Origin of the sequence: Streptomyces sp. NPDC046939, from assembly GCF_040644575.1 — a bacterium.
Classification (GTDB): domain Bacteria; phylum Actinomycetota; class Actinomycetes; order Streptomycetales; family Streptomycetaceae; genus Streptomyces.
In genome coordinates this window covers 1-115,343 of record NZ_JBEYWV010000015.1, presented here as the reverse complement: position 1 = coordinate 115,343, position 115,343 = coordinate 1, and the positions used below count along the sequence as shown (strand labels likewise).

General features: G+C 71.5%; 98 protein-coding genes, 1 tRNA gene, 1 rRNA gene and 1 riboswitch (1 of these 101 running past the window's edge). Of the genes, 69 read left to right on the top strand and 31 right to left on the bottom strand.

Translation table 11 applies throughout. The annotated features are described in order from the left end of the window. The 5 genes from ABZ877_RS18435 to ABZ877_RS18415 form a co-directional block, all read left to right on the top strand. Positions 1–19: the end of a hypothetical protein gene (locus ABZ877_RS18435; RefSeq protein ID WP_361071858.1), read on the top strand. Its footprint begins 560 nt before the window's first position; 19 of the gene's 579 nt are visible here — the last part of the coding sequence; its start codon lies off the left edge, out of view; its stop codon occupies positions 17–19. A gap of 41 nt (positions 20–60) precedes the next feature. After that, a complete protein-coding gene (locus ABZ877_RS18430) occupies positions 61–1,575 on the top strand; it encodes a serine/threonine-protein kinase (protein WP_361072107.1) in 1,515 nt (504 codons plus the stop codon). 89 nt (positions 1,576–1,664) lie between these two features. Beyond that, positions 1,665–2,519: a glycoside hydrolase domain-containing protein gene (locus ABZ877_RS18425; RefSeq protein WP_361071855.1), complete on the top strand. Its 855-nt coding sequence runs from the start codon at positions 1,665–1,667 to the stop codon at positions 2,517–2,519. A 134-nt stretch (positions 2,520–2,653) separates the two neighbouring features. After that, a complete protein-coding gene (locus tag ABZ877_RS18420; RefSeq protein ID WP_361071853.1) occupies positions 2,654–3,337 on the top strand; it encodes a SurA N-terminal domain-containing protein in 684 nt (227 codons plus the stop codon). 46 nt (positions 3,338–3,383) lie between these two features. Next, entirely contained in the window at positions 3,384–4,370 is a 987-nt protein-coding gene (locus ABZ877_RS18415) for a nucleoside triphosphate pyrophosphohydrolase (protein WP_361072104.1), read from the top strand. 42 nt (positions 4,371–4,412) lie between these two features. Here ABZ877_RS18415 and ABZ877_RS18410 read toward each other — a convergent pair whose 3' ends face one another. Continuing rightward, positions 4,413–5,651 carry a cytochrome P450 gene (locus ABZ877_RS18410; protein WP_361071850.1) on the bottom strand — a complete coding sequence of 413 codons (1,239 nt, stop codon included), beginning with the start codon at positions 5,649–5,651 and terminating at the stop codon, positions 4,413–4,415. 103 nt (positions 5,652–5,754) lie between these two features. Here ABZ877_RS18410 and ABZ877_RS18405 point away from each other — a divergent pair, with 103 nt between their 5' ends. The 9 genes from ABZ877_RS18405 (at position 5,755) to ABZ877_RS18365 (ending at position 16,997) form a co-directional block, all read left to right on the top strand. Further along, a complete protein-coding gene (locus ABZ877_RS18405; RefSeq protein ID WP_361071847.1) occupies positions 5,755–7,713 on the top strand; it encodes a recombinase family protein in 1,959 nt (652 codons plus the stop codon). A 142-nt stretch (positions 7,714–7,855) separates the two neighbouring features. Then, the gene (locus tag ABZ877_RS18400; RefSeq protein WP_361071844.1) at positions 7,856–8,932 is read left to right on the top strand and encodes a transglycosylase family protein; all 1,077 of its coding nucleotides are present in this window, start codon (positions 7,856–7,858) and stop codon (positions 8,930–8,932) included. 130 nt (positions 8,933–9,062) lie between these two features. After that, positions 9,063–9,256, top strand: a riboswitch (cyclic di-AMP (ydaO/yuaA leader). A 4-nt stretch (positions 9,257–9,260) separates the two neighbouring features. Beyond that, a complete protein-coding gene (locus ABZ877_RS18395; RefSeq protein ID WP_361071841.1) occupies positions 9,261–9,995 on the top strand; it encodes a transglycosylase family protein in 735 nt (244 codons plus the stop codon). Between the two features lie 248 nt (positions 9,996–10,243). Next, positions 10,244–11,524: a phosphopyruvate hydratase gene (eno, locus tag ABZ877_RS18390; RefSeq protein ID WP_361071838.1), complete on the top strand. Its 1,281-nt coding sequence runs from the start codon at positions 10,244–10,246 to the stop codon at positions 11,522–11,524. Between the two features lie 111 nt (positions 11,525–11,635). Next, on the top strand, positions 11,636–12,130 hold the full coding sequence (locus ABZ877_RS18385) for a septum formation initiator family protein (RefSeq protein ID WP_361071835.1): 495 nt from the start codon (positions 11,636–11,638) through the stop codon (positions 12,128–12,130). A 39-nt stretch (positions 12,131–12,169) separates the two neighbouring features. Further along, positions 12,170–12,694 (top strand): DUF501 domain-containing protein, encoded by a 525-nt coding sequence (locus tag ABZ877_RS18380; RefSeq protein WP_361071832.1) that lies wholly within the window; start codon positions 12,170–12,172, stop codon positions 12,692–12,694. Next, positions 12,691–13,635 (top strand): Ppx/GppA phosphatase family protein, encoded by a 945-nt coding sequence (locus ABZ877_RS18375; RefSeq protein WP_361071829.1) that lies wholly within the window; start codon positions 12,691–12,693, stop codon positions 13,633–13,635. Before ABZ877_RS18380 ends, ABZ877_RS18375 begins: the two co-directional genes overlap by 4 nt. A 427-nt stretch (positions 13,636–14,062) precedes the next feature. Further along, on the top strand, positions 14,063–15,472 hold the full coding sequence (locus ABZ877_RS18370) for an NAD(P)/FAD-dependent oxidoreductase (RefSeq protein ID WP_361071827.1): 1,410 nt from the start codon (positions 14,063–14,065) through the stop codon (positions 15,470–15,472). Between the two features lie 217 nt (positions 15,473–15,689). Further along, positions 15,690–16,997, top strand: a complete 1,308-nt coding sequence (locus tag ABZ877_RS18365; protein ID WP_361071824.1) for a cyclopropane-fatty-acyl-phospholipid synthase family protein — start codon at positions 15,690–15,692, stop codon at positions 16,995–16,997. 79 nt (positions 16,998–17,076) lie between these two features. On the opposite strand, the gene ABZ877_RS18360 is transcribed toward ABZ877_RS18365, so the two are convergent. Both ABZ877_RS18360 and ABZ877_RS18355 read right to left on the bottom strand, forming a co-directional pair. Beyond that, entirely contained in the window at positions 17,077–19,608 is a 2,532-nt protein-coding gene (locus ABZ877_RS18360) for an FtsX-like permease family protein (protein ID WP_361071821.1), read from the bottom strand. 122 nt (positions 19,609–19,730) lie between these two features. Continuing rightward, entirely contained in the window at positions 19,731–20,501 is a 771-nt protein-coding gene (locus ABZ877_RS18355; RefSeq protein WP_361071818.1) for an ABC transporter ATP-binding protein, read from the bottom strand. 376 nt (positions 20,502–20,877) lie between these two features. Here ABZ877_RS18355 and ABZ877_RS18350 point away from each other — a divergent pair. The 3 genes from ABZ877_RS18350 (at position 20,878) to ABZ877_RS18340 (ending at position 23,269) form a co-directional block, all read left to right on the top strand. Beyond that, positions 20,878–20,960, top strand: a tRNA-Leu gene (locus ABZ877_RS18350). An 83-nt stretch (positions 20,961–21,043) separates the two neighbouring features. Further along, positions 21,044–22,219 carry a 4-hydroxybenzoate 3-monooxygenase gene (locus ABZ877_RS18345; protein ID WP_361071816.1) on the top strand — a complete coding sequence of 392 codons (1,176 nt, stop codon included), beginning with the start codon at positions 21,044–21,046 and terminating at the stop codon, positions 22,217–22,219. Positions 22,220–22,375: 156 nt separating this feature from the next. After that, positions 22,376–23,269 (top strand): Bax inhibitor-1/YccA family protein, encoded by an 894-nt coding sequence (locus ABZ877_RS18340; protein WP_361071813.1) that lies wholly within the window; start codon positions 22,376–22,378, stop codon positions 23,267–23,269. A gap of 80 nt (positions 23,270–23,349) precedes the next feature. Here ABZ877_RS18340 and ABZ877_RS18335 read toward each other — a convergent pair whose 3' ends face one another. Beyond that, the gene (locus ABZ877_RS18335) at positions 23,350–23,580 is read right to left on the bottom strand and encodes a DUF4287 domain-containing protein (RefSeq protein ID WP_361071810.1); all 231 of its coding nucleotides are present in this window, start codon (positions 23,578–23,580) and stop codon (positions 23,350–23,352) included. 87 nt (positions 23,581–23,667) lie between these two features. Here ABZ877_RS18335 and ABZ877_RS18330 point away from each other — a divergent pair, with 87 nt between their 5' ends. Further along, positions 23,668–23,979, top strand: a complete 312-nt coding sequence (locus tag ABZ877_RS18330; protein ID WP_361071806.1) for a hypothetical protein — start codon at positions 23,668–23,670, stop codon at positions 23,977–23,979. Between the two features lie 16 nt (positions 23,980–23,995). On the opposite strand, the gene ABZ877_RS18325 is transcribed toward ABZ877_RS18330, so the two are convergent. The 3 genes from ABZ877_RS18325 to ABZ877_RS18315 form a co-directional block, all read right to left on the bottom strand. Then, positions 23,996–24,841: a hypothetical protein gene (locus tag ABZ877_RS18325; protein ID WP_361071804.1), complete on the bottom strand. Its 846-nt coding sequence runs from the start codon at positions 24,839–24,841 to the stop codon at positions 23,996–23,998. A 218-nt stretch (positions 24,842–25,059) separates the two neighbouring features. Beyond that, positions 25,060–26,280, bottom strand: coding sequence for an acetyl-CoA C-acetyltransferase (locus ABZ877_RS18320; protein ID WP_361071801.1), 1,221 nt, complete (start codon positions 26,278–26,280; stop codon positions 25,060–25,062). Positions 26,281–26,515: 235 nt separating this feature from the next. Continuing rightward, a complete protein-coding gene (locus tag ABZ877_RS18315) occupies positions 26,516–27,574 on the bottom strand; it encodes an SGNH/GDSL hydrolase family protein (protein WP_361071798.1) in 1,059 nt (352 codons plus the stop codon). Positions 27,575–27,714: 140 nt separating this feature from the next. Here ABZ877_RS18315 and ABZ877_RS18310 point away from each other — a divergent pair, with 140 nt between their 5' ends. Continuing rightward, a complete protein-coding gene (locus tag ABZ877_RS18310) occupies positions 27,715–29,106 on the top strand; it encodes a cystathionine beta-synthase (protein ID WP_361071795.1) in 1,392 nt (463 codons plus the stop codon). Positions 29,107–29,423: 317 nt separating this feature from the next. Here ABZ877_RS18310 and ABZ877_RS18305 read toward each other — a convergent pair whose 3' ends face one another. Beyond that, positions 29,424–30,284, bottom strand: coding sequence for a MurR/RpiR family transcriptional regulator (locus tag ABZ877_RS18305; protein ID WP_361071792.1), 861 nt, complete (start codon positions 30,282–30,284; stop codon positions 29,424–29,426). Between the two features lie 56 nt (positions 30,285–30,340). Beyond that, positions 30,341–31,840, bottom strand: coding sequence for an aromatic amino acid ammonia-lyase (locus ABZ877_RS18300; protein WP_361072101.1), 1,500 nt, complete (start codon positions 31,838–31,840; stop codon positions 30,341–30,343). 221 nt (positions 31,841–32,061) lie between these two features. Here ABZ877_RS18300 and ABZ877_RS18295 point away from each other — a divergent pair, with 221 nt between their 5' ends. The 6 genes from ABZ877_RS18295 to ABZ877_RS18270 are packed head-to-tail and all read left to right on the top strand — an operon-like array spanning position 32,062 to position 37,385. Then, positions 32,062–33,177 (top strand): ABC transporter ATP-binding protein, encoded by a 1,116-nt coding sequence (locus ABZ877_RS18295; protein WP_361071789.1) that lies wholly within the window; start codon positions 32,062–32,064, stop codon positions 33,175–33,177. Beyond that, positions 33,174–33,818, top strand: a complete 645-nt coding sequence (locus ABZ877_RS18290; protein ID WP_361071786.1) for an ABC transporter permease — start codon at positions 33,174–33,176, stop codon at positions 33,816–33,818. Before ABZ877_RS18295 ends, ABZ877_RS18290 begins: the two co-directional genes overlap by 4 nt. A gap of 5 nt (positions 33,819–33,823) precedes the next feature. After that, positions 33,824–34,501 carry an ABC transporter permease gene (locus ABZ877_RS18285; protein ID WP_361071781.1) on the top strand — a complete coding sequence of 226 codons (678 nt, stop codon included), beginning with the start codon at positions 33,824–33,826 and terminating at the stop codon, positions 34,499–34,501. An 11-nt stretch (positions 34,502–34,512) separates the two neighbouring features. After that, positions 34,513–35,448: an ABC transporter substrate-binding protein gene (locus tag ABZ877_RS18280; RefSeq protein ID WP_361071779.1), complete on the top strand. Its 936-nt coding sequence runs from the start codon at positions 34,513–34,515 to the stop codon at positions 35,446–35,448. An 11-nt stretch (positions 35,449–35,459) separates the two neighbouring features. Beyond that, positions 35,460–36,881 (top strand): cytosine permease, encoded by a 1,422-nt coding sequence (locus ABZ877_RS18275; RefSeq protein WP_361071776.1) that lies wholly within the window; start codon positions 35,460–35,462, stop codon positions 36,879–36,881. Between the two features lie 57 nt (positions 36,882–36,938). Beyond that, positions 36,939–37,385: a hypothetical protein gene (locus ABZ877_RS18270; protein ID WP_361071773.1), complete on the top strand. Its 447-nt coding sequence runs from the start codon at positions 36,939–36,941 to the stop codon at positions 37,383–37,385. A 206-nt stretch (positions 37,386–37,591) separates the two neighbouring features. Here the strand turns inward: ABZ877_RS18270 and ABZ877_RS18265 are convergent, their stop codons facing one another. Then, positions 37,592–38,365, bottom strand: a complete 774-nt coding sequence (locus ABZ877_RS18265; RefSeq protein ID WP_361071770.1) for an SDR family oxidoreductase — start codon at positions 38,363–38,365, stop codon at positions 37,592–37,594. 102 nt (positions 38,366–38,467) lie between these two features. Here ABZ877_RS18265 and ABZ877_RS18260 point away from each other — a divergent pair, with 102 nt between their 5' ends. Together ABZ877_RS18260 and ABZ877_RS18255 are read left to right on the top strand one after the other, a co-directional pair. Continuing rightward, positions 38,468–39,310 (top strand): helix-turn-helix transcriptional regulator, encoded by an 843-nt coding sequence (locus ABZ877_RS18260; RefSeq protein WP_361071768.1) that lies wholly within the window; start codon positions 38,468–38,470, stop codon positions 39,308–39,310. A gap of 91 nt (positions 39,311–39,401) precedes the next feature. Continuing rightward, the gene (locus tag ABZ877_RS18255; RefSeq protein ID WP_361071765.1) at positions 39,402–39,974 is read left to right on the top strand and encodes a hypothetical protein; all 573 of its coding nucleotides are present in this window, start codon (positions 39,402–39,404) and stop codon (positions 39,972–39,974) included. A gap of 13 nt (positions 39,975–39,987) precedes the next feature. On the opposite strand, the gene ABZ877_RS18250 is transcribed toward ABZ877_RS18255, so the two are convergent. The 5 genes from ABZ877_RS18250 to ABZ877_RS18230 form a co-directional block, all read right to left on the bottom strand. After that, positions 39,988–40,362 (bottom strand): hypothetical protein, encoded by a 375-nt coding sequence (locus ABZ877_RS18250; RefSeq protein ID WP_361071762.1) that lies wholly within the window; start codon positions 40,360–40,362, stop codon positions 39,988–39,990. A 26-nt stretch (positions 40,363–40,388) separates the two neighbouring features. After that, positions 40,389–40,919 carry a roadblock/LC7 domain-containing protein gene (locus tag ABZ877_RS18245; protein WP_361071759.1) on the bottom strand — a complete coding sequence of 177 codons (531 nt, stop codon included), beginning with the start codon at positions 40,917–40,919 and terminating at the stop codon, positions 40,389–40,391. Between the two features lie 65 nt (positions 40,920–40,984). Further along, positions 40,985–41,764 (bottom strand): transcriptional regulator, encoded by a 780-nt coding sequence (locus ABZ877_RS18240; protein WP_361071756.1) that lies wholly within the window; start codon positions 41,762–41,764, stop codon positions 40,985–40,987. Then, a complete protein-coding gene (locus tag ABZ877_RS18235; RefSeq protein WP_361071753.1) occupies positions 41,761–42,174 on the bottom strand; it encodes a hypothetical protein in 414 nt (137 codons plus the stop codon). The genes ABZ877_RS18240 and ABZ877_RS18235 overlap by 4 nt, the downstream gene beginning before the upstream one ends. Positions 42,175–42,354: 180 nt before the next feature. Further along, the gene (locus ABZ877_RS18230; protein ID WP_361071750.1) at positions 42,355–43,722 is read right to left on the bottom strand and encodes a diaminopimelate decarboxylase; all 1,368 of its coding nucleotides are present in this window, start codon (positions 43,720–43,722) and stop codon (positions 42,355–42,357) included. Positions 43,723–43,835: 113 nt separating this feature from the next. Here ABZ877_RS18230 and hutU point away from each other — a divergent pair, with 113 nt between their 5' ends. The 4 genes from hutU (at position 43,836) to hutI (ending at position 49,359) form a co-directional block, all read left to right on the top strand. Next, positions 43,836–45,503 (top strand): urocanate hydratase, encoded by a 1,668-nt coding sequence (gene hutU, locus ABZ877_RS18225; protein ID WP_361071747.1) that lies wholly within the window; start codon positions 43,836–43,838, stop codon positions 45,501–45,503. A 47-nt stretch (positions 45,504–45,550) separates the two neighbouring features. Then, positions 45,551–46,762: an allantoate amidohydrolase gene (locus ABZ877_RS18220; RefSeq protein WP_361072098.1), complete on the top strand. Its 1,212-nt coding sequence runs from the start codon at positions 45,551–45,553 to the stop codon at positions 46,760–46,762. Beyond that, on the top strand, positions 46,753–48,105 hold the full coding sequence (locus tag ABZ877_RS18215; RefSeq protein WP_361072095.1) for a formimidoylglutamate deiminase: 1,353 nt from the start codon (positions 46,753–46,755) through the stop codon (positions 48,103–48,105). The genes ABZ877_RS18220 and ABZ877_RS18215 overlap by 10 nt, the downstream gene beginning before the upstream one ends. Positions 48,106–48,180: 75 nt before the next feature. Further along, complete coding sequence (gene hutI, locus ABZ877_RS18210) at positions 48,181–49,359, top strand: imidazolonepropionase (protein ID WP_361071744.1); 1,179 nt, start codon at positions 48,181–48,183, stop codon at positions 49,357–49,359. Positions 49,360–49,439: 80 nt separating this feature from the next. On the opposite strand, the gene ABZ877_RS18205 is transcribed toward hutI, so the two are convergent. Continuing rightward, positions 49,440–50,339: an RNA polymerase sigma factor SigF gene (locus ABZ877_RS18205; protein WP_361072092.1), complete on the bottom strand. Its 900-nt coding sequence runs from the start codon at positions 50,337–50,339 to the stop codon at positions 49,440–49,442. Between the two features lie 251 nt (positions 50,340–50,590). On the opposite strand from ABZ877_RS18205, the gene ABZ877_RS18200 reads away from it, so the two are divergent. From ABZ877_RS18200 to ABZ877_RS18175, 6 genes are all read left to right on the top strand, one after another. Next, positions 50,591–50,962 carry an STAS domain-containing protein gene (locus ABZ877_RS18200; RefSeq protein WP_361071741.1) on the top strand — a complete coding sequence of 124 codons (372 nt, stop codon included), beginning with the start codon at positions 50,591–50,593 and terminating at the stop codon, positions 50,960–50,962. Between the two features lie 208 nt (positions 50,963–51,170). Continuing rightward, a complete protein-coding gene (locus tag ABZ877_RS18195) occupies positions 51,171–51,650 on the top strand; it encodes an ATP-binding protein (protein ID WP_361071738.1) in 480 nt (159 codons plus the stop codon). 156 nt (positions 51,651–51,806) lie between these two features. Next, positions 51,807–52,484 carry an LPXTG cell wall anchor domain-containing protein gene (locus tag ABZ877_RS18190; protein ID WP_361071735.1) on the top strand — a complete coding sequence of 226 codons (678 nt, stop codon included), beginning with the start codon at positions 51,807–51,809 and terminating at the stop codon, positions 52,482–52,484. 281 nt (positions 52,485–52,765) lie between these two features. Continuing rightward, on the top strand, positions 52,766–53,563 hold the full coding sequence (locus tag ABZ877_RS18185; RefSeq protein WP_361071732.1) for a hypothetical protein: 798 nt from the start codon (positions 52,766–52,768) through the stop codon (positions 53,561–53,563). Beyond that, a complete protein-coding gene (locus ABZ877_RS18180) occupies positions 53,560–54,687 on the top strand; it encodes a hypothetical protein (RefSeq protein ID WP_361071729.1) in 1,128 nt (375 codons plus the stop codon). The genes ABZ877_RS18185 and ABZ877_RS18180 overlap by 4 nt, the downstream gene beginning before the upstream one ends. Next, positions 54,684–56,084: a hypothetical protein gene (locus tag ABZ877_RS18175; protein WP_361071726.1), complete on the top strand. Its 1,401-nt coding sequence runs from the start codon at positions 54,684–54,686 to the stop codon at positions 56,082–56,084. The genes ABZ877_RS18180 and ABZ877_RS18175 overlap by 4 nt, the downstream gene beginning before the upstream one ends. Before the next feature lie 97 nt (positions 56,085–56,181). Here ABZ877_RS18175 and ABZ877_RS18170 read toward each other — a convergent pair whose 3' ends face one another. Beyond that, positions 56,182–57,678 (bottom strand): oligopeptide:H+ symporter, encoded by a 1,497-nt coding sequence (locus ABZ877_RS18170; protein ID WP_361071724.1) that lies wholly within the window; start codon positions 57,676–57,678, stop codon positions 56,182–56,184. Positions 57,679–58,192: 514 nt separating this feature from the next. On the opposite strand from ABZ877_RS18170, the gene ABZ877_RS18165 reads away from it, so the two are divergent. Then, a complete protein-coding gene (locus tag ABZ877_RS18165; RefSeq protein ID WP_356494430.1) occupies positions 58,193–58,870 on the top strand; it encodes a response regulator transcription factor in 678 nt (225 codons plus the stop codon). Between the two features lie 117 nt (positions 58,871–58,987). Further along, entirely contained in the window at positions 58,988–60,268 is a 1,281-nt protein-coding gene (locus ABZ877_RS18160; RefSeq protein WP_361071720.1) for an ATP-binding protein, read from the top strand. A gap of 16 nt (positions 60,269–60,284) precedes the next feature. On the opposite strand, the gene ABZ877_RS18155 is transcribed toward ABZ877_RS18160, so the two are convergent. Then, entirely contained in the window at positions 60,285–60,845 is a 561-nt protein-coding gene (locus ABZ877_RS18155) for a GtrA family protein (RefSeq protein ID WP_361071717.1), read from the bottom strand. Positions 60,846–60,953: 108 nt separating this feature from the next. On the opposite strand from ABZ877_RS18155, the gene ABZ877_RS18150 reads away from it, so the two are divergent. The 4 genes from ABZ877_RS18150 (at position 60,954) to ABZ877_RS18135 (ending at position 65,440) form a co-directional block, all read left to right on the top strand. Then, entirely contained in the window at positions 60,954–62,156 is a 1,203-nt protein-coding gene (locus ABZ877_RS18150; RefSeq protein WP_361071714.1) for a 5-(carboxyamino)imidazole ribonucleotide synthase, read from the top strand. A gap of 38 nt (positions 62,157–62,194) precedes the next feature. Further along, entirely contained in the window at positions 62,195–62,695 is a 501-nt protein-coding gene (gene purE / locus ABZ877_RS18145) for a 5-(carboxyamino)imidazole ribonucleotide mutase (protein WP_361072089.1), read from the top strand. Positions 62,696–62,728: 33 nt separating this feature from the next. Beyond that, entirely contained in the window at positions 62,729–63,919 is a 1,191-nt protein-coding gene (locus ABZ877_RS18140; protein WP_361071711.1) for a dipeptidase, read from the top strand. 435 nt (positions 63,920–64,354) lie between these two features. Next, positions 64,355–65,440 (top strand): membrane dipeptidase, encoded by a 1,086-nt coding sequence (locus ABZ877_RS18135; protein ID WP_361071708.1) that lies wholly within the window; start codon positions 64,355–64,357, stop codon positions 65,438–65,440. Here ABZ877_RS18135 and ABZ877_RS18130 read toward each other — a convergent pair. Beyond that, positions 65,437–65,805, bottom strand: coding sequence for a VOC family protein (locus tag ABZ877_RS18130; RefSeq protein ID WP_361071705.1), 369 nt, complete (start codon positions 65,803–65,805; stop codon positions 65,437–65,439). The two genes, ABZ877_RS18135 and ABZ877_RS18130, sit on opposite strands and share 4 nt — an antisense overlap. Before the next feature lie 101 nt (positions 65,806–65,906). Between ABZ877_RS18130 and ABZ877_RS18125 the strand changes: the two genes are divergently transcribed. Then, positions 65,907–66,410: a CGNR zinc finger domain-containing protein gene (locus tag ABZ877_RS18125; RefSeq protein ID WP_361071702.1), complete on the top strand. Its 504-nt coding sequence runs from the start codon at positions 65,907–65,909 to the stop codon at positions 66,408–66,410. Between the two features lie 112 nt (positions 66,411–66,522). On the opposite strand, the gene ABZ877_RS18120 is transcribed toward ABZ877_RS18125, so the two are convergent. Next, complete coding sequence (locus ABZ877_RS18120; RefSeq protein ID WP_361071699.1) at positions 66,523–67,848, bottom strand: UDP-glucose/GDP-mannose dehydrogenase family protein; 1,326 nt, start codon at positions 67,846–67,848, stop codon at positions 66,523–66,525. Positions 67,849–68,025: 177 nt separating this feature from the next. Here ABZ877_RS18120 and ABZ877_RS18115 point away from each other — a divergent pair, with 177 nt between their 5' ends. The 6 genes from ABZ877_RS18115 to ABZ877_RS18090 all read left to right on the top strand — a co-directional run bounded on the left by ABZ877_RS18115 (position 68,026) and on the right by ABZ877_RS18090 (position 76,778). Further along, positions 68,026–69,192: an acyl-CoA dehydrogenase gene (locus ABZ877_RS18115; RefSeq protein ID WP_361071696.1), complete on the top strand. Its 1,167-nt coding sequence runs from the start codon at positions 68,026–68,028 to the stop codon at positions 69,190–69,192. A 161-nt stretch (positions 69,193–69,353) separates the two neighbouring features. Beyond that, a complete protein-coding gene (locus tag ABZ877_RS18110) occupies positions 69,354–69,794 on the top strand; it encodes a hypothetical protein (protein ID WP_361071693.1) in 441 nt (146 codons plus the stop codon). After that, entirely contained in the window at positions 69,784–70,431 is a 648-nt protein-coding gene (locus tag ABZ877_RS18105; RefSeq protein ID WP_361071690.1) for a hypothetical protein, read from the top strand. The genes ABZ877_RS18110 and ABZ877_RS18105 overlap by 11 nt, the downstream gene beginning before the upstream one ends. Positions 70,432–70,433: 2 nt before the next feature. Continuing rightward, complete coding sequence (locus ABZ877_RS18100; RefSeq protein WP_361071688.1) at positions 70,434–75,227, top strand: putative T7SS-secreted protein; 4,794 nt, start codon at positions 70,434–70,436, stop codon at positions 75,225–75,227. Between the two features lie 7 nt (positions 75,228–75,234). Next, positions 75,235–75,996, top strand: coding sequence for a hypothetical protein (locus tag ABZ877_RS18095; RefSeq protein ID WP_361071685.1), 762 nt, complete (start codon positions 75,235–75,237; stop codon positions 75,994–75,996). Then, the gene (locus tag ABZ877_RS18090; protein WP_361071682.1) at positions 75,996–76,778 is read left to right on the top strand and encodes a hypothetical protein; all 783 of its coding nucleotides are present in this window, start codon (positions 75,996–75,998) and stop codon (positions 76,776–76,778) included. The genes ABZ877_RS18095 and ABZ877_RS18090 overlap by 1 nt, the downstream gene beginning before the upstream one ends. Before the next feature lie 12 nt (positions 76,779–76,790). Here ABZ877_RS18090 and ABZ877_RS18085 read toward each other — a convergent pair whose 3' ends face one another. After that, complete coding sequence (locus ABZ877_RS18085) at positions 76,791–78,053, bottom strand: LCP family protein (protein ID WP_361071679.1); 1,263 nt, start codon at positions 78,051–78,053, stop codon at positions 76,791–76,793. 106 nt (positions 78,054–78,159) lie between these two features. On the opposite strand from ABZ877_RS18085, the gene ABZ877_RS18080 reads away from it, so the two are divergent. Next, a complete protein-coding gene (locus ABZ877_RS18080) occupies positions 78,160–78,702 on the top strand; it encodes an acyl-CoA thioesterase (protein WP_361071676.1) in 543 nt (180 codons plus the stop codon). 54 nt (positions 78,703–78,756) lie between these two features. Here the strand turns inward: ABZ877_RS18080 and ABZ877_RS18075 are convergent, their stop codons facing one another. Further along, complete coding sequence (locus ABZ877_RS18075) at positions 78,757–80,223, bottom strand: LCP family protein (RefSeq protein ID WP_361071673.1); 1,467 nt, start codon at positions 80,221–80,223, stop codon at positions 78,757–78,759. A 126-nt stretch (positions 80,224–80,349) separates the two neighbouring features. Here ABZ877_RS18075 and ABZ877_RS18070 point away from each other — a divergent pair, with 126 nt between their 5' ends. Beyond that, positions 80,350–81,387, top strand: a complete 1,038-nt coding sequence (locus tag ABZ877_RS18070; RefSeq protein ID WP_361071670.1) for a glycosyltransferase family 2 protein — start codon at positions 80,350–80,352, stop codon at positions 81,385–81,387. A 15-nt stretch (positions 81,388–81,402) separates the two neighbouring features. Here ABZ877_RS18070 and ABZ877_RS18065 read toward each other — a convergent pair whose 3' ends face one another. The 4 genes from ABZ877_RS18065 to ABZ877_RS18050 all read right to left on the bottom strand — a co-directional run bounded on the left by ABZ877_RS18065 (position 81,403) and on the right by ABZ877_RS18050 (position 87,113). After that, a complete protein-coding gene (locus ABZ877_RS18065) occupies positions 81,403–82,914 on the bottom strand; it encodes an LCP family protein (RefSeq protein ID WP_361072086.1) in 1,512 nt (503 codons plus the stop codon). Positions 82,915–83,149: 235 nt separating this feature from the next. Then, a complete protein-coding gene (locus ABZ877_RS18060) occupies positions 83,150–84,850 on the bottom strand; it encodes an LCP family protein (protein ID WP_361071667.1) in 1,701 nt (566 codons plus the stop codon). 259 nt (positions 84,851–85,109) lie between these two features. Further along, positions 85,110–86,261: an LCP family protein gene (locus tag ABZ877_RS18055; RefSeq protein ID WP_361071664.1), complete on the bottom strand. Its 1,152-nt coding sequence runs from the start codon at positions 86,259–86,261 to the stop codon at positions 85,110–85,112. 96 nt (positions 86,262–86,357) lie between these two features. Continuing rightward, positions 86,358–87,113 carry a TIGR03089 family protein gene (locus ABZ877_RS18050; protein WP_361071661.1) on the bottom strand — a complete coding sequence of 252 codons (756 nt, stop codon included), beginning with the start codon at positions 87,111–87,113 and terminating at the stop codon, positions 86,358–86,360. 836 nt (positions 87,114–87,949) lie between these two features. Between ABZ877_RS18050 and ABZ877_RS18045 the strand changes: the two genes are divergently transcribed. The 3 genes from ABZ877_RS18045 to ABZ877_RS18035 all read left to right on the top strand — a co-directional run bounded on the left by ABZ877_RS18045 (position 87,950) and on the right by ABZ877_RS18035 (position 91,757). Next, entirely contained in the window at positions 87,950–89,257 is a 1,308-nt protein-coding gene (locus ABZ877_RS18045; protein WP_361071658.1) for a peptidoglycan recognition protein, read from the top strand. An 89-nt stretch (positions 89,258–89,346) separates the two neighbouring features. After that, positions 89,347–90,429: an NDP-sugar synthase gene (locus ABZ877_RS18040; RefSeq protein ID WP_361071655.1), complete on the top strand. Its 1,083-nt coding sequence runs from the start codon at positions 89,347–89,349 to the stop codon at positions 90,427–90,429. A gap of 281 nt (positions 90,430–90,710) precedes the next feature. Further along, positions 90,711–91,757 carry a DNA-3-methyladenine glycosylase 2 family protein gene (locus tag ABZ877_RS18035; protein ID WP_361071653.1) on the top strand — a complete coding sequence of 349 codons (1,047 nt, stop codon included), beginning with the start codon at positions 90,711–90,713 and terminating at the stop codon, positions 91,755–91,757. Positions 91,758–91,911: 154 nt separating this feature from the next. On the opposite strand, the gene ABZ877_RS18030 is transcribed toward ABZ877_RS18035, so the two are convergent. Genes ABZ877_RS18030 through ABZ877_RS18020 form a run of 3 tightly spaced genes read right to left on the bottom strand, consistent with a single transcriptional unit; the run spans position 91,912 to position 94,746 of the window. After that, positions 91,912–93,237, bottom strand: a complete 1,326-nt coding sequence (locus ABZ877_RS18030) for a coenzyme F420-0:L-glutamate ligase (protein ID WP_361071650.1) — start codon at positions 93,235–93,237, stop codon at positions 91,912–91,914. Continuing rightward, the gene (cofD, locus tag ABZ877_RS18025; RefSeq protein ID WP_361071647.1) at positions 93,234–94,205 is read right to left on the bottom strand and encodes a 2-phospho-L-lactate transferase; all 972 of its coding nucleotides are present in this window, start codon (positions 94,203–94,205) and stop codon (positions 93,234–93,236) included. Before cofD ends, ABZ877_RS18030 begins: the two co-directional genes overlap by 4 nt. Positions 94,206–94,248: 43 nt before the next feature. Beyond that, positions 94,249–94,746 carry a cysteine dioxygenase family protein gene (locus ABZ877_RS18020; RefSeq protein WP_361071645.1) on the bottom strand — a complete coding sequence of 166 codons (498 nt, stop codon included), beginning with the start codon at positions 94,744–94,746 and terminating at the stop codon, positions 94,249–94,251. Positions 94,747–95,451: 705 nt separating this feature from the next. Here ABZ877_RS18020 and ABZ877_RS18015 point away from each other — a divergent pair. From ABZ877_RS18015 to ABZ877_RS18005, 3 genes are all read left to right on the top strand, one after another. Next, entirely contained in the window at positions 95,452–95,715 is a 264-nt protein-coding gene (locus tag ABZ877_RS18015) for a WhiB family transcriptional regulator (RefSeq protein ID WP_266605256.1), read from the top strand. Between the two features lie 214 nt (positions 95,716–95,929). Continuing rightward, positions 95,930–99,721 carry a glycosyltransferase gene (locus ABZ877_RS18010; RefSeq protein ID WP_361071641.1) on the top strand — a complete coding sequence of 1,264 codons (3,792 nt, stop codon included), beginning with the start codon at positions 95,930–95,932 and terminating at the stop codon, positions 99,719–99,721. Continuing rightward, the gene (locus tag ABZ877_RS18005; RefSeq protein WP_361071638.1) at positions 99,718–101,205 is read left to right on the top strand and encodes a DUF5719 family protein; all 1,488 of its coding nucleotides are present in this window, start codon (positions 99,718–99,720) and stop codon (positions 101,203–101,205) included. Before ABZ877_RS18010 ends, ABZ877_RS18005 begins: the two co-directional genes overlap by 4 nt. 51 nt (positions 101,206–101,256) lie before the next feature. On the opposite strand, the gene ABZ877_RS18000 is transcribed toward ABZ877_RS18005, so the two are convergent. Next, positions 101,257–101,643, bottom strand: a complete 387-nt coding sequence (locus ABZ877_RS18000; RefSeq protein ID WP_361072082.1) for a metallopeptidase family protein — start codon at positions 101,641–101,643, stop codon at positions 101,257–101,259. A 454-nt stretch (positions 101,644–102,097) separates the two neighbouring features. Between ABZ877_RS18000 and ABZ877_RS17995 the strand changes: the two genes are divergently transcribed. From ABZ877_RS17995 to ABZ877_RS17955, 9 genes are all read left to right on the top strand, one after another. Next, complete coding sequence (locus ABZ877_RS17995; protein WP_361071635.1) at positions 102,098–102,475, top strand: DUF3499 domain-containing protein; 378 nt, start codon at positions 102,098–102,100, stop codon at positions 102,473–102,475. A 127-nt stretch (positions 102,476–102,602) separates the two neighbouring features. Then, positions 102,603–104,219 carry an L-lactate permease gene (locus ABZ877_RS17990; RefSeq protein ID WP_361071632.1) on the top strand — a complete coding sequence of 539 codons (1,617 nt, stop codon included), beginning with the start codon at positions 102,603–102,605 and terminating at the stop codon, positions 104,217–104,219. Positions 104,220–104,338: 119 nt separating this feature from the next. Then, positions 104,339–105,703 carry a phosphomannomutase/phosphoglucomutase gene (locus ABZ877_RS17985; RefSeq protein WP_361071629.1) on the top strand — a complete coding sequence of 455 codons (1,365 nt, stop codon included), beginning with the start codon at positions 104,339–104,341 and terminating at the stop codon, positions 105,701–105,703. 583 nt (positions 105,704–106,286) lie between these two features. Further along, on the top strand, positions 106,287–106,457 hold the full coding sequence (locus ABZ877_RS17980) for a Trm112 family protein (RefSeq protein WP_361071626.1): 171 nt from the start codon (positions 106,287–106,289) through the stop codon (positions 106,455–106,457). A 28-nt stretch (positions 106,458–106,485) separates the two neighbouring features. Then, the gene (locus ABZ877_RS17975; RefSeq protein ID WP_361071623.1) at positions 106,486–107,613 is read left to right on the top strand and encodes an SIS domain-containing protein; all 1,128 of its coding nucleotides are present in this window, start codon (positions 106,486–106,488) and stop codon (positions 107,611–107,613) included. Between the two features lie 127 nt (positions 107,614–107,740). Then, positions 107,741–108,892 carry a mannose-6-phosphate isomerase, class I gene (gene manA, locus ABZ877_RS17970; RefSeq protein ID WP_361071620.1) on the top strand — a complete coding sequence of 384 codons (1,152 nt, stop codon included), beginning with the start codon at positions 107,741–107,743 and terminating at the stop codon, positions 108,890–108,892. 120 nt (positions 108,893–109,012) lie between these two features. Beyond that, complete coding sequence (locus ABZ877_RS17965) at positions 109,013–109,990, top strand: cation diffusion facilitator family transporter (RefSeq protein ID WP_361071617.1); 978 nt, start codon at positions 109,013–109,015, stop codon at positions 109,988–109,990. Positions 109,991–110,354: 364 nt separating this feature from the next. Beyond that, positions 110,355–111,818: an adenosylhomocysteinase gene (gene ahcY / locus ABZ877_RS17960; protein ID WP_361071614.1), complete on the top strand. Its 1,464-nt coding sequence runs from the start codon at positions 110,355–110,357 to the stop codon at positions 111,816–111,818. A 161-nt stretch (positions 111,819–111,979) separates the two neighbouring features. Then, positions 111,980–112,594: a hypothetical protein gene (locus tag ABZ877_RS17955; RefSeq protein WP_361071612.1), complete on the top strand. Its 615-nt coding sequence runs from the start codon at positions 111,980–111,982 to the stop codon at positions 112,592–112,594. A 27-nt stretch (positions 112,595–112,621) separates the two neighbouring features. Here ABZ877_RS17955 and ABZ877_RS17950 read toward each other — a convergent pair whose 3' ends face one another. Continuing rightward, the gene (locus ABZ877_RS17950) at positions 112,622–113,575 is read right to left on the bottom strand and encodes an RDD family protein (protein WP_361072079.1); all 954 of its coding nucleotides are present in this window, start codon (positions 113,573–113,575) and stop codon (positions 112,622–112,624) included. A gap of 105 nt (positions 113,576–113,680) precedes the next feature. Here ABZ877_RS17950 and ABZ877_RS17945 point away from each other — a divergent pair, with 105 nt between their 5' ends. Both ABZ877_RS17945 and ABZ877_RS17940 read left to right on the top strand, forming a co-directional pair. Beyond that, positions 113,681–114,688, top strand: coding sequence for a stage II sporulation protein M (locus ABZ877_RS17945; protein WP_361071609.1), 1,008 nt, complete (start codon positions 113,681–113,683; stop codon positions 114,686–114,688). A 563-nt stretch (positions 114,689–115,251) separates the two neighbouring features. Then, a 16S ribosomal RNA gene (locus tag ABZ877_RS17940) occupies positions 115,252–115,343 on the top strand; the annotation flags it as partial.

Genomic DNA, 115,343 nt, shown 5'->3' with positions numbered 1-115,343 from the left:
GGAGGACGGCGGCCGGTGACCTTCCCGCCCTCCGCCGCCGCGGCGAGCGGCGGCCACCTCATCGCCGGACGCTACGAACTCTCCACCCTCATCGGCCAGGGCGGCATGGGCCAGGTCTGGACGGCGTACGACAAGCGCCTCGACCGCCGCGTCGCCGTCAAGCTCCTGCGCCCCGACCGGGTCGCGGGCGCCGAGGCCGACGAGCTGCGCCGCCGCTTCCTGCGCGAGTGCCGGGTCACCGCCCAGGTCGACCACCCCGGCCTGGTCACCGTGCACGACGCGGGCACCGAGGGCGAGGACTCCTCCTCGTTCCTGTACCTCGTCATGCAGTACATCGACGGCTCCGACCTCGGCGACCACCTCGCCGAGCACGACCCCTACCCATGGCCCTGGGCCGTCTCCGTCGCCGCCCAGCTGTGCGCCGTGCTCTCCGCCGTCCACGCGGTGCCGATCGTCCACCGCGACCTCAAGCCGCGCAACGTCATGGTGAAGAAGGACGGCACCATCACCGTCCTCGACCTCGGTGTCGCCTCCGTCATGGACACCGACACCACCCGCCTCACCCACACCGGCTCGCCCATCGGCACCCCCGCCTACATGGCGCCCGAGCAGGCGATGGGCGGCGCCGTCGGCCCGTACACCGACCTCTACGCCCTCGGCGTGCTCCTCCACGAACTCCTCAGCGGCGACGTCCCCTTCGCGGGCACCACCGCCCTCGGCATCCTCCACCGCCACCTCTACGAGGCCCCGGTCCCGGTCCGCCGCATCCGCCCCGAGGTCCCCGAAGCGCTGGAGAACCTCGTCCTGCGCCTCCTCGCCAAGGACCCCCAGCACCGGCCCGCCTCCGCCCAGCAGACGTACGAGGAACTGCTCCCGCTGCTGCCCCCGCGCGGAGTGCCGACCGGACACCCGCTCGACCCGACCCGCCCGTTCCTGCGCCCGCACGCGCCCTGGCCCGACCGGGCCCGAACCCCCGCGCCCCAGCCCGCCGGCTCCGACGTGCAGGGCGAGCGGCCCGACGTCGCCCGCGCCGTCGACGAGGTCAAACGCCTCCTCGGCGAGGGCCGCATCACCCAGGCCGTCGACATCCTCGGCGCGATCCTGCCCGCCGCCGCGGCCCAGCACGGCGAGCACTCACCCGTCGTCCGCACCCTGCGCAAGCAGTACGCCGCCACACTCATGGACGACGGCCAGTACCGCCGCGCCCTGCCCGAGCTGCGCCGCCTCGCCGACGAGCGCGCCGCCGAGGCGGGCCACGCCGACCCGCAGTCCCTCCAGTTCCGCTACGAGGCCGCCCAGTGCCTCGAAGCGCTCGGCGAACCGGCCGCCGCGCTCGCCGAGTACCGCTCCCTGCTGCCGTACTACGAGAACCAGTACGCCACCACCGACCTGCGCCTCGCCCTCGACGTACGCCGCCGCATCGGCCAGCTCCTCCTCGCCGTCGGCGACCGGGGCGCCGCGCACGAGACGCTCGTACGCCTCCTGCACGACGCGGAGCGGCTGCACGGGCCGGGGCACCCGTTCCCGGCGGAGGTGCGGCGCACCCTGCAATGGCTGGGGCAGGTCAGGGGCTGATCGGCGCACCGGTTATCTTTCGTGGTCGCCGGTCGTCGCGATCCGGCTCCGACAGCACGTCGGACAGCACACAGGGGTGGGGATCTCTCATGTTCAAGGCCAAGGGCTCCAGAGCGGGCAGCCACCGGCTCTCCAAGCGCAACCGCTACGTGGCCTGGGGCGCCGCCGGAGCGGTCGTCGTCGCGGGCGGCGCGTTCGCCGCGACCAGTGCCTCCGCCGCCACGCCGTGGCCCGCGCAGAAGACGTACACCGGCCGCGCCTTCGACACCTGCACCGCGCCGTCCGCCGCCGCCATGAAGGCCTGGCGCGCCGACCGCTTCTACGGCGCGGCCGCCGTCTACATCGGCGGCAAGAACCGCGGCTGCCGCCAGCCCAACCTCACCAAGTCCTGGGTCAAGACGGTCAACGCGCAGGGCTGGAAGCTGATCCCGCTCTACGTCGGCGCCCAGCCGCCCTGCCAGACCGGCACCAGGAACGAGAAGATGACCGCCTCCAACGCGGCCTCCCTCGGCACCACCGACGGCAAGGACGCCGTCGCCCAGGCCGCCGCGCTCGGCATGAAGGCGGGCAGCGCGCTCTACCTCGACATGGAGCCGTACGACATCACGAACGCGGCCTGCAACAAGGCCGTGCTCACCTACGTCCGCTCCTTCGACAAGGTGCTGCGCGGCAAGACCTACCGCGCCGGCTACTACGGGTTCAGCAGCTCCAGCGCCGCCGCGATCGCCACCGCCAAGGACCGCACCGACCTGCCGGGCAACCTCTGGTACGCGAAGTGGGACAAGGTCAACACCACCACTTCCGACTGGCCCTGGGCCACGTCGCTCTACACGAACCACAGCCGCGGCCACCAGTACATGGTCAACAGCAAGGAGAAGCGCGGCGGCTACACCATCACCGTGGACCGCAACGCGTGGGACGCGCCGGTCGCCCTCGTCGGCTGAGCCCCATCCAGGTCCCGAGTACCTCAACTCGCGGCGAATCGTTGTCGAATAGGTGGCCGAGCCAGCGGCCACCTCCTACCATCGATCACGGACTTTGTGCACCGACGCACAAACTCGCCGCAGGGAGGCTCACCTTGCACCGCCGCACCAGCAGCCGTCGTCGTACCGCGCTCGTCCTGTCCGCCGCCGCCGTCGCCGCGGCGCCCCTCCTGACCGCCTGCGGGAGCGAGGCGCATCCCGGCGCCGCCGCCGTCGTCGGCGGTCAGCGCATCACCGTCGCCCAGCTCGAGAACCGGGTGAACGAGGTACGGGACGCCCAGCGGGCCGCCACGAAGGACAGCGCCGAGTACGAGCAGGCCATCGCCAAATCCGGCGGCCTCACCCGCAACACACTGCACACCATGGTCCTCGACCGGGTGCTGCACCGCGCCGCCACCGACGCGGGCGTCACCGTCACCCGCAAGGAGATGCAGGACATGCGGGCGGGCCTGGAACAGCGGGCGGGCGGCGCCAAGCAGTTGGAGACGGGCTGGCTCGCGCAGTACAACGTGCCGCCGAAACGGTTGACCGAGAGCCTGCGCACCGAGATCGAGGCGCAGAAGCTCGCCACCGCGCTCGGCGCCGACATGCAGACCCAGGAGGGCCAGACCACGTTCTGGAAGGCGATCGGCAAGGCGTCGAAGGAGCTGGACGTCGACCTGAACCCGCGCTACGGCGCCTGGGCGGTCTCCCCGCGCAGCCGCCTCGTCGAGGCGAAGACGCCCTGGCTGAAGCAGGTCACGCGCCAGGAGCCCCCGGCGACGCAGCAGAGCGCGTAGGGACCCCGGCTCCCTGCGTTACGTTCGAGGGGTGAACGATCGAGAGATGCACGCCTCCTCCGGCGCCGACGCGACGGGCCGCCTCGTCCTGCTCACCACGAGCCACCGGGTCGCCCCCGGCCTGCTGTCCTGGCCGGCCTGGGAGGTGCTGCGCGGCGCCGACGCGGTGCTCTGCGCCGACGCCGCGCACCCGCAGCTCCCGTACCTGAAGGAGGCGGGCGTCGAGGTCACGCTCGTGACCGGGCCGCTGACCGCCCGCGACCTCGTGGACCGCTGCACCGACGGCGACCGCACGCTCGTCGTCCTCACGACGGCCGAGGGCGACCGCCGCCTCACCGACGGCCTCGCCGCCCTCGCGGGCTCCGGCCGCGAGCGGATGCCGTCCCTCGAACTCCTCCCCGGCTCCTACGACCTCCCCGGCGCCCGCCTCCTCGACCTCGTCCAGGTCATGGACCGCATCCGCCGCGAATGCCCCTGGTCCACCCGGCGCACCCACGAGGATCTGGCGAAATACGCGATCGAGGAGGCGTACGAGCTGGTCGAGGCGATCGAGACGGACGACCGCGCGGAACTGCGCGAGGAACTCGGCGACGTCCTCCTCCAGGTCGTCTTCCACGCCCGCATCGCCGAGGAGGACCCCGACGAGCCCTTCTCCGTGGACGACGTCGCAGGCGGCATCGTCGCCAAGCTCATCCACCGCCACCCGCACGTATTCGGCGACGAGACCGCGTCCACGCCGGAGGAAGTGCGGGAGATCTGGCTCCGCAAGAAGGGCGAGGCCAAGCGCCGCGCCTCCGTCACGGACGGCGTCCCGCTCGGCCAGCCCGGCCTCGCCCTGGCCGCGAAACTCGGCTCCCGCGTCCGCACGGCGGGCCTGGACGTACCCCTCCCGACCGACGCGGGCCTCGGCTACGAACTCCTCTCCCTCGCCCTCCGGGCAGAGGCGGAGGGCATCGACCCCGAGACAGCGCTACGGGCGGCGGCCCGCGCGTACCGGACGGCGGTACGCGCGGCGGAGGGCCTCGCGGAGTAAGGGCGCGGCCCGTGAGAACGCATCCCCAGCATGGGGAGTTGCTCAGCGGGCCGTGAATTCCACAGGGAGACTCCGTAGCCCTCGCATGATCAGCCCGCCCCGCCACCGCAGGTCCGCAGAGTCGGCCGCGAGGCGGAGGTCGGGCAACCGCCGCAGCAGTGTCTCCAGGGCGGTGCGGCCCTCGAGCCGGGCGAGAGGAGCACCGAGGCAGTAGTGGATGCCGTGGCCGTAGCCCAGGTGCTGGTTGTCCTGGCGGGCGAGATCGAGAGTGTCCGGCTCGGCGAACCTGGCCGGATCGCGGTCCGCCGCTGCCAGGACCACGAGCACGGGATCGCCCGCCGCGATGCGCTGCCCACCGATGATGAGGGGCGCGGTCGCGAAGCGCCAGGTGGCGAGCTCGACGGGACCGTCGAAGCGGAGCAGTTCCTCGATGCCGGTGTCGAGCAGTTCCCGCTCCCCGCGCTCGATGGACGCCTGAAGCAGTGCCCGCTGCGCCGGGTTGTGCAAGAGCGTGTGGACGCCGTTGCCGATGAGGTTGATCGTCGTTTCGAAACCGGCGAACAGGAGGACGAAACACATGGCAGCGGCTTCGTTCTCCGTCAGGTGCTCTCCATGGTCCGAGGCGCGGATGAGCCCCGAGATCAGGTCGTCACCCAGGTCGTCCCGCTTGCGGTGGATCAGTTCGGCCAAGTAGCCACGCATCTTCTTGACGGAACGGGCGACTCCGCCGCGAGGGCCTCCACCGTGCCGGATCATCATGCCCGCCCAGTCCCGGAAGTCGTCCTGGTCCTCGGAGGGGACTCCCAGCAAGTCGCAGATGGCGTAGATCGGCAGTGGGAAGGCGAAGTCGTGGATCAGGTCGGCCTCGCCAGTACCGGCGAACCGGTCGATGAGGTCATCGGTCAACTGCTGCACGCGTGGAGCGAACTGAGCGATGCGACGCGGGGTGAACGCCTTCGAGACCAGGCGACGCAAGCGGGTGTGATCAGGCGGATCGATGTTGAGCAGATGCGTCATCAGGTTGGCGTTGCGCTCACCGGGGATGCCGGTTCGGTTCTTGCCCTGGGCGCCCTCGGCGTGATGATCCGGATTCTTCGACAGTCGGCTGTCCGCGAGCGCCTGACGTGCGTCGGTGTACCGGGTCACGAGCCATGCCTCGACCCCGCTGGGAAGCTTCGTCCAGTGGACAGGCGAGTGCTCCCGGAGCCAGGCGTAGGCCGGATACGGGTCTGTCGCGAACTCCCAGGTGAAGAGTTCGGGTGCGGTGTTCGGGGCGTTCACCAGACGACCGTAACCGGCGCCGGTGCGGAGGGAGGCACGGAGCCGGCTAGAGCTCCGGGGCTGTGCCAGCCGTGAAGGGGCTGACGTGAACAACGCTACAAGCATGCAGATCCGCCCTGCCAGTAGTGGGCCCGGGAAGCCGGTCCGAGCGGCTCTCATGGTCCGCGTGTCCACCCGGAAGCAGGTCACCGGTTTTGGGCTGCAGGCGCAGGAGGCCGCAGGACGGGCGTACGTCGAGAGCCGTCCCGGATGGGTACTCGTACCGGATCCGGTCTTCCGGGACGAAGGGGTGTCGGGCGCTCTCATCGAGCGACCAGGGATGCTGCGCCTGGAACAAGAGGCGCGACATGGGCGGGTCGACGTGATCGTGGTGCACAGCTTCGATCGCATCGGCCGCACGAGCGCGGCCTTCTGGGCGCGGGTCTGGGCCATGGAGGACCTGGGCGTCACCTTCGTCTCGGTCACGCAAAGCGTCGACAACGCCACGGACTTCGGACGGGAGCAACTGCACTTCCATGCTGTGAGGGCGGAAGACGAGCGACGGCTCATCTGCGAGCGGATGCAAGGCGGTCGGCAGCGCAAGGCGCTCGACGGTGGATGGGTCGGCGGGCCGGCGCCTTGGGGGTACGTCATCGACGGGCAGGCCCGCCGAGGGTCGCGGCTCACTGTCGACGCGAAGGAAGCACGCGTGGCGCGTACAGCGGTGCACTTCATCGTCGACAGAGGCATGAACACAGCCCAGGCAGCGCGAGAGCTCAATGCCGAAGGGCTGTTCCCTCGCAGCGGCCGCCCGTGGAGCGCCTCCAATTTGCACAGGCGGCTCACCTCCTCCTCCCTGCTCAAGGGCGAAGTTGTCTTCCGAAGCCCGGCCGGTGCCGGAAGAAAGGGGGCGAAGTGTGGTCCGGACGGCGAGCCGTTGCACGGAGCCAGCGTCACCATCGCGATTCCACGCATCATCACGGAGGAGCGGGCCGAAGCTCTCGTCCAGGTCATGACGGCTCGTGGCCATACGGCCCACGCCGAGGCCAGTGAATACCCGCTCACCGGCCGGATCGAAGGAGCCTGTGGAAGCCATTACGTCGGCGCCTTCCTGAAGTCGAACGGCAGCCGCTACTACCGCTGCGCCGGAAACAACAACGGCAAAGGTGCGAACACGGGTTGCGACGACCCCTACTTGGCTGCCGCCGGAATGGAAGCATCCGTCCTCAGTGAAGTGAGGCCGGTCCTCGCCGACCCGGGACTGGCGTCGGCGCTGCGGCAGTCCAGCCCTCGGGCTCTTCCCGGCAGCGAAGAACGGCAGCGCGAGCGCGTAGCGAACTTCGCACAGGTTCTCACGGAGAAGGAGGCCGCCGCCGCCCGCGCGGATGCGGCTCTGTCCGGTCTCGCCGATCTGGACCAGGGCGTCAAGGAGGCCGCTCTGCGGCAGCTCTCCGATGAGGTCCTCATCGCATCCCTGATGCTGGCCGAAGCACGTGCAGTGCTTGTCGAGTACGAGTCCGTCTCGCACCGCACACGAACCGATGTGGAGTTGATCGCGCGTGCGGCGGCCGGGCAGGTGACGGAGCCTGCGGAGGTGCGCCGCGTGTTCGACCTGCTGGACGTCCGGGTCAACCCTCTCGAACGGGTACGGCAGCGGGCCGGTGTCGGGTGCAAGGTGACGGCATGGCACATCGGGATCGGCGTGCTCGTACCCGCCGAGGTCACCGAGTCGCAATGGGGCATGGTCGAGGAGGCGATGGCGGCCTTCTTCCCGCGTCGCCAGTTCGTACGCGGCGTGGTCGACCTTCGGACACAACTGAACGGCATCCTCCACCGTCTGCGAACGGGATGCCTATGGGATGAGGTCCCTGCGGAATTCGGCCCTCCGCTGGCCCTCAAGGACCGGCAGAACACCTGGTTCAAACGGGGGTTCTGGGCGCCACTAATGCAAGCGCTGAACGCGCGGGGAGGCGGAACGGCGGCGCGACGCGAACGCCTGGTTCCGGCGCTTGAGGTCGTGTGCGGGATCAGCCGCCGCGATGTGAACGGGGCGCTCCAACCTGACAGTTGCTCAACTTCGTGACTTTCACGTGATCTACGCTGCATCGACTTGTGACAAGCGTTCGAGTCCCGCTACGTTCACCAGTCATCGCGACACGGGCACAACCGGCACCACTCCTGCCACTCCTGTCGCGTGCTGCATCAGTCTCGCGAAAGGCAACCGCATGCTCTCCGGGAACGGTCGTCACCGTCGCCCTCGTCAGGCCCCTGCTCTGGTCGTCGCCGCCGGTGTCACCGGCAGCGCCATCGCGATCCCGCTGCTCGCCGCGTCGGGCGCGAACGCCGCCTCCACCACCACGTGGGACAAGCTCGCCGAGTGCGAGTCGGGCGGGCAGTGGAGTCTCGACGCGGGCAACGGCTACTACGGCGGGCTGCAGTTGTCGCAGGAGACATGGGAGCAGTACGGGGGGCTCGACTACGCCCCGAGCGCGGACGAGGCCAGCCGTTCGCAGCAGATAGCCGTCGCCGAGAAGGCGCTTCAGGCCAAGGGGCCCAGCGTGTGGCCGAGCTGCTCGATCGTGGCCGGTCTGACGCAGAGCGGCGACGCGGCCGATGTCGACCCTGGGGCGAGCACCTCGCCGCGGCCGTCCACCGACTCGGCGGAGTCGCCGGGTGTGTCCGACTCCACGGGTACCCCGGAATCCCCGGATGTCACGTCATCTCCGGAGACTTCGGTCACGTCGGATGCCTCGGCGTCTTCGAAGGCTTCAGGTTCCGCGAGAGAGAAGAGTCACCAAGGCTCCGGCGCGAGCGGCAGATCCGGGGCTTCCGACGGCTCCGGATCCTCCGAGGACGCCGCCACGCCGGACGCGCCCGCCGCGTCTGACGCCCCGTCGGCCGATGCCACTACCGATACCCCCGGTAACCAGGCGAGCGACGAGCCGAGCGCCACCGCCGAAGAGGACAACTCGGGCAAGTCCGGTCAGTCGGACGCCACTTCCGCCCTCGGTGAGGACGCATCGTCCGCCGGCCGCCACCGTGGCGAGCGTGCCGCCGACGACGCCTCCGCGTCCCGGGGGAGTGAAGGTCGTCACGCTTCGCGCGAGGAGGCCCGCTCCGGGAGCGCGTACACGGTCCGTTCCGGCGACAACCTGTCGGACATCGCGGATGCGCAGAACGTGGACGGCGGGTGGAATGCCCTTTATGACCTCAACAAGGAGACGGTCGGTTCCGACCCGGACCTCATCCTTCCTGGTCAGAGTCTGAATCTCGGCTCGGAATCGGGTGAGGATCAGCCGTAATTCAGTGGTGGTTGAGACGCGTATGTCCGCTTTTGCGAGAGTGAGACATGAGTCTCAAAGACCCTGATCGGCTTTGAAATCGGGCGGATCGACTGCTTAACGTCGTCACCGCTCGCCACAGCGGGCCCCGACGGACGTCACGCCGAATCCTGCCAACGTCCGTACGGGAACAGTCGACGCGTAAGCGCCGTGGGCAGGAGCGGGGGACCCAAGGTAAGTGCCGGTCCGCCGGCTTGGGGTTAAGCCCGCGCACTAGGTTGCGCGGCCGGACACTCACTGGTCCGCACCCGACAGCTCACCTCGTAGGCGTCGGTGAGGGGATCACTCCATGCTGTTTTCCAGCAAGGGCAAGCACCGCCGTCCGTCCAAGGCCGTCCGTGTCGCCACCCTCGCGGGTGTCACCGGTGCCGCCGTCGCCGTTCCGCTGATGGGTGCCACGGGCGCCTCCGCCGCCTCCACCTCCGAGTGGGACCAGGTCGCGGCCTGCGAGTCCGGTGGCAACTGGTCGATCAACACGGGCAACGGCTACTACGGCGGTCTGCAGTTCTCCGCCTCGACGTGGGCCGCGTACGGCGGCACCGCGTACGCGTCCACCGCCGACAAGGCGTCCAAGGCGCAGCAGATATCGGTCGCCGAGAAGGTCCTCGCCTCGCAGGGCAAGGGTGCCTGGCCGAGCTGTGGCGTGGGCCTGTCCGGCGCCTCCACGGGCAACTCCGCCCCGGTCGAGTCGCAGTCCTCGCAGCAGTCGCAGCCGCAGCAGCAGCAGCGCTCCGAGTCCTCGACGACGACCCGCTCGCAGCAGCGCCAGCAGCCGCAGCAGCAGCAGGCTCAGCCGCAGCGTCAGGCGCAGCCGCAGCAGGAGGTCAAGAAGGACACCGTCACCACCCCGACCGGCAAGAAGGTCGAGAAGGGCGACGGCGAGTACAAGGTGAAGTCCGGCGACACGCTCAGCAAGATCGCCGAGGCGCACGGCACCACCTGGCAGAAGGTGTTCAAGCTCAACGAGGACATCATCGTGGACGCCAACCTGATCTACCCGGACCAGCAGCTCCACCTGAAGTAGGACCCCGAGAGGGTAGGGATCCGGCATCGGCGGACGCCGGGTCCAGGGCCGCTCGCCCGAGGCGACCCCCGTTCCGCTGCACGTGTGCGGAACGGGGGTCGCCGTCTTTGTTCCGTTAAGAAACATTTCGCTGTCGGCGTTGTCCACAACCCGGGCGGCCGACTGGCTGATGCCTCCAGGCCGGTTAGGCTCAGGGGTGCGGGCCACGCCGTCCGCACAGTTGTGTCACATCCGAGAAGGAGATGCTCGTGCCGTCCATCGACGTCGTCGTAGCCCGGGAAATCCTGGACTCCCGAGGCAACCCCACGGTCGAGGTCGAGGTCGGCCTCGACGACGGCAGCACCGGCCGTGCTGCTGTCCCGTCCGGCGCCTCCACCGGTGCCTTCGAGGCCATCGAACTCCGTGACGGTGACCCCAACCGTTACCAGGGCAAGGGCGTCGAGAAGGCCGTCCTCGCCGTCATCGAGCAGATCGGCCCGGAGCTGGTCGGCTACGACGCCACCGAGCAGCGCCTGATCGACCAGGCGATGTTCGACCTGGACGCCACCGACAACAAGGGCTCGCTCGGCGCCAACGCCATCCTGGGCGTCTCCCTCGCCGTCGCGCACGCCGCCTCCGAGGCCAGCGACCTGCCGCTCTTCCGCTACCTGGGCGGTCCGAACGCGCACCTGCTGCCCGTCCCGATGATGAACATCCTGAACGGCGGGTCGCACGCCGACTCCAACGTCGACATCCAGGAGTTCATGATCGCCCCGATCGGCGCGGAGTCCTTCTCCGAGGCGCTGCGCTGGGGCACCGAGGTCTACCACACCCTCAAGAAGGTCCTGAAGAACAAGGGCCTGTCGACCGGCCTCGGCGACGAGGGCGGCTTCGCCCCGAACCTGGAGTCGAACCGCGCCGCGCTCGACCTCATCATCGAGGCGATCAAGGAGGCCGGCTACGTCCCCGGCCAGCAGGTCGCGCTCGCGCTCGACGTCGCCGCCTCCGAGTTCTACAAGGACGGCGTGTACGAGTTCGAGGGCAAGCAGCGCTCGGCCGCCGAGATGACGGACTACTACGCCGAGCTGGTCGAGGCGTACCCGCTGGTCTCCATCGAGGACCCGCTGTTCGAGGACGACTGGGCCGGCTGGCACACGATCACCGAGCGCCTCGGTGACAAGGTGCAGCTCGTCGGCGACGACCTGTTCGTCACCAACCCGGAGCGCCTGGCCCGCGGCATCGAGGAGAACTCGGCCAACGCCCTGCTCGTCAAGGTCAACCAGATCGGCTCGCTGACCGAGACCCTGGACGCCGTCGAGCTGGCCCAGCGCAACGGCTTCAAGTGCATGATGTCCCACCGCTCCGGCGAGACCGAGGACGTCACCATCGCCGACCTGGCCGTCGCCACCAACTGCGGCCAGATCAAGACCGGCGCCCCGGCCCGCTCCGAGCGCGTCGCCAAGTACAACCAGCTCCTGCGCATCGAGGAGATCCTGGACGACGCGGCGGTCTACGCCGGCCGCAGCGCGTTCCCCCGCTTCAAGGGCTGACGGCCCCCGGCGCCGTAGTTCCGTACGTCCCCGCACTCGGTCCCGTACCGTGTGCGGGGACGTACGCACGTAGGCGGCCGGATCGGGCCGGAACGGGGAGGCGGACAGGCGATGCCGGGAAAGGTACGGAGCAGGGGCCAGGGCGGTTCGGCCCGCTTCTCCACGGCCACCCGCCTGCGCGTGCTCGGCGAGCAGACGGCCGAACGCGTCTACCGCTCGCAGAACAAGCGCCAGGCCCGCCGCTCCCGGCTCACCGGCCGCGCGGCGCTGCTCGCCCTCGTCGTCTGCACGCTCGTGGTCGCGCTCGCCTACCCGATGCGGCAGTACGTGTCCCAGCGCGGCGAGATCGCCGATCTGCAGCGCAGGCAGCAGGAGGCGAAGGACCGGGTCGAGCAGCTCCGCGACGAAAAGGCGCGCTGGCAGGACGACGCCTACGCCGAGCAGCGGATCCGGGAGCGCCTGCACATGGTGATGCCGGGGGAGACCGGGTACGTGGTGCCCGACCCGCGCGCCACCGAGGACGGCCGCGCCGAGGAGAGCGCGGGCGACCGCCCCTGGTACTCCAACGTCTGGGACGGCGTCGACAAGGCCGACCGCGCGAACTGATCATCGTTACCCCGCCCCACACCGAAGTGAAAGACAGGCATGGAAACGCCCCCGCCCCAGACCGAGCCCAGCGCGCCCACGGACGCCGACATCCACGCGTTCAAGGAGCAGCTCGGCCGCCCGCCGCGCGGCCTGCGGGCCATCGCGCACCGCTGCCCCTGCGGCAACCCGGACGTCGTAGAGACCGCCCCGCGCCTGGAGGACGGCACGCCGTTCCCGACGACGTACTACCTGACGTGCCCGCGCGCGGCCTCGGCCATCGGCACCCTCGAGGCCAACGGCGTCATGAAGGAGATGACGGAGCGGCTCGCGACCGACCCGGAGCTGGCGCGCCAGTACCGGGCGGCGCACGAGGACTACCTCGCCCGGCGTGACGCCATCGAGGTCCTGGAGAACTTCCCGAGCGCGGGCGGCATGCCGGACCGCGTGAAGTGCCTGCACGTCCTCGTGGCGCACTCGCTCGCGGCCGGGCCGGGTGTGAACCCGCTGGGCGACGAGGCGATCGAGATGCTGCCCGAGTGGTGGCGCAAGGGCCCGTGCGTGACGCCGGAGGTGGCCGAGTGACCCGCGTGGCGGCCGTCGACTGCGGTACGAACTCGATCCGTCTGCTCGTCGCGGACGCGAACCCGGAGACGGGCGAGCTGGTCGACCTGGACCGGCGGATGACGATCGTCCGGCTCGGCCAGGGCGTCGACAAGACGGGCCGGCTCGCTCCGGAGGCCCTGGAGCGGACCTTCGCGGCGTGCCGCGAGTACGCCGAAGTGATCAAGGAGCACGGGGCGGAGCGCGTCCGCTTCGTGGCGACGTCCGCGTCCCGCGACGCCGAGAACCGGGACGACTTCGTCCGGGGCGTCCTGGACATCCTGGGCGTCGAGCCCGAGGTGATCACCGGTAACCAGGAGGCGGCGTTCTCCTTCACGGGTGCGACGAAGGAGCTGACGGGCCGCGCCGACCTGGACACGCCGTACCTGGTGGTGGACATCGGCGGTGGCTCGACCGAGTTCGTGGTCGGCGACGAGACCGTGCGCGCCGCCCGCTCCGTCGACGTCGGCTGCGTGCGGATGACGGAGCGGCACCTGGTCGCCGGGGACGGCACGGTGAGCGACCCGCCGACCGCCGCGCGGATCGGGGCGATCCGCGAGGACGTCGTGAAGGGGCTCGACCTGGTCGAGCGGACGGTGCCGCTGGGCGACGCCCGTACGCTCGTGGGCCTCGCCGGTTCGGTGACGACGGTGGCGGCGCTCGCGCTCGGCCTGAAGGAGTACGACTCGGCCGCGATCCACCACGCGCGGATCTCCTACGAGAAGGTCGCCGAGATCACCGACTGGCTGCTGGGCTCCACGCACGACCAGCGCGCCCTGCACCCGGTGATCCACCCGGGCCGCGTCGACGTCATCGCGTCCGGCGCGCTCGTCCTGCGGCTGGTCATGGAGCGGATCGGGGCCCGCGAGGTGGTCGTGAGCGAGCACGACATCCTGGACGGGATCGCCTGGTCCCTCGCCTGACCGCGGGGCGCCGGAAACGATCTCGCTTGAGCGTGTCGCACCCCGTCTGAGCACGGCTCGGAGGGGGTGCGACACGCTCTTCGCGCGCCCCGGCGAGAAAGTTCGTGAAGTTCTTCACAAGGAATTCGGCCCCATCGGGCGCGGTTCGTGGCCCAGGGGCCCGTCCGGCGGCGTCCAGGTGGGGTCGAAGGGCCTGTCCGGGGTGTGTCGCCGGTGTTTCCGGAGGATGAATTCCGGGAGTGGTTAGGGGGTTCACCGGCTCACTGTCGCTGCTCAAGAGGGGTGAGCAACGAGTGGAGGCGGGCCGTGGTTCCCTCCGCCGACCATGACATGGGTCACGTGGGCGGCGAAGTGTAGCAGAGGCACCGTCCGTTCTTGTGAAGGGGCGCACGAGCACCCCCCTCCGACCGGGTGGATACTCGATGGCATGAGCACCACGGAGCGTCCCAGGATCCTCATTGTCGGGGGTGGGTACGTAGGCCTGTACGCGGCGCGACGCATCCTGAAGAAGATGCGTTACGCGGAAGCGACCGTCACGGTCGTCGACCCGCGCTCGTACATGACGTACCAGCCCTTCCTCCCCGAGACCGCCGCCGGCAGCATCTCGCCGCGCAACGTCGTCGTCCCGCTGCGACGCGCTGTGCCGGGAGCCGAGATTCTCACCGGCCGCGTCACCACCATCGACCAGGACCGCAAGGTCGCCACGGTCGCCCCGCTCGTCGGCGAGGCGTACGAGGTGCCCTTCGACTACCTGGTGATCGCGCTCGGCGCGGTCTCCCGCACCTTCCCGACCCCCGGCCTCGCCGAGGTGGGTATCGGCATGAAGGGCGTCGAGGAGGCCATCGGCCTGCGCAACCACGTGCTCGAGCAGCTCGACAAGGCCGAGTCCACGACGGACGAGGAGATCCGCCGCAAGGCGCTCACCTTCGTCTTCGTCGGCGGTGGCTTCGCGGGCGCCGAGACGATCGGTGAGGTCGAGGACATGGCGCGCGACGCCGCCAAGTTCTACAAGAACGTGAAGCGCGAGGACATGCGCTTCATCCTGGTCGACGCCGCCGACAAGGTGCTGCCCGAGGTCGGCCCGGAGCTGGGCGTCTACGGCCGCAAGCACCTGGAGTCCCGCGGCATCGAGGTCTACCTCTCCACCACGATGCCCTCCTGCGTCGACGGTCACGTCGTGCTCAGCAACGGCCTGGAGGCGGACGCCGACACGGTCGTGTGGACCGCCGGTGTGAAGCCGAACCCGGCGCTCGCCCGCTTCGGTCTCCCGCTCGGCCCGCGCGGCCACGTGGACACCAGCGAGACGCTCCAGGTGCAGGGCACCGACTACATCTGGGCCGCGGGCGACAACGCCCAGGTCCCGGACCTCGTCGGCCGTGCGAACGGCAACCCGAACGCCTGGTGCCCGCCGAACGCGCAGCACGCGATGCGCCAGGCCAAGGTCCTCGGCGACAACGTGGTCTCCGGCATGCGCGGCTTCCCGCAGCGCCCCTACAAGCACGCCAACAAGGGTGCGGTGGCCGGTCTCGGCCTGCACAAGGGCGTCGCGATGATCGTCATGGGCAAGATGAAGATCAAGCTCAAGGGCCGTCTCGCCTGGTACATGCACCGTGGCTACCACGGGCTCGCCATGCCGACGTACAACCGCAAGATCCGGGTGATCGCCGAGTGGACGATCAACATGTTCCAGAAGCGCGACATCACCGCGCTCGGCGCCCTGGAGACTCCGCGCGAGGAGTTCTACGAGGCCGCCAAGCCGGCGCCGGCCGCCAAGCCCGCCGCCGAGAAGGTGCCCGGGAGCGGGGACAAGGTCGAGGAGAAGGCCAAGGCCTCCTGACCCCGGCGTAGTCCGAGAGTTCAGCGCAACGCCCGAAGGGGCCGCTCGCCATCCGTGGTGCGAGCGGCCCCTTCGGCGTTCACCCGACCATATGCTTGGTAGGTACAGGTATTTTGCCGATCCGTGACGCGGCAACGGGACTGCGGAACGCGCCGCTCGGTGTTTACGTGGTGTCGGGACCGTTCCCGGAGTTCTCCTCGTCACGGAGGTGTCCGCCATGCCAGACGCCGCACAGCGGCTGAAGAACATCGCCGAGCAACTGCTCGGGAGCGAGCTCCCGGTGCGCCTGCGCGCCTGGGACGGCTCGGAGGCCGGCCCGCCCGGGGCCCCCGTCCTCGTCGTCCGCAGCCGGCGCGCCCTGCGCAGGCTGCTGTGGAAGCCGGGCGAGCTGGGTCTCGCGCGCGCGTGGGTCGCCGGTGAACTCGACGTCGAGGGCGACCTCTACGCGGCCCTCGACCACCTGGCCGAACTCATCTGGGAGCGCGACCCGGACGCCGACGGCGAGCGCAGAAGCGCCGTCCAGGCGCTCAGGGACCCGAAGGTCCGCGCCGCCCTGAAGGACCTCGCCAAGCTGGCCGGTCCCCTCCCCGCGCCCGCCCCGCCCGCCGAGGAGACGCGCCGCAAGGGCCGCCTCCACCTGCACACCAAGGGCAGCGACAAACGGGCCATCAGCCACCACTACGACGTCGGCAACGACTTCTACGAGCTGGTCCTCGGCCCCTCCATGGTCTACTCGTGCGCCTACTGGGAGTCGCCCGGCGCCACGCTCGAGTCCGCCCAGGGCGACAAGCTCTCCCTCGTCGCCCGCAAGCTCGACCTCAAGCCCGGCATGCGCCTGCTCGACGTGGGCTGCGGCTGGGGCTCCATGGCCATCCACGCCGCCCGCGAGCACGGCGTGAGCGTCGTCGGCATCACGCTCTCCCAGGAACAGGCCGCGTACGCCAGGAAGCGCGTCGCCGACGAGGGCCTCACCGACCGCGTCGAGATCCGCGTCCAGGACTACCGCGACGTCCGCGACGGCCCCTACGACGCCATCTCCTCCATCGGCATGGCCGAGCACGTCGGCTCCGCCCGCTACCTGGAGTACGCGAGCGACCTGTACGCCCTCCTCAAGCCCGGCGGACGGCTCCTCAACCACCAGATCGCCCGCCGCCCCCAGCAGGACGAGACGGCCTACGAGGTGGACGAGTTCATCGACGCCTACGTCTTCCCCGACGGCGAACTGGCCCCCGTCGGCACGACCACCGCCCTCCTGGAGCGCGCCGGCTTCGAGGTCCGCGACCTGGAGGCGATCCGCGAGCACTACGCGCTCACCCTGCGCCAGTGGGTCCGCAACCTGGAGGCCCGCTGGAGCGAGGCCCTGAAGACGGTCAGCCCCGGCCGGGCCCGCGTCTGGCGCCTCTACATGGCCGCCTCCGCCCTGAGCTTCGAGCGCAACCGCATCGGCGTGAACCAGATCCTCGCCGTGAAGACCCCGCCGAGCGGCGCGTCGGGGATGCCGCTGCGGGCGCGTACCTGGAACTGATCTGGCGTGTGAACCGTACGCGGACGGGGGCGCCCGGTGCTGATCACCGGGCGCCCCCAACCACGTACCGCCTCCCGTGCTACTCGGCCTTGATCGCCGTCAGCATGTTCAGGCGGGCGGCGCGGCGGGCCGGCCACAGGGCGGCCAGGATGCCGACGACCGCGGCGAGCGCGAGGAAGACGCCCATCCGGCCCCAGGGCAGGACCAGTGCGTACGTCGACATGGTCTGGCCGATCAGCTCGCCCGCGGCCCAGCCGAAGAAGACGCCGAGGCCGATGCCGAGCACGCCGCCGAAGAGCGAGATGACCAGGGACTCCAGGCGGACCATGCGCTTGATGCCCTTGCGGTCGATGCCGATCGCGCGGAGCATCCCGATCTCCTGCTGGCGCTCGAAGACCGACATGGCCAGGGTGTTGATGACACCGAGGACGGCGACGATCACCGCCATGGCGAGCAGGCCGTAGAGCATGTTCAGCATCAGCGTGAACATCTGGGCCACCTCGTTGGAGATGTCCTGGCGGTCCTGGATCTTGATCGCCGGGTTCTCGCCGAGCGCCTTGGTCAGCTTGTCCTTCGTGGCGTCGGAGGCGCCGCCGGACGTCTTCACCAGGACCTGCATGTCCGAGACGCCGTCGGTCATGTGCGGGTCGAGGGTCGGGGAGTCGACCATGATGCCGCGGATCATCTCGTTGGCCTCGTAGACGCCCGCGACGGTCAGCCGCTGCTTCTTGCCGTCCGCGTAGGTGACGGTGAAGTCCGAACCGGCGCTCCAGCGGTGGTCCTTCGCGGTCTTGTCGTCCACGACGACCCGCGTGCCGCCGACCGAGAACGTGCCGTCCTTCACGGGCAGGTCGACGAGGTGCCCGAGCGTCTTGCCGTTGACGCCGGTCAGGGACTCCCCGGTGCCGTCGATCCGCGACGGCGAGTCCGACATGCCGCTCGTGGCGGTGGTCCCGGCGGTCTTGTCGAGCGTCTCGCGGACGTCCGGGGAGAGCATGCTGCCGTTCGCCATGGAGACGACGTAGTCGGCCTTGATGGAGTCCGCCGCCATCTTGTCGATCGCCGACTGGACGCTGCCCGCGATGACCGTGAGCCCCGTGATCAGGGTCAGGCCGATCATCAGCGCCGAGGCGGTGGCCGCCGTGCGGCGCGGGTTGCGGACCGAGTTCAGGCGGGCCAGCTTGCCGGAGATGCCGAAGGCGCGCAGCAGCGGGGCCGCGGCGGCGATCAGCGGGCGGGAGAGCAGCGGGGTCAGGATGAAGACGCCGATGACGAGCAGCGCGGCGCCGAGCGCCATCGGGGCCTGGCCGGCGTCGCCCGCCATGGTGGTCGCGACGAGCACGGCGGCGACACCGGCGGCCGAGACGAGCGAGCCGAGCGTGTTGCGCAGGATCAGGGACTTGGCGGTCGGGGCGGCGTGCACCGCGTTCATCGCGGCGACCGGCGGGATCTTCGCGGCGCGGCGGCCCGGCAACCAGGCGGCCAGCATGGTGATCAGGATGCCGACGACCAGCGCGGAGACGACCGTGCCCATCGAGATGACGAGCGGCCCGTCGGGGATGACCGCGCCCGTGCCGTTCATCAGGGAGCGCATGCCCGCGCCGATCCCGATGCCGACGGCCAGACCGGTGACGGCGGCGACGGCGCCCACCACGAACGCCTCGACCAGCACGGAGCGCGTCACCTGGCGGCGCGAGGCACCGACCGCGCGCATCAGGGCCAGCTCCTTGGTGCGCTGGGCGACCAGCATCGTGAAGGTGTTGGCGATGATGAAGATGCCGACGAAGAGCGCGACGCCGGCGAAGCCGAGCAGCAGCCGCTGCATGGAGCTCATCGAGTCGGAGATCGCCTTGGCCTGCTCGTCGGCCAGGTGCTGACCCGTCTCCGTGTCCACGTTCTTCGTGCCGAGCGCCTTGTCGAGCCCGGCCCGCAACTGGTCCTGCGTGGTGCCCGCGGCGGCCCGCACGTCGATCTCGTCGTACGCGCCCGGCTTGTGGAAGAGCCGCTGCGCGGTCGGCGTGTCGAACAGGGCGAGGGAGCCGCCCGCCGAGACGTTGCCGTCGTCGGTGGTGAAGATGCCCGTCAGGGTCGGCGTCAGGACCGGCCCGTCCACGGACATGCGGACCTGGTCACCGATCTTGTACCCGGCCCGCTTCGCCGTCTCGGCGTCGAGCGCGACCTGGCCCTTGCCGTGCGGGGCCGTGCCCTCCTTGAGCGGGTAGCGGCTGTCCTTGTCGCCCCAGTAGTTGCCGCCCTTGGTGGAGAAGCCGCTGCCGACGAGCTTGCCGTCCTGGTCGGCGACGGCGGCGTAGCCGCTCAGCACGCCGTAGGCGGAGGCGGCGCCGGGCACGCTCTGCGCCTTCTTCAGCGTGGCGTCGGTCAGCTTGATCTCCTTGCCGACCTTGTCGGCGGTGCCGTCCTTCCAGCCCGGGGTGACGGCCACGTCGACCTGGTCGAACCCCTTGGACGAGGACTTCTCCAGGGCGGAGGAGATGGTGTTGGTGAAGACGAGGGTGCCGGAGACGAAGGCGACGCCGAGCATGACGGCGAGCACCGTCATGAGGAGGCGGGCCTTGTGCGCGAAGACGTTGCGCAGGGCGGTACGGAACATGGGTTTCTGCCAGTCCAGGGGTCGGCGGGGCCCCTCGGCCTAGTCGCCGTAGGGGCCGTTGTTTCGTGGGCGGACGCGGGTGCGTCGTGGCTGGGCGCGCAGTTCCCCGCGCCCCCTCCGGGTCAGCTCGTGCGGCCCTTGGCGTCGAAACGCTTCATGCGGTCGAGGACGCGGTCCGCCGTCGGCTCGTACATGTCGTCGACGATGCGGCCGTCCGCCAGGAACACGACGCGGTCCGCGTACGCCGCCGCCACGGGGTCGTGGGTGACCATGACGACGGTCTGGCCCAGTTCGCGCACGGAGTTGCGCAGGAAGCCGAGGACCTCCGCGCCGGAGCGGGAGTCAAGGTTGCCGGTGGGCTCGTCGCCGAAGACGATCTCCGGCTTCGAGGCCAGGGCGCGGGCCACGGCCACGCGCTGCTGCTGGCCGCCGGAGAGCTGCGAGGGGCGGTGGCCGAGGCGGTCGGAGAGGCCGACCATGTGGATCACGTTCTCCAGCCACTGCTTGTCGGGCTTGCGGCCCGCGATGTCCATGGGGAGCGTGATGTTCTCCAGGGCGGTCAGCGTCGGCAGCAGGTTGAACGCCTGGAAGATGAAGCCGATCTTGTCCCTGCGCAACTTGGTGAGCTGCTTGTCCTTGAGGGAGCCCAGCTCGGTGTCGCCGATGCGGACCGAGCCGGAGGAGAAGGTGTCCAGGCCCGCGACGCAGTGCATCAGAGTCGACTTGCCCGAGCCCGAGGGGCCCATGATCGCGGTGAACTCGGCCTGCCGGAACTCGATGGAGACCCGGTCCAGGGCGACCACCTGGGTCTCGCCCTGTCCGTAGACCTTGGAGAGATCCGTGGCGCGGGCGGCCGCCGCGGTGGTCCGGCCTGCGAGGGGGGTGGTGGTCACGGGAGGGTGCTCCTGTCGGGACGACTGCTGGGGACCTCTCCATCGTCTCGGCCGCCGTGGCGCGTGAAGTCAGCCGTTGTTCCCGTTCCTGGGGGCGACTTCGGTCGGACCACGCGGAGCGGTGTCATACCTGGGGATGACACGGACCCCTGAGGGAGGCGCCCTTGCGCGGCTCACCGGCAGGCGGTGAAATTCCGTCAATCCCCGGCGACGGGCCGTCAACCGTGGAAGGGCCCCCGGCAAGTGCGTATGGCTACTGTCTTGGGCTGATGCACCCTCAGACGCCAATAAAATAAGACAACATCGGGCCATCGGCCCGCTGGCCGGGGGAGGCCGCCGGATAGGCTCGGACGGTCTACGCGGAGCCCCACAGCCTGCCCGGATGGTGGAATGCAGACACGGCGAGCTTAAACCTCGCTGCCCCTCGCGGGCGTACCGGTTCAAGTCCGGTTCCGGGCACCTCCGACTCCTCGTCCCCTCTTCCCCGTCTCCGCGCGTTTCACCCGGCCCCTTCCACCCCTTCCGCCGTGGAGAGGATCCGTATGCGCACCACCGTCGGGATCATCGGGGCCGGTCCGGCCGGGCTGCTCCTGGCCAGGCTGCTGCACGACGCCGGGATCGACTCCGTGGTCCTGGAGAGCCGCGACCGGGCCTACGTGGAGCGCCGCCAGCGCGCCGGGATCCTGGAGCAGGGCACCGTCGACGTCCTGCGCGCCGCGGGCGTCGGCGCGCGCATGGACCGCGAGGGCCTGCCGCACGACGGCATCGAGCTGCGCTTCGACCGGCGCCGCCACCGCGTCGACTTCCCCGCCCTGACCGGCGGCCGGTCCGTGATGGTGTACGCGCAGACCGAGGTCTGCAAGGACCTCATCGCCGCCCAGCTCACCGACGGCGGCCCGCTCCTCTTCGAGGCGGAGGCGCTCGCCGTCGAGGGCGCCGAGAGCGACACCCCGCGCGTCCGCTACCGCCACGAGGGCGGCGAGAAGGTCCTGGAGTGCGACTACGTCGTCGGGTGCGACGGGTTCTGGGGCGTGGCCCGCGCGGCGGTCCCGGACGCGCTCTCGACCACGTACGAACGCACGTACCCCTTCGGCTGGCTCGGCATCCTCGCCGACGTCGCCCCCTCCCACGACGAACTGGTCTACGCCCGCAGCGACCGCGGCTTCGCCCTGCTGTCCATGCGCTCGCCCACCGTCACGCGCGCGTACCTGCAAGTCCCCGAGGGCACGGACGCCGACGGCTGGACGGACGACGAGATCTGGGACGAGCTGGACCGGCGCCTGGAGGTCGACGACCCGTCCTGGCGCCTCGCGCGCGGGCCGATCACCGCGAAGTCCATCACGCCCATGCGCAGCTTCGTCCACGAGCCCATGCGCCACGGCCGGCTCCTCCTCGCGGGCGACGCCGCCCACATCGTCCCGCCGACCGGCGCCAAGGGCCTCAACCTCGCCGTCGGCGACGTCGTCACCCTCGCCCGCGGCCTCACCGCCCGCCTCCACAAGGGCGACCCCGCGCTCCTCGACGCCTACTCCGCCACCTGCCTGCGCCGCGTCTGGCAGGCGGAGCGGTTCTCGTACGCCATGACGACCATGCTGCGCCGCGCGCCCGACGCGACCGCCTTCGACGACCGGATCCAGCTCGCCCGGCTCGACCGCGTCACCACCTCCCGCGCCGCGGAGACCGATCTCGCGGAGGCGTACACCGGCTTCCCGTTCTGAACGGCGGCGACCGGCTTCTTCCGAGGAACAACGGGAGTACCCCGCACGTTGTGCGGTAACAGGATGGGAAAGATCCTCCCTGAGCACTAGGGCCAGATCTTTGCCAGCCCATTACTCTTGTGGCAAGGCCATACACGGTGGCCATGGAGGAGTGAGATGAGGAGCAGCAACCCGGTCTTCTCGCGACGGGGGTTCAGCCGCGACAACGGCTACGCGCACTTCAACGCGCAGCCGCAGGCCGGGGGCCCCGCGGTCGGTACGCAGGCCAACCCGTACGGCCAGGCGCCCGCCGGCAACCCGTACGCGCAGAACCCCTACGCGCAGCAGGACGTGCAGTACGGCGCTCCGCAGGCGCCGGCCACCACCGGCCGCATGACGATGGACGACGTCATCATGCGCACGGCCACCACCCTCGGCGTCCTCGTCGTCACCGCGGCGCTCGCCTGGGCGTTCCTGCCGGTCGACGACGCCCACATCACCAAGTCGTACGGCATCGCGATCGGCGCCGGCCTGGTGGCGATGGTCCTCGGCTTCATCCAGGCGTTCAAGCGCTCGGCGTCCCCGGCGCTGATCATCGGCTACGCCGCGCTGGAGGGCGTCTTCCTCGGCGTCGTCTCCAGCGTCGTCGACAACCGCATCGCGGAGGGCGCGGCCATGCAGGCCGTGCTCGGCACGATGTCCGTCTTCGCGGCCGTCCTCATCGCCTACAAGGCGGGCTGGATCCGCGTCAACCGGCGGTTCTACGGCTTCGTGATGGCCGCCGCGATGGGCTTCGTCCTGCTCATGGCGGTCAACCTGCTGTTCGCCGTCTTCGGCGGCGGTGACGGCCTCGGCTTCCGCAGCGGCGGCCTCGGCGTCCTGTTCGGCGTCATCGGCATCCTGCTCGGCGCGTGCTTCCTCGCACTCGACTTCAAGCAGGTCGAGGACGGCATCGCGTACGGCGCCCCGAAGGAAGAGGCGTGGCTCGCCGCCTTCGGTCTGACCATGACGCTGGTCTGGATCTACATGGAGTTCCTGCGGATCATCGCGATCCTCCAGGGCAACGACTGATCACGGCAGTGACCCGATGAGAGGCCCGCGCACTCCGGTGCGCGGGCCTCTCGCCGTCTGTGTGTGGGGGAGTCGGGCGGCTAACCGAAGCGTCGGGCGGCGCGCCTGAGGTCGTACTCGTGGATGATCGCCTTCGCGTGGCCGTAAGCGAGGTCGTGCTCCCCGCGGAGCCAGCTCACTTTCTCTTCGAAGCGAAGGAAGCAGGGGCCTTCTTCGACGGTGCGCAGCCAGTCGGAGATCTCACGACCGGTGCAGTGGGGGATGCGAGCCAGCAGATTGCGGTGGGTCTCCGCGTAGAAGACTTGGGACATCGGCGCCTCCGGAACGCTTCGATGTGGCCTGTCCTTCACGCCACCGTGCCTGAGCGCCGCACGCTTGTAAACAGCTACAGTCGCCGAGTGCTTGATACGACGTCATTGACGGCCGCGGTGGACCAGTTCGCTGACCGGCTGCGGGCCGCGCCGCAGAGCCGGCTGCAACGGGGGGCCGCCGCGGAGGCCTTGGCCCTGGCCAGAGAGTTGTCCGCGCGGGCGCAGCGGATCGAGGACCCGGGGGCGCCGGTGCGGGAGATGCCCGACGCCGGGATGTTCGCGGCGGCGGACCAAGTGACGGTCGCCGCGCGGGACCTGGCGGTCGTCCTGCGGGACGCGGACGAACTGGCGGACGCCGTCGACCTGGTCGAGACCGCCATGAAGCGGGCCGGGATCTGACCCGCTCCCGTGCGGGTCAGGCGGACGCTATGACGCGGTCCGCCAGGATGTAGACGTTGTCGCCGCCGCACTCGAAGGTCAGCGCGTAGGCGCCCGAGACGCCGGAGCCGCCGAGCAGGACCGGGCTGTCGCCGTCGCGCAGGGCCGCGGCGAGCTGCTCCGCCGTCTCGCGGTGGCCCGGGGTCATGCACAGCGTCGTCCCGTCGGCGAAGACGTAGACGTCGAGGGTGCCGAGCGGGCCGGGGCGGACGTCGGAGAGGGCGGTGCGGGTGTGCGCCAGCTCCTCCAGACACGCCACCGTGCGCTCGTGGTCGCTGACGACCGGCGACTGCACGGGTACGAAGTCGGGGTGGGAGGGGTGTCGGCGCCGGGCGGCGGCCAGCTCCGGGGACTCTCCAGCGAACTCGTCCTCGGGCTCAAGGGCCGACTCGACGACCGACTCCACGACGGGCTCGACGACCGGCTCCAGACCCGCGAAGTCCGCCTGGCGCGGCAGGAAGAACTCGCCGCCGAGGACCTCGTCCAGGGACGCGCCGCCGCCCGCGAGGAACGGGGGCAGGTCCGAGGTGTCCCGGGCCTCCTGCGCCGCCCAGAACGCCCGCGCCTCCGCCAGCTCGCGCTCCCGCTCCTCGGCGAGGGCGTCGGCGACGGCGACCCGTATGGCATCCATGTCGGCGCTCAGGCCGGAGGTGGCGCGAGGAGCGGGCACGCCCGCTTGCGCGCCGGTGGCACGGGCGCGTGACACCTCTTCGCGCAGGTCCGCGATCTGTCGTCGCAGACCCCGGACGTTGTGCAGGGTGGCGGCGCCGACGGCCGTGGCAGCGGCCGTGGCGAGCAGCAGTGCAAGAGGGATGGCGCTCACTGACGTACTCCCGGTTTCAAGTCGACCCCCGACTTCCTACATCAGCTTGAAGCCTGGACGAACCGCCTGTCAGTGCATTACGTCACGAAATGGACAGGTCTTTTGTCCCGGTGTTTAGCTCACAAAGGGGCCGGGTACCGTCCTGACCTGCGAAATCCCTCTCCCCCGAGATGCACGTCACATCCTGGGGGAGATTGGATCACGATTGCGTAGCCCGCTCAGCTCAGGCGCTCGATGACCATGGCCATGCCCTGGCCGCCGCCGACGCACATGGTCTCCAGGCCGAACTGCTTGTCGTGGAACTGGAGGCTGTTGATCAGCGTGCCGGTGATGCGGGCGCCGGTCATGCCGAAGGGGTGGCCGACGGCGATGGCGCCGCCGTTCACGTTCAGCTTGTCCTCGTCGATGCCCAGGTCACGGGCGGACGGGATGACCTGCGCCGCGAACGCCTCGTTGATCTCGAACAGGTCGATGTCGCCGACGCCGAGACCGGCCCGCTTCAGCGCCTGCTTGCTCGCCTCGACCGGGCCCAGGCCCATGATCTCGGGGGAGAGGCCGGAGACGCCGGTGGAGACGACGCGGGCGAGCGGGGTCAGGCCCAGCTCCCGCGCCTTCGTGTCGGACATGATCACGAGGGCGGCGGCGCCGTCGTTCAGCGGGCAGCAGTTGCCCGCCGTGACCAGGCCGTCGGGGCGGAAGACCGGCTTCAGGCCCGCGACACCCTCCATGGTCACGCCGGCGCGCGGGCCGTCGTCCTTGCTCACGACCGTGCCGTCCGGGGTGGTGACGGGGGTGATCTCCCGCTCCCAGAAGCCGTTCTTGATCGCTTCCTCGGCGCGGTTCTGCGAGCGCACGCCGAAGGCGTCCATCTCCTCGCGCGTGATGCCCTTCAGGCGGGCCAGGTTCTCGGCCGTCTGACCCATCGCGATGTACGCGTCCGGGACCAGGCCGTCCTCGCGCGGGTCGTGCCAGGTCGTGCCCGTCTGCTCGGCGACGCGCGCGGTACGGGCCTCGGCCTCGGCGAAGAACGGGTTGCGGGTGTCCGGCAGCGAGTCCGAGTTGCCCTTCGCGAACCGCGACACCATCTCGACGCCCGCCGAGATGAAGACGTCGCCCTCGCCTGCCTTGATCGCGTGCAGCGCCATCCGCGTCGTCTGCAGGGAGCTGGAGCAGTACCGGGTGATCGTGCAGCCCGGGAGGTGGTCCATGCCCATCTGCACGGCGACGATCCGGCCCAGGTTGTTGCCCTGCTCGCCGCCGGGCAGGCCGCAGCCCAGCATCAGGTCGTCGATGTCGCGCGGGTCCAGCTCCGGGATCTTCGCGAGCGCGGTCTGGATGATCGTCGCGGTCAGGTCGTCCGCGCGTACGTCCTTCAGGGAGCCCTTGAACGCGCGGCCGATGGGGGAGCGGGCGGCTGAGACGATTACGGCTTCGGGCATCACGGCTCCAGGGTGTCTGGCGGAGTTCTTGGCGAACGGCAGGACCGCTTCGGAAGTTACCCGCCCGTATGGCGGGGGTCACGAGTGTGGGGGTGTGACCCCTGCCGCATTTTTCTAAGCGCTTGCTCAGGGCTCCGCCGGGTGGGCCGGGTTCTTGTGCGGGGCTGGTCGGGTTGGCGCCCGGCGCCCCTGTTTCGGGGCTCCGCCCCGGACCCCGCTCCTCAATCTCCCCCAGCTAACGCTGGGAGGTACCCCCAGAGGGGCTCGATGCGACTGGGCTCGAATGAGTCGGTACCGGGTCCTGGGTGGGGACTCGGCGGCGCTTGCGGCGCTTCAGCATGGCCCAGGGGCCGCGCGGGCCCGTCGGCATCGCGGCCGTGACCTCCGTGCCGCCCTCCTCGACCGCCTTCGCCGCCGCACGGGCCACCGGGAGGAAGCCCTCCGCGCGGGAGACGTCGGGGCGCTCCTCGTCGGGCCAGACGCCGAGGGCCGCGCACAGGGTGGGCAGGACCGCCATGGCCGCCGTCTGATAGCCCTCCGCGGAGGGGTGGTAGTTGTCGGGGCCGAAGAGTTCGCGCGGATTGGCGGAGAACTCCGGGCCGAGCAGATCCCCGAGTGAGATCGTGCGGCCGCCCTGCTCCACGACCCCGATGGTCTGCGCCGCGGCGAGCTGGCGCGAGGCGCGCCGGGCCAGCCAGCGCAGCGGCTGCTGCACCGGTTCCACCGAGCCCAGATCGGGACAGGTGCCGACCACGACCTCCGCACCGGACGTCCGCAGCCGCCGTACCGCCGCCGACAGATGACGTACGGACTTGGTGGCGGGGATACGGTGCGTGACGTCATTGGCGCCGATCATGATGACGCAGACGTCCGGCCGCCACTCCGGGTCCGCGAGAATCAGCGCCACCTGCCGGTCCAGGTCGTCGGACATGGCGCCGGGCAGCGCCACGTTGCGCAGCTGCACCGCCCGCTCCGAGACCGCCGCGAGCCCGGAGGCAAGCAGCGCCCCCGGGGTCTGCCGCGCCCGGTGCACCCCCTGGCCGGCCGCCGTCGAGTCACCCAGCATGGCGAACCGCAGCGGCTCGGCGCCCGCGTCCCCGTACGTCGTGCCGTAGAGGCCGTCCGCGGACGGGAGGTGGATCGGCGTGGAGCCGTGGTTGCCCACCTGGCGCCGCGCGAACTGCACCTCCGCGAGCACCACCCCGACCGCCGCCGCGCCCAGCAATCCGATCCCGCCGCCGCCGTACGCCGCCCCCGCGGCGATCCGCCGTGCCACCCTTGCCCTGCTCGACATCTTCCGCGGCCACCTCTTTCGCTTTTACGGCTCCCTGTGTGCTTGCCCCGTAAGCACGGTCCGTCAATCGCAACCGGGGATGAAGGGCCGATGTCCGGCATACGCTGACGGCAACCGTCCGTAGGAGACCCGGAGACAACGTGCAGATCCACGATTCGATGATCAGCCTCGTCGGCAACACCCCGCTGGTGAGGCTCAACAAGGTGACCGAAGGGCTTCAGGCGACCGTCCTGGCCAAGGTCGAGTACTTCAACCCCGGCGGTTCCGTGAAGGACCGCATCGCGCTGCGCATGATCGAGGCGGCCGAGCAGAGCGGGGAGCTCAGGCCCGGCGGCACGATCGTGGAGCCCACCAGCGGCAACACGGGTGTCGGCCTGGCCATCGTGGCGCAGCAGAAGGGGTACAAGTGCATCTTCGTGTGCCCCGACAAGGTCTCCACCGACAAGATCAACGTGCTGCGGGCGTACGGCGCCGAGGTCGTCGTCTGCCCGACGGCCGTCGACCCGGAGCACCCGGACTCGTACTACAACGTCTCCGACCGCCTCGTCCGTGAGACGCCGGGCGCCTGGAAGCCGGACCAGTACAGCAACCCCCACAACCCGCTCTCCCACTACCACTCCACGGGCCCCGAGCTGTGGGAGCAGACGGAGGGCCGGATCACGCACTTCGTCGCGGGCGTCGGCACCGGCGGCACCATCTCGGGCACCGGCCGCTATCTGAAGGAGGCGAGCGAGGGCCGCGTCCAGGTCATCGGCGCCGACCCGGAGGGCTCGGTCTACTCGGGCGGCTCGGGGCGCCCCTACCTCGTCGAGGGCGTCGGCGAGGACTTCTGGCCGAGCGCCTACGACCGCGAGGTCGCCGACGAGATCGTCCCGGTCTCCGACAAGGACTCCTTCCAGATGACCCGCCGCCTCGCCAAGGAGGAGGGCCTCCTGGTCGGCGGCTCCTGCGGCATGGCGGTCGTGGCGGCCCTGCGGGTCGCGAAGCGGCTCGGGCCGGACGACGTGGTGGTCGTGCTGCTGCCGGACAGCGGGCGCGGGTACCTCAGCAAGATCTTCAACGACGAGTGGATGGCGGACTACGGGTTCCTGGAGGACTCGGGGCCCAGCGCCCGCGTCGGCGACGTACTCGCGGACAAGGAGGGCGGCTCGCTGCCGGAGCTCGTCCACATGCACCCCGAGGAGACGGTCGGGCAGGCCATCGAGGTGCTGCGCGAGTACGGCGTCTCGCAGATGCCGATCGTGAAGCCGGGCGCGGGACACCCGGACGTGATGGCCGCCGAGGTCATCGGCTCGGTCGTGGAGCGGGAGCTGCTCGACGCGCTCTTCGCCCAGCGCGCCTCCCTCACCGACCCGCTGGAGAAGCACATGTCGGCGCCGCTGCCGCACGTGGGCTCCGGTGAGCCGGTGGAGGACCTGATGGCGGTGCTCGGGTCGGCGGACGCGGCGATCGTGCTGGTCGAGGGCAAGCCGACCGGTGTGGTCAGCCGTCAGGACCTGCTGTCCTTCCTCGCCAAGGGCGTCGGCAAGTAGGGCGCTGCCAGGCCGCGTGTGCCGGGTTCGGGAAAACGGTACGCGCACGTCACGTGCGCGCAGCACCCGCTTAACACGGGTCCGGCACATTGGTGGATGTCGGAAGGGGCGGGAGCGGCTCCCCGCCTCGGACGGCAGTGAGCGGCGTCAAGGACGGTTTCGGAGCGGCTCCCGGATCTCCATGGACGCCCTGGGCGTGGCAACCCGGTTCTGACCCGGTCGCGCGCGCCCCTCGCGGGGACCGCCGTCGTCCCGCCCCCCGTCACAGGGGGTGCGGCGGTCCCCGCGCAAGCTCATGTGATGCGAGCCCATGCGGCTCATTCGACGAAGAGGCCGCGCTCCGCCGCCCGTACGTCGAACTCCTCCAGGCGCGCCTGGGCCTCGGGCAGGCCGTCGCACATCGCCTCCAGGAGGACCCGGCCGAGCAGCATCGGGGCGCAGGCCGTGTCGAAGGCGAGGCCGGTGCCGACCGCCGCCGGGAGCAGGAGGTCGGAGTGGGCGGCCACCGGGGCGAACGCCGAGTCGGCCACCGTGACCACCGTCAGGCCCGCCGATTTGGCGTAGGCGAGAGTGTCGACGACCTCGCGGGGGTGGCGGGGCAGCGCGAAGCAGAGCAGGGTCGTGGCGCCCGCGCGGACGGCCGCGTCGATGCGGTCGGCGAGCATGGTGCCGCCCTCGTCGAGGAGGCGGACGTCGGGGTGGACCTTGGCCGCGAAGTAGGAGAACCCGTACGCCTGGGAGGCCGCCGCGCGCAGGCCGAGGACGAGGAGCGGCCGGGAGGCGGCGAGGAGGGCGCCGGCCCGTTCGACGGGGGCCGGGTCGGCGAGGAGGTCGGCCAGGTGGCGGAGGTTGGCGATCTCGGCCTCGACGGCCTGCTGGTACTCGTTGGCGCGGGTGACCGTCGCGGGTTCGGCGGGGGACACCTCGCGCAGGTGCTTGCGCAGGGCCGGGTAGCCGTCGAAGCCGAGGGCGACGGCGAAACGGGTCACGGAGGGCTGGCTGACGCCTGCCAGGTCGGCCAGCTCCACGGAGGACAGGAACGGCACGTCGGCCGCGCGCCGCACCATGCAGTGCGCGATGCGGCGCTGGGTGGGGGTGAGGCGGTGGCCCTCGAAGAGGTGCTGGAGGCGGGCGGCGGGGCTGTGTCCCCCGGTGCCGTTCGTCGTGTGCTCGGTCATGTCCACCCGTCCGTCCCCCGCGCCGTCCATTCAGTCAAAATTGGCCGTGCATGATGTTATTCAGGCGGGGGTGTCCGGCGCCAGGGCGCGGCCTCCGTGAAACGGTCGAGGAGCTTCGCCGCACGCTCCACGTCCGCCGTCAGCGGGCGGTCCGTCAGGTCCGGTTCGAGGGTGGCGTCGGCGAGGGCGAAGGCGCGGCCCACCGGCAGGTTCTCGTCGGGGCGGTGGTCGCGCAGGCGCAGGGCGCGGACCGCCGCGACCAGTTCGCAGCCGACGACCTGGCGGTAGGCGGCGCAGGCGCGCAGGGTCTGGCGTGCGGCAAGGGAGGCGAAGCTGGCCTGTTCCTCGACGCCGCGCGAGAGGACGGCGTGGCCGAGCGAGGCGGGCGCGGAGAAGGCGCGCAGGTCGCCGAGTGCGGCTCCGGCGGCGTACTCCAGGATCATCACGCCGGACGCGCCGGGTTCGCCGTCGGCGAGGAACGGGCGCAGGCGCGTGTACGCCGGTTCGTTGAGGGTGGACAGGCGGGAGGTGGACAGGCGGGCCACCTGGGTCACCGCCAGCCTGAAGTGGTCGAGTGCGAGGGCGAGTTGGGCCATGTAGAAGCCGCCGTGGTGGTACGCCGTCATGTCCTCGGGTGAGATCAGCGGGTTCTCCGCCGCCGCGTTGATCTCGACCGTGAGGACCGCTTCGAGCGCGTCCGCCGCGTCCTGCGCCGGCCCGTGGATTTGCGGCACGCAACGGAAGCCGTACGGGTCCTGGATGCGGCCGAGCGGTGGCGTCGGGCGGTCGGGGGCGCCGAGGAGGGCGCGCATCCGGGCGGCGACCTCGTAGGAGCCCTTGTGGCGGCGGGCCTCGTGGACGGGGAGCGCGTACGCCTCGTAACTGCCGTCGACGGCCAGGAGGCTGAGCGCGGCGACGAGCTGGGTCGCGGCGAGCAGGGAGCGCAGTTCGTGCAGGGCGAGTGCGGACTGGCCGAGGGTGAGGGCGTTGCTGGAGATCAGGGCGAGCGCGTCGTTGTTGTCGAGGGGCTGGGCGGCGGGCGCCGTGCCCTTGCCGCGCCAGGGGTGTTCACCGGCGAGGGCGAGGCCCATCTGGGCGAGGGCGGCGATGTCGCCGGTGCCGACGGAGCCGTGTTCGTTGACCGCCGGGTGGGCGCCGTTCTCCAGGGCTTCGCACAGGGCGGTGACGACGCTGGGGCGCAGGCCCGCGCCGCCCGCGAGGAGCTGGTTGGCGCGGACCGCGAGCATCGCGCGGACCTCGCGCTCGGGCAGTTCGTCGCCGATGGCGCCCGCGTGGCTGCGCAGCAGGCGCAGGCCGTGGTCGGCGGCGGCCTCGGTGGGCACGTCCTCGCTGCGGTTGGCGCCGACGCCGGTGGAGCGGCCGTAGACGCGGCCCGTGGCGGCGATCTCGCGGGCCGCGTTCCAGGACTCCTCGACGCGCTTCATGGCCTCGGTGCCGGGTATGGGCCGGGCGTCCGCGTCGGCGAGGCGGACCACGTCGGTGACCGGGAGGCCATGGCCGTCGAGGACGACGACCGGGGGCGGTGTCATGTCCATAGGGGGCATCACGCGCTGTTCCTCCTCGAACGGGCCTGGAGAGGTTCGTTGTGGCCGCAATCGCCCTCGCGGCGGCCTTCGTGTCTCACATCCCGGGCGTCCGGGGGTGATTTACCAGCGATTTACGCGGGGGCATTGACAAGTTATTCACGCACCGAGAACTCTGCATGACCATATGCAGGCCGGGCAAGAGGCGACCACGAGGACGACAGAGGCGCTCCATGATTCAGTTCGAGGCGGTTCACAAGCGGTTCCCGAACGGCACGACAGCCGTGCACGACCTGTCGCTCGACATGCCAGAAGGGGGCGTCACCGTCTTCGTCGGCTCCTCCGGCTGCGGCAAGACGACCAGCCTCCGCATGATCAACCGGATGGTCGAGCCGACCTCCGGCACCATCCGCGTCGGCGGCCGCGACGTCCTCGACCAGGACGCCGCCGAACTGCGCCGCTCCATCGGCTACGTCATCCAGCAGGCCGGCCTCTTCCCGCACCGCACCGTCCTCGACAACGTCGCCACCGTGCCGCTGCTCCTCGGCTGGGGCCGCAAGAAGGCCCGCGCCGCCGCCGGTGAACTCCTGGAGCGGGTCGGCCTCGCCCCCGAGATGGGCAGGCGCTACCCGCACCAGCTCTCCGGCGGACAACAGCAGCGGGTGGGGGTGGCGCGGGCGCTCGCGGCGGATCCCCCGGTGCTGCTGATGGATGAGCCGTTCGGGGCCGTCGACCCGGTCGTGCGGACGCAGTTGCAGGACGAGCTGCTGCGGCTGCAGAAGGAGCTGAGCAAGACCATCGTCTTCGTCACGCACGACATCGACGAGGCGGTACGGCTCGGGGACCGGATCGCCGTGTTCCGCGAGGGCGGGCACCTCGTGCAGTGCGCGGCCCCCGCCGAGCTCCTGGCCCGGCCCGTGGACGGGTTCGTGGCGGACTTCCTCGGGGCCGAGCGCGGCCTGAAGCTGCTGTCGCTGAGCCGGGTGGCGGAGGTCGCGCAGGGGCCCTTGCCGGAGGGCGGCCCCTGGGAGCTGGTGCTCGACCCGGCCCGCAAGCCCCTGCACTGGCGTGCGCGGGACAGCGGGGCCGAGGTCCCCGTCCGCCCCCTGCGGGACGCGGACTCGCTGCTGTCGGCGCTGAACGAGTCGGTCGCGGCGCCCTCCGGGCTGGTGGCCCGTGTCGACGCGGACGGGGTTCTCACCGGGGTCTCGTCCCGGGACGACATCCACGCACGGGCGGGCGCCGCGCACGCCGACGCCCTCAGGGGCGCGGGGAACGGCGCGGCCGGCCACGACGGACCCGCGGCCGCCGGCGAGACAGCCGCGGGACAGACGGGAAGCGCCGCATGAGCATCGACTGGGACTGGATCGGCTCCCACGGGTCCGACCTCACCACCCTCACCCTCTCCCACCTGCAAGCCGCCCTCACCGCCGTCGCCCTCGGCCTCCTCATCTCCCTCCCCCTCGCCGTCCTCGCCCACCGGGTCAGGCCCCTGCGCGGCTTCCTGCTCGGGATCAGCAACGTCCTGTTCACCATCCCCTCCATCGCCGTCTTCGTCCTGCTCCTCCCGGTCTCCGGACTCACCCGCACCACCACCGTCATCGGCCTGACGATCTACACCCTGGTCGTCCTGCTCCGGAACACGGTGGAGGGTCTCGACTCCGTGCCGCAGAAGACGAAGGAGGCGGCGAAGGCCATGGGCACGCGACCGCTGCGCACCCTGCTCACCGTCGAACTGCCGCTCGCGCTGCCGGTGATCATGGCGGGCGTACGGATCGCGACGGTCATGTCGATCTCGCTCGTCTCCGTGGCCACGTACATCGGTGACGGCGGACTCGGCCAGCTGTTCACCGACGGGTTCCAGCGGAACTTCCCGACCCCGGTGATCGTCGGCGTCGTCCTCACGCTGCTGCTCGCGCTCGTCGCGGACGCGGCGCTCGTCCTCGTACAGCGGCTGCTCACCCCGTGGGCCCGGACCCGGAAGGCCTGACCGCCATGTACGAACTCTTCAAGAACCTCGGCTCCTGGCTGGTCAGCGGCGAGCAGTGGACCGGCCCCGACGGCATCGCGCACCGGCTCGCCGAGCACCTCCAGTACTCGCTGATCGCGACGCTCGTCGCCGCCGCGCTCGCGCTCCCCGTCGGTCTGCTCATCGGGCACACGGGCCGGGGCGCGTTCGTCGCCATCAACCTCTCCTCCTTCGGCCGCGCGCTGCCGACCGTAGGACTCGTCGTCCTGGTCTTCCTCGCCAGCGGTCTGTCCATGTGGCCCGTCTACATCGCCCTCGTCGCGCTCGCCGTGCCGTCCATCGTCACCAACACGTACGCGGGGATGACCGCCGTCGATCCGGAGGTGAAGGACGCGGCGCGCGGCCAGGGCATGCGCGCGCACCAGGTCCTCCTCCAGGTGGAGCTGCCGCTCGCACTCCCGCTGATCATGACGGGGCTGCGGCTCGCGCTGATCCAGGTGGTGGCGACGGCGACCATCGCCGCGTACGTCTCCTTCGGCGGGCTCGGCCGCTACGTCTTCGACGGGCTCGCCCAGCGGGACCTCGTGCAGGTGCTCGGCGGGGCCGTCCTCGTCGCGGTCGTCGCCGTCGTCCTCGACCTGGCCCTCTCCGGGCTCCAGCGTCTCCTCTTCCGTCACCGTCCCGCCGCCCCCAAGTCGGCCTAGGAGCACAGCAGATGAATCGACGTACTCTCCTCGGCGGCCTGTTCGCCGCGGCCTCCGTGCCCGCGCTCGCCGCCTGCTCCAGCGGCATCACCTCCCTCGAAGGGGACGGCTCGGGCGGCGGTGGCGGCGGCTCCAGCAAGAACGGCGTCACCATCGGCACCGCCAACTTCACCGAGAACCAGGTCCTCGGGTACCTGTACGCCGCCGTGCTCGAAGCGGCCGGGGTGAAGACGAAGGTCCGCCCCAACCTCGGCACCCGGGAGATCCTCATCCCCGCGCTCAAGGGCGGCGACATCGACCTCCTGCCCGAGTACCAGGGCGCCCTCCTCCACTACCTGGACACCAAGTCCGAGGCGACCGAGGAGGGCGAGATGCAGAACGCCCTCGCCATGGCGCTCCCGGCCGGGCTGCAGATCCTGCCGTACGGGATGGCGGAGGACTCGGACGCGTTCGTCGTCACCCGCGAGACCGCCGAGAAGTACGGGCTGAAGTCCCTCGCCGATCTGGCGAAGCAGAACGGGAAGCTCGTCATCGGCGCGGCCCCGGAGGTCAAGAAGCGGCAGGTGGGGGCCGTCGGGCTGAAGGACGTCTACGGCGTCGAGTTCAAGGAGTTCAAGTCCCTCGACTCCTCCGGGCCGCTGGTGAAGGGCGCCCTGAAGAAGGGCGACGTCGACGTGGCGAACCTGTTCACCACCGACACCGACATCGCCGCCAACCACTGGGTCGTCCTCACCGACCCCAAGAACCTCGTCCCCGGCCAGCACGTCGTCCCGCTGATCGCCGACCGCAAGGCCGACTCCACCGTCCGCAAGGCGCTGGCCCGGCTCGGCAACGTACTCACCACCGAGCAGCTCACCGAGTTGAACCGGCTCGTCGACAAGGACAAGAAGGACCCCGAGGACGTCGCGAACGACTACGCGCGCGCCCATGGACTGAGCGAGAAGTAAGAGGTCAACGCATGGCAGCGGTAGTGGAGAAGCACTCCATCGACGTCGTCCCCGACAGCGAGCGGCACGGGCGCGCCTTCCACCAGTTCACGCTGTGGGTCGGCGCGAACCTGCACATCACCGCCGTCGTCACCGGCGCGCTCGCCGTCATCTTCGGCGGCGACGTGGTGTGGTCGCTCGTCGGGCTCGTGCTCGGCAATGTGCTCGGCGGCGCCGTCATGGCGCTGCACTCGGCGCAGGGGCCGAAGCTCGGGCTGCCGCAGATGATCCAGTCGCGGGCGCAGTTCGGCGTCAAGGGCGCCATCGTGCCGCTGCTCCTCGTCATCCTGATGTACGTCGGCTTCTTCGCGAGCGGCAGCGTGCTCGCCGGGCAGGCGACGGCCGAGCTGACGCACACCGGCGACACGATGGGGATCATTCTCTTCGCGCTGGTCACGGCTTTTCTGGCGGCCGTCGGCTACCGGGTCATCCACGTCCTGGGCCGCGTCGCCAGCGTCGTCTGTGCCGTCGCCTTCGTCTACCTCGGCATACGGCTCCTGGACCGCGCGGACCTCGGCGACCTGCTGAGCGACGCGCACTTCTCGCTGCCGATGTTCCTGCTCGCCGTGTCGCTCTCCGCGTCATGGCAGCTCGCGTTCGGCCCGTACGTCGCCGACTACTCGCGCTACCTGCCGCGCGACACCAGCGCCAAGGCCACGTTCTGGTGGACGCTGTCCGGCTCGGCGCTCGGCTCGCAGTGGTCGATGACGTTCGGCGTGCTCGTCGCGGCGACCGCCGGGGAGGCGTTCCTCGACAACCAGGTGGGGTACGTCGTCTCGCTCGGCGGCGCAGGCGCCGCCGCCTCCGTCTTCTACTTCGTCATCGCGCTCGGCAAGCTCACCGTCAACGTGCTCAACACGTACGGCGGGTTCATGGCGATGGTGACCGGTGTCAGCGGCTTCCGCGGGCAGCGGGTGCTCTCCCAGCGCGGGCGGGCCGTCTACATCGCGCTGATCATGATCGCGGGCACGGCGGTCGCCCTCGCGGGCAAGGACAGCTTCCTGTCGTCGTTCAAGGACTTCCTGCTGTTCCTGCTGACGTTCTTCACGCCGTGGAGCGCCATCAACCTGGTCGACTACTACCTGATCTCGCGCGAGCGCTACGACATCCCGGCCCTCGCCGATCCGCACGGCCGCTACGGCGCCTGGCGCTGGAAGGCGCTCCTGGTCTACGGGATCGGGCTCGTCGCCCAGTTCCCCTTCCTGGCCACCTCCTTCTACACGGGACCGCTCGTCGATCCGCTCGGCGGTGCGGACATCTCCTGGATCGTCGGGCTCGCCGTCCCGGCCGCCCTGTACTGGCTGCTCGCCCGCCACGACACCGCGCACGTGCCGGAGGCGACGATCCTGGAGGCGCCGCACGCGGGACCGGTGGCCTCGGGCGTGGCCCCGTAGGAAGAGGGGGGATAACCCCAATGCCCCGCGGGCCCGTGCTCCGTACCGTTACCGGGTATGGAAGCCCGCGAACAGGCACGTGACGCCGAACTCAAGAAGGAACTCGACGCCACCCTGCACGCCCGCAGGGAGCTCGGCGAAGAGTACGAGACCGCGCTCGTCGACTCGTTCCTCGACAAGGTCGAGCAGCGCCTGGACTCCAGCGTGGACCGCCGGGTGCGCAGGCAGCTCGCCGAGCAGCAGATGGTCGTGGCCCGCGACGCGCGTGCGGGCCGCAACCCCGGGAGCGACGGCTGGGGCGAACGCTTCGGCTTCGCCGTCGTCACCCTCGTCCTCGCGATCCCGCTCTCCGCGATCGCCGTGGTCAACGCCCATCTGCCCGGGCTGCTGATCGCGTGGGGCGGCATCGTCGGCGTCAACGCCCTGCACATGGGGGTCTGGGCGCCACGACTGGGCGAAAAGTGCCGTGGCCGCAAGGACCCCGACTCCGACTGGGAGGAGTGAGCGGCCGGGCTCCGCTTGTCCGGGGTCCGGCTTCTCCAGGGTGCGGATCCCCCGGATCCGGCGCGCCGCTCTCCACGGGGCACGGGACGGCGACCGGGTCGAGCAGGTCGACTGCCACGCCTCCTTCAACCGCCGTACGGCGTCTGCCTGCCTGGCGGTTGAAGACACCGTGCAGCACGGACCACGACCCGCTCGTGGAACCGGTGTCATGCCTGCCGTGTCGGCAGGAGTACCGCCTGGCGCAGGTTCACGTGGCGGGGGCGGCTGACCGTGTAGGCGATGAGGTCCGCGACGTCCGTGGAGGAGAGGCCGAGCAGCGACTCGAACATGCCGTCCAGCTGGCCGGACAGCTCGGCGTTGTCGACGTGCGAGGCCAGCTCCGAGTCGGTCAGGCCGGGCTCGATGTTGGTGACGCGGACGTCGCGCGGGCCCAGCTCGGTGCGGAGCGACTGGGAGAGGTACGTCAGGGCCGCCTTCGTCGCCCCGTACACCGCGTAGTTCGGGAACGGGACGTGTGCGCCGATGGACGAGATGTTCACCAGGTCCGCCGTGCCGCCCGCCGCGGCCGTCGCGACGAGGTCGGCGGTGAAGGCGCGGATGACGCGCAGCGCCCCGGCCACGTTGGTGTCGAGCATCCGCTGCCACTCGTCGGCGCGGCCCTCGGTGACGGGGTTGGGCAGCATCACGCCCGCCGCGTTCACGACGAGGTCGACCCGCCCGTACACGGCGTGCACGCGCTCGGCGGCGGCGTCGACCGCGCCCTGGTCCGTGATGTCCGTGGGCACGGCGAGGGCCTGCCCGCCGTCCGCCCCGATCTTCGCGGCGAGGTCGGTGAGGCGGTCGGCGCGCCGGGCGAGGAGGGCGACGCGGGCGCCGTTCGCGGCGAGCAGCCGGGCGGTCGCCTCACCCATGCCGCTGGCGGCGCCGGTGACGAGGGCGGTACGGCCGGCGAGGTCGCTGTAGAGCGTCGTCGAAGTCATGGCAGCAGCTTGTAGCGGTCCGCGCACGCTACCCAGGGCGAAGCTTTTCCTGGGTATGCCAGTACCAGGACGGTCGCGCGCGGGCTCCCTAGGATCGTCGGCATGAACGAGCTCGGTGACATAGGCGGCTTCCTGCGCTCGCGGCGCGCCCGCATCCGGCCGGAGGAGGTCGGCCTGCCGGAGCACGGGCGGCGCCGGGTGCCGGGGCTGCGCCGCGAGGAGGTCGCGCAGCTCGCCGGGGTCAGCGTCGACTACTACATCCGCCTGGAGCAGGGCCGGTCCGCGTCCGTCTCGGACGCGGTGCTCGACGCCGTCGCCCGTGTCCTGCGCCTGGACGACACCGAGCGGACCCATCTGGGCGCCCTCGCCCGCCCCGCCGCCACTGCCCGCCGCGGGGCGTCCGGGCGTCCGGCGGTCCAGGAGGTGCGGCCCGGGGTGCGGCTGCTCCTGGACACGATCGACAAGGCCCCGGCGTTCGTGCTGGGCCGCCGCATGGACGTCCTCGCGTGGAACGAGCCCGGCGACGCCGTCCTCGGCTTCTCCGCGATGGACCCCCGGGACCGCAACATGCCGCGCCAGGTCTTCCTGAACCCGGACGCCCGCGACCTCTACCCGGAGTGGGCGGCCGTCGCCGCCGAGACCGTCGCGTTCCTGCGCCTCGACGCGGGCGCGCACCCGCACGACCCGCTCCTCGCCTCCCTGGTCGGTGAGGTCTCCCTGGCCAGCGCGGACTTCCGGCGCCTGTGGGCGGACCAGCAGGTGAAGGAGAAGGGGTACGGCGTGAAGCGCATGCTCCACCCGGTCGCCGGTGAACTGGTCTTCCCGTACGAGACGCTGGCGCTGCCCGGCGAGCCCGGACAGGTGCTCGTGGTCTACACGCCCGAGCCCGGCTCGGCGACCGAGGAGCGGCTGCGGGCCCTGACGCTGCCGACCCTGACCACGTAGCCCTGGCCGTAGACCTCCTCACGCAACCTTCAGAAACCGTCGCTAACCTCCCGCCCCGGACGGACGGACCGGCGTCGAAGGAGGGCATGAGGTGGCGACGCGCGGAGCGCAAGGGCTGGTCAGGACCGCTGTCGTGGTGCGGGCAGGGGCCGCCCCGCTGTGGTGGCTGGGTGTCGTCGCGGCGGGCGTCGGGCTCGTGCCGGACGGGCTCACCGGGCGGCGGATCGGGCTGCTCGCCGGGGCCGCGCTGTTCCTCGTGGTCGCGGCGGCGGTGGCGTACGCCCGCAGGCAAAGGTATGCACGGCTGGCGCGCGGCGCGGCCCGCGCCGGGAAGTTCGACGTCCTGCAGGACCGGCAGGTCACCGTACGGAACTGGCGGCGCGGCCACCGCTGGTGGCTGGTGCTCGCCTTCCTCGCGGCCGTCGCCGGCGCGTTCGCGGTGCCCGCGGCGGGCGGCATGGCGCTGGCCGGGGCCGGCGCCGGGCTGTGGCTGAAGGCGGCCTGGCTGGGCCGGCGCGAGCGGGAGAGCGACGCGCTGGTGTGGCTGCGCGTCGACTGGCTCGGGCCCCGCGCGGGCGCGCCCGCGGGAAAGCGGGTCAAGGCGTACCGGTCCACGGGGACGGCGGCGGGCGACGCCGCGCCCGGCGGGGCACGGCGCCGCTGACACCCGGCGTCGCTCACACGTCGAGGTCGGCCTCGATCTTCTTGAGCTGGTGGCGGGCCATCGCCAGGTTGGCGCGCGAGGAGTCCAGTACGAGGTACAGGAACAGCCCGTTGCCGCTGCGGCCCTTCAGGAGGCGGATCAGGTGGTACTGCGTGCCGAGCGTGATGAGGATGTCCTCGATCTCGTCCTTCAGACCGAGGTGTTCCATGGTGCGCAGCTTGGCGCGGACGACGTCGGTGTTGCCCGCGGCGGCGACCTCCAGGTCGAAGCTCTTGGAGCCGCCGATCGTGCCGAGGGCCATGCCGCTGTTGTAGTCGACGAGGGCGGCGGCGCTCGCGCCCTCGATGGAGGTGACGGCGTCCTTCAACGCGGTCTCGGTGTTGGCCATGGTGCTGGGTCCTTTCCTACGCTGCCTCAACGGGCGGTTCGGGGTTGCAGTCCGGGCTCGGGGAGTCCGGGCTCGGCGGTCTTCGGGGTGCGGACGGGAAGCTTGCTGTCGGCGGGCGCCGGGGGCAGGGCTGGTGCCGTACGCGCCCGGGACCGGCCCCGGGCCCGCACGGGCGGTTCGACGGGCAGGGCCGCGTCGACGAGTTCACCGATCCGCGTCCCGGAGCGGCGGCCCTCCAGGTGCAGCCGCCCCACGTTGATCCGGTCCTCCGCGAGCAGGGTCAGGACGGCGGCGCCCCCGGCCGCGTACGTGGCGACGTAGCCGTCCGTGCCCCGCACCAGGAGTTCGCGGAAGCCGCCCTGCCCGGTGGCGTCCGAGAGGCGCTGGGCGACGCCGAGCGCGGCGGCGGTCAGCGCGGCCACGCCCTCGGGCTCGATCCCGGGCGTGTCCTGGGCGAGCACGAGTCCGTCGACGCTGGCCGCGAGGGCGCCGGTGACCTGGGGGACCCGGATGCGCAGCCGTTGCAGTTCGCCGAGGACTTCGGCCTCGTCGGCCATCGGCGGTCTCCTTCCGGAAGTGACGGGGGGTTCGGGGCCGCTGCGCACGATGCGGCGCAGGCGCTTCACAGCGCCTCCAGGGCGGCGCGCAGCCTGCGCAGCAGCGCCACGTCGGGGTCCTCGACGTCGGCGTGCGCCATCCACGCGGGCACGGGGAACGCGGTGTCGCCCTGGGCGGCGGCGGTGGTGACGAGCCCGGCCGCGGCCAGGCGGCGCAGGTCGACCAGGGTGTGGAAGGCGGGCCTGCCCAGGGCGAGCGCGATCTGCGAGGCGGTGCGCACCCCGTCGACCAGGTCCAGGACACGGCGCCTGCGCGCGGGCACGGGCGGCTCCTGGCCCCCCGTCCTGGACAGGGGCGCGGTGTCGGTGTCCGGCTCGGGCCAGATCCGCTGGAGGAGTTCGCGGCGGCGCCGGGTCTCCCGCTCGACGGCGGCGACCGGCACCGGGCGCACCGCCCCGAACCAGTGCGCGACCCCGTACCGGAACCGGGTGGGGCCGCTGCTCGGCGCGAGCGTGAAGTAGGCGGCGTCGAAGATCGCGGCGAGGTGGCAGAGTTCGAGGGCGCCGTCCGAGAGGCGGCCCTGCTCGACGAGGTAGCGGCCGACGCGCTGCCGGGTGCCCGCCCGGTCGACCGCCTCCCACCAGGAGTCGGCCCGGATCGCGCCGTTCGCCGTGAGCAGGACGTCCATGCCGGGTGTCGCGGGCGACTCGGCGTGCACCACGTGCCCGTCGGCGAGGTACAGCGTGCCGTGCTCGCGTATGAGTGCTCCGGTGGCCCGCTCGTCGGCGAGCCGGCCGAGCATCGGGGATATCTTGCCGCCCGCGGCGGCCGTCGCCGCGTTCATCCCAGGACCAGCCGGTCGGCCAGGTCGGCGAGGCGCAGCCGGGACAGCGCGAGGTTGCCCTCGTCCCGGTCGAGCCACAGGTGCAGGAAGACGCTGCTGTCGAAGCTGGTCCGGACGAACCGCAGCAGGTGGTAGCCGTCGCGGTTGGTGACGATGACGTCCTCGACGGGCGGCGCCTTGTCGCTCGCCGACCCCGGTGACCAGTCGCTGCCGCCGGCCGGGGCGAACGCCCCGTGCTCGGCGGCGAGCCGCGCGAGTTCGGCGGCCTCCGCGGCGGTCGCCTCATGGTCGCCGCCCGGCGAGTCCCCGATGGTGCCGAGGGCGAGTCCGCTGGTCCAGTCGACGACGGAGGCGCCGCGCGCCCCCGGCAGCCGCATGACCTGAAGCAGGCACTCGTCGATTCCGGGCACGCCTGAAACTCCCCACCAAGTAGCCGTGTTCGTGCGAAGCTGTCGCTTGCGTGACGACGAAACTACGCACGGTGCGGCGGCCTGGTGAGCGTTCTGGCATTTTCCGGTGGAACATTCAGAAGAGGGCTAAAATCCGCCAACCAAATAATTTCTTCGAAGAGTTCACAGCAACCCCGATCGTCACAGGTCGACCAGAGCGCCCCTGTGGTCCCCGCCCGACTCCGCCACGATCTCCTCGACGGTCTGCGGCGCCCGTACGGTCGCGAACCGCACGCCGCCGTCGGGGCCGTCGTCCGCGCCGAACCCGTAGACCCCGGGCCGGACGAGCGAGTTGTACGAGTAGTGCTGCGCGAAGTAGTACGCGCCGGTGTCGAGCGCGGCGGCGTAGTCACCGGCTTCGAGCAGCGGCAGCGCGTGGTTCTCGGCGAGCAGGTCACCGGCGAAGCAGGCGGGACCGGCGACGTCCTGGGCGACGGCCGGGCCGGTCTTGCGGCGCCCCTGTGCGTCGTAGGCGGCGATCCGCAGCGGCCAGGACGCGGGTGCGTACACGGTCCGCGTCGCGACCTGAACGCCCGCGTGCGTGACGGCGATCGGCCGGCCGCCGCTCTTCTTCGCGTACTCGACCAGCGCGAGGATCGTGCCGTGCTTGGCCAGCAGTGAGCGGCCGAACTCGGTGACGAGTCCGTAGCGCCCGTCGAAGAGCCCGGGGACGGTGGCGGCGAGCAGCTTCGCGTAGGTGGCGTAGTCCGGGGTCTCCTCGTCGGAGGCGAAGTTGACGGGCAGCCCGCCGCCGATGTCGAGGGTGTCGATCTGCTGCCGCCCGGCGGCTTCGTTGATCTCCTCGGCGAGCTCGTACGCGGCCCGCACGCCCTGCGCCATCAGTTCGAGCGGCACGCCTTGTGACCCGGAGTGCGTGTGGAGCCGGGTCAGCCACGGCCGGTCGAGGTAGGCGCGCACGACCCAGGCGCGGGCGCCCTCGTCCCGCAGCGCGACACCGAACTTGGAGGTGGCGGTCGCGGTGGACAGGGCGCCGATGGAACCGGCGCCGATCTGCGGGTTCACGCGCAGGCCGAGGGGTGAGGCGGTGGGCGCGGAGGCGACCAGGGCGTCGATGCGGGCCAGCTCCTGCGGGTTGTCGGCGTTGACCGCGATGCCGAGCGCGAGCGCCTCGCGCAGTTCGGCGCCGGTCTTGGCGGGGGAGTCCAGGACGGTCCGCGTCGGCGGCACCCCGGCGGCGCGGGCGAGGGCCAGCTCGCCCGGGCTCGCCACCTCGGCCCCGATGCCCGCCTCGTGCAGCAGCCGCAGTACGGGCACGAGCGGGGTCGCCTTCACGGCGAAGGCGTGCAGGACCTCGGTGCCGGGGGCGGTGACCGCGTCGAAGGCGGCGCGCAGGGAGGCGGCGGAGGAGCGGACGCCGGTGACGTCGAGGAGCCCGGCGACGGGGGCGTCCGGGCCGACGAGTCCTTGCGTGACGGCGGCGTGGACGGCCTGGTCGCGGCGGGCGGAGAGGTCGTTGAGCGGGTCCGTGGATACGTCCTTCGATGCCATGTGGTCCAGACAACCACCCGGGGCGCGGGCCTGGGAACGTATTGACTAGCTCTATTCAGAAGACCAGGATGTGAATAACCGGATCATCAACGGAGTATCCCAGGAGGCCGCCGATGCCGTCGACGTCAGGACCACGCCCCGTACGCGCTCCGCGCGGCCCCGAGCTGAACACGCTCGGCTGGCAGCAGGAAGGCGCCCTGCGGATGCTCATGAACAACCTCGACGCCGAGGTCGCCGAGCACCCCGACAAGCTGGTCGTCTACGGGGGCACGGGCAAGGCGGCCCGGTCCTGGGAGGCGTTCGACGCGATCGTGCGCACGCTCAAGACGCTGAAGTCCGACGAGACGCTGCTCGTCCAGTCCGGCAAGCCGGTCGGCGTGCTCCGCACCAGCGAGTGGGCGCCGCGCGTGCTCCTCGCCAACTCCAACCTCGTCGGCGACTGGGCCAACTGGGAGGAGTTCCGCAAGCTGGAGGCCGAGGGCCTGACCATGTACGGCCAGATGACGGCCGGTTCGTGGATCTACATCGGCTCGCAGGGCATCGTGCAGGGCACGTACGAGACCTTCGGTGCGGTCGCGCGGAAGAAGTTCGGCGGCACGCTGGCCGGCACGATCACCCTCACCGCCGGAGTCGGCGGCATGGGCGGCGCCCAGCCCCTCGCGGTCACCATGAACGAGGGCGTCGCGATCTGCGTCGACGTCGACGAGACCCGCATCGACCGCCGCATCGGCACCCGCTACCTGGACGTCAAGGCCGACCACCTCGACCACGCCCTGGAGCTGGCGGTCCAGGCGCGCGACGAGCGCCGCGCCCTGTCCATCGGCGTCGTCGGCAACGCCGCCGAGGTCTTCCCCGAACTGCTGCGCCGCGAGGCCCCGATCGACATTGTCACGGACCAGACCTCCGCCCACGACCCGCTCGCCTACCTCCCCCTCGGCATCTCCGTCGAGGACTGGGACAAGGAGCGCGAGGCGGACCCGGCGGGCTTCACCGACAAGGCGCGCCACTCCATGCGCCTGCACGTCGAGGCGATGATCGGCTTCCTCGACCGCGGCGCCGAGGTCTTCGACTACGGCAACTCCATCCGCGACGAGGCCCGCAAGGCGGGCTGCGAGCGCGCCTTCGACTTCCCCGGCTTCGTCCCGGCGCACATCCGCCCGCTGTTCGAGGAGGGGCTCGGCCCGTTCCGCTGGGCGGCGCTCTCCGGCGACCCGGCGGACATCGCCAGGACGGACGCCGCGATCAAGGAACTCTTCCCCGACAACAAGCACCTGCACCGCTGGCTCGACATGGCCGGTGAACGCATCTCCTTCGAGGGCCTCCCGGCCCGCATCTGCTGGCTCGGCTACGGCGAACGCCACCTGGCGGGCCTGAAGTTCAACGAGATGGTCGCGTCCGGCGAACTCTCGGCCCCGGTCGCCATCGGCCGCGACCACCTCGACTCGGGGTCCGTCGCCTCCCCGTACCGCGAGACCGAGGCCATGAAGGACGGCTCCGACGCGATCGCCGACTGGCCGCTCCTCAACGCCCTGGTCAACACGGCGTCCGGCGCGTCCTGGGTCTCCCTCCACCACGGCGGCGGCGTCGGCATGGGCCGCTCCATCCACGCGGGCCAGGTGTGCGTCGCGGACGGCACGGAGCTGGCCGCCCAGAAGATCGAGCGCGTGCTGACCAACGACCCGGCGATGGGCGTCATCCGCCACGTGGACGCGGGGTACGAACACGCGGCCGAGGTCGCGGCGGAACGGGGCGTTCGCGTGCCGATGCGGGAGGGCGAGTGAGCAGCCCCGCACCTCAAGCCGTGTCCTCAGCTCCAGGCTTCCTGGAGATGTGGCGCAACCTGCACCCCATAGGCCGCCACCCGGAGACCAACGGCTACCGCCGCCACGCCTGGACGGAGGCCGACGCCGACTGCCGGGCCTGGTTCAAGGCCCAGGCCGAATCCCGCGGCCTGACCTACGAACTGGACCGCAACGGCAACCAGTGGGCCTGGCTGGGGGACCCGGAGACCGGCGGAGCCATCGTCACCGGCTCCCACCTGGACTCCGTCCCCGACGGCGGCGCCTTCGACGGCCCGCTGGGCGTGGTCTCCGCCTTCGCGGCCCTGGACGAACTGCGCGGCAGGGGCGCGGAGTTCACCAGGCCCCTGGCCATCACCAACTTCGGCGACGAGGAGGGCGCCCGCTTCGGCCTGGCCTGCGTGGGCTCGCGCCTCACGGGCGGCCACCTCACCCGGGAGCAGGCGTTCGCCCTGACGGACGCGGACGGCGTCACGCTCCCGCGGGCGATGGAGCGCGCGGGCTACGACCCGGAGGCGATCGGACCGGACCCGGACCGCCTGTCCCGCGTCGACGCGTTCATCGAGCTGCACGTGGAGCAGGGCCGCGCCCTCGACCTGTCCGGCGACGCGGTCGGCATCGCCAGCGCCATCTGGCCGCACGGCCGCTGGCGCTTCGACTTCCGCGGCGAGGCCAACCACGCGGGCACGACCCGCCTGGCCGACCGCAGGGACCCGATGCTCCCGTACGCGGAGACGGTCCTCGCGGCGCGCAGGGAAGCGCGGCTGGCGGGCGCGGTGGCGACCTTCGGCAAGATCGCGGTCGAGCCGAACGGCGTCAACGCCATCCCGTCCCTGGTCCGGGGCTGGCTCGACTCGCGCGCGGCCGACCAGGACGCCCTGGACCGCACGGTCACGGCGATCGAGAAGGCGGCCCGCGAGTACGCCGACGCGCACGGCGTCGACGTGGAGCTGACACGGGAGTCCTTCACCCCGGTCGTCGACTTCGACCACGCGCTCCGCGACGAACTGGCCCGCATCCTCGGCACGAAGACGCCGTCCGCCGACCTCAGGGTCCCCGTCCTGGGGACAGGCGCGGGACACGACGCGGGAATCCTCGCCTCGTCGGTCCCCACCGCCATGCTGTTCGTACGCAACCCGACGGGTGTCTCGCACTCCCCGGCCGAGTCCGCGTCCGAGGACGACTGCGTGGCGGGCGTCCGCGCACTCGCCGACGTACTGGAAGGACTGGCCTGCAAGTGACGACGTACTGGCTGGAGCAAGCCTGGCTCGACCCGAACGTCGAGCCGGGCGTGGCGGTGGAGGTGTCGGACGCGGCGGACGGCGTCGGCCGGATCACATCCGTCCGCAAGGAGGTCACGACACCCCCGCCCGGCGCGGTGATCCTGCGCGGACTGACCCTCCCCGGCCTCGCCAACGCCCACTCCCACGCCTTCCACCGGGCGCTGCGCTCGACGGTGCAGGTCGGCTCGGGCACGTTCTGGACCTGGCGCGAGACCATGTACGGGGTGGCGGAACGGCTGACCCCGGACACGTACCACGCGCTCGCGCGGGCGGTGTACGCGGAGATGGCGCTGGCCGGCATCACGGCGGTCGGCGAGTTCCACTACCTGCACCACGGCCCCGGCGGCACCCCGTACGCCGACCCCAACGCGATGGGCGAGGCGCTGATCGCGGCGGCGGACGAGGCGGGCATCCGCATCACGCTCCTCGACACGGCGTACGTCTCGTCCGGCTTCGGCAAGGCCCCGGACCACCACCAGCGGCGCTTCTCCGACGGCACGACGGAGGGCTGGGCCGAACGGGCGTCGCTGCTCAAGGACCGCCCGCACGCGCGGATCGGCGCGGCGGTGCACTCGGTGCGCGCGGTCCCCGCGGACCAGCTCGCGACGGTGGCGGAGTGGGCGAGGACGCGGCGGTCCCCGCTCCACGTCCACCTCTCCGAGCAGACCGCGGAGAACGACGCGTGCCTGGCGACCCACGGCCGCACCCCGGCCCAGCTCCTCGCCGACCACGGCGTCCTCGGCCGGACCACAACGGGCGTCCACAACACCCACCTCACCGACACCGACATCGCGCTCATCGGCGGCACGGGCACCGGCACCTGCATGTGCCCGACGACGGAACGCGACCTGGCCGACGGCATCGGCCCGGCGGTGGCCCTCCAGAAGGCGGGCTCCCCGCTCTCGCTCGGCTCGGACAGCCACGCCGTCATCGACCCGTTCGAGGAGGCGCGCGCGATGGAGCTGAACGAGCGCCTGCGCTCCCGCACCCGCGGCCACTGGACGGCGGCGGCCCTGCTCCGCGCGTCCACCGTCGACGGCCACGCGGCCCTCGGCTGGCCCGACGCGGGAACCCTGGAGGCCGGGGCGGTGGCGGACCTGGTGACGGTGGAGCTCACCTCGGTCCGCACGGCAGGCGCGGCCCCGCGCCTGGGCGCGGAGACGGCGGTGTTCGCGGCGAGCGCGGCGGACGTGACGGACGTGATCGCGGGCGGGCGCAGGGTCGTGGCGGACGGGCGGCACGCACGGATCGGTGACGTGGCGTCGGCCCTGACGGAAGCGATCGCGGCGCTGCACGCGTAGGGCTGTCCCTCTTCACCAGTACGACCCAACCCAGCCCACCCGGCCCCGTGACCTCAGGAAGAAGGAGCCAGCACCATGACGCCCCCGACCACAGCGATCACCAACATCGGCACCCTGGTCACCAACGACCCGGGCCTGGGCGAAGGCCCCCTCGGCCAGATCAAGAACGCCGCCCTGGTCATCGAGAACGGCGAGATCGCCTGGGCGGGCCCCGACAAGAACGTCCCGGCGACGGACGCACACCACGACGCCCAGGGCCGCGCCGTGATCCCGGGCTTCGTCGACAGCCACTCCCACCTCCTCTTCGCGGGCGACCGCACGGAGGAGTTCAACGCCCGTATGGAAGGCCGGGCGTACTCGGCCGGAGGCATCCGTACGACGGTGGCGGCGACCAGGGCGGCGACGGACGCGCAACTGGAAGCGAACCTGACCCGCTACCTGACGGAGGCCCTCCGCCAGGGCACGACCACGTTCGAGACGAAGTCGGGCTACGGCCTGACGACGGAGGACGAGTCGCGGGCCCTGCGCATCGCGGCGTCCCACACGGACGAGGTCACGTACCTGGGCGCGCACATCGTGCCCCCCGACCACGCGGACGACCCGGCGGCGTACGTGGAGCTGGTGACGGGCGAGATGCTCGACGCGTGCGCGCCCCACGCCCGCTGGATCGACGTGTTCTGTGAGAAGGGCGCGTTCGACGGCGACCAGGCGAGGGCGATCCTGACGGCGGGCATGGCGAAGGGCCTGACCCCCCGCATCCACGCGAACCAGCTCTCGTACGGCCCCGGGGTCCAGCTTGCGGTGGAGCTGGACGCGGCGAGCGCGGACCACTGCACGCACCTCACCGACGACGACGTGGACGCCCTGTCCCAGAGCGACACGGTGGCGACCCTGCTCCCCGGCGCCGAGTTCTCCACGCGCGCGCAGTGGCCGGACGCCCGCCGCCTCCTGGACGCGGGCGTGACGGTGGCCCTCTCCACGGACTGCAACCCGGGCTCGTCCTTCACCTCGTCCGTCCCGTTCTGCATCGCCCTGGCGGTACGGGACATGGGCATGACCCCGGACGAGGCGCTCTGGTCGGCGACGGCGGGCGGCGCGAAGGCGCTCCGCAGGACGGACGTGGGCCGTCTGTCCCCGGGCGCCCGGGCGAACCTGGCGTTCCTGGACGCGCCGAGCCACGTACACCTGGCGTACCGGCCGGGCGTGCCGCTGGTGAGCGAGGTGTGGCGGGCAGGGGCACGGGTGCGGGCCTGACCGCGCCCCGGACGAGCGACGGGCCCGCCTGCCGTCGGCGTCGACGCCGACAACGGGCGGGCCCGGCGAAGCCGTTGGCGCTACTCCTCGACCGTCAGCCCCTTGCGGAGCTTGACCAGGGTGCGGGAGAGCAGGCGGGAGACGTGCATCTGCGAGATGCCCAGCTCGTCGCCGATCTCGGACTGCGTCATGTTGGCGACGAAGCGCAGGGAGAGGATCTTGCGGTCGCGCGCCGGGAGCTCGGCGATGAGGGGCTTGAGGGACTCGATGTACTCGATGCCCTCCAGGCCGTTGTCCTCGTAGCCGATGCGGTCCGCGAGCGCGCCCTCGGAGTCGTCGTCCTCGGGCTGGGCGTCGAGGGAGCTGGCGGTGTAGGCGTTGGACGCCGCCATGCCCTCCACGACCTCTTCGTTCGACAGGCCCAGGCGCTCGGCGAGCTCGGCCACCGTGGGGGCTCGGTCGAGCTGCTGGGCGAGCTCGTCGCCCGCCTTGGCGAGGTCGAGACGGAGTTCCTGGAGGCGTCGGGGCACCCGTACGGACCAGGAGGTGTCGCGGAAGAAGCGCTTGATCTCACCGACGATGGTTGGCATCGCGAACGTGGGGAACTCGACCCCACGGCTCAGCTCGAAACGGTCGATGGCTTTGATCAGGCCGATGGTCCCGACCTGGATGATGTCCTCCATCGGCTCACTGCGGGAGCGGAACCGGGAGGCCGCGAACTTCACCAGGGCGAGGTTCAGCTCGACCAGGGTGGTGCGGACATAAGAGAATTCGTGGGTGCCCTCTTCGAGGGACTCAAGGCGCTCGAAGAGCGTCTTGGAGAGGGCGCGGGCGTCGACCGCTCCCACCTCGGCGAACGGCGGGATCTCCGGGAGCCCGTCGAGTCCTTCCGACACGTCGGACCCGAGGTCGGAGTGGCGTTCCGGTACGGGTGTCGACGTCGCCATGTCGGTATGCGATGCGTCGAGCCGGGGTGACATGATGTCCTCCATCGTTCTCGGCATATGGCTGCCGATGCCAATACGTGCACTGTCGGGAGTGCGGCGCCTCCAAAGCCGGCGGGTTCGTTTTCTGTCCTTACTAGGCCTACCCGCTTTCGTCGCCGGGCCGCAAGTGCGCTATGCCCCTAAATGTCCGTTTCTTAGGGGTTGTTGGGTACCAGGTGCCGAAGAGAAGGCGTAGTGTTCGAGGGCGTCAACCGGCACGTCGAAGGCAGCGAGAGAGAGACGTCATGGACCGCGGGACAGTCGGCAGTGCTCATCGGGGCCGGCTTCTGGTCGAGGTACGGGAAGAGGGCTCCAGCGCCGTCGTGACCCCGGTGGGTGAACTGGATCACCACACCGCGGACCTTCTGCGCGAACCCCTCGAAGAATGCCTGGTGAGCGGCTTCTCCCGGCTGGTGGTGGACTGCGCGCGCCTGGAGTTCTGCGACTCGACGGGGCTGAACGTGCTGCTCGGGGCCCGCCTCAAGGCCGAGGCCGCGGGCGGCGGGATCCATCTGGCCGGGATGCAGCCGGTGGTCGCCCGGGTCTTCGAGATCACCGGCGCCGACGCCGTCTTTACGGTGCACGAGACCCTGTCCGCGGCGCTCGCCGCCGAGTGAGCGGATGCGCTCGTGCCCCGGAGCGGTAGAAGTTACGCTCCAGTTGTCCGCGTGTGACCGAGGCGTTATCGGTGTCACAGGGTCCGCACCGGATCGACGGGTGTTCTCGTCGTCCGGCCGGGCAGGAGACACCCGACCACCCCTGCAACCACGAGCCCTGAGTCCTGAAGAAGAAGCTGAAATGGTGAATCGGTGAGGTGAAGTGCTGATGAGCACCACCCGGCCTTACTCGCCGGGCGACCACGGCCCCGAGTCCGGCGATGTTCCGGCTGCCGGGGGCCGGCAGGTCCGCACGCTGAGCCTCGCAGGGGCGAGCGGCATCGTGCCGCTGGCTCGTGACTTCTCCCGGGAGGCGCTGCACGCCTGGGGCTGGCTGCCCGCCCCGACCGCGGAGAGCCGTGCCGCCGCCGAGGATGTGCTGCTCGTCGTCTCCGAGCTGGTCACCAACGCCTGCCTGCACGCCGAGGGCCCGGACTCGCTGACGGTCTCCCTCGACAACAAGGTCCTGCGCATCGAGGTCACCGACCACGGCGCGGGCCAGCCCGAGCCGCGCACCCCGCACCGCGCGGGGCGCCCCGGCGGCCACGGCATGTTCATCGTCCAGCGCCTCTGCCTCGACTGGGGGGTCGTGCGCACGCCCGGGGTCGTCGGCAAAACCGTTTGGGCGGAGCTGGGTACGCCCGCCTGAACCCCGCTTCTCACCGAGAGCGCGCCGGATCGTTTCGATCCGGCGCGCTCTTCGTGTTCCCGTGCTGTGTGTCTTCCCTCGGCAAGGGGCCGGGCGTACCTTGAGCCACCCGTATCTGATGAACCGTCAGCAACCGGTGGGCGAAAGGACTACGAGGTGTCGTACCGGACGTACCAGAAACGAACCGCCGCGTTCGCGCTCAGCGCGGCCCTGGCCGGCTCGGCGGTGCTGATGGCCGCCCCCGGGGCCCGGGCCACCGTGCAGGACGTCAACTACCAGTGCAAGACGCCCATCGGGAACAAGTCGGCGGTCTCCCCGATCGACATGCGGAGCGTCAAGAGCGGCAGCGGCTACAAGATCACGATGACCTTCCGGAAGGGCGTCTCCTCCAGCCCGGTCGAGCTGGGCAAGGGCGCGATGAACCCCAGCGTGGTGATCGAGCTCGGCGGGGCGGACAGCGGCTCCCTGCCGGTCTCGGGCCCGCCCAACGCGGCGGCGATCCCCGCCAACACCCCGATCAGGATCAGCGACCTCTCGGGCACCTACACGCCGAAGAAGAGCGGCAAGGTGACCTTCACGGCGGGCGTCCTGACCATCAAGGCCCTGGGCACGACGACGACATGCACCCCCGCCAACGCCCCCAAGCCGTCCCTGGAACTGACGGTAAAGGCAGCGACCGCCCCCGGCGCAGCGGCCCCGGCCCCCTCCGACGCCACCCAGCTCCCTCAGACGGGCCCCGAGGACTCGGCCCTCGCCCTCGGCACCCTGGGCGCCACGATCCTCCTCACGGGAGCGGCAGGAACCCTATGGCTGACAAGAACCCGCCGAGAGTAAGACCCGGCCTGGGGACGCAGGGCGGGGCCGCACAGCAGTCGCAGGGGAGACCTATCTGGCCAGGGGCGCGGGGAACTGCGCGAGCAACCACGACGAACCCGCACCCGCCGACGACGACCCACCACCTACGGCGCGCAGGCGAGGCCGCAGGCCAGTCGCGGGGCAGACCAGCCCCGCCAGGGGCGCGGGGAACTGCGCGAGCAACCACAACGAACCCGCACCCGCCGACGACGAAGCACCACCTACGGCGCGCAGCCACCCGCACCGCCGTCACCCTACTGGTGGCCCTCCCCACACCCCTGGCCCACGCGGACGCGGACCCCCCGAACTGGACCCTCACCCCGTACCCGAGCACCCGCCCGTACATCTACGCAGAGGGCACCCCCGGCACCGCCCTGGAGGACAAGGTGGCCGTCACCAACCCAACCCCCCGCCCCCTCCAGGTCACCCTGCGCGGCACAGGCCCCCACATCGCCCTCGCAGAGAACCCCGTACGCGTACCGCCCCGCACCCGCGCCGACATCCCCTTCACGATCACCGTCCCGCAGAACGCACCCCCGGGCGACACCCCGGGCACGATCGCCGCGCACGCGAACGGCCGGACCTCCCGCGTCGACGTCCACCTGAACATCACCGGCCCCACCCTCACCGCGCTCACCGTCGAACACGTACAGGTCGTCGACGGCGACCGCATCACCTACGACGTGGTGAACCGCGGCAACACCCCCCTCACCCCCCGCCTCACCCTCACCGCCGACGGCCTCCTCGGCACCGTCCTCGACGCACCCCCGCGCACCCTGCCGCGGGAGCTGCCCCCCGGCAGCCGAACCCATGTCACCGAACCCTGGCGGAACGCCCCCGCGTTCGACGCCGTGGACGTGAAGGTGACGGCCACGGCGCCCGGCGGCGCCCGGGACTCGGCCACGACGACGGCCCGGTTCGTGCCCTGGGGCCGGCTCAGCGGCGCCCTGGCCCTGCTCGCGGCGGCGGGCTGCGCCGCCTACGGCCTCGTACGCCGCCGAGGTCGGTACGGGCCCGGGAAGAGCACCGGCACAGGTGAACCGAGGAGCGCGCCATGACCCGCCGCGGCACATCGGCCACCGCATCCACGCCCCGGCTGCTGGCCGCCCTGGTCCTCCTGACCGCGCTCCTGGCGGGCACGGCGGCCCCCGGGGCCATGGCCGCCGACCCGCCCACCGTCACCCTGTCCAGGACCGAGGCGGGCGCGGGCGGATCGATCACCGTGAGGGGCACCGGCTGGGGTCCGAGGACGCTGCTGATGATGCTGGTCTGCGGGCAGGCGAGCCCGGCGCGCGGGGTCATCGGCGGCACCAACTCCTGCGCGAACGGCGACGGACGCGCCGTCACCACCGACCGGCGCGGCACGTTCAGCAGGCGGCTCCCGGTGGTCGAGCCGCCCAGGCCCTGCCCGTGCGTCGTACACGTGGCGACGGTCAAGGGCGGCCCGAAGGCGCAGGTCGACGCCGTGCTGAAGGTCGCGGGGCATCCGGTGAGGGCGCTGCCCGCCGAGCCCGGCGCCGGGCAACTGTCGATGGTCACCGACACCCGTCTGGAGGGATCGAGCGGCCTCCTCACGTGGTTCGGCGCCCCGCCCGCCCGGAAGTTCGTCTTCACCGTGGGCAACGTCGGCCCGTCCCCGGTCAGGAACCCGGTCTTCCAGGTCGGCACGGCCCACGGCGTGTTCGCACCGCAGTACGAGGAGCAGCAGTGGCGCGGCACCGTCGCGCCGGGCCGCAAGGCGCGGATCAGTCTGCCCGTGGAGCTGCCGGGCGGGGCCCACGGCGACTATCTGGTGTCGCTGAAGTACGGCGGGAAGGTGCTGGCCGAGCAACCGTGGGGTGTCGGCCGGCCGTGGGGCGTCGTCCTGTTCTGGGTGCTGCTGTGTGTCGTCGTCCCGGCGGCCGTCTTCCGGATCGGCATGGCGGTCGTGGACCGGCTTCGCCCGCGCGACGTGCGGGCGGCGGGGCGACACCGGGACGTCCAGCACCTCACCGACCTGACGAAGAGGCCCGCCGACACCGCGAAGGAACCCCCGAGGCCACGCGCGCCGCGCGACGGCGCCGCCGCCTCCCCCACGACGACCCTGCCCTGGTTCGCGCCGGACACCGGTCCGGGCGGTTCCGCGGCCGGGCAGCTCTCCGCACCGCCCGACAACAGCAGGACGACGAAGGGAAACACGTGACCAGGCAACGGAGAGCCGGTGCGGCCGGCTGCGCCCTGATCCTGTCCGGTGCGGGGCTCTGGCTGGCCGCGGCTCCGGCGCACGCGGCCGAGTCCTCGTTCAGGACGGAGTGCGTGCCGCCGCCCATATCGGGGCTGCCGCCGGTCCAGGGCATGACGGTCGCCGATCTGACCGCCCCGGCGACCGCCCGGGTCGGCGACGAGATCGACGTCGTCTGGAAGACCACCCAGGCCGCCTCGAAGAACCCGGACGTCCTCGACCTCGGCGCCGACACGGTGCGGCCCACGGGCACGGTGAAGGTGGGCGGCGCGCAGAGCGGCGACCTCACAGTGCAGGGCGCGCGGAAGAACCCGGCGATCCCGAAGAACAGCCCGATGGTCCTGTCCGACATGACAGGCAAGCTGCGACTGACGGCGGCCGGGGAGGTGACGCTGACCCCGGACGCGTACACCATCAACGTCGACAAGCCGGTCTCGACCGACACGAAGTGCACCCCGAAGGAGACGGTCGATCCCGCCGTGACCATCAAGGTGACGGACGGGGCGGGGACGAGCACGACGGGCGGCTCCACCGGCTCCACGACGAGGACGGGCGGGACGACGAGCACGGGCGGCACGAGCAGCACGGGCGGTACGAGCAGCACGGGCGGCTCCACCACCACGGGCGGCGACAGCACAGGCGGCTCCACCAGCGGCGGCGGGGGCGGCCGGACCGACTTCACCGGCAAGGAGGTCTCCGTCCCCTACGCCTGCAAGACCCCCATCGGCGACAAGAACGCCACGTCCCCCGTGCGGATCGACGCGAGGAAGGACGGCGGGAGCTACGCCCTGACGGTCAGGTTCGGGGCGTCCGTGATGGACAGCCCCGCCGACATCCCGGCCGGCTCGGTCGAGCCGTCGATGGCGGTGCGGCTGGGCGGCGCGGACAAGGGCACGGTGAACGTGGAGGGCCCGGCCAACAAGGCACCCATCAAGTCCGGCGACCCGATGACGATCCCGGACCTGACGGGCACGTACAAGCCGGGCGCGGACGGCACATCGACCCTGTCGCCGGGCGTCCTCACCGTACGGGCGCTCGGCACGACGACCACCTGCACGCCGACGAGCACGGAGGTCTCCCTGGAGCTCGACACGAAGGCGGTGGAGGGCGGCGCGAGCGGCGGCTCGACGTCCTCCGGCGGCGCGAGCGGCTTGGTGGGGGGCACGGGCACAGCGGGCGGTACGGGCACGGCGGCCGGCACGGGGACCACCGGTGACGGCGGTGGCGGCCTCGCCGCGACCGGCGCCTCGAACGACGGCGCCCTGCGCGCGCTCGGCCTGGTCGCCGGAACGGTGATCCTGCTGGGCAGCGCGGTGTTCACGTTCCTGCCGAGGCGGCGGGCGGCCCGGACCCGCTGACGTAAGGGCGTACGGGCATACGGAGGTACGGACGTACGGAAGGGCCGCCGCACCGGAGCATCGGTGCGGCGGCCCTGTCACAGCCGGGTGGCGTCCGTCAGTTGACGGAGCCCATCAGCTCCTTGACCTTCTTGCGCGAGTTCCAGATGCCGAAGCCCGCGATGACCGCGATGATCGCCTCGATGGCGACCGCGCCGGTGTTGTTGAGGTCGACGCCGAGCTGCGGGGAGGTCAGCAGACCCGTCACCGAGTCGCCCGCGGTGACCGCGAGGAACCAGACGCCCATCATCTGGGCGCTGTACTTCTCCGGAGCCATCTTCGTGGTCAGCGACAGGCCGACGGGGGAGAGGCACAGCTCGCCGACGGTCTGGATGAAGTAGATCGCGACCAGCCACATCGGGCTGACCCGGCCGCCGTTGGTGGCGGTGTCGAGCAGCGGGATGAGGAAGACGGCGAAGGAGATGCCGATCAGCGTGAGGCTGGAGGCGAACTTGACGGCCGTGCTCGGCTCCTTGCCGCGCTTGTTCAGCCACAGCCAGGCGGAGGCGACCACGGGGGCCAGCGCCATGATGAAGATCGGGTTCAGCGACTGGTACCAGGAGGTCGGGAAGTCGAACCCGAGCAGGTGGTTCGTCGTCTTGTTCTCGCCGAAGATCGACAGCGTCGAACCGTTCTGGTCGTAGATCATCCAGAAGACGGCGGCGACCACGAAGAACCAGATGTAACCCGAGAGCTTCGACTGCTCGAGCGTGCTCAGCTCCTTGTCGCGCTTCATGCGCGCCAGGACCGTGATCGGGATGACCAGACCGGCGATGATCAGCGGCATCAGCGCCCAGTCGGCGAAGTTCCCGGTGACGCCCATCACGGTGTAGAGCGCGGCGGCGACGACCAGCCAGATCAGACCGTTGCGCAGGGCCGAGCGGCGCTGCTCCGGGGTGGCGGGCTGGGAGACCACGCTGCTCTGCTCGCTGAGGTGGCGCGAGCCGAACAGGAACTGGCCTAGGCCGAGCGCCATGCCGAGGGCGGCGAGGGCGAAGCCGAAGTGCCAGTTCACGTTCTCGCCGACGGTGCCGATGGTCAGCGGGGCGAGGAAGGCGCCGAGGTTGATGCCGATGTAGAAGAGCGTGAAGCCACCGTCACGGCGCGGGTCCTTCGGGCCCTCGTAGAGGTGGCCGACCATCACGGAGATGTTCGCCTTCAGCAGGCCGGAGCCGAGCGCGACGAGCGCGAGGCCGGCGAAGAAGGTGGCCGCGCTCGGCAGGGCGAGCGTGATGTGGCCGAGGATGACGACTCCGGCGCCGATGGCGACCGTCCTGCGCGGGCCCCAGAAGCGGTCCGCGACCCAGCCGCCGGGCATGGCGAGCAGGTAGACCATCGACATGTAGACGGAGTAGATCGCCGTCGCGGTGGTGGCACTCATGTTCATGCCGCCGGGTGCGATCAGGTACAGCGGGAGAAGCGCCTTCATGCCGTAGAAGCTGTAGCGCTCCCACATCTCGGTCATGAAGAGAGTGGCCAGTCCGCGGGGGTGGCCGAAGAAGGTCTTCCCGGTGCCAGAGGTACTGGCCGAGTCCTTCGTCAGGCTGGACGCCATGGTCGATCCTCGAGGGTGTGCGGGACGCGCGGGGCCTGAGCCGGTGCGCGCCCGGTGGGGGGTCGGCCGGCACCGGAGTCCTACCGTCCTCCCCACGCCCGGGGGGATTGCCGCTGCGAGGTCATCGCAGGCGACGAGGTACGGCGGACCCGGGATCCACACCCCGGCACGCTTCGCTGCGTGCGGGGCCCGGCCACAGGTCGTTCCTTTCGATGCTGACCGCGGTCAGCTCACACAGGAAAGGGACCTCTGGTGCGCAGTGCGCTCCTAAGGTCCCCCATTAGTGCATCAGGCGTTCGGTCACCATACGACACGACAGTGCCGCATATGGAAGGACTTGAGAGATGGATCACAGGTCCGGATGGAACCGCTCGCACTGATTCGAAGGTGTTTCCCAGGATCGCATCCCACAGCCGCAGGGGGTGAACCCGGAGTCGAAAGTTCCGTTTCACCCGGCGGGGCGCTCTCGCCGATCACCCCACGGCCGTCCACCGGCGCGGACTACCATCACTCCATGACCCGTGTACTGCTCGCCGAGGACGATGCGTCCATCTCGGAGCCACTGGCTCGCGCCCTGCGCCGGGAGGGTTACGAGGTCGAAGTGCGCGAGGACGGACCGACCGCGGTCGACGCCGGACTCCAGGGCAGCATCGATCTCGTCGTCCTCGACCTGGGACTGCCCGGGATGGACGGCCTGGAGGTCGCCCGGCGGCTGCGCGCCGAGGGGCACACGGTGCCGATCCTGATCCTCACCGCGCGCGCCGACGAGGTGGACACCGTCGTCGGTCTCGACGCGGGCGCCGACGACTACGTCACCAAGCCCTTCCGCCTCGCCGAACTGCTCGCCCGCGTCCGGGCCCTGCTCCGGCGCGGCGCCGCCGAGCCGAAGGAGACCCCGGCCACGCACGGCGTCCGGATCGACGTGGAGTCCCACCGCGCCTGGATGGGCGACGAGGAGCTCCAGCTCACGGCGAAGGAGTTCGACCTCCTGCGGGTGCTCGTGCGCGACGCGGGGCGGGTCGTCACCCGCGACCAGCTGATGCGCGAGGTCTGGGACACCACCTGGTGGTCCTCGACCAAGACGCTGGACATGCACATCTCCTGGCTCAGGAAGAAGCTGGGCGACGACGCGGCGAACCCCAGGTACATCGCGACGGTGCGGGGCGTGGGCTTCCGGTTCGAAAAAAGCTGAGGCGCTCCGCTTGGTGCGGGTGAATTCAAGCCCCTCCGGCGCTTGAGGAGCGGGGTCCGAGGCGGAGCCCCGTGACGGCGACCCGAGCGCCGGGCGCGTATCCGGGACACTGAGACAATGCGCCGCCGACTCATCAACTCGACCCTCGCTGTCGTCCTGGTCGTGATCGCCGTGTTCGGGGTCTCCCTCGTCATCGTGGAGACCCGGACCATCAGCAACAGCGCCCAGGACCGCGTCGAGTCGGAGGCGGTACGCCTCGCCTCCATCGTGGACAGCCGCCTGCTCAGCGACGAACAGGTCAGCCGCGACATCCTCGCCGACCAGATCGCCATGGAGGAGCGGTACGCGGTCGTCGCCATCCCGGGCCGCGCCCCCATCGAGCTGGGCACCGAGCCCGAGGGCGACGTCATCACGTACACCGCCGAGGGCGAGCGCGGCGAGAAGGTGACCGTCGAGGAGCCGCGCTCGGCCGTGACCCGCGAGGTCGGCCGGACCCTGCTGATCATCGCGGGGGTGGCGCTGCTCGCGGTCGTCGCCGCCGTGCTGCTCGCCGTCCGCCAGGCCAACCGGCTCGCCTCCCCGCTCACCGACCTGGCCTCCACCGCGGAACGCCTCGGCTCGGGCGATCCGCGCCCGCGCCACAAGCGCTACGGCGTCCCCGAGCTGGACCGCGTCGCCGACGTCCTCGACGGCTCGGCCGAGCGCATCGCCCGTATGCTCACCGCCGAGCGGCGCCTGGCCGCCGACGCCTCCCACCAGCTGCGCACGCCGCTGACCGCGCTCTCGATGCGGCTCGAAGAGATCACCATGACCGACGACATCGCCGAGGTGAAGGAGGAGGCGACGATCGCGCTCGCGCAGGTCGAGCGGCTCACCGACGTCGTCGAGCGGCTGCTGACGAACTCGCGCGACCCGCGCACCGGCTCCGCCGTCAGCTTCGACCTGGACGAGGTGATCAAGCAGCAGCTGGAGGAGTGGCGCCCGGCCTACCGCAGCGCGGGCCGCGCCATCGTCTCGTCCGGCAAGCGCCACCTCACGGCGGTCGGCACACCGGGCGCGGTCGCCCAGGTCCTCGCCGCGCTGATCGAGAACTCGCTGATGCACGGCGGCGGCACGGTCGCCCTGCGCACCCGCGTCACCGGCAACCAGGCCGTGATCGAGGTCACGGACGAGGGGCCCGGCGTCCCGTCCGAGCTGGGTTCGCGGATCTTCGAGCGGACCATCAGCGGCCGCAACTCCACGGGGATCGGCCTCGCCGTCGCCCGCGACCTCGCCGAGGCCGACGGCGGCCGTCTGGAGATGCTCCAGGCGTCACCGCCCGTCTTCGGCCTGTTCCTGTCGCGCACGCCGCTGAAGAAGACCACGGACCCCGACACGGACCCGGGGACCATCCGCTGAGCCGGCCGGACCCGGCCTACCGCTTCACGTGGTGCACGGGCTTGGCGCGCGGCTCGTCCTCCAGGAACCTTTCCGCGCGCGCCACGGTCTCCCGGACCGGCAGCGCCTTGAAGACCCAGGTCCGGTACGACCAGAACCGGAACAGCGTCGCGAGCCCCATGCCGAGGAACTTGAAGACGTTGCTCTGGAGCTGACTGTCCCAGTGGAAGGCGTACGTCGCCACGTAGAGCACGCCGTTCTCGATGACCAGGCCGACGACGCTGAACAGCAGGAAGAGGGTCATTTCCTTCGCGCGGCCGCTCCTGTCGCGGTCGCGGTACGTGAAGTAGCGGAACCCCACGTAGTTGAAGGCGATGGCGACGATCGTCGCGATCACGCTGGCCCGTACGACCTGGAGGTCGGTGCCGTGCCGCATCGCGTTGAAGACGGCGAAGTTCACGAGCACGCCGAGGGCGCCCACGACGCCGAACTTGGCGATCTCGCGGCCCAGCGCGTCGAAGCGCTGCCGCAGTGCCCCGATACGGCCCGGCCGCACCCCGCTGTCCGCACCGGATGTTCGGCTGGTCGTCGCCTTCATGTGGTCGCCTCAGCCCCCGTTGTCCCCGTCGAAATGGTCACGCGGTCCGTGAGAACCACTCCCGTCATGCTAACCACGCGCTCCCGAAGTCGCCCGGCGGTGAGGTTTGTGGACCTTCCTCCAAGGGGAGGCCCGTACGGATTCCGGCCGAACGGCCGATACGCTGGGGGCGTGACGTTCCCGGTAGTCGGCATGGTCGGCGGGGGCCAGCTCGCTCGTATGACACACGAGGCGGGCATCCCGCTCGGCATCAGGTTCAAGCTCCTCAGTGACACTCCTCAGGATTCCGCGGCGCAGGTCGTCGGCGATGTCGTCGTGGGCGACTATCGCGACCTGGACACGCTGCGCGAGTTCGCGCGCGGCTGTGACGTGATCACCTTCGATCACGAGCACGTGCCGACCGAGCACCTGCGGGCCCTGGAGGCGGACGGCATCCCCGTGCGCCCAGGACCGCACGCGCTGCTCTACGCCCAGGACAAGGGCGAGATGCGTGCGAAGCTCAGCGCGCTCGGCGTGCCCTGCCCGCGCCACCGCATCGTGCGGGACGCGGCGGACGTGGCCGCGTTCGCCGCCGAGGGCGACGGCTTCCCCGTCGTCCTGAAGACCGTGCGCGGCGGCTACGACGGCAAGGGCGTGTGGGTCGTGCGCTCCGAGGCGGAGGCGGGTGAGCCCTTCAAGGCGGGCGTCCCCGTTCTCGCCGAGGAGAAGGTCGGCTTCGTACGGGAGCTGGCGGCCAACGTCGTGCGCTCGCCGCACGGGCAGGCCGTCGCCTACCCCGTCGTCGAGTCGCAGCAGGTCGACGGCGTCTGCGACACCGTGATCGCGCCCGCACCGGATCTCGACGAAACGCTCGCGGGCGAGGCCCAGGAGCTGGCGCTGCGCATCGCCAAGGAACTGGACGTGGTCGGCCACCTGGCGGTCGAACTCTTCGAGACCCCCGACGGCCGCATCCTCGTCAACGAACTCGCGATGCGCCCGCACAACTCCGGCCACTGGACCCAGGACGGCGCGATCACCTCGCAGTTCGCCAACCACGTCCGCGCCGTCCTCGACCTCCCGCTCGGCGACCCCCGCCCGCGCGCCAAGTGGACGGTCATGGCCAACGTCCTCGGCGGCGACTTCCCGGACATGTACAGCGCCTACCTGCACTGCATGGCCCGCGACCCGCAGCTGAAGATCCACATGTACGGCAAGGACGTGAAGCCCGGCCGCAAGGTCGGCCACGTCAACACCTACGGCGACGATCTGGACGAGGTCCTCGACCGCGCCCGGCACGCGGCCGGATACCTGAAGGGCACGATCACCGAGTGAGCGCCGCACGCACCTCCGGCCCCGTCGTCGGCATCGTCATGGGCTCGGACTCCGACTGGCCCGTCATGGAGGCGGCGGCGAAGGCCCTCGCCGAGTTCGAGATCCCCTACGAGGTCGACGTCGTCTCCGCGCACCGGATGCCGCACGAGATGATCTCCTACGGGGAGCACGCCGCCGAGCGCGGCCTCAAAGCCATCATCGCGGGCGCGGGCGGCGCCGCCCACCTGCCCGGCATGCTCGCCTCGGTGACCCCGCTGCCCGTCATCGGCGTGCCCGTGCCCCTGAAGTACCTCGACGGCATGGACTCCCTGCTCTCCATCGTGCAGATGCCCGCCGGGGTCCCGGTCGCCACCGTCTCGGTCGGCGGGGCGCGCAACGCGGGGCTGCTCGCCGCGCGCATGCTCGCCGCGCACGACGAGGAACTCCTCGGCCGGATGCGGGAGTTCCAGCAGGAGCTGAACGACCAGGCCACCGAGAAGGGCAAGCGGCTGCGGGCCAAGGCCGAGGGCGCCGGGGCGGGCTTCGGCTTCGGCAAGTGACAGTCAAGTGATCCGGGGACGGGCGGGAGCGACATGACGGACGAGACGTTGGAGCGGGCCAAGGCGATACTCGCCGAGTTCCCGGTCGTCGACGGGCACAACGACCTGCCGTGGGCGCTGCGCGAACAGGTCACCTACGACCTCGACGCGCGGGACATCGCCGCCGACCAGAGCGCCCACCTCCACACCGACCTGGCCCGGCTGCGGGCGGGCGGCGTGGGCGCGCAGTTCTGGTCGGTGTACGTCCGCACCGACCTGACCGGCGACGCGGCGGTCAGCGCGACCCTGGAGCAGATCGACTGCGTCGACCAGTTGATCGCCCGCTACCCGCGCGACCTGCGCGCCGCCCTCACCGCCGCCGACATGGAGGCGGCCCGCGCCGAGGGCCGCATCGCCTCCCTCAAGGGCGCCGAGGGCGGCCACTCCATCAACAACTCCCTGGCGACGCTACGGGGCCTGTACGCGCTCGGCGTCCGCTACATGACGCTCACCCACAACGACAACATCGCCTGGGCCGACTCCGCGACGGACGAACCCGGCGTGGGCGGTCTCTCCGCCTTCGGCCGCGAGGTCGTCCGCGAGATGAACCGGGAGGGCATGCTCGTCGACCTGTCGCACGTAGCGGCGACGACGATGCGCGCCGCTCTCGACACGTCCGTCGCTCCGGTGATCTTCTCCCACTCCTCCGCGCGGGCCGTCTGCGACCACCCGCGCAACATCCCCGACGACGTCCTCGAACGGCTGCCCGCCAACGGGGGAGTGGCGATGGCCACCTTCGTCCCCAAGTTCGTCCTCCAGGCCGCCGTCGACTGGACCGCGGCCGCCGACGACAACCTCCGCGCGCACGGCTTCCACCACCTCGACACCTCGCCCGAGGCGATGAAGCTCCACCGCGCCTTCGAGGAGACCCACCCGCGCCCCGTCGCCACGGTCTCGACCGTCGCCGACCACCTCGACCACATGCGCGAGGTCGCGGGCATCGACCACATCGGCATCGGCGGCGACTACGACGGCACGGCCTTCACCCCCGACGGCCTGAACGACGTCTCCACCTACCCGAACCTCATAGCGGAACTCCTCACGCGCGGCTGGTCGAAGCGGGACCTGTCCAAGCTGACGTGGAGCAACGCGGTACGAGTGCTGGACGCGGCGGAAGACGTCTCGAGGCACCTGAAGGCAACGAGGGGCCCCTCAAACGCAACGCTGCCCCAGCTGGACGCTTAACCTTCCGCCTCGCCGCCGCCTTGGGCAACCTGCCGCCACCCACCCTCTCCGCCCCGCCTTGGGCAATCCGCCGTCCACCACCCCCCGCCCTGGGCGTCCCACGCCCGCCTTGGGCAATCTGCCGCCCCCACCCCCACCCCGGGCGCCCCCGACTTGGGCAATCTGCCGCCTGGGGCGGCAGGGTGGGCAAGGCGGCCCCCCAGCGCCGGGCACCGGAACAAGCAGGCCCGAACAAGAACTAGGCCGCCCCAAGCGCCGGGCACCCGAAGCAGCGACCCCGTACACGCACCGCCGGGTCACCCTGGACGCCCGTTTGACTCCTTTCGGCTCACCCAGGTCCCCCGAACGGCGCCGCCCACCGCGTACCCGCCCCCACCCCCGTGCCACGGTGAGCGGACCGCATGTCCCCCACCTCTCCCCGGCCGGAGCCGTGCCATGGCAGACCTACAGGACGAACTGACCGCGACCCCTGGCGTGGGCGAGCTCGACAGCCTCACCGCGCCGGACGAGTCCCGTCTGCCCGAGCCGGACCCCGAACCCGCCCCGGACCGGACCACGGCCCGTTCGCTCCTGATCCGGCACCCGGTCGCGGACGGCTGCTGCGGCCTGCCGGGCACGCTCCGCACCCTGCCCTGGTACGACCTGGAGGCCGGCGAGCACGCCGTGGAGGCGGATCTGCCGCGTCTGCGCGAGGGCGGCACGGGCGCGCTGATGTGGGCGCTGGAGGCGACCGCGGACCGCCCGGTCACGTCGGTACTGGAACAGATCGACCTGGTGGACCATGTGGTCGCCCGCTACCCGGAGGGCCTGCGGCTGGCCCGTTCCGCCTCGGAGACGGCCGACGCCCGCGCCCACGGCCGTATCGCGGTCCTGATCGGCCCGGCCCCGGCCACGGCGGCGGGCGACTCGCTCGGCACCCTGCGCGCCCTGCACCACCTGGGCCTGCGCGTGCTGACGCTGAGCGGCGCGTCGTGGGCCAGGGAGGACGGGCTGACCCGGTTCGGCGAGGAGATGATCCGGGAGATGAACCGGCTGGGCATGCTGGTGGATCTGACCGGCGCGCCCGCGGCGACGTACGCCCGTGTCCTCGCCGTGTCGAAGGCCCCGGCGATCCTGACGCGCTCGGGCGCCGCGGCCCTCAACACCCACCCGGACAACGCCTCGGACGACCTCCTGGCGGCCCTCGGCGCGAACCGGGGCGTGTGCCTGGTGGCGTGCTCGGCGGCGCGCACGGGCCCCGCCCTGCGGGACGTGGCCGACCACCTCGACCACGTACGCCGCGTCGCGGGCCCCGAGTCGGTGGGCCTGTCCGGCATGTACGACACCGGGGAGCCGCACCCGGAGGGCCTGGCGGACCCCACCGGCTACCCGGCGCTGCTCACCGAACTCCTCGACCGGGGCTGGCCGGAGACCGACATCGCGCTGCTGACGTGGGGCAACGTACAGCGGGTGCTGCGCGGCGTGGAGTTCACGGCGCGCGAGACGCGCCGCCGCCGGGGCCCGTCGACGGCGACCTGCTAGGACGCGGCGCAGAGGCAGAACGGGTGCCCGACCGGGTCCGCGTACACCCGCCAGCTGCGGCTCTTGTCCTCGTTGTCGAGCACGGTCGCGCCGAGGGCCAGGACCTCCTTCTCCGCGGCGTCCAGGTCCTCGACGGTCAGGTCGAGGTGGAGCTGCTGGGAGGACTCGGCGGAGGGCCAGGCGGGCGGTACGTACCCGGGCGCCTTCTGGAACGCCAACTGGCCGCCCGGCACCTTCAGGACGACCCAGTCGCCGTCGTCCTCGGTGTGGGTGACGGTGCCGTCGAGGACGGCCGCGTAGAAGTCGGCGAGCCGACGGGGGTCCGGACAGTCGAGGGCGACGACATCGAGCTTGGCGATGGCCATGATTCTCCTTCGGTCGCGGTTGGCCCGGCGGTTACCTATAAAGGGGCTCAACCGGTAACACCGTTACCGCATGGTGCCGCATTAGGGGTAACGTCGCAAGCATGAGTGAGCGTGCGTCCGCCCCTGGTGGCCTTGCCTTGGTCGAGGCGCTGGTGAACACGCTGGAAGACATCACGAGGGACACCGACACGCTGGACTCCGCGGAGGTCCGCGCCCGCTTCGGCATCACGGCGGCGGAGGTCGACGCGGCGCGCGAACTGCGCGAGTCGCTGCGCGCCGCCTGCCTGGCCCACGCCGACCACCCGCCGCACCGCGCGGTGACCCCGCTCGGCGACCTGCTCGCCAAGGCCCCGTTGCGCGTGGCGGTGGACGACCGGGACGGCTCGGCGGCCCTGGTCCCGGTGGACGACGGGCCGCTGCTCTCCCGGGTGGCGGCGGCGATCGCCGAGGCCGTCAAGGACGGCACCTGGACCCGCCTCAAGGCGTGCGAGGCCGAGGACTGCGGCTGGGCCTTCTACGACCGCAGCCCGGCGGGCCGGGGCCGCTGGTGCTCGATGGCGGTCTGCGGCGCCCGAGCGAAGATGCGCCGCTACAGAGCGAAGTAGCTCTTCGAGCGGGCGCGGACCAGCGCCCCGCAAGGGGCGCGGGGAACTGCGCGAGCAACCACAACGCACGGTCGGTCGTGCACGGCCCGCAAGGGGGCAGACGGCGATACGCCTACGCCGAGGGCCGCCCCATCGCCCGATACGTCCACCCGGCCTCCCGCCAGGCACCCGCGTCCAACGCATTGCGCCCGTCCAGAATCACCCGCGCCGAAGCGACGGCGCCGAGCTCCGCCGGATCCAGCTCCCGGAACTCCCGCCACTCCGTCAGATGCAGGACGACATCCGCCCCGCGCACCGCGTCGAGCGCCGAATCGGCGTACCCGAGCGTCGGGAAGAGGCGCCGCGCGTTCGCCATGCCCTTGGGGTCGTAGACGGTGACCTGGCCGCCCTGGAGATGGATCTGCCCGGCGACATTGAGCGCGGGCGAGTCCCGTACGTCGTCGGAGTCCGGCTTGAACGTGGCGCCGAGCACGGCGACCCGCTTGCCGAGGAACGCGCCGCCGCCGAGCGCCTCGCGGGCCATCTCGACCATCGCCCCGCGCCGCCGCATGTTCACGGAGTCGATCTCGCGCAGGAACGTGAGCGCCTGGTCGGCGCCCAGCTCACCGGCGCGCGCCATGAACGCCCGGATGTCCTTGGGCAGACAGCCCCCGCCGAACCCGATCCCGGCGCGCAGGAACTTGTGCCCGATCCGGTCGTCGTACCCGATCGCCTCCGCCAGCTTGGCGACGTCCCCGCCCGCGGCCTCGCACACCTCGGCCATGGCGTTGATGAAGGAGATTTTCGTGGCGAGGAAGGAGTTGGCGGCCGTCTTGACCAGCTCGGCGGTCGGGAAGTCGGTGACGACGAGCGGCGTGCCCTCGTCGAGCGGGGTCGCGTACACCTCGCGCAGCACCTTCTCGGCCCGCTCACTGCCGACGCCGATCACGATGCGGTCGGGGTGCAGCGTGTCGTTCACGGCGAAGCCCTCACGCAGGAACTCCGGGTTCCACGCCAGCTCCACGCCCTCGGGAAGGAGCCCGGCGAGCCGGTGCGCCGAGCCGACCGGCACGGTCGACTTGCCGACGACGAGCGCGCCCTGCTTGAGGTGCGGGGCGAGGGAGGCGAACGCGGAGTCCACGTAGCTCATGTCGCACGCGTACTCGCCGTGCTTCTGCGGCGTGTTGACGCACACGAAGTGCACGTCGCCGAAGGCCCCGGCCTCCGCGAAGTCCATCGTGAAGCGCAGCCGCCCGGTGGAGCCCTCGATCCCGGCGACGTGCTTGCGCAGCAGCTCCTCCAGACCGGGCTCGTACATGGGGACCTCGCCCCGTGTGAGCATGTCGATCTTCTCGGGGACGACGTCGAGGCCGGTCACCTCGAACCCGAGCTCGGCCATGGCCGCGGCGTGCGTGGCACCGAGGTAACCGGTACCGATCACGGTGATTTTGAGGGCCATGACGAAGCTCCAGAGGTGTGGCTGCGCGTGTGCGGCACGAGCATAGTCGTGGCATGGCCGGGCCGGTCGGCGGGCAACTTTCCCGCTGTCGCGCAGCTCACGTATCGAAGCTGCGGCCCGAGAACTAAAATTTGGGTTACTTAACGGTAATTAGCAGCGCTTGGAGCGTGAGACACCTTGGCCGGATCGGCGTCCAACCCGGAGTTCGACCTCTACCGTCCGTCCGAGGAGCACGACATGCTCCGCGAGGCCATCCGCGGCCTCGCCGAGACGAAGATCGCGCCTTACGCCGCCGCGGTGGACGAGGAGGCCCGCTTCCCGCAGGAGGCGCTCGACGCGCTGGTCGCCAACGACCTGCACGCCGTGCACGTCCCCGAGGAGTACGGCGGCTCGGGCGCCGACGCGCTCGCCACGGTCATCGTGATCGAGGAGGTGGCGCGCGCCTGCGTGTCGTCCTCCCTGATCCCGGCCGTCAACAAGCTGGGCTCGCTGCCCGTCATCCTCTCCGGCTCCGAGGAGCTGAAGAAGAAGTACCTGGGCCCGCTCGCCAAGGGCGACGCGATGTTCTCGTACTGCCTGTCCGAGCCGGACGCCGGTTCCGACGCGGCCGGCATGAAGACGCGCGCGGTGCGCGACGGCGACTCCTGGGTCCTCAACGGCGTGAAGCGCTGGATCACCAACGCGGGCGTCTCCGAGTACTACACGGTCATGGCCGTCACCGACCCGGACAAGCGCTCGAAGGGCATCAGCGCCTTCGTCGTCGAGAAGTCCGACGAAGGGGTCTCCTTCGGCGCCCCGGAGAAGAAGCTCGGCATCAAGGGCTCGCCGACCCGCGAGGTCTACTTCGACAACGTCCGCATCCCCGCCGACCGCATGATCGGCGAGGAGGGCACCGGCTTCGCCACGGCGATGAAGACCCTCGACCACACCCGCATCACCATCGCCGCGCAGGCGCTCGGCGTCGCCCAGGGCGCCCTCGACTACGCCAAGGGCTACGTCCAGGAGCGCAAGCAGTTCGGCAAGCCGATCGCCGACTTCCAGGGCATCCAGTTCATGCTCGCCGACATGGCGATGAAGATCGAGGCCGCCCGCCAGCTCACCTACGCGGCCGCCGCCAAGTCCGAGCGCGGCGACAAGGACCTCACCTTCCAGGGCGCCGCCGCCAAGTGCTTCGCCTCGGACGTCGCCATGGAGGTCACCACGGACGCCGTCCAGCTCCTCGGCGGCTACGGCTACACCCGCGACTACCCGGTCGAGCGCATGATGCGCGACGCCAAGATCACCCAGATCTACGAGGGCACGAACCAGGTCCAGCGCATCGTCATGGCCCGCAACCTGCCGTAGCACGCCCCCCTCACCCCGAACGAACCGCACGCCCCTGCCCACGCCGGCAGGGGCGTGCGCGCATGTAACGGGCGGCCGTAGCGCCCTCCCGGGAACCTGACACAACACCTCGTACGTCTTCGCCCACAGGCAACAGAAGACGCCACGAAGGGGGAACCGGCGTGGAGCAGCGACGGTCGGCGCTGGCCGAACGGATCAGTGAGCGGAGAGGGGGTGTCGGCGACCCCCGCGCGCTGGTCGGTGAGATGAGGCGTTCGGTGCTGCTGGTGCCGGTGTCCGGCGGCGGACTCTGGTCGGTGCGGTCGGGCGGGGTGCGCTGGGTGTGCGGGTTCACCGACGAGGTGGCGCTCGCCCGGTTCGCTCGGTCGCGCACGGCCGGCGACCAGCCCATGAGGGATATGGAGGCCATGGAGTACGCGGCGCTGCTCGGCGCCCGCATCGTCGACGAGGTCGTGCCCTCACTGGCCGAGCCCGCGGGCCTGGCCGTCGACATCGCGACCGAGGACGGAGCGATGTTCTTCCCGCCGGTCGTCGGCATCGTGCCCGACGACTGCGCCGTCGACGCAGCCGAGTCACAGGGAGGACACGGCCATGGGCGGTGAAGCGGCCGACCTGCACTTCGACAAGGCCGCCGTCACCAAGTTCACCAAGGGCGTCGGCGCGACCATCGACCAGCTCGGCGAGCTGGGCGGTGCCACCGGCTCGGTGATGGGCAAGGGCTTCTCGGAGCTGTCGATGACGGGGATGGAGACCGGCCACCACGGTCTCTCCGTCGACTTCGAGGACTTCTGCGAGCGCTGGGAGTGGGGCGTGCGGGCCCTGGTGCACGACGCCAGCGAGCTCGCCAACCGCCTCGGTCTGGCCGCGGGCACCCAGTGGGAGCACGACCAGTACGTCGAGGGCGCGCTGAAGGTGGGCGTCAACTCGGTGATGGGCGGCAGTCCGTACGCCAGCGAGGAGGAGATCGCCCAACAGGGCTGGGGCGAGGTGTTCAAGCCCGATGCCCTGGACCCGGACTGGAGCGCCGAGTCGTGGGACCGGGCCGGTGACGAGATGGGCCAGACCTGGAAGGACACCGGTCGCACGGTGCTCACCGAGGGGCAGGGCGGCCGGCAGTCGGAGGTGCTGAAGGACGCGCTCGGCATCTCCGACGATCAGTGGAACCAGGCTCTGGACGACTCCTTCGGCCCGTCGCCGGAGGAACGCGCCCAGCAGCAGAACGAGTCCGGGGGGAACTGACAGTGGGTATCGGCGACATCATCAGTGACCTCACACCGGACGCGGTCGAGGACGGTGTCGAGTGGGTCGGCAACCGGGTCGAGGACGCCGGGAACTGGACCGCCGACCGGCTGGACGACGTCGGCTGGGAGTCCGGCGCGGACTGGGTGCGTGAGCAGTCCCGCTCGGTCGCCAACCGGATGGGCGCCGAGGTCGACGAGATGGACCTCGGTCAGACCGAGGACAAGACCAAACTGATCTACGGCAGCCCCAGCACGATCCTCGCCAGGGCCGAGCAGCTCCGCGGCTTCTCGAAGTCCTTCGAGACCACGGGCGACGGCATCAAGGGCCTGTCGTCCACCGAGCTCAAGGGCGAGGCGGCCGAGGCGCTGCGCAAGGCGGTGTCCAAACAGCCGCCCAAGTGGTTCACCGGCGCCGACGCGTGCGAGAAGGCGGCCGGCGCGATGGAGAACTTCGCCGGAACGGTGACCTGGGCCCAGGGACAGGCGCAGACGGCGATCGACAAGTGGAAGGAAGGCACCAAGGCGTCCCAGGAAGCCGCCGACGCCCACCGCAAGAAGGTGGACGACTTCAACAAGGCGGTCGACAAGTACAACGGGCTCCCCGCCGACCAGCGGGACCCGTCGAGCCTTCCGCCCCGCCCCGCCCCGACGTTCGAGGACCCGGGCAAGAAGCTGATGCAGGACGCGCAGGACATCCTGGCCGAGGCGCGCAAGCAGCGGAACACGGCCGCGGCGACCGCGTCCGCCGCGGTCCGCGCCGCCCGCGACCTGGCCCCGAAGAAGCCCTCCTACGCCGAGCAGCTGGCCGCCGGATCGCAAGAGCTGCAGCTCATGGGCGACCACGTCGGCGGCGGCATCATCAAGGGCAGCGCGGGGCTGCTCAACTTCGTCCGCGGGCTCAACCCCACGGACCCGTACAACCTCACGCACCCGGCCGAGTACGTGACCAACCTCAACAGCCTGGCCGCGGGGCTCGTCGTCGCCGCCAACGACCCGGTGGGCACCGGCAAGCAGATGCTCACCGACTTCATGAAGGACCCCGCCGAGGGCTTCGGCCGCCTGATCCCCGATCTCGCCCTGACCGCGGCGACGGGCGGTGGCGGCGCCGCCGTCAAGGCCGCGCGCCTCGCGAAGGAGGCGTCCGGCGCCGCGAAGGCCGCGCGCGTCGCGGACGACGTGGCCGACGCCGGGAAGGCGCGCCGGGTGCTCGACGAGGACCCGGAGGGCGGCCACACCACGCCGGACGGCGACCGCAATCAGGGCGGCGACCCGGTGGACCTCGCCACGGGCAAGATGTATCTGCCGCAGACCGACCTCGTGCTGCCGGGCATCCTCCCCCTGGTGTTCTCCCGTCGCACGGAGTCCGGCTGCGCCGTGGGCCGCTTCATGGGGCCCGCGTGGACGTCCACCGTCGACGAGCGGCTGGAGGTCGACGCGATCGGCGTCCTCCACGTCACCGCGGAAGGGCTCCTCGTCGCCTATCCGCACCCCGTGCCCGGCGCCCCCACCCGTCCCGTCACCGGGACCGCCCGTACCGAACTGGCGCGTGACGCCGAGGGCAACTACACGGTCACCGATGCCGACGGCGGCCTGACGTTCCACTTCGACGCCCCGGCAGGCACCGAACCCGGAGAGGACGGCCGCGCCTGGCTGTCCGCCGTCACCGAACGCAACGGCCACAGCATCACCATCGACCGCGGCGAGGACGGAGTGCCCACGGCCCTGGTCCACTCCGCGGGCCACCACGTGAAGCTGTCCGTCACCGACGGCCTGGTCACCGCCCTGTCCCTGGCGGGCGCGGGAGCGGGCGGCGCCGACCTCCCCCTGATGAGCTACGGCTACGAGGACCGCGACCTCACCACCGTCACCAAGCCGTCCGGAGCCGTCACCACCTTCGTCTACGACGACCGACGCCGCGTCACCGCCTGGATCGACTCCAACAACAGCCGCTACGACTACGTCTACGACCACCGCGACCGAGTCGTCGCGGAGGGCGGCGAGGCCGGCCACGTCCAGATCACCCTCGCCTACACGGACCCGGACCCCGACACGGGACTCAGCACCACCACGCTCACCACCGCCGACGGACACGTGACCCGCCACGAGTTCGGCCCCGGCTGCCGTCTGGTGGCGCTCACCGACCCGCTGGGCCGCACCACACGGTTCGGCTACGACGCGCGCGGCAACCAGCGGACCCGCACCGACGCGCTGGGGCACACCACCTCGTACTCCTACGACGAGAACGGCCGGATCGTCTCGGCCACCCGCCCCGACGGCACCGAACTGCACACCGTGCGCGGCCCGTTCGGCCTGCCGGTGGAGGTCGTCGCGCCGGACGGCGCCCGCACGGTCCACGTGTACGACGAACGCGGCAACCGCACGGCCGTCACCGACCCGGCCGGATCCACCACGCACCACACCTACGACCACGCCGGACGGCTCACCTCCGTCACCGACGCCCTCGGCGCCACCACGCACGTGGTGTGCGACGCGGCCGGGCTGCCCGTAGTGGTCACCGGCCCCTCCGGCGACGTCACCCGTACGGAACGCGACGCCCTCGGCCGCCCGGTGCGCATCACCGACCCGGCGGGGGGAGTGACCACCTACGCCTGGGACGCCGACGGGCAACTCGCCCACCGCACCGGACCCGACGGCGCGACCGAGTCATGGACCTACGACGGTGAGGGCAACTGCCTGACGCACACCGATGCGACGGGGGGCGTCACCCGCTTCGAGTACACCCACTTCGACCTGCCGCTCGCCCGCACCGGGCCGGACGGCGTCCGCTACGAGTTCGAGCACGACGCGGAGCTCCACCTCACCCGCGTCACCAATCCTCAGGGCCTGACCTGGGAGTACGAGTACGACGCCGCCGGTGACATCGTCTCCGAGACCGACTTCGACGGACGCACGCTCACCTACCGGATGGACGCCGGAGGCCGGCTGGCCGCGCGGACCGACGCACTCGGCGCCACCATCGCCTTCGAGCGCGACGCGCTCGGCCAGGTGATCCGCAAGGATGTCGACGGCCGGGTGACGACGTACGCCTACGACCCCGCGGGCCGCCTCCTGGAAGCAACGGGCCCGGACAGCGAACTCCGCTACCAGTACGACCGCCGGGGCCGGGTCAAGACGGAACTGGTCGACGGCCGCGCCATGGTGTACACCTACGACGCCCTGGGCCGCCGCAAGCGCCGCACCACCCCCACCGGCCACGTCACCTCCTACGCCTATGACGCCGGCGGCCGGCCCGAGCAACTGACGACGGGCGGGCGCCAGGTCGACTTCCGGTACGACGCCGCCGGCCGGGAACTCGCCCGCGTCCTCGGCGGCGCGGTCACGGTCACCTCCGCCTGGGACGAGGCCGGACGACTGGCCGAGCAGCACATCACCGTCGGCGCGCGCGCCGTCAACAGCCGGGCCTACACCTACCGCGCCGACGGACACCTCCTCGCGGTGGCGGACCGGCTGTCAGGGCTCCGCACCTTCGACCTCGACCGGACGGGCCGGGTCACCGCCGTGCGCGCCCAGGGCTGGACGGAGACGTACGCCTACGACGCGGCGGGCAACCAGACCTCGGCGTCCTGGCCGTCCCGGCACCCCGGCAACGAAGCCACGGGCGAGCGCGCCTACACCGGCACCACGCTCACCCGGGCCGGCGGGACACGGTTCGAGCACGACGCGCTCGGCCGCATCACCCTCCGCCAGAAGAAGCGCCTCTCCCGGGGGCCCGACACCTGGCGCTACGAGTGGGACAGCGAGAACCGCCTCACCGCCGTGACCACCCCGGACGGCACACGGTGGCGCTACCGGTACGACCCCCTGGGGCGCCGCACGGCGAAGCAGCGCCTGGCGCCCGACGGCGCGACCGTGGTGGAGGAGACCCGCTTCACCTGGGACGGCCTCACCCTGTGCGAACAGACCAGCCACCGGCCCGACAGCCCCACCACGGTCGCCCTCACCTGGGACCACCGGGACGTCGTCCCCCTGACCCAGACCGAGCGCATCCTCGACGCCGACAGCGGCCAGGCGGAGATCGACCGCCGGTTCTTCGCCATCGCGACGGACCTGGTCGGCACACCCACCGAACTCGTCGACGAGGCCGGTGACATCGCCTGGCGCTCCCGTTCCACCCTGTGGGGCACCACGGCCTGGTCCCGCGACAGCAGCGCGTACACGCCACTGCGCTTCCCCGGCCAGTACTACGACCCCGAGACGGGCCTGCACTACAACTACTTCCGCCACTACGACCCCGAGACCGGCCGCTACACCTCCCCGGACCCCCTCGGTCTGGCCCCCGCCCCGAACCCGGTCGCGTACGTGGGCAACCCGCACGCGGGGTCCGACCCGCTGGGGCTCATGCCCAAGTACACGAAGGAGGAGCGGGCCCAGAAGCGGATCAACAAGGTGGTGGACGACATCATCGAGAGGGCACAGGACGGTGGGTTCAGGAAGCGTCACGACTACCACGGCGACACCCGGCACGCCTTCCCCGACGAACGGGTCGTCGAGATTCTCAAGAAACCGGACGCCGTGTACCACTCGACGGGCACAGCCGGGACCTTCACCTTCCGCAAGGGCGACGACGTCGTCATCATCGACGGCCCCGGTCAGACCCAGGGCCAGGCCATCACGGCGTACGGCCCCTCCGGCATCAAGGGTGACTCCGGAGCGTCGGCGCTCGGGGGCAAACCCACGGATCCTGGTGCGCCGGTGACGCACGAGGACATCGTGAACGGCAGGATTCCCGCCAAGGACGGCCGTTTCCAGCCGCCGGCAGTACAGATCAGATGAGGCAGTGATGGTGGAGAAAGTGAAGTTCGACGACGGCTGGTCCGCGACGGTGACGGATGCACCGCTCGACGCCGTTCCCCGGCTCCTCGGTCTGTTCCTGGTGGTCGCGCCCTATGCGGACCGGGTGGAACGGGAGACGTTCCTGGCCAACACGTTCGGCAGCCAGGACTGGCTGTGGGATCTTCCCGACGTCTTCCGCTTCGACCCGGGCAGCCGCCGGCTGGTCGGAGCCGAGCTCCGCATTCCGGAGGAGTCCGGCTCGGCCGAGGACGTGGCCCGCCTGCCCAGCACGCCCCATGTGCGCCCGGGCGGGCTCCAGGCGGACGAGGTCAAGGACTTCCGGCACGAGATCTGCACAGTGCTGTGCCGCGCTCCCGGCGATACCGTGCTGACCTGCCTGCGCGACCTCGACGTCCTTGACCAACCGCTGGATGCCCGTATCGGCATCGCCCCCGACGTGGCACTCCTCGTCCAGCGCGGCTTCGTCGTCGGCTGGAGCATCACCGACCCGGCGCGGTACCTGACCACCGCATACCGCGATCCCGATCCTCAGCCGCCCGCGCCCGCCACCCGCCGACTGCTCAGTGAATGCCTGGACCTCGTCACCGATCCGGCGGTGGTCGACGGCCTGGTGGACGGCGAGCCCGCCGCCGTGGCCCGGCTGCGGGCCGCGGACGAAGCCCTGCGTGCCCAGCAGGAGGACCGGAACCGGGCCGATGCCCTGCAGGAGCTCATCGCCACGTACGTCGAGGATTACGGAGCCTCTTGATGGGGGACGGAGCGGCGCTCGTCAGCACACTCACCCTCGATGCCGACTGGACCGCGACGGTGACGGGAGAACCTTTGCTCGTCACCCCGCGTCTCGATTTCCGGGACTCCCAGGTACGGGTCGGGCCGTACGGGAGTGTCGAGGAACGCGAGCGGTTCCTCGTCGACACCTTCGGCAGCGGGCCGTGGCTGTGGGACACGCCCGACGAGCTCCGGTTCGATCCGGTGAGCAGGAACCTGGTCGGTGCGGAGTTCCGGATCACGTACTGGGCCGCCGACCCGGAGGACTCCGCCCGGGTTCCGGATCTTCCCCCGGTCAGTCCGGGCGGTCTGCGCGCGGACGTGCCGGAGGACTTCCGCCTGGAGGTGACCGAGGACCTCTGCCTCGGCCCGGGGGACACCGTGCTCACCTGTCTGCGCGACCTCGACGTCCTCGACGAGCCGTTGGAGGCCCGCATCGGGATCGCACCGGACGTGGCGCTCCTCGTCCAGCACGGCACCGTCGTCGGCTGGAGCCTGACCGACCCGGTTCAGTACCTGACCAGCGGATTCGCCGCTCCCGACCCGGCTCCCGCCGCCCAGGCCACTCGGCGGCTGTTCACCGAGAGCCTGAATCTGACCACCTCGCCGCTGCTCGACGATGTGCAGCACCGGGTCCCGTCGGCCGTGGCACGGCTCCGGGCACTGTACGAGGCCCTGCGCGCCCAGCGGGAGGACCGCCACCGGGCCGACGCCCTCCTCGCCCTCATCGGCGACCTGTACGAGGAGTACGGGGGCAGGTGACGGTCCAGGGCGTCAGTTGCCGGATACGGTGACCTTCTCGTCCTTGTTGAACTGGTCGACGAGCTGCTTGACCTTCGTCTTGTCCCACAGCAGGTTCCCGCCGACCGAGCCGTTCGTCGGCATGTTCATGGACTTGCCGTCACCGCCGTTGACGCCCTTCATCGCCATGAACATGGACGCCAGGTTCCACAGGCTCATGTCCTTGTCGACGACGAGCGAGTCCAGGCCCGCGCCGAGCGTCGGGTAGAGCTTGAAGGGGTTCATGATGGTCGTCGGCGACGCCACCTTGTGGGCGAGGGCCGCGAGGAACGCCTGCTGGTTCTTGGTGCGCTGGAGGTCGCTCTGGGCGAACGCGTGACGCGTACGGACGAAGGCGAGCGCCTGCTGGCCGTTGAGGGTCTGCTTGCCGGCCTTGAAGTCGGCGCCGGACCACTTGTCCTTGAAGCCCTTCTTCAGGTCCATCTCGACCCCGCCGACCGCGTCGACGATGCTCGCGAAGCCGCCGAAGCCGATCTCCGCGTAGTGGTCGATGCGCAGCCCCGTGTTGGCCTCGACGGTGCGGACGAGGAGTTCGGGGCCGTCCTCGGCGTAGGCCGCGTTGAGCTTGGTCTGGCGGCCCGTGGCCGGGTAGAGCTTGCCGGACTCGGCGCCCTTGAAGCTGGGGATCGTGACGTTCGAGTCGCGGGGGAGGGAAACGAGCGTGTCCCCGTTGTCCCCGACGTGCAGGATCATCATCGTGTCCGTGCGCTTGCCCTCGGCGGAGCCGGTGTGCAGCTTCTTCTTGTCCTCGGCGGTCATGCCCTCGCGGGAGTCCGTGCCGACGATCAGGTAGTTGGTGCCCTCGCCCGCCTCGGGCCGGTCGATGACCTTGGACAGGTCGACGTCCCGGTGGAGCTTGGAGTCGGCCCAGAAGTACGTGGAGACGCTCGTCACCACGACGACGGTGACCACGGTGATCGCGGTCCACTTGATGCGCTTGCGCCAGTTCGGCGCAGGCCGCGCGGGGCGCCCGCTCGGCCCGTAGCCGTCGTCCCCGCCGCCGCCCTGGCCGCGGCCGGGCTGGCCGTAGACCTGCCCCGTGTTGTATCCGCTGTCGTACGGCGGTTCGTACGCGTCGTCGTAGCCGTCGTAGCCGGGCTGCTGCTGCGGGACGGGGCGCTGCACATGTGGCATGACACGCGCGCCCTCGGGGCGTGCGCTCGCGCTGCCACGGCCGTAGCCGCCGCGGCTGCCGCCGCCCTGCCGGTCGCTCCGCCCCTCGGGCCAATCGCTCATGGGCTCAGTTTGCCGTGTGCGGCTGTGTGCTTCACAGGGCGGTTGAGGATTCGGGCCAGGGCTGTTGCGAAGCTGACACATATGCGCCCCACATACAGTGGAGGGCATGACAGACCAGGCCCACGGCACGGAATCCGACATTCCGGGCAAGCCGACCGCAGCTTCCCGTACGACGTTGTCGCACATCATGACGCACAACGACACCAACCTCCTCGGTACGGTGCACGGCGGCGTGATCATGAAACTCGTGGACGACGCGGCGGGCGCGGTCGCGGGCCGGCACTCCGGCGGCCCGGCCGTGACGGCGTCCATGGACGAGATGGCGTTCCTCGAACCGGTCCGCGTCGGCGACCTCGTGCATGTGAAGGCGCAGGTCAACTGGGTCGGCCGGACCTCGATGGAGATCGGCGTCCGGGTCCTCGCCGAGCGCTGGAACGAGTCGGCGCCCGCGCAGCAGGTCGGCTCCGCGTATCTGGTCTTCGCGGCGGTGGACGCGGACGGCAAGCCGCGCGTCGTCCCGCCGGTCATCCCGGAGACGGACCGTGACCGCCGCCGCTACCAGGAGGCGCAGATCCGCCGCCAGCACCGCCTGGCCCGCCGCCGGGCGATCAAGGAGCTGAGGGCCCGAACAAGCCCCTCCGGCGATTGAGGAGCGGGGCCCGGGGCAGAGCCCCGTGTCCCGCACGGGAACAGCCTGCCCACCTCACGAGCACGCCACCTCGTCCCCGGTGACAGCCCCGTACTCCCCCTGGTACGGATCCTCGCCCCGCACCGCCCGCACCCCCCGGTAATCCGCCCCCACCCTGACCTTGAGCACGGCCCCCTGCCCGGGAACCGGCTGCAACCGCGCCCCGGGCACCGCCGTGGCCAGGGACTTCGCGGAGCGGTCCCAGCGTGGGTCGTACAGGACGACCGTCTGCTTCGCGGAGCGATCGACCGCGTTGACCGGTGTCCCCGTCGTCCGGAAGCGGGTCGCCGCCAGCGCGTCGTCCGCCTTCTTGCCGAGCCCCGCCGTCATCGTCGCGTTCTCCACCTGTACCTGGATCTGTTCGGGGGAGACGTCGACGACGACGGCCTTCTTGTGGTTCTTGTGCACGGCGAGCGGCTTGTCCTCGCGCAGCGCGGCGAACAGCTTCTCGGACTTCACGGGGTCCCACTTCACGGTGGAGCCGATGTTCCTGACGGGGAAGTCGAGGGTCCCGATCGGGACGGTCGTGAACTCGGACGACGACGGTGAGAACGAGCGCATGGCGCGGGCGAGTTCGACCATCTCGTCCGTCCCGAACCCCTTGTCGGCGCGGACGGACCCGAGGAGCGTACGGGCGACCTCGCGGAACTTGACCGGGTTGAGGAGCACCCCGGTCGAGGTCGTCTTGGCGATGAGCGAGGCGAGGAAGCGCTGCTGGCGCTGCATCCGGCCGAGGTCGCCGGCGCCGTCGGTGTGCCGGGACCGTACGTACTGGAGGGCCTGGCCGCCGTTGAGCCGGTGCGTGCCGACGCCGAGGTTCAGGCCGGTGTAGGAGTCCTGGAGCGGGCGGACGGTGCAGACCTGGACGCCGCCGAGCACGTCGACCGTCTTCATGAAGCTGGTGAAGTCGACCTCCAGATAGTGGTCGATCTTGACGTGCGTCATGTTCTCGACGGTGCGGACGGTCAGTTGCGGGCCGCCCTCCGCGTACGCCGCGTTGATCTTCACGGGGTGGGCGTGGTGCTGCTCGCCGCTGTTCTCGTCGGTGTGCGGCGGCATCATCGCGTACGAGTCGCGGGGCAGGGAGACGACGGAGGCGCGCTCGTGGTCGGCGGAGATGTGCACGATCATGATGGTGTCCGTGCAGTGGCAGGGCGCCCCGCCGAGCCGGTACTTCCGCCGCTCCTCCGCGGTGATCTTGTCGCGGCCGTCGGTGCCGACGAGCAGGACGTTCATGCCGTGCCCGGCGGCGGGCCGGTTCTTCATGTCCTTGAAGGGGTCGATGCGGTCGATGCCGGTGTCCAGCCCGGCGACGAGCGCGTGCCCGAGCCCCGCCGAGGCCAGCACCGACACGGACAGCGCCGTCGCGAGCCGCATCCCCCAGCGGGGTTTCTTGCGGCGCAGCGGTTCGACCGGTCGCCGGCCCTGCGGAGGCCGCGCGGGGCGGCTCGGGCGGCCGGGGGAGCGGGGCGGCGTGGGCACGGGCGGACACCTTCCGCGTGAGCGGGCGTGGGACCCGAGAACCGTAGGCCGATACGATCTCCGGACCGCGGCAGCGGGCCGGGCGGCGCGCATCGGTGTCCCCCATTAGCGGTAACGTCACCAAGGATGAACGTGAACTCTGGAAACCAGCTTCCGGCCGTCTCCGTGATCATGCCGATCCTGAACGAGGAGCGGCACCTGCGGGAGGCCGTCGAGGCGATCCTGGCGCAGGAGTACGACGGCGAGATGGAGGTCGTGCTCGCCCTCGGCCCGTCCACCGACCGGACGGACGAGATCGCCGCGCAGTTGGTCGCCGAGAACCCGCGCGTGCACACCGTGCCCAACCCCTCGGGCCGCACCCCCGCCGCGCTGAACGCCGCGATCAAGGCGTCCCGCCACCCGGTCGTCGTCCGCGTCGACGGGCACGCCGCGCTCTCCCAGGGCTACATCGCGACCGCCGTCCGCCTCCTGGAGGAGACCGGCGCGATGAACGTGGGCGGCATCATGCACGCCCAGGGCACCAACGACTGGGAGAAGGCCGTCGCCGCCGCGATGACCTCGAAGATCGGCGTGGGCAACGCGGTCTTCCACACCGGCGGCACCGCGCAGCCCGCCGAGACGGTCTACCTCGGCGTCTTCCGCCGCGAGGCCCTGGAGCGGCAGGGCGGGTACAACGAGGAGTTCATCCGCGCGCAGGACTGGGAGCTGAACTTCCGCATCCGGGACGCGGGCGGCAAGATCTGGTTCTCGCCCGAGCTGAAGGTCGCGTACCGGCCGCGCCCTTCGGTCAAGGCGCTGGCCAAGCAGTACAAGGACTACGGCCGCTGGCGCCACGTCGTCGCCCGCTACCACGCGGGCTCCATCAACCTGCGCTACCTCGCCCCGCCGACCGCCGTCGTCGCCATAGCGGCGGGCCTCGTGGTCGGCGCGGCCGTGACGCCGTGGGCGTTCCTCGTCCCGGCCGGGTACGTCGCGGCGATCGTCGCGGGCTCGATCCCGGCCGGCAAGGGCCTGCCGCTGAAGGCGCGCGCGCAGATCCCCGTAGCCCTCGCCACCATGCACATGTCGTGGGGCTGGGGCTTCCTGACGAGCCCGAAGTCGCTCGCCAGGAAGGTCATCGCCTCACGCCGCCCGACGGTGCACAGCGAGCCCGCCGCCAAGTGACCGGCCGCCCGGCGTTCACCAGGTGAACGCCGGGTTCACGTGCATGCAGTCGCCGTCGTCGGCCCCGTTGAGCGTCTGGTCCGACTTCGGCGCCTTGTCGTCGGCTGCGGACTTCGGGTACGCGGTCCCGGTCCGCCAGTCCGCGCCGACGGTCAGCGTCACCCCGTTGACGTCCGTCGACCTCTTCACCGAACTCAGCGGCAGGCCGAGGGACTTGGCGACCCGCTGGGCGTCGCCCTCCAGGTCGGCCGACGGGAAGCGAATGATCGTCTTCTCCTCGGTGAGCGACTGCCCCTGGTCCGCCACGGCCTGCGCGAACCCCTTGCCGATAAGGACCTGCGCCACCTCGGAGGCGCGCCCGCGCGCCGCGGGCGTCGTGCTGGTCCGCGTCCCGTTGCGCACCTGCACCGCGATCTTGCCGTCCGGCGCGGCCGGGTCCGTCGAGACCTCCTCCTTCGCGGGCTTCTTCCTGTCCTTGCCGTCCAGGGCGATGTCGTCCCGGATGAGCCGGAACAACTGCTCCGCCTCACCCTCCTTGGGGGCGACGCGCGCACCCACGTACACGAACGGCATCGTCGTCATGGTGATACGGCTCGGCTCCGGCTTCTTCAGCTCGTTGCTCAGGTCGTACAGCTTCTTGACGGTGTCCAGGCCCTCGTCGACGTGGAGCGCCTCGGTCGCCTTCTCGGCGAGGGTGCGCAGCTTGCCCGGGTTGGAGAACGTGGCGTTCTCGCGCAGCTCGCGCACCATCGAGTTCATGTACATGTGCTGCGCCTTGGCGCGCGCGATGTCGCTGCCGTCCTCGAAGCCGTAGCGCGTGCGCAGCCACTGCAGCGCCTGCACGCCCTTGATCGAGTGCGTGCCCTTCTCCAGCTTCAGGCCCGAGCCGTGGCCCTGGCTGTCCTTGGAGTGGATGTTGGCGTCGACGCAGACCGGTACGCCACCGATCGCGTCGGCCATCGACACCACACCGGAGAAGTCGACCATCATGAAGTGGTCGATGTGGATACGTGTCAGCTGTTCCCACGTCGCGACGGTGCAGCCGGGCCCGCCGCGGCCCAGGGACTCGTTCGTCATGCGCCGCCCGACCGTCGCCTCGTACTCCTTGCCGGTCTTCGGGTCGGTGCACTTGGGCAGGGGGAGCAGGGTGTCGCGCGGCATGCTGACCACCGACATGTTCGTCCGGTCGGCCGACAGGTGTACGAGCATCTGGACGTCGGCCAGCGGGGTTCCGCCGAAGGTCTCCTTGGCGCCGCCCAGCTTCTGGTTCTCCTTGTTGTCGCGCGCGTCGGAGCCGATGAGCAGGATGTTCAACGGGGTCTGGCCCGCCGCGTTCGGCGTGGGCGCCGCGACCTTGTGCTCGCCCAGGTTGAGCTTGTCCGTCTTGATGTTGCCGTTCAGATGGCGGTAGTAGAGGTAACCGGCACCGGCCGTACCGACGATCACGACCGCGACGACGCCCGCGGTCCAGCGCAGTATCCGGTGCTTGCGCTTCCTGGGCCGCCCGCCCGTGCGCCGGTGCCCCAGGGGCGGGCGTTCCGGCGGCTCGGCACCGGCGTCGGCCGCCGACACCGCCACGCCTTCCTCCTCGCCCAGGCCCTGCTCACCGGCGTGCGCCGCCGTCTCCTCCTGCGCCTGTGACCGTGTCCGCACGCCGTGCGCGCCACTTCGCCCCATGTCCTGCCCCGCCTCCCCGCCCATGGCCATGGTTAGGCCGCCCCGCTGTCACATGGTTAGACAGTTGAAGGGCGGCCTAGGTTGGTCACTTGGCGCATACAGTCTTGTCGGCGGTCGTTTTCGGGGCGCTGACCTTCGCCGAACCACCGCTGACGGGCGTCCCCGCGCCCTTGAAGTCCTTGCCGAGGATCAGCACGATCGCGGGCAGCCCCTGGTCGTTCTTCTCGCTCTGCCCCTCCTTCAGGGCGGAACCGGGCAGCCCCATGATCTCGGCGAGGCGGCGGGCCTGGTCGGCCTGGTCGGGCGAGTACTCGAGGGTCGTCTTCGCCTGGGTGGGCTTGTTGCCCATCTGGCTGGACTTGGAGACGCCCTCGCTGTTCTGCAGCCAGGTGAGGGTCGCCTGCGCGGCACCGGTCTGGCCACTGCCGTTGTAGAGGTCGACGCGGACGTCACCGGCGGCGGACTTGGGGCCCTTGAGCTTGCTGTCGGCGGCGGCCTTCTGCTTCTTCTTCGTCTCCGTCAGCGACACGTCGTTCTTGACGGCGTCGAAGACCTGGGGGGCGGCCGACTGGTTGAGCACCACGGTGACCGGCGTCTTCTCGGCGGGGTTGTCGACGACCGGCGTGGTCACGAACGTCAGGTTCTTGGTCGGCACCTTCTTCAGCTCCAGGGCCACGTCCTTGAGCTTGGACAGGCTGCCGATGCCCTTGTCGACGGTGAGTGCCTCGGTCGCGGCCTCGGCGAGGCTCGTCAGCTTCGTCGGGCTGGTGAGGGTGTCGCCCGAACTCATCTTGCGCGCCAGCGAACTCAGGAACTGCTGCTGCACCTTGATGCGGTCCAGGTCGCCCTGGTTGCCGAAGCTGTGCCGGGTGCGCAGGAAGGCGAGCGCGTCCTCACCCTTCAGGTTGTGCGTGCCCGCGTCGAGCTTGAGGTGGGAGTCCGGGTCGTCGACGTCCTTGGCGAGGCACACCTCGACACCGCCGACCGCGCTGGACAGCGTCTTCACCGCGTTGAAGTCGGCCATCATGAAGTGGTCGACGGTGATGCCCGTGACCGCCTTGATGGTCTTCATCGTGCAGCCCGCGTCGCGCCCGTCCTGGCCCAGGCTCGTGTTGAACCGGACATTGGACGTGCCCGGGATCGTCTTCAGCTCGCCGGTCTCGGGGTCCTTCACCTCGCAGTCCGGCACGTCCACGATGAGGTCGCGGGGGATGCTCAGCGCGGTCGCGTTCGACCGGTCCTTGGAGACGTGCAGCAGCACATTGGTGTCGGCGTGCCCGACGCTGCCCTTGTCGCCATAGCCCTCGTTGCCCTTGCCGGTGCGCTTGTCCGTGCCGATGACGAGGATGTTGAACGCCTCGTCCTTGGAGAAGCCATTCTTCGCGCCGACGACGTCCTGCGTGGTGATGTTGCCGTCGAGGTGGCGGTAGTAGAGGTAGCCGCCCGCCGCCGCGGCGAGCACGACGAACGCCAGGCTGCCGGACGACCACAGCAGCACCTTCTTCGCCGTGGACTTCTTCTTCGGCCTCGACCGCCGCCGGTTCGGGGCCGGGGGCGGCGGCTGCGGCTCGCGCCGCCTGCTGCGCTGCGGCGGCACGTCCTTGGCGGGCGGGGCCGCCCGCCGCTCGCGCCGTCCCTCGGCCGGCGCGGTGCGGCGCGGGCCGGGCACCGTCGACTGCCCAGTGGAAGGGGTCAGTCGCAGCTCGTAATCACCGGTCTGAGGGTTGAGCACCCACTGGTCTGCGGGATCGATGTCCTCAGCCCGCCCACGGCCTTGCGCGTCCACGGTTGTTTGCATCCTCCGTCGGGGCCACGCGGCGCCTCGCCCCCCTCACAAGCAGGCGCCCGGTCAGTCGATAAGCAGTGCGCGACCGCGCCGGACAGCATGGCCGGGTGCACCGGATCGCTCACACTATCCGTCCAGTTCAGCGTCGAGCGACGACGGTGACAAATTCCACTCCCCTACAACCGGGCATTACGGCGCATATCTTTGAACCTGTGTGCCGGTTGATGACTCGCGCTTTACCCGGGACGGGTGAGCCGCCTCATCCGCACACGTTCCGGTCGGCGATGTTGCCGTGGAACGTGGGCGTCTCACCCTCCTCCTTCCCGGTGGGCGCGTCCTCGGGCGTGTGCGTGTAGACGGCGACGGGGGAGTCGGTCCGCAACTGGGTGAAGAGCTGGTCGGCGGCGGGCTGGACCAGCTCGTCGCGGTTGGCGTCGTAGACGTACGAGCGCCGGGGCACGGTCAGGAACCGGATGCGCTCGGCGGGGATGCCCCGCATGCCGCGTACGAGGTCGTAGAGCCCGCGCAGACTGGCGAGACCGGGGTCGGTGGTCAGCGAGGACGTGGCGGCGTCGAGCACGGGATAAAGCTTGGTCGGATTGAGCAGCACACCGTCGCTCTGCACCTTGGTGACGAGGGCGCCGAGGAACCGCTGCTGCCGGTCCATCCGGTCGGTGTCGCTGCCGTTGCCGAGGCTCTTGCGGACACGGACATAACCGAGGGCCTGCTCCCCGTCGAGAACCTGCCGCCCGGCAGGCAGCGACAGATGCGCGTCGGCGTCCCGGATCGGCCGGTCGAGACAGACCTCGACCCCGTCCACGGCGTCGACCATGTTCTTGAACCCCTGGAAGTCGACGACCATGTGATGGTCGATCCGGACCCCGGTCATCTTCTCGACCGTACGGATGGTGCAAGCGGTCCCGCCGACCTCGAAGGCGTAATTGAACATGGCGAACATCGGCTCGGTACGGGAACCGTCACCACCCCGGCACCCGGGCACGTCCACCATCAGGTCGCGCGGGAAGGAGACGGCGGTGGCGCTTCCACGATCCGCGGCCACGTGCAGAAGGATCGTGGTGTCCGACCGCTGCGTGCCGTCGTTGCGCCCGTACGCGCCGTTCTCCCCGGCCCGCGAGTCGGAGCCGATGAGCAGGAGATTCTGGGCCCCCGCCACCAGGACACTGGGCCGCTCCTTCTCGAAACGGGCGAGTTCGGCGGCCGTGTCGGAGTCCTCGGTGATGTTCCCGTTGAGCTTCTCGTACGCCATCCAGCCCGTACCGCCCGCCACGAGCACCAGCAGCGCCGCGACGACCGCCGACCACCGCAGCCACCTCCTGCGCCGCCGGGAGCGTCCGGCGCCGGTCGGGGAGGAGCCGGCGCCCGGCCCGGTCGCGGCGGCGGAGTCGGTCACGTGGGGTCCCCCTCGGGCGACGTAGAGAACGCGGGTACGTCTCTACGACCATGGACCCATCGGCGGCACCCGACCCGGGGAGCTGAGCCGAACGGACTACCGGGCGACGGCGGTGACGCGCTCGCTCTCCACCCGCTTGGCGAGGGCGTCGTCATCGAGCCGGTCCAGGTGACGGCAGAGAACGACGGAACCGCCGGTGGCCAACGGCGAGAAGAGCCCGGCGCTCAGCCCTTCCCAGGTGTCGTACGGCAACCCGGACAACAACCGCGAACCAGGACCGGTCAGCCCGAGCCCGGCCGCGTCGGCGCTCGCCCTGGCCACGACCTCGGCGCCGGTCCACTCGGCACCGGCGACGGCGAGCGCGGGCTCGTCCGGACTCACAGGGACGAAGGGGGCGAACCGGTCACCCTGCGACGGCACCTCCACCGCGTAGTCCACGAACCCCTCGGGCGTCTGCGGGAACCGTCCGCCCAGCGGGCGCAGGGCGAGGGCGATCCGCTCGCCGGAACAGGCACGGGCGGCGTCGAGGGTGTCGGGTCCGCTGACGACGACATCGGCGGCGGCCGGGTCACCGTGCACATCGGCGACGACGCCCACGGACGAGCAGGCCAGCAGCCACACGGCGGTCTGCCAGTGCGCGGGCAGCAACAGGGTGACGCGGTCGCCGGGCTCGGCGTTCAGCTCGCCCTGGAGCAGGTTCGCGGTCTTGGCCACCCAGTTGGCGAAGGTCGCCACGGAGAGCTCCACGCGTTCGCCGGTGGCGTCGTCGTAGAAGGTCACCAGCGGCCGCCCCGGGTCGGCGGCGAGCGCGTCCTGCAGAAGCTGAGCGGAAGTCCGAGCGACAACATTCACCGGGCCAGCTTATCGCCGGGGTTGATCGAGACGGGGGTCCCCTGCCGGGCGGGGCGGGCGGGGCGCTTGCGGGGCCCTGCTCTCACGGTGGCCCGGCGCTGGGGTGCCGCCTTGCCCACCCTGCCGCCCCAGGCGGCAGATTGCCCAAGGCGGGGCGGGCCGGGGCGCCCGGGGTGGGGTGGGCGGCAGATTGCCCGAGGCGGGGTGGGGGCGGCCGGGGTGGGGGTGGTGGATGGCAGGTTGCCCTAGGCGGGGCGCGGGGCGCCCGGGGGTGGGAGGTGCGGGGAGCGGCGGGTTGCCCATGGTGGGGGACCACCCGGGTGCACCCGCGTCGCCACGGGAGGGGACGTGTCGGGGTGCCCCCGCAGGACACCGCCGGAATCCCGCGCCGGGTGACCCGCCCTCTGGCGGACCGTGGGGGATCAGACCTATCCGGCCGAGGAGGTACCCCGGCGCGGCCCCGCCCCACCATCCAACCGACCGCGCCCTACAGCGCCCTCGCATGCACGCCTGACCCGGCCCCGACCCACCTTGCCAACCGGCCGCGTCCTGCAGACCCTCGCATGCACGCCCGACCCGGCCCCGACCGACCGCGCCCCCGCATGTCCGCCCGCGCGTCCGCCGCCCCACCGCACAACGAACCCGCGCCCTACAGCGCCCTCGCATGCACGCCCGACCCGGCCCCGACTCACCGTCCCAACCGGCCGCGCCCTACAACGCCCGCATGTGCCCCAGTGCCCCGGCCGACCTGATACCCAGTCACCCCCGGCGGGCCACGGCACCCATATGGCACGCTCCATTGGCCCATTCACCCCGATATGCCCACGATCGTGGGCATGCGTGCATTCCTTGCTTCCTCGATCGGCGTCACCTGCGCGGCCGCTCTGGCCCTCCCCCTGTCCTTGCCGTCGCACGCCACACCATCAACGACATCGACAACGACAGCGACTCAGGACGCGCTCGCGGGCAGCACCCAGTCCCTGCCCCTCACCCCGCCGACCGCGACCCCCCGTGCCACCCCCCACCTCCCGCAACGCGACGTCCGCCCGTTCTCCCTGGTCGGCGTCGTCTGGGACGACCCGAGCGCCGAGCTGCACGGCCGCGTACAGGTCCGCACCCGCGCCACAGGCACCAGCACCTGGTCGGCCTGGCAGACCTTGGAGACGCACACCGACGACGCCCCCGACCCGGACGCCCCCGAACGCGCCGCAGGCCACACACACGGCTCGACGGCCCCGCTCTGGGTGGGCGACTCCGACGGCGTAGAGGTCCGGGTGGAGGACGAGACCCCGGCCAAGACCCGCACCACGCTCACGGAACCCCTCCCGACGGGCCTCCGCCTGGACCTGGTGGACCCAGGCCCGGAACCCGCCCAGCCCACCCCCACCACTCCCACCGCTTCCGCCCCGCAAACGAACACACCCCCCAAGGCCCAAACCCCCACCCCCGAAACCCCGCAGACCCCCGCCCCCGAAGACACCCCCACACCCACCACCCCCACCACCCCCACCACCCCCAAGGCCCCCCAGACAACCACCCACACCGCCCCCCGCCCCGAGATCATCACCCGCAAGGGCTGGGGCGCAGACGAGAAGCTGCGTGAGAAGAAGCTCGGCTACACGAAGACGGTGAAGGTCGCCTTCGTGCACCACAGCGCGACCGGCAACAACTACACCTGCGCACAGGCCCCTTCAGTCATCCGCAGTATCTACCGCTACCACGTGAAGAGCAGTGGCTGGCGGGACATCGGCTACAACTTCCTCGTCGACAAGTGCGGCCGCATCTACGAGGGCAGGGCGGGCGGCGTCACGAAGCCGGTCATGGGCGCCCACACCCTCGGCTTCAACTCGAACAGCACGGGCATCGCGGTCCTGGGCTCGTACGACAGCGCAACCCCACCCGCGGCCGTGTCGACCGCTCTCGCGAAGCTCACCGCGTGGAAGCTCGGCCTGTCCGGCGCGAACCCGGCGGGGACGACCTCTCTCAAGTCGGGCGGTGGCAACCTCTACGCCAAGGGAAAGAATGTGCGACTGCACGTGATCTCCGGTCACCGGGACGGCTACGCAACCGAATGCCCGGGGAGCCGTCTCTACAAAAAGCTCGGCACGGTCCGCGGCAGCGCGGCCCGCCTCCAGGGCCGCTGACGCCGGCCGGCCGGGGCGCGACACGGTCTGCATACACTGGCCGGCCGAAAGACAGTTCGGCCGGCCCCAGCAGGAAGCAGAGACGACAGGTGACAGAAGCGATCCTCCTGGTCGGCGGCAAGGGCACGAGACTGCGCCCGCTCACGGTGAACACACCGAAGCCGATGGTCCCGGCGGCGGGCGTGCCGTTCCTCACGCACCAACTGGCGCGGGCGAAGGCGGCTGGCGTCGACCACATCGTGCTGGCCACGTCGTACCTGGCGGAGGTGTTCGAGCCGTACTTCGGGGACGGCTCCCGCCTCGGCCTGGAACTGGAGTACGTCACCGAGGTCGAACCCCTGGGCACGGGCGGAGCCATCCGCAACGTGGCCGAGCGCCTCCGCTCGGGCCCCGACGAGCCCGTCCTGATCTTCAACGGCGACATCCTGACGGGCCTGGACATCGGCGCCCTGGTCCAGGAGCACGAGTCGACCGGCGCGGACGTCTCCCTGCACCTCTCCCGCGTGGAGGACCCGAGGGCGTACGGCCTGGTCCCGACGGACGCGACGGGCCGCGTGACGGCGTTCCTGGAGAAGCCGCAGACGCCGGAAGAGATCGTGACGGACCAGATCAACGCGGGCGCGTACGTGTTCCGCCGCTCGGTGATCGACACGATCCCGACGGGCCGCCCGGTCTCGGTGGAGCGCGAGACGTTCCCGGGCCTGCTCGCGGAGGGGGCGCACCTCCAGGGCATGGTCGACTCGACGTACTGGCTGGACCTCGGCACCCCGGCCGCGTTCGTGCGCGGCTCGGCCGACCTGGTCCTGGGCCGCGCCCCGTCCCCGGCGGTGCCGGGCCGCTGCGGCGACAGCCTGGTCCTGCCGACGGCGACGGTCGCGCCGGACGCGAAGCTGACGGGCGGCACGGTCGTGGGGGAGGGCGCGCGGATCGGTGAGGGCGCGCGCGTGTTCGGCTCGACGGTCCTGGACGGAGCGGTGATCGAACCGGGCGCGGTGATCACGGACTCCCTGATCGGCCGGCACGCGCGCGTGGGCGCCCGGACGATCGTGACGGGCGCGGTGGTGGGCGACGGCGCCCACGTGGGCGCCGACAACGAACTCCAGACAGGCGTCCGCATCTGGTGCGAGGCCCACCTCCCCGCAGCCTCGGTCCGCTTCTCCTCGGACCAGTGACACCGCGCCCGAACCTCCCGGGACCCGGCCGATGCACCGAAGCCAGGCTCCCCTCGCTCCGATGACGCCCGCGCCGCCCCCGGGAGGCCCGGACGGTGTGACGGTGCCCGACCCTCAACCGTTCCCGGAGCGCCCGGAAGCTCTCCCGCCCCTCAGTGACGCCCGTGCCGCCACCCCGGGAGGTCCGGTCCGTGTGACGGACCTCCGCCCCTTACCGACCCCGGAGCGGCCGAAAACCCCCTACCCTCGTAGGGCTACACCCGCCCCACCCGAGGACCCCCGTGGCAGGCCGCCGATACACCCCGCGTACGCGGACCCCGCTGACCCGCGCCACCGTGCGGGCCGGCGAGACCCGCGTACCCGCACCCGCACCCGCATGCGAACCCGCACCCGAGACCACCCCCACCACGGCACCGGCCGCCACCCGCACCTACACACCCCCGGCCCCCCTCCACCTCGGCCTGACCCTCGGCCCCCTGCGCCGCGGCCCCGGCGACCCCACCTTCCGTACGACGCCGGACGGCGCGGTGTGGCGGTCGTGCCGCACCCCGCAGGGCCCCGGCACGCTACGGCTGAGGGAGCGCGGCGGCACCGTGGAGGCGCAGGCGTGGGGCCCGGGAGCGGAGTGGTTCCTGGATCAACTCCCCGCACTCTTGGGTGAGCTGGACGACCCGACCCCGTTCGAGCCGCGCCACCGCCTGGTGGCCGAGTCGGCCCGTCGCCGCGTCGGCCTGCGGCTGACCCGGACGGGTCTGGTCCTGGAGACCCTGATCCCGTCGATCCTGGAGCAGAAGATCACGGCGGACGAGGCGTACCGCGCCTGGCGTCTGCTGCTGCACCGGCACGGCGAACCGGCCCCGGGCCCGGCGGGGCAGGAGCTGCGGATGCGGGTCATGCCCGACGCCCGTGCATGGACGCTGATCCCGTCCTGGGAGTGGCACAGGGCGGGCGTCGACAACAAGCGCGCGTCGACGATCATCCGCGCGGCCCGGGTGGCCCGCCGCCTGGAGGAGGCGGCGGCCATGGAGCCCGTACAGGCCCGTGCCCGCCTCGAACTGGTCCCGGGCATCGGCCCGTGGACGTCGGCGGAGACGATCCAGCGCACGAACGGCGCCCCCGACGAGGTCACGACGGGCGACCTGCACCTCCCGCACACCGTCGGCTACGCGCTCGCGGGCAACCGGGACGCGACGGACGAGGAGATGCTGGAACTGCTCTCCCCGTACGCGGGCCAGCGCCACAGGGCGGCCCGCCTGATCCTCTTGTCGGGCGTGGCCCCGCCCCGCAGACAGCCGAAGATGCGCAAGGTCGACATCGCGCAGTGGTGAAGCCCCCGTAAGAACCCCACACCCCGCACGCATCCCACGCACCGCACCTACACCGCACCGCAACCCGAACCACTGCGCAACAACCGCACCACCCCTACCGCACCACCCCCACCGCACCGGCCCCCTGCCGCACCACCCCCACCGCACCGGCCCCCTACCGCACCTCCACAAAGTCCGAGACAACCCGAGCCCCCCGCACCGGCGGAGCCCCCGCCGCATGGCCCACCGCGACGGCCCCCATCGGATCCCACTCCGCGGGCAGCGCGAGCACGTCCCGTACGACATCGCGGCAGAACATGGTGGACGACACCCACGCCGACCCGAGCCGCTCCCCGGCCAGCGCCACCAAAAAGTTCTGCACGCCCGCCCCGGCGGCGACGACGAACATCTCGCGCTCGGCCGCGTCCCGCCGCGCGTCCCCGTACGTGTGCGACCCGTCCATGACGAGGCAGGGCACGACCAGATAGGGCGCGTTGCGGAGCACGTCCCCGCGCCGGACGCGCCGCGCGATGGACTCCTCGCTCTTGCCGTCGCGCCGCAGGTCGGCGATCCACGCGTCCCGCATCGCGTCGAGCAGCCGGACCCGTGACTCCTCGGACTCCAGGAGGACGAACCGCCACGGTGTCGTGTGGTGCGGCGCGGGCGCGGTGACGGCGGCGGCGACGGCGCGCCGCACGGCCCCGGGGTCGACGGGCTCGTCGGTGAAGGCCCGCACGGTGCGCCGCTGGGTGACGGCTTCCCGTACGGCCTCGGAGGTCCCGAGCCGGAACATGTCGTCACGGGCGACCCGGACCAGCTCCCGCGCGGAACCGCCCTGCTCACGCGCGGTCACCACGCCGCTCAGGCCGCGCACGACAGCGACCGGCAGCCCCCCGGCCTTCCCCTTGACGAGGTCCCCGGCGGCGGCCAGCTCGTCCGCGACCGCCACCACGGTCGCGCTGAGCGGATTGCCGTACGCGTCGACGCCTCCGCGCAGGTCGTCGAGCACGCGGACGCCCGCGGCGCCGATGGCGACGTCGGTCAGCCCGTTGCGCCAGGGGCGGCCGAAGGTGTCGGTGACGATGACGCCGACCTCGACGCCGAGTGCGTCCCGCACCCCGTCCCGGATCGCGGCGGCGGAGGCGTCGGGGTCCTCGGGCAGCAGGAGCACGGTCCCGGCCGGGGTGTTGGACGCGTCGACGCCGGCCGCGGCCATGACCAGGCCCAGCTTGTTCTCGACAATGCGCAGCGGTCCGCGCCGGGCGACGACGCGGACGGTCTCGGCGTCGATCGCGGCCTCACGGTCGTCGGCGCGGACGATCCGCCCCTCCGCCTTGCTGACGATCTTGGAGGTGACGAGCAGCACGTCCCCGTCGGCGAGCGAGGGTTCGGCGGCGACGATCAGCTTGGCGAGATCGTCCCCCTCCTTGACCTCGGGAATCCCGGGGACGGCCCACACCCGGAAGGACGGCGGAACGGCAGGTCCGGGGGCAGAGCTCACGCGACCCGCACCTCCTCCGCCAGCCGCAGGGCCTCCCGCGCCATCGCCGCCGCGGCCGTCCCCTCCTCCGGGTCCGTCATGAGCAGCGGCACGGCGCGGCACCGGATCCCGGCGGCCCCGACGCGCTCCACGACCCCGGCGTCCACGGTGTCGACGAGCCATCCGTCGAGCAGCCCGGACCCGTAGTGCTCGGCTACCGCGGCGGCGTTGGACTCGACGCCCACCGCGGCGAGCACCTTGTCGGCCATGCCGCGTACCGGCGCGTCCCCGATGATCGGGGAGAGGCCGACGACGGGTACGCCCGCCTCCGCGATGGCCTCCCGGATGCCGGGCACGGCGAGGATGGTCCCGACGCTGACGACGGGGTTGGACGGCGGGAAGAGGATGACGTCGGCCTCGGCGATGGCCTCCAGGACGCCGGGTGCGGGCTTGGCCTGCTCGGCGCCGACCGGCACGACGGCCTGCGCGTCGACGGAGGCCCGCAGCTTCACCCAGTACTCCTGGAAGTGGACGGCCTTGCGCTCCCCGTCGATGTCGACGGCGACGTGCGTCTCGACGCGGTCGTCGGACATGGGGATCAGCCGCACGCCGGGCTTCCACCGCTCGCACAGCGCCTCGGTGACCGCGCTGAGCGGGTAGCCGGCGGCGAGCATCTGCGTACGGACGATGTGCGTGGCGAAGTCCCGGTCGCCGAGGCCGAACCACTCGGGTCCGACCCCGTACGCCGCGAGCTCCTCCTTGACGTGGAAGGTCTCGTCGGTCCGCCCCCAGCCCTGCTCCTCGTTGATACCGCCGCCGAGGGTGTACATCACCGTGTCGAGGTCCGGACAGACCTTCAGGCCGAAGAGGTGGATGTCGTCCCCGGTGTTGCCGATGACCGTGATGACCGCGTCGTCCGGAGCCGCCTGCTTCAGACCGCGAAGGAAACGGGCACCACCGATGCCGCCTGCCAGAACCACAATGCGCATGGCCCCAGCATCGCAGGCAGGTACGACATCGTGGCAGCGGGTGTCAGACAGCGACGTGCCGCGCCGTGGTGCACGTGGGGGAGTGCGACGGCATCTCGGTCAGGCCCGGGTAGTAGACGTGCAGGCTGACGGCGGGTTCGAGGGAGTCGTTGACGACCTCGTGGGCGTACCCCGGCGCGAACACCCGCTGCGCGCCCGCGCGCAGAGTCCGGAAAGCGCCCTTCTCCGTACGCTCCGTCAGCTCCCCTTCGAGCAGCGTCAGGACGCCCGACGAGGGGCCGTGGTCGTGCATGCCGCTGCCCTGTCCCGGCACCCAGGACAGCAGCCACACCTCGTAGCCGGGGCCCGTGCGCAGCCGGTGGTACCAGCGGCTCGTGGCGTCGTACTCGACGAGGTGGGCCCATTGCGCCCGGTCGGCGGCGACGGCGCGGGCGAGCCCGGCGAACTCGGCGACGGTCTCGGGGTGTTCCCGGGCGGGCAGCAGCAGGTGCGGTACTTCGAGGATGTCGCCGGCGATCTGGAGGTCGCTGTCGCTGTTCATCGGTGTGGGGTCCTCGGGAGGGTGCGGGGTGCCCGGGCGGGGGCGCAGAGCCGTACAGGGGAGGAGAAGGTGCCGGTGAGGGCGGATGGTGCGGTGGCGGTGGTCGGAGCTCAGCGGCTCAACGACTCAACAGCTCGAACAGCAACAGTGCGCGCGGGCAGTCGAGACGGACCCGGCGGTGCGGGTCGACGTCGACAGTGCCAAGTTCGCGAGCATGCCCACCAGCACACCGGTTCATGCCCGCGCTGTCAACTCAATGTCCGGATGGCGAGAAATGTTTCACCTCATCCGGGATCCCGGAAAGGCGAAAGGTTTGTGCACCCCCTTGACCGGACATATGGCGCAGCAGCCCGGCACGCAAACGCCGTTGCGATCCTGTGATCCGAATGTGATCCGGTTCGCTTCTGCGGGCGTGCCGGAACGAGATCAAACTTCGCGGCGTCCCCCCATGTAGTGGTTTGCACGGGGTAGGGCATCCACGTGGGTCTCCTGGGGAGCCCGCATGGGGCGCTGGAGTGTGTTCCGGTTTTTGCCGATTTGAACACTTTCCGCATAGCCTTGGTTCCGCAGAGTGAATAAGGGGCCCAATAGCAGATCGCGGCTTGACTGCCCCGGATCGGCACACTTGTAATTTCACTCGTGTCGTTCAGCCGGTTTCGGTAACGGCAACATCACGGGGACGCACGGACAGACGAGGGGCGCACTATGACCGAGTCGTTTCAGGATCTGCTGGTCGAGGACGCGGAAGACGAACTCGGCTGGCAGGAGCGCGCGCTGTGCGCCCAGACCGACCCCGAGTCCTTCTTCCCCGAGAAGGGCGGTTCCACCAGAGAGGCCAAGAAGGTCTGCCTCGCCTGCGAGGTCCGCTCCGAGTGCCTCGAGTACGCACTCGCCAACGACGAGCGGTTCGGCATCTGGGGCGGCCTGTCCGAGCGCGAGCGCCGGCGGCTGAAGAAGGCCGCCGTCTGAGCCCTTGCTCCACGCGCCGCCTGACGCACCGTCAGGCCCGCTCATCGCGCGGTACGTAATGTGCCGTACGTACGGCCCGTCCCTTGTGGTTGTCCACAGGCGGCGGGTCGCCTCTGTTGTCAGCCGTTAGTGTGGGGCCCCGTCCGAGACGCCACCGTGTTCCCAGCGGACACAGGCGTCCACCACAGTCCAGCGAACCGGGGCCCGTACCTCGATGTCCGTGCACAGCCATACGGCAGACCAGTTCGGTACTGCCGCCGCCACGTTCAACCCGGGGCACGCCACAGGGCTCGACCCGAGCGGCGCCCCCGAGTTCCCCCGCCATGTCGTCACCGCCGTCCTCGTCTCGCACGACGGCGCCCGCTGGCTGCCGGCGGTCCTGTCGGGCCTGCTCGGCCAGGAGCGCCCCGTGCAGAACGCGGTGGCGGCCGACACGGGCAGCGCGGACGACTCCGCGGCCCTGGTCGCGGGCGCCCTCGGTGACGAGCGCGTCCTGCACCTCGCGCGCCGCACCGGCTTCGGCCAGGCCGTCGAGGAGGCCGTGCGCGGCGCCGGGGTGCTCACCCAGGAGGAGCTGCCCTACCTGAAGCGGCCGAGCGGCTGGGACCCCGTCACCCGCCAGTGGCGCGACGACGCCTACGAGCTGCCCGAGCTGCCGCACGGCGAGCCCGAGCAGTGGCTGTGGCTGCTGCACGACGACTGCGCGCCCGAGCCCGACGCGCTCGCCCAGATGCTGCGCGTCGTCGAGATGGAGCGCGAGGCCGGCTCCGACGTCGCGATCGTCGGCCCCAAGCTGCGCGGCTGGTACGACCGCAGGCAGCTCCTGGAGGTCGGCGTCTCCATCGCCAACTCCGGGCGCCGCTGGACCGGCCTCGACCGCCGCGAGCAGGACCAGGGCCAGCACGACCACGTACGGCCCGTCCTGTCCGTCTCCACCGCCGGCATGCTGATCCGGCGCGACGTCTTCGAGGAGCTCGGCGGCTTCGACCGCAGGCTCCCGCTGATGCGGGACGACGTCGACCTGTGCTGGCGCGCCCAGGTGGCGGGCCACCGCGTCGTCGTCGCCCCCGAGGCCGTCGTGCGGCACGCCGAGGCGTCCTCGCGCGAGCGCCGCACCGTCGACTGCGTCGGCCGCACGGCCTCGTCGCCGCACAAGGTCGACAAGGCCGGTGCGGTGTACACCCTGCTCGTCAACGCGCGCGGTGCGGTGCTGCCCTGGGTCCTGATCCGGCTCGTGCTCGGCACCCTGCTGCGCACGGTCGCGTACCTCGTCGGCAAGGTGCCCGGGCAGGCGTTCGACGAGATCACCGGTCTCATGGCGACGCTGCTGCGGCCCGGGCGGATCCTCGCCGGGCGACGGCAGCGCGGCAAGGGCGTGGTCGACGCCAAGGAGCTGCGGCCCCTGTTCCCGCCGCCCGGCGCGACCGTGCGGCTCACCGTCGAACAGATCGCCGGGAACCTCTTCGACGGCGCCGACCCCGAGACCTCCACCGCGGGACGCCACGGCGGCGGCGGGCTCGAGTCCGGGCCCGGCGACGACGACGCGGACTTCATCCAGGTCGAGCAGTTCGCCCGGCTCAAGCGCGTCGCCCGCAACCCCGGGCCGATGCTCTTCGTGGTGCTCCTGTTCGTCTCCCTCCTCGCCTGCCGCGCCCTCCTCGGCAGCGGCGCGCTCGCGGGCGGCGCCCTGCTGCCCGCGCCCGGCGCCGCCTCCGACCTGTGGTCCCGCTACCTCGACGCCTGGCACGCCACCAGCACCGGGTCCGTCGGGGCGGCGCCCCCGTACCTCGCCGTCGTCGCCGCGCTCTCCACCCTGCTCCTCGGCTCCACGGGGCTCGCCGTCACCGTGCTGCTCGTCGGCTCGGTGCCGCTCGCCGGGTTCACCGCGTACTTCGCCTCCAGGCGGCTCGTCCAGTCCCGGCTCCTGCGCGCGTGGGCGGCCGTCGCCTACGCCTTCCTGCCCGCCGCCACCGGCGCCCTCGCGGGCGGCCGCATCGGCACCTCGGTGCTCGTCATCCTGCTGCCGCTCATCGCGCGCGCGGGGGCGTCCGCGGCGGGCCTCATGAACGACAAGGGCGCGCGCGGCAGTTGGCGCGCCACCTGGGCGTACGCCCTCCTGCTGACCATCACGACGGCCTTCACGCCCATCGTCTGGCCGATCGCCCTCGTCCTCGGCCTCGCGCTCCTCGTCCTGCGCCGCCGCGAGATCACCGCGTACGGGCCGCGCTTCCTGGCCGCTCTCGGCACGCCCCTGCTGCTGCTCGCGCCCTGGTCGCTGACGCTGCTGCCGTTCGGCTTCTTCAAGGAGGCGGGACTGCCGTACGGGGAGTCCACCGGCACCGCGCTCAGCCTCCTCGGCGCCTCGCCCGGCGGCCCCGGCACCACCGGCAGCCTGCTGCTCATCGGCATCGTCCTCGCCGCGCTCGGCGCACTGCTGCGCCAGGAGCGCCGCCTCGCGGTCCTCACCGCCTGGACCGTCGCCCTCGTGGCCCTGGTCTTCGCCGTCCTGTCGAACCAGTCGGCGTGGGCCGGTCCCGCCACCCTCGTCTACGGGCTCGCGCTCCTGGCCGCCGCCGCGCTCGGCGCCGACGGCGCGCGCTCGCGCGTGGCCGAGCAGAGCTTCGGCTGGCGCCAGCCGGTCGCCGCCCTCGTCGCGTTCGCCGCGGCGGCGGGCCCCTTGCTGCTCGCCGCGGGCTGGATGATCGCCGGTGCCGACGGGCCTCTGGAGCGCCGCGACCCGGTGCAGGTCCCCGCCTTCGTCGCCGAGGAGGCCGGTACGCGCGACCAGGCCCGCACCCTCGTCCTCGCCGGCTCCACGGGCCAGGTCTCCTACGCGCTCGTCCGAGGTGCGGGCGCGCGCCTCGGCGACGGCGAGCTGACCGCCGCCGCGGGCGAGAACAAGAAACTCGACAAGGTCGTCGCCAACCTGGTCGCGGGCTCCGGCGCCGACCAGGCCGACCAGCTCGGCGGCTTCGCCGTCCGCTACGTCCTCGTACGGGACGGGGCGCCGCGCCAGATGAGCCGCGTCCTGGACGCGACCCCCGGTCTGACCCGGCTCAGCCAGCAGGACGGCACCGCCCTGTGGCGCGTCGACCGGCAGGTGGCCCGCGCGGTCGTCCTGCCCACGGCCGACACCGGGCCGACCGCCGAGCAGGCCAAGCCGCTCGCCGCGGGCCCGGTCGACCTGCACACCGAGCTGCCCGGCGGCGGCGAGGGACGCGTCCTCCGCCTCGCCGACCAGGCCGCCGAGGGCTGGACCGCCACGCTCGACGGCAAGCCCCTGACGAAGACCACGGTCGACGGCTGGGCACAGGGCTTCGAACTGCCCGCCTCGGGCGGCACCCTGGACGTCACCTACGACGCGCCGTTCACGCACACCGCCTGGCTGTGGGCGCAGGGCGCGCTCGCCCTCGTCCTCGTGGTGCTCGCGCTGCCCGGCCGCCGCAAGGACGTCGACGACGACCTCCCGGAGGAGCCGGTCCTGCCCGCCCAGGACGCCTCTGGCGACGGCCGCAGGGCGCGCCGCCTGCGCGCCCAGGCGGAGGCCGAACAGGCCGCCGCCGAGCAGACCGCCGCCGCCGAGCAGGGCGCTGCCGGGCAAGGCGCGGAGCGCCCCGGCGGCGACGCCGCCCAGGACGCGGACATCCCGGGGCAGCAGCCGTACGACGACTGGGAGCAGCCCGCGCACGCGGGCGGCGCGTACGGCACGTACACGCCGGACGACCAGCAGCAGTACCAGGGCGGCTACGGCTACGACCCGCAGTCGGGCGCCGCCTACCCCGACGCCGACTACCAGGCCGGCTCCTACGAGGCGGACCCCTATCAGGCGGATCCCTACCAGGCGGGCCAGTACGACCCGTACGCCTACGGGGGCACGTACGACGCGCAAGGGCAGTACGACCCCACGTACGAGCAGCACGGCCACGGCACCGGCAATGGCCATGACCACCGCTCCGGCCACGGCCACGGTGCAGACAGTGAGCGCCCCGACGGGAGCCAGCAGTGAACCGCACGACTCTGTCCCTGATCGCCGCGGTGACGGCCCTGGCCGCCGTCACCGGGTTCGCCGCCACGACGTCCGGCGGCGCGGACGGCGACGCTCCCGCGAAGACGGCCGCGCGGCTGCCCGTCGAGCGCTCCAGCGTGCTGTGCCCGTCGCCGGGCCTGTCCGACCTCGCGGAGACCGCCTACACCTCGTACACGCCGCCCTCCGAGGGCAGCGGCGACAAGGCGGGCAAGGCGCGGCTCGTACCCGCCGAGAGCGGCTCGGGCAGCGGCAAGGGCAAGGCGAAGCAGCCCGAGGACGTCGCCGTGCCGAAGGAGCCCGGCACGCCCGCCGCCGGTGAGGCGTCCGGCGCCGACGCGCCCGCCGTGCTCGGCACCGCCGACGGCGCCCTCGCGCCCGGCTGGACCGTGCAGCAGACCACCGAGGTCGCCGCCGGCACGGGCCGCGGCCTCGCCGGTCTCACCTGCTCCGCCCCGGACACCGACTTCTACTTCCCCGGCGCGAGCACCGCGAAGGACCGCAGCGACTACATCCACCTCACCAACCCGGACGACGAGGCCGCCGTCGTCGACGTCCAGCTCTACGGGCCCGACGGCACCGTGAAGTCCGAGGTCGGCGAGGGCATCCAGGTCGGGCCGCACGCCAGTGTCCCGGTGCTGCTGTCGACGCTGACCGACAAGCCGTACGACGACCTGACCCTGCACGTGACCGCGCGCAGCGGCCGGATCGCCGCCGCCGTGTCGGCCGCCGACGACAAGCTCGGCGGCGACTGGCTGCCCGCCGCCGCCGACCCGGCGGCCTCCCTGGTCCTGCCCGGCATCCCGAAGGACGCCACGAGTGTGCGCCTGGTCGCCTTCGCGCCGGGCCAGGACGACGCCGACCTGAAGATCCAGCTCGCGACCTCCACGGGCAGGATCGCGCCCGCGGGGAACGACACCCTGCACGTGAAGTCCGGCATGACGGCCGCCGTCGACCTCGGGGCGGTCACGCGCGGCGACGCGGGCTCCCTGCTCCTGACGCCGACCGACGGCTCCGTGCCGGTTGTGGCCGCGCTGCGCGTCGTACGCGGCAAGGGGACGAAGCAGGAGACCGCGTTCATCCCCGCCACGCGCGACATCGGCGCCCGCGCCACGGTCGCCGACAACCGCGCCAAGGGCTCCACGCTCGCCCTGACCGCGCCCGCCGCCACCGGCACGGTGAAGGTCACCGCGTCCGCCGGGACCGACGGCGGCACCGCGACCAGCAAGGAGTACACGGTCAAGGCCGGTACCACGCTGTCGGTCCCGGCGCCGGTGCCGAGCGGCCTGAAGGGCTCGTACGCGCTCACGGTGGAGCCGGTGTCGGGCGGCAAGGTCTACGGCTCGCGCATGCTGGAGGAGAGGCGGGAGGGCGTCCCGGCGTTCACCGTCCAGACGCTCCCCGACGACCGGGGGACGGTGTCGGTGCCGGACTCCGGCGAGGACCTGTCGATCCTGCAGAAGTAGCTCCGCGCGGGCCCTTTCCGCTGCTGCTCCGGCACTACGCGCGCGTGGTCGTCATTCCTCACCGTCCTCGTAGCGGGGATCGACGGTCTCCGGGGTGATCCCGAGGACCTCCGCGACCTGTTCCACCACCACGTCGTGGATCAGGGCCGCCCGTTCGTCGCGCCCCTTGGTGCGGATCTCCACGGGCCGCCGGTAGACGACCACGCGCGCGGGGGTCCCGTCCCGCGCGGGGATCATCCCGCCGAGCGGCACCGTGTCGGCGCCCCACGCCTCGTCCTCGGCGGTGAGCCGGGGCACCTCGAGGATCAGGAAGTCGACCTCGGCGAGCTGCGGCCAGCGCCGCTCCAGGCGCTCCACGGAGTCCTGCACGAGGTCCGCGAAGACCTCGGCGCGGCTCGCCGACAGCGGCACCTGCGGCGGCGCCACGGGCCCGCGCATCCCGCGGCCGTGCCGGTCGCGGCGGCGGGGCGGGCGCGGCTCGGCGGGCGAGTGGGGCGGTACCTGTCCGTCGGACGGGAGCGGGTTCTCGGCGTTGGCGGGCCTTTCCATCACCGACGCAGCGTAGTCCTCCCGGGCGGCCGGGGCGGGCCGGCTCCGCACGCGGGGCGCCATGTCGCGCGCACCGCACCCGCATGTCGCTTCCTGACCGATCAAGCCAAACTTGGGCCTGATTCCGCTTCCCTCCCGGACCGTTGATCTCATGACAATTGAAGGTATTTGTCCTGAGTGGTGACCGCTTTCAACTGTCCGGCGGTATCCGGGGCCCCGGGTCGCCGCAGGTCAAAAGCGGGCGTCCGCGGGCCGGTGTGGGCCATCTCACGCCACGACACGGTGGGGTGACCTCGGGGAGAGTCGTCGCGGCCCGCTCAGGAGTGCGGTACCGTCCAACGTCGTGAGCCCTGTACGTCGCTGTTCGCGCACCGCTTGCGGCCGTCCCGCCGTCGCGACGCTGACGTACGTCTACGCCGACTCGACCGCGGTCCTCGGCCCCCTCGCCACCTACGCCGAACCCCACTGCTACGACCTGTGCGCCGAGCACTCCGAGCGGCTCACCGCGCCGCGCGGCTGGGAGGTCGTCCGGCTCACCGACGGCACCGCCCCCACCCGCCCCAGCGGCGACGACCTGGAGGCCCTCGCCAACGCCGTGCGCGAGGCGGCCCGCCCGCAGGAGCGCGCGGCCGGAGCGGGCGGTTCCGGCGGACGCCACGCGGACCCGATGGAGGTCGCCCGCCGCGGCCACCTCCGCGTCCTGCGCTCGCCCGACAACTGACGCGCGCCGCCCCGCCCTTCGCGCCCCGCCTTCACGGGATCTTCGCCGTCGTACGCGTTGACCGGCGATCGCGCACGACACGACGATTTCGCCACCCGCACCACGGACCGGGATCCCGGAGGCGCTCGTGTTCGTCCAGCAACTGGAGCCCGTAGGCGGCTCGCTCGGCCTGTCCGCCCTCGTCGCCGCGCTGCCCCTCGTCACCGTCCTCGTCCTGCTCGGCGCCGTCCGCATGAAGGCGCACCGCGCGGGACTCATCGGCCTCGGCGTCGCCGCCCTGGTCGCCTGGCTCGCGTACGGCATGCCGCTCGGCCAGACCGCCTCCAGCGCCGCGCAAGGAGCGCTGTTCGGGCTCTTCCCCATCCTGTGGATCGTCGTCAACGCCCTGTGGGTCTACCGGATGACCGTCCGCACCCGGCACTTCGACATCCTGCGCCGCTCCTTCGGGCGCCTCTCCGACGACCCGCGCGTCCAGGCGCTCGTCATCGCGTTCTGCTTCGGCGCGCTCCTGGAGGCGCTCGCCGGGTTCGGGGCGCCCGTCGCCATCTGCTCGGTCATGCTCGTCGCCCTCGGCTTCGACCCCGTCAAGGCCGCCGTCGTCTCCCTGGTCGCCAACACGGCACCCGTCGCCTTCGGCGCCATGGGCACCCCCGTCGTCACCCTCGCCCAGGTCACCGGCCTGCCCCTGGACTCCGTCGCCTCCGTCGTCGGCCGCCAGACGCCGCTGCTCGCCCTCGTCGTGCCGCTGGTGCTCGTCGGCCTGGTGGACGGCAGGCGCGGGCTGCGCGAGACCTGGGCGCCCGCACTGGCGTGCGGAGTGGCCTTCGCCGTCGTCCAGTTCGCCGCCTCCAACTACGTCTCCGCCCAACTCGCCGACATCGGCGCCGCGCTGGCGGGTGCGGGCGCCCTCGTCGCCGTCCCCAGCGCGCGCAGGCCCGCCGCCGAACCCGTACGCGCCGCCGTCCTCACCGGCGCACGCAGCGAGGACCTCGACGAGGAGGACCCGCGCCGCGAAGTGCTGCGCGCCTACGCCCCGTACGCGCTGATCGTCGCCGTCTTCTCGGTGGCCCAGATCCCGGCGGTGAAGGACTGGCTCGCCAAGGCGACGCGCACCTTCGACTGGCCCTTCCTGAACGTCGCCGCCCCGAACGGCGAACCGGTCGGCGGCAACCTCTTCACGCTCCCGCTCGTCTCCACCGGCGGCACCCTCGTCCTGCTCGCCGGGGTCTGCACGGCGGTCGTCCTCCGCGTGCACGCGCGCGTGGCGGCCCGCGAATGGCTGGGGACGGTGCACGAGTTGCGGTTCGCGATCCTCACCGTCACGAGCGTCCTCGCCCTCGCCTACGTCATGAACCTGTCCGGGCAGGCCGCCACCATCGGCCACTTCGTGGCGGCGGCCGGCGCGGGCCTCGCCTTCCTCTCCCCGGTCCTCGGCTGGTTCGGCGTCGCCGTCTCCGGCTCCGACACCTCCGCCAACGCGCTCTTCGGCGCCCTCCAGGTGACGGCCGCACAACAGTCGGGCCTCCCGCCCGACCTGCTCGCGGCCGCGAACAGCTCCGGCGGCGTCCTCGGCAAGATGATCTCGCCGCAGAACCTGACCATCGCCTGCGCGGCCGTCGGACTCGCGGGCCGCGAGGGCGACTTGCTCCGCAAGGTGCTGCCCTGGAGCCTCGGACTGCTCCTGGTGATGTGCCTGATCGTGTACGCGCAGAGCACGTTCGTCCTGTCCTGGATGCTGCCCTGAGCGGTGGGCGACGACCGCGTGCCGTGCGCAGTCCGATGTGCTGTCTGTCCGGCCAGGTACTTTATGGGCCCATTAGTTTGTGCGTCCGAAGAGGACACTCCAGGAGGGCTGGTCCGGCCGTGGCTGCTGATCTGTCGCAGATCGTGAAGGCGTACGACGTGCGAGGGGTGGTCCCGGACCAGTGGGACGAGGAGCTCGCCGCGCTCTTCGGCGCCGCGTTCGTCCGCGTGACCGAGGCGTCGGCGATCGTCGTCGGCCATGACATGCGGCCCTCCTCGCCCGGCCTGACCCGGGCCTTCGCGCGCGGCGCCGCCGCCCTCGGCGCGGACGTCACCGAGATCGGCCTGTGCTCCACCGACCAGCTCTACTACGCCTCGGGCGCGCTGGGCCTGCCCGGCGCGATGTTCACCGCGTCGCACAACCCCGCCCAGTACAACGGCATCAAGATGTGCCGGGCCGGGGCGGCGCCGGTCGGCCAGGACACGGGTCTGGCCGACATCCGCCGCCTGGTGGAGGAGTGGAGCGAGTCGGGCGCGCCGCAGCCCGCCGCGACGCCGGGAACCCTCACTCAGCGCGACACGTTGAAGGACTACGCGGCACACCTGCGCGGCCTCGTCGACCTGACCGCCATCCGCCCCCTGAAGGTCGTGGTCGACGCGGGCAACGGCATGGGCGGGCACACCGTCCCGACGGTCTTCGAGGGTCTCCCTCTGGACCTGGTCCCCATGTACTTCGACCTGGACGGCACGTTCCCCAACCACGAGGCCAACCCGCTGGACCCGGCGAACATCGTCGACCTCCAGGCCCGCGTCCGCGCCGAAGGCGCCGACATCGGCCTCGCGTTCGACGGCGACGCGGACCGCTGCTTCGTCGTCGACGAGAACGGCGACCCCGTCTCCCCGTCCGCCATCACCGCCCTGGTCGCCTCCCGCGAACTGGCCAGGAACGGCGGCTCCGGCACGATCATCCACAACCTGATCACGTCCTGGTCCGTGCCCGAGGTCGTCAAGGAGAACGGCGGCACGCCCGTACGCACCCGCGTCGGCCACTCCTTCATCAAGCAGGAGATGGCCACCAGCGGCGCGATCTTCGGCGGCGAGCACTCCGCGCACTACTACTTCCGCGACTTCTGGAACGCCGACACGGGCATGCTCGCCGCCCTCCACGTCCTCGCGGCCCTGGGCGGCCAGGACGGCCCGCTCTCCGCCCTGGTCTCCTCCTACGACCGCTACGTCGGCTCCGGCGAGATCAACTCCACGGTCGCCGACCAGGCGGAGCGCCTGGCCGCGCTCAAGTCCACGTACGGCTCCCGCCCCGACCTCACCCTCGACACCCTCGACGGCCTCACCGTCACCGCCAAGGACTGGTGGTTCAACGTCCGCCCCTCCAACACGGAACCCCTCCTCCGCCTCAACACGGAGGCGAGGGACCGGGAGACGATGGAGAGGGTGCGGGATGAGGTACTGGGGTCGATCAGGGGCTGACCAGCGCCGACGACCGCTGCTACGGGGCTGGGGTCCCAAGCCGCTTTTACCGGGCCGAAGCCCCCCAGCCCGCCCGGCGTTTTCCCTCCAGCCCGTCCGGCGTTTACCCCCCCCAGCCCGTCCGGCGTCTGCCCCCCAGCCCGTCCGGCGTTTGAGGACGAGCCTTTAGGGCGATTCCCCGGGCGGGCCCGAGCCCCTTTCGCCGGGTCGCAGCACTCCCAGCCCGTCCGGCGTTTGAGGACGAGCCTTTAGGGCGATTCCCCGGGCGGGCCCGAGCCCCTTTCGCCGGGTCGCAGCACTCCCAGCCCGTCCGGCGTTTGAGGACGAGCCTTTAGGGCGATTCCCCGGGCGGGCCCGAGCCCCTTTCGCCGGGCCGGAGCACTCCCAGCCCGTCCGGCGCTTGAGGACGAGCCCTTAAGGCGATCACCCCGCCCGGCACAAACCCCGCCGGACCCCACCCAAGCCCCGCCCCCCGCGCCCCCGCCCGGGCCCACCAACCCGCCCAAGCCCACCGCAGCGCTACGCTGAGCTGGGCGCAAGACCCACCCCGCCGCCCCCCACCCGTACCCCGAAGGGACCCCTCATGCCGCTCGAAGCCGGCCTCCTGGAGATCCTCGCCTGCCCGGCCTGCCACGCCCCGCTGAAGGAGGCCGACGCCGAGCTGGTCTGCACCGGCACGGAGTGCGGCCTGGCCTACCCGGTCCGCGACGGCATCCCCGTCCTCCTGGTCGACGAGGCCCGCCGCCCCGCGTAACCGTCCAGCGAGCAGGAGGCCCGACGCGATGTTCGACGAAACGCTCCTGGACGATCCGGAGGCGCTGGCCAGGGCCGACCGCCGCGGTTTGCTGCGCGGCGCGGCCGAGGCGGGCGCCCGCGTCCGTACGGCGGCCCGGCACGCGGCCGAGGCCGGGGTGAACGACCTGAAGCCGGACGGCCGCCCCCGCGCCCTGCTGATCGCGGGCCCCGGCACCGCGGCCACCGGCGTCGCCGAGCTCCTGGGCCGCCTGGCGGGCGCGGCGTGCCCGGTGATCCGGCTGCGCCCGACGGGCGTGGCCCCGGCCCCGGGCGCCCTGCGCTGGGAGCTGCCCGGCTGGGCCGGCTCGGTCGACCTGCTCCTGATCGCCTCCCCGACCGGTACGGAGCCCAGCCTCTCCCTCCTCGTCGAACAGGCGTACAGGCGCGGCGTCACGGTCGTCGCCGTCTGCCCCAAGGGCGCCCCTCTGACGGAGTCCGTCGCGGGCGCGCACGGCCTGTTCGTGCCGATGGCGGCAGCCCCGTACGACCAGGACGAGGTGGCCGCGGCCTCCGCGCCGGGCACGCTCTGGTCCCTGCTGACCCCGCTCCTCGCCCTCCTGGACCGTACGGGCCTGCTGTCCGCGTCCGTGGAGACCCTGGAGAAGGTCGCCGACCGCCTCGACCGCACGGCGGAGCGCTGCGGCCCGGCGATCGCGACGTACAGCAATCCGGCCAAGACCCTCGCCTCCGAACTCGCCGAGGCGCTCCCGCTGATCTGGACGGAGGGCGCCGCCGCGGGCCCGGCGGGCCGCCGCTTCGCCGCGGCGCTCGCGGAGCTGGCGGGCCGCCCGGCGCTCGCCGCGGACCTGCCCGAGGCGCTGCCGGCCCACGGCGCGCTCCTGACCAGCGACCTGGCCGCCGGTTCGGATCCGGACGACTTCTTCCGCGACCGCGTCGAGGAGGGCCAGGCCCTGCGCGTCCGCGTGGTCCTGCTCCGCGACCGCCCCACGGGCGGCCTCTCCGCCGCGACCGCCGCCCGCGAACTGGCCCTGTCCCACGACACCCCGATCAGCGAACTGGAACCGGAAGAGGGCACGGAGCTGGAGACCCTGGCGGAACTGATCGCGGTGACGGACTTCGCGGCGGTCTACCTGGGCCTCGCCTCCACTCCGTGACGGACTTCGCGGCGGTCTACCTGGCCCTCGCCTCCACCCCGTGACGCACCACCCCCTCCCGCCCCACCCCTGACCTGATCCGCACCGCCCTCCCGGAACCCCTCCCGCCCACCGGAGAAGCCCTCAGATGGACGCCCTGACCAACACCATCCGCCCCTACGCCTGGGGCTCCACCACCGCCATCCCGGAACTCCTCGGCACCGAGCCGACCGGGGAACCCCAGGCCGAGATGTGGATGGGCGCCCACCCGGGCGCGCCGTCGCAGACCGAGCGCGGCCCCCTGGACCAGGTCATCGCCGCCGACCCGACGGCCGCCCTGGGCGAGGCGGCGGCCGAGAAGTTCGGCCCGCGCCTGCCGTTCCTGCTCAAGCTGCTCGCCGCGGGCGCGCCCCTGTCGCTGCAGGTCCACCCCGACCTCGTACAGGCGAAGGAGGGGTACGAGGCCGAGGAGGCGAAGGGCGTCCCGGTCACCGCCCCCGACCGCAACTACAAGGACGCCAACCACAAGCCCGAACTGATCTGCGCCCTCACCGAGTTCGACGGCCTGTGCGGTTTCCGCGCCCCCGAGGAGGCGGCCCGGCTCCTGGAGGGGCTCGGTGTGGACAGCCTCAAGCCGTACGTCGACCTGCTGCGCGCCCACCCGGAGGAGGCCGCGCTGCGCGAGGTCCTCACCGCCGTCCTGAGCGCGGACCGCGACGACATGGCCCGTACGGTCGCCGACGCCACGGCCGCCGCCCAGCGCATCGGCGGCGCCTACGAGCCGTACGCGGGCATCGCCCACCACTACCCCGGCGACCCGGGCGTCATCGCGGCGATGCTGCTCAACCACGTACGACTGCACCCGGGCGAGGCCCTGTTCCTCGGCGCGGGCGTCCCGCACGCGTATCTGAACGGCCTCGGCGTCGAGATCATGGCCAATTCGGACAACGTCCTGCGCTGCGGCCTCACCCCCAAGCACGTCGACGTCCCCGAACTGCTCCGCATCGTCCGCTTCGAGGCCACCGACCCCGGCGTGCTGCGCCCGGAGGCCGCCGCCGACGGCGAAGAGGTCTACGACACGCCGATCGACGAGTTCCGCCTCTCCCGCTTCGTGCTCCCGGGGGCCGCCCCCGCCCACGACCTGACGGCCGCCACCCCGCAGATCCTGCTCTGCACGGCCGGCACGGTCCGCGCGGGCGACCTCACCCTGGCCCCCGGCCGCTCCGCTTTCGTCCCCGCGGGCGAAAAGGTCGAAGTGTCCGGACCCGGCACGCTCTTCCGCGCGACCGTCGTGGCCTGACCCCCGCCCCTCCCGTCCCGTGCTGCAACAATGGCCCACCGCAAAAAATGGGCAAAAGCAGTAGCAGCACCACCACCAGTCACAGCAGCACGGGACGTACGAAGGGACACCGGGAACAACATGAGTGCTTCAGGCGGAGCAAAGGCGATCGTGGCGGCGCTCGCCGCCAACCTCGCCATCGCGGTATCGAAGTTCGTGGCGTTCCTCTTCAGCGGCTCCTCGTCGATGCTCGCGGAGGCCGTCCACTCCCTCGCCGACTCCGGCAACCAGTTCCTGCTGCTCATCGGCGGCAAGAAGGCCCAGCGCGAGGCGACCCCGCAACACCCGTTCGGCTACGGCCGCGAACGCTACATCTACGCCTTCCTCGTCTCGATCGTCCTCTTCTCCGTCGGCGGCATGTTCGCCGTCTACGAGGGCTACGAGAAGATCAAGCACCCCCACGAACTCGAACACTGGTACTGGCCGGTCGGCGTCCTCGTCTTCGCGATCATCGCCGAGGGCTTCTCCTTCCGTACGGCCATCAAGGAATCGAACCAGCTGCGCGGGAAGCTCTCCTGGGGCCAGTTCATCAAGCGCGCCAAGGCCCCTGAGCTGCCCGTCGTCCTCCTGGAGGACTTCGGCGCGCTGATCGGTCTCGTCCTCGCCCTGTTCGGCGTCGGCCTCACCCTCGCCACCGGCGAAGGCGTCTGGGACGGCATCGGCACCCTCTGCATCGGCCTCCTCCTCATCGCCATCGCGATCGTCCTCGCCCTGGAGACGAAGTCGCTCCTGCTCGGCGAGGCCGCCGGCACGGACGAGGTCCGCAAGATCGAGGAGGCGGTCGTCGACGGCGACACCGTCACCGGCCTCATCCACATGCGCACGCTCCACCTCGGCCCCGAGGAGCTCCTCGTCGCCGCGAAGATCGCCGTCCAGCACGACGACACCGCCGCCGAGGTCGCGCGCGCCATCGACGCCGCCGAGGCCCGCATCCGCGCCGCCGTCCCGATCGCCCGCGTCATCTACCTCGAACCCGACATCTACAGCGAGGCCGAGGCCGCCAAGGGCCCCGATCGCGAGGCGACGCCGGGCGGCCCCACCCCGGCCCCGAGCCACTGACCCCACCCTGACCCCACCCTCCGGGTGACGCCTTTCGGCCACGCCCCACCCCCGACCCGACGGAGAGGGGGTGGGGCGGACTGAGCCGATCGGTGTAGATTCGTAACGAGCCAGACGTCGCTGCTGATGGCGGTCGGGCAACCCGCGCGACGGGTCGTCCGAGGGAGAGAGGGCCTCCGACGGACTGCGCTGCGCGCGCCGGGGAACGCTGGTGTCCCGACGGGGAGCACGAGCACGTGTGCTCCACCTAAGGACACGCATGTCCGTCGGCGCCGCAGACCAGCCATGCGCACACCCGACCCTGGGCATGCGCGACCCAAGCCCACCTCGACCATCTGCAACTGCACCGAGGAGCAGCTCACCTATGACTTCTGTCGCCGCCCGACAGGACCAGGACTTCAAGGTCGCCGATCTCTCCCTCGCCGAGTTCGGCCGCAAGGAGATCACCCTCGCCGAGCACGAGATGCCCGGCCTCATGGCGATCCGCAAGGAGTACGCCGAGGCGCAGCCGCTGGCCGGCGCCCGCGTCACCGGCTCCCTGCACATGACGGTCCAGACGGCCGTCCTCATCGAGACCCTCGTCGCCCTCGGCGCCGAGGTCCGCTGGGCGTCCTGCAACATCTTCTCCACCCAGGACCACGCCGCCGCGGCCATCGCCGTCGGCCCGAACGGCACCCCGGACAACCCCCAGGGCGTCCCGGTCTTCGCCTGGAAGGGCGAGACGCTCGAAGAGTACTGGTGGTGCACGGAGCAGGCGCTGACCTGGCCGAACACCCCCACCGGCGGCCCGAACATGATCCTGGACGACGGTGGCGACGCCACCCTCCTCGTCCACAAGGGCGTCGAGTACGAGAAGGACGGCAAGGTCCCCTCCGTCGACACCGCCGAGTCCGACGAGCACCGCGTCATCCTCGAACTCCTGCACCGCACGATCTCCAACGGCTCGCAGAAGTGGACCCAGCTCGCCTCGGAGATCCGCGGCGTGACCGAGGAGACCACGACCGGCGTCCACCGCCTGTACGAGATGCAGCGCGAAGGCACCCTCCTCTTCCCCGCGATCAACGTGAACGACGCGGTGACGAAGTCGAAGTTCGACAACAAGTACGGCTGCCGCCACTCCCTGATCGACGGCATCAACCGCGCCACCGACGTCCTCATCGGCGGCAAGACCGCCGTCGTCTGCGGCTACGGCGACGTGGGCAAGGGCTGCGCGGAGTCGCTGCGCGGCCAGGGCGCCCGCGTGATCGTCACCGAGATCGACCCGATCTGCGCGCTGCAGGCCGCGATGGACGGCTACCAGGTCACGACGCTCGACGAGGTCATCGACAAGGCCGACATCTTCGTCACCACGACCGGCAACAAGGACATCATCATGGCCTCGGACATGGCCAAGATGAAGCACCAGGCGATCGTCGGCAACATCGGCCACTTCGACAACGAGATCGACATGGCCGGCCTCGCGAAGATCGAGGGCATCGTCAAGGACGAGGTCAAGCCGCAGGTCCACACCTGGACCTTCCCGGACGGCAAGGTCATCATCGTGCTGTCCGAGGGCCGCCTGCTCAACCTGGGCAACGCGACCGGCCACCCGTCCTTCGTGATGTCCAACTCCTTCGCGGACCAGACCCTGGCCCAGATCGAGCTGTTCACCAAGCAGTCCGAGTACCCGACCGACGTCTACGTGCTCCCCAAGCACCTCGACGAGAAGGTCGCCCGCCTCCACCTGGACTCGCTCGGCGTGAAGCTGACGACGCTCCGCCCGGAGCAGGCCGCGTACATCGGCGTCGAGGTCGAGGGCCCGTACAAGCCGGACCACTACCGCTACTGACACCGAGCACCACGACCCCACCGGTCGCGCTCACGAAGTGACAGGACAGGCCCCCGCACCCCCGTGCCGGGGGCCTGTCCCGTACCCCGCGCGACCACGACCGTCACCGGCCGGCAGGTCGCCAGCTCTCACCGTCTTCGCAGAAGGACCCCGCGCACCCCATGCCCCGAGGCCGCTACTCGCTCCACGATCCGCACGATCACACCCCCCTCGGTGACGAGCACTTCCACTGCGCCCCCGGCCCTTCCGGATGGCGCTACGTGGCTCAACGGACCACCCCCTCCGGCGACCACGCCGGCTCGATCGACCTCGCCCTGGACGACCTCGGCCGCCCCATCCGTCTCGAGGTGAACGCCGCGAGCTGGCAGGTACGAGGAGCCGCCATCGACGGCGTGACCTGGGTACGCACCGACCCCACCGGCACTCACGCCACCGAGGGCAACGCCCCCGCCCATGCCTTCACCGGCACGTCCCCCGCGTTCCTCGTCGCCACCGCGCGACTGCTGAACCTCACCCCCGATTCCCCCTCGACCCGCGTACGCCTGGTCGCCCTCACGGATCCCGTGCTGGCGCCCCGCACCCTGGACCAGTCCTGGACGTTGCTGAACAGCGAAGCACACGCCACTGACAACGGCCCCCTCGTCGTGGACGCGTACCAGGTCACGGCCCTGGACACGGGGGAGCAGCACACCGTCCACATCAGCGGCGACGTGGTCCTGGCGGCCCCGGGCATCGAGCTGGAGGACCTGGAGACACCTCCGTCGGCCTTCAACTGACCGAGGCCGGGTGTCGGGCCGTGAACGTCAGGCGGGCGGGGCGAACCCGGTGGCCGGCGGCGGCTCCGGATCCTGGGATTCGGACGCGGGCGCGGGCGCAGACGGGGGAGCGGATGGGGGAGCGGATGGGGACGGAGGAGTGGACGGGGCCGGGGCTGTAGGACCGGGCATGGGCACGGGCATCGGCATGGAGGCGGGCGGGGCGTAAGCCGCCGGTCCCTGTGCGACGGGGCCCGAGCCGAACGCCCGCCGTACCTCACGCGACTGCCGCTCATGCATCAAAGCCGCCAGGAACGCCGCAGGCGGTACGTCACGCGGCGCGGGCGCCCCCGTGTGCGCGGCGAGATCGGCAGCGAGCCGCTCGGCCATGCCCCAGCCGACCTGCGGATCCAACTGTCCCATCCGCGTCAGATACTGCCGCACGGCGAGCCACAGCCCCTCCGGCACCGCCGACAGGTCCACCTGCGCGAACCGCCCCACGAGCCACGGCGGCGGAGGCGGCACGACCGCGGCCTGCCCGGTCGGCACCCGTTCGCGCACGACGAGCGTCCCCGCGAACACGTCACCGACCCGCCGCCCGCGCGCGGAGACGAGCGAGGCGATGCACGCCACGACTCCGAAGGTCATCAGGATCTCCACCACTCCGACGGCCCCGCGCACCAGCGCGTGCCGGAACCGGACCGGCCCCCCGTCGTCCCGCACGACCCGCAGCCCGCACGCGAGCTTCCCGAGCGACCGCCCGTGGCTCAGCGTCTCCACCGCGATCGGCACCCCCACGAGCACGAGCAGGAACAACGCCACCGAGAGGGAGGCCGAGGCGGCGTCGTCGAGAGACGCCGTCGAGGCCACCACGGCTATCGTCACGGCGATGTAGACGGCGAACGTCACCACCAGATCGATGAGCACGGCGAGCGCACGGCTCGGCAGCTTCGCGGGCCGCAGCTCCAAGGCCACTGCCTCACCCGTCACCAGCTCACTCACGCCGGCCACCCACCCTTCCCTGACCTGCCCCATGAACCGCCAGTCTGCCAAGCTGAGGACACGTCGCGCCGCACAGGTGCCGGAAAGCGAGGAGCAGCAGACCGGATGGACCTCGACGTCTTCGTGTCCGCCCACCGTGCCGAGTGGGACCGCCTGGACGCACTGCTGCGCCGCCGACGCCGCCTCACCGGCACGGAGGCGGACGAACTGGTCTCCCTCTACCAGCGGACGGCGACCCACCTCTCGCTCATCCAGTCGAGCGCCCCGGACCCGAGAGTCGTCGGCCGTCTCACCCAACTCGTGGCACGCGCGCGTAGCGCGGTGACCGGCACGCGCCGCGCCTCATGGCGCGACGTCACCCGCTTCCTCACCCACGGCTTCCCGGCCGCGGTCTACAGAGCGCGCCACTGGTGGGTGCCCACAGCGCTCATATCCACGGCGATAGCCGCCCTGATCGGCTGGTGGATAGGCACCCACCCCGACATACAGGCGTCCATAGCCGCCCCGTCCGAGCTCCGCGAGATGACCCGCCCCGGCGGCCAGTACGAGACGTACTACTCGAGCCACCCGGCCACGTCCTTCGCGGCCCAGGTATGGACGAACAATGCGCAAGCCACCGCGATGTGCCTGGTCCTGGGCATCTTCCTGGGCCTGCCCGTCCTGTGGATCCTCTTCCAGAACATGCTCAACGTCGGCATCGGCATAGGACTGATGACATCCGCGGGCCGGCTCGACACCTTCCTCGGCCTGATCCTTCCGCACGGCCTCCTCGAACTGACCGCGGTCTTCGTGGCAGCCGGGACCGGACTGCGCCTCGGCTGGACCGTCATCGACCCCGGCCCCCGCACGCGCCGGACCGCCCTCGCGGAGGAGGGCCGAGCGGCGATCGGCATGGCGATCGGCCTGGCTCTGGTCCTCTTCGTCTCCGGCGCCATCGAAGGCTTCGTCACCCCTTCGGGCCTCCCGACCTGGGCCCGTATCGGCATCGGCATCGTCGCCGAGCTGGCCTTCCTCACGTACGTGTACGTCCTCGGAGGCCGCGCGGCACGGGCAGGCGAAACCGGCGACTTGGAGACGGCGGAACGCAGCGCTGTCGTACCGACCGCTGCGTGATGTGCATACGGCTCATCTGACCTGCTAGTCTCCTCTTCGCCCCGGAAAGACCGTTGACATGGTCGAACCGGGGAGGTAGATTCGAACAGTTGCCCCGAGTTCGACAAGGCTCGCTCGCAACCGTTAGTATCTAGCGCGCTTCACGAAATAACATTCTTCGAGAAGCCCCCGATCATTTCAGAGAATGCAGCCGGTCAGTCCGGCCCAAACCTTCTGATAAAGTTCGGATCAGCCGAAAGGCAAAGGCCCTCCAACGGCCACCGGAAATGAATTCCGCACCGGAAACGGAACGGAAAACGGATCTGGTAAAGTTGGAAACGCAAGACCGAAGGGAAGCGCCCGGAGGAAAGCCCGAGAGGGTGAGTACAAAGGAAGCGTCCGTTCCTTGAGAACTCAACAGCGTGCCAAAAGTCAACGCCAGATATGTTGATACCCCGTCTCCGGCCATCACGGCTGGGGCGAGGTTCCTTTGAAGAAAAACACAGCGAGGACGCTGTGACCGGACGGGACTATTCCTCCTGTCTGGTCCGCTCTCGTGGTGTCACCCCGATCACGGGGAAACATTCACGGAGAGTTTGATCCTGGCTCAGGACGAACGCTGGCGGCGTGCTTAACACATGCAAGTCGAACGATGAAGCCCTTCGGGGTGGATTAG

Bases quoted from the DNA above. Each gene is read 5' to 3' on its own strand.
- ABZ877_RS18425 (WP_361071855.1), top strand. From the start codon at position 1,665: ATGTTCAAGGCCAAGGGCTCCAGAGCGGGCAGCCACCGGCTCTCCAAG.
- ABZ877_RS18415 (WP_361072104.1), top strand. From the start codon at position 3,384: ATGCACGCCTCCTCCGGCGCCGACGCGACGGGCCGCCTCGTCCTGCTC.
- ABZ877_RS18405 (WP_361071847.1), top strand. From the start codon at position 5,755: ATGCAGATCCGCCCTGCCAGTAGTGGGCCCGGGAAGCCGGTCCGAGCG.
- ABZ877_RS18400 (WP_361071844.1), top strand. From the start codon at position 7,856: ATGCTCTCCGGGAACGGTCGTCACCGTCGCCCTCGTCAGGCCCCTGCT.
- ABZ877_RS18395 (WP_361071841.1), top strand. From the start codon at position 9,261: ATGCTGTTTTCCAGCAAGGGCAAGCACCGCCGTCCGTCCAAGGCCGTC.
- ABZ877_RS18385 (WP_361071835.1), top strand. From the start codon at position 11,636: ATGCCGGGAAAGGTACGGAGCAGGGGCCAGGGCGGTTCGGCCCGCTTC.
- ABZ877_RS18380 (WP_361071832.1), top strand. From the start codon at position 12,170: ATGGAAACGCCCCCGCCCCAGACCGAGCCCAGCGCGCCCACGGACGCC.
- ABZ877_RS18370 (WP_361071827.1), top strand. From the start codon at position 14,063: ATGAGCACCACGGAGCGTCCCAGGATCCTCATTGTCGGGGGTGGGTAC.
- ABZ877_RS18365 (WP_361071824.1), top strand. From the start codon at position 15,690: ATGCCAGACGCCGCACAGCGGCTGAAGAACATCGCCGAGCAACTGCTC.
- ABZ877_RS18360 (WP_361071821.1), bottom strand. From the start codon at position 19,608: ATGTTCCGTACCGCCCTGCGCAACGTCTTCGCGCACAAGGCCCGCCTC.
- ABZ877_RS18345 (WP_361071816.1), top strand. From the start codon at position 21,044: ATGCGCACCACCGTCGGGATCATCGGGGCCGGTCCGGCCGGGCTGCTC.
- ABZ877_RS18340 (WP_361071813.1), top strand. From the start codon at position 22,376: ATGAGGAGCAGCAACCCGGTCTTCTCGCGACGGGGGTTCAGCCGCGAC.
- ABZ877_RS18335 (WP_361071810.1), bottom strand. From the start codon at position 23,580: ATGTCCCAAGTCTTCTACGCGGAGACCCACCGCAATCTGCTGGCTCGC.
- ABZ877_RS18320 (WP_361071801.1), bottom strand. From the start codon at position 26,280: ATGCCCGAAGCCGTAATCGTCTCAGCCGCCCGCTCCCCCATCGGCCGC.
- ABZ877_RS18315 (WP_361071798.1), bottom strand. From the start codon at position 27,574: ATGTCGAGCAGGGCAAGGGTGGCACGGCGGATCGCCGCGGGGGCGGCG.
- ABZ877_RS18305 (WP_361071792.1), bottom strand. From the start codon at position 30,284: ATGACCGAGCACACGACGAACGGCACCGGGGGACACAGCCCCGCCGCC.
- ABZ877_RS18300 (WP_361072101.1), bottom strand. From the start codon at position 31,840: ATGGACATGACACCGCCCCCGGTCGTCGTCCTCGACGGCCATGGCCTC.
- ABZ877_RS18295 (WP_361071789.1), top strand. From the start codon at position 32,062: ATGATTCAGTTCGAGGCGGTTCACAAGCGGTTCCCGAACGGCACGACA.
- ABZ877_RS18290 (WP_361071786.1), top strand. From the start codon at position 33,174: ATGAGCATCGACTGGGACTGGATCGGCTCCCACGGGTCCGACCTCACC.
- ABZ877_RS18285 (WP_361071781.1), top strand. From the start codon at position 33,824: ATGTACGAACTCTTCAAGAACCTCGGCTCCTGGCTGGTCAGCGGCGAG.
- ABZ877_RS18280 (WP_361071779.1), top strand. From the start codon at position 34,513: ATGAATCGACGTACTCTCCTCGGCGGCCTGTTCGCCGCGGCCTCCGTG.
- ABZ877_RS18275 (WP_361071776.1), top strand. From the start codon at position 35,460: ATGGCAGCGGTAGTGGAGAAGCACTCCATCGACGTCGTCCCCGACAGC.
- ABZ877_RS18270 (WP_361071773.1), top strand. From the start codon at position 36,939: ATGGAAGCCCGCGAACAGGCACGTGACGCCGAACTCAAGAAGGAACTC.
- ABZ877_RS18265 (WP_361071770.1), bottom strand. From the start codon at position 38,365: ATGACTTCGACGACGCTCTACAGCGACCTCGCCGGCCGTACCGCCCTC.
- ABZ877_RS18260 (WP_361071768.1), top strand. From the start codon at position 38,468: ATGAACGAGCTCGGTGACATAGGCGGCTTCCTGCGCTCGCGGCGCGCC.
- ABZ877_RS18250 (WP_361071762.1), bottom strand. From the start codon at position 40,362: ATGGCCAACACCGAGACCGCGTTGAAGGACGCCGTCACCTCCATCGAG.
- ABZ877_RS18245 (WP_361071759.1), bottom strand. From the start codon at position 40,919: ATGGCCGACGAGGCCGAAGTCCTCGGCGAACTGCAACGGCTGCGCATC.
- ABZ877_RS18240 (WP_361071756.1), bottom strand. From the start codon at position 41,764: ATGAACGCGGCGACGGCCGCCGCGGGCGGCAAGATATCCCCGATGCTC.
- ABZ877_RS18230 (WP_361071750.1), bottom strand. From the start codon at position 43,722: ATGGCATCGAAGGACGTATCCACGGACCCGCTCAACGACCTCTCCGCC.
- hutU (WP_361071747.1), top strand. From the start codon at position 43,836: ATGCCGTCGACGTCAGGACCACGCCCCGTACGCGCTCCGCGCGGCCCC.
- ABZ877_RS18220 (WP_361072098.1), top strand. From the start codon at position 45,551: ATGTGGCGCAACCTGCACCCCATAGGCCGCCACCCGGAGACCAACGGC.
- hutI (WP_361071744.1), top strand. From the start codon at position 48,181: ATGACGCCCCCGACCACAGCGATCACCAACATCGGCACCCTGGTCACC.
- ABZ877_RS18205 (WP_361072092.1), bottom strand. From the start codon at position 50,339: ATGTCACCCCGGCTCGACGCATCGCATACCGACATGGCGACGTCGACA.
- ABZ877_RS18200 (WP_361071741.1), top strand. From the start codon at position 50,591: ATGGACCGCGGGACAGTCGGCAGTGCTCATCGGGGCCGGCTTCTGGTC.
- ABZ877_RS18195 (WP_361071738.1), top strand. From the start codon at position 51,171: ATGAGCACCACCCGGCCTTACTCGCCGGGCGACCACGGCCCCGAGTCC.
- ABZ877_RS18180 (WP_361071729.1), top strand. From the start codon at position 53,560: ATGACCCGCCGCGGCACATCGGCCACCGCATCCACGCCCCGGCTGCTG.
- ABZ877_RS18170 (WP_361071724.1), bottom strand. From the start codon at position 57,678: ATGGCGTCCAGCCTGACGAAGGACTCGGCCAGTACCTCTGGCACCGGG.
- ABZ877_RS18165 (WP_356494430.1), top strand. From the start codon at position 58,193: ATGACCCGTGTACTGCTCGCCGAGGACGATGCGTCCATCTCGGAGCCA.
- ABZ877_RS18160 (WP_361071720.1), top strand. From the start codon at position 58,988: ATGCGCCGCCGACTCATCAACTCGACCCTCGCTGTCGTCCTGGTCGTG.
- ABZ877_RS18155 (WP_361071717.1), bottom strand. From the start codon at position 60,845: ATGAAGGCGACGACCAGCCGAACATCCGGTGCGGACAGCGGGGTGCGG.
- purE (WP_361072089.1), top strand. From the start codon at position 62,195: ATGGGCTCGGACTCCGACTGGCCCGTCATGGAGGCGGCGGCGAAGGCC.
- ABZ877_RS18140 (WP_361071711.1), top strand. From the start codon at position 62,729: ATGACGGACGAGACGTTGGAGCGGGCCAAGGCGATACTCGCCGAGTTC.
- ABZ877_RS18135 (WP_361071708.1), top strand. From the start codon at position 64,355: ATGGCAGACCTACAGGACGAACTGACCGCGACCCCTGGCGTGGGCGAG.
- ABZ877_RS18130 (WP_361071705.1), bottom strand. From the start codon at position 65,805: ATGGCCATCGCCAAGCTCGATGTCGTCGCCCTCGACTGTCCGGACCCC.
- ABZ877_RS18125 (WP_361071702.1), top strand. From the start codon at position 65,907: ATGAGTGAGCGTGCGTCCGCCCCTGGTGGCCTTGCCTTGGTCGAGGCG.
- ABZ877_RS18120 (WP_361071699.1), bottom strand. From the start codon at position 67,848: ATGGCCCTCAAAATCACCGTGATCGGTACCGGTTACCTCGGTGCCACG.
- ABZ877_RS18105 (WP_361071690.1), top strand. From the start codon at position 69,784: ATGGGCGGTGAAGCGGCCGACCTGCACTTCGACAAGGCCGCCGTCACC.
- ABZ877_RS18095 (WP_361071685.1), top strand. From the start codon at position 75,235: ATGGTGGAGAAAGTGAAGTTCGACGACGGCTGGTCCGCGACGGTGACG.
- ABZ877_RS18090 (WP_361071682.1), top strand. From the start codon at position 75,996: ATGGGGGACGGAGCGGCGCTCGTCAGCACACTCACCCTCGATGCCGAC.
- ABZ877_RS18085 (WP_361071679.1), bottom strand. From the start codon at position 78,053: ATGAGCGATTGGCCCGAGGGGCGGAGCGACCGGCAGGGCGGCGGCAGC.
- ABZ877_RS18080 (WP_361071676.1), top strand. From the start codon at position 78,160: ATGACAGACCAGGCCCACGGCACGGAATCCGACATTCCGGGCAAGCCG.
- ABZ877_RS18070 (WP_361071670.1), top strand. From the start codon at position 80,350: ATGAACGTGAACTCTGGAAACCAGCTTCCGGCCGTCTCCGTGATCATG.
- ABZ877_RS18045 (WP_361071658.1), top strand. From the start codon at position 87,950: ATGCGTGCATTCCTTGCTTCCTCGATCGGCGTCACCTGCGCGGCCGCT.
- cofD (WP_361071647.1), bottom strand. From the start codon at position 94,205: ATGCGCATTGTGGTTCTGGCAGGCGGCATCGGTGGTGCCCGTTTCCTT.
- ABZ877_RS18020 (WP_361071645.1), bottom strand. From the start codon at position 94,746: ATGAACAGCGACAGCGACCTCCAGATCGCCGGCGACATCCTCGAAGTA.
- ABZ877_RS18015 (WP_266605256.1), top strand. From the start codon at position 95,452: ATGACCGAGTCGTTTCAGGATCTGCTGGTCGAGGACGCGGAAGACGAA.
- ABZ877_RS18010 (WP_361071641.1), top strand. From the start codon at position 95,930: ATGTCCGTGCACAGCCATACGGCAGACCAGTTCGGTACTGCCGCCGCC.
- ABZ877_RS18000 (WP_361072082.1), bottom strand. From the start codon at position 101,643: ATGCGCGGGCCCGTGGCGCCGCCGCAGGTGCCGCTGTCGGCGAGCCGC.
- ABZ877_RS17980 (WP_361071626.1), top strand. From the start codon at position 106,287: ATGCCGCTCGAAGCCGGCCTCCTGGAGATCCTCGCCTGCCCGGCCTGC.
- ABZ877_RS17975 (WP_361071623.1), top strand. From the start codon at position 106,486: ATGTTCGACGAAACGCTCCTGGACGATCCGGAGGCGCTGGCCAGGGCC.
- manA (WP_361071620.1), top strand. From the start codon at position 107,741: ATGGACGCCCTGACCAACACCATCCGCCCCTACGCCTGGGGCTCCACC.
- ABZ877_RS17965 (WP_361071617.1), top strand. From the start codon at position 109,013: ATGAGTGCTTCAGGCGGAGCAAAGGCGATCGTGGCGGCGCTCGCCGCC.
- ahcY (WP_361071614.1), top strand. From the start codon at position 110,355: ATGACTTCTGTCGCCGCCCGACAGGACCAGGACTTCAAGGTCGCCGAT.
- ABZ877_RS17955 (WP_361071612.1), top strand. From the start codon at position 111,980: ATGCCCCGAGGCCGCTACTCGCTCCACGATCCGCACGATCACACCCCC.
- ABZ877_RS17945 (WP_361071609.1), top strand. From the start codon at position 113,681: ATGGACCTCGACGTCTTCGTGTCCGCCCACCGTGCCGAGTGGGACCGC.